This window comes from Sulfurovum sp. UBA12169 (genome assembly GCA_002742845.1).
GTDB lineage: Bacteria > Campylobacterota > Campylobacteria > Campylobacterales > Sulfurovaceae > Sulfurovum.
In genome coordinates, this window is sequence record DLUH01000005.1 from 288,358 (window position 1) to 403,700 (window position 115,343).

At 39.9% G+C, this 115,343-nt stretch carries 106 protein-coding genes, 5 tRNA genes and 3 rRNA genes (2 of these 114 only partly in view); 44 read left to right on the forward strand and 70 right to left on the reverse strand.

What is annotated here, in order from left to right:
- Positions 1 to 1,408 carry the 3' portion of a DNA topoisomerase I gene (locus tag CFH81_06405; GenBank protein DAB39851.1) on the forward strand. 791 nt of this gene lie to the left of the window's left edge, so 1,408 of the gene's 2,199 nt are visible here — the last part of the coding sequence; its start codon lies off the left edge, out of view; it ends in the stop codon at positions 1,406 to 1,408.
- Complete coding sequence (gene bioB, locus CFH81_06410; GenBank protein DAB39852.1) at positions 1,409 to 2,257, forward strand: biotin synthase BioB; 849 nt, start codon at positions 1,409 to 1,411, stop codon at positions 2,255 to 2,257.
- A gap of 139 nt (positions 2,258 to 2,396) precedes the next feature.
- Here bioB and CFH81_06415 read toward each other — a convergent pair whose 3' ends face one another.
- The 4 genes from CFH81_06415 to recA form a co-directional block, all read right to left on the reverse strand.
- Positions 2,397 to 3,083, reverse strand: a complete 687-nt coding sequence (locus CFH81_06415; protein ID DAB39853.1) for a hypothetical protein — start codon at positions 3,081 to 3,083, stop codon at positions 2,397 to 2,399.
- On the reverse strand, positions 3,080 to 3,337 hold the full coding sequence (locus tag CFH81_06420) for a hypothetical protein (GenBank protein ID DAB39854.1): 258 nt from the start codon (positions 3,335 to 3,337) through the stop codon (positions 3,080 to 3,082). Before CFH81_06420 ends, CFH81_06415 begins: the two co-directional genes overlap by 4 nt.
- A 13-nt stretch (positions 3,338 to 3,350) precedes the next feature.
- Positions 3,351 to 4,625, reverse strand: a complete 1,275-nt coding sequence (gene eno, locus CFH81_06425; protein DAB39855.1) for a phosphopyruvate hydratase — start codon at positions 4,623 to 4,625, stop codon at positions 3,351 to 3,353.
- 108 nt (positions 4,626 to 4,733) lie between these two features.
- The gene (gene recA, locus CFH81_06430; GenBank protein DAB39856.1) at positions 4,734 to 5,777 is read right to left on the reverse strand and encodes a recombinase RecA; all 1,044 of its coding nucleotides are present in this window, start codon (positions 5,775 to 5,777) and stop codon (positions 4,734 to 4,736) included.
- Positions 5,778 to 5,936: 159 nt separating this feature from the next.
- Between recA and CFH81_06435 the strand changes: the two genes are divergently transcribed.
- Both CFH81_06435 and CFH81_06440 read left to right on the forward strand, forming a co-directional pair.
- Complete coding sequence (locus CFH81_06435; GenBank protein ID DAB39857.1) at positions 5,937 to 6,803, forward strand: succinate--CoA ligase; 867 nt, start codon at positions 5,937 to 5,939, stop codon at positions 6,801 to 6,803.
- 33 nt (positions 6,804 to 6,836) lie between these two features.
- Complete coding sequence (locus CFH81_06440; GenBank protein DAB39858.1) at positions 6,837 to 7,649, forward strand: UDP-N-acetylenolpyruvoylglucosamine reductase; 813 nt, start codon at positions 6,837 to 6,839, stop codon at positions 7,647 to 7,649.
- A gap of 3 nt (positions 7,650 to 7,652) precedes the next feature.
- Here the strand turns inward: CFH81_06440 and CFH81_06445 are convergent, their stop codons facing one another.
- The 9 genes from CFH81_06445 to CFH81_06485 form a co-directional block, all read right to left on the reverse strand.
- Positions 7,653 to 8,177 carry a hypothetical protein gene (locus tag CFH81_06445; protein ID DAB39859.1) on the reverse strand — a complete coding sequence of 175 codons (525 nt, stop codon included), beginning with the start codon at positions 8,175 to 8,177 and terminating at the stop codon, positions 7,653 to 7,655.
- 89 nt (positions 8,178 to 8,266) lie between these two features.
- Positions 8,267 to 8,857, reverse strand: a complete 591-nt coding sequence (locus CFH81_06450; protein DAB39860.1) for a hypothetical protein — start codon at positions 8,855 to 8,857, stop codon at positions 8,267 to 8,269.
- A 93-nt stretch (positions 8,858 to 8,950) separates the two neighbouring features.
- A complete protein-coding gene (locus tag CFH81_06455) occupies positions 8,951 to 9,337 on the reverse strand; it encodes a hypothetical protein (GenBank protein DAB39861.1) in 387 nt (128 codons plus the stop codon).
- Between the two features lie 123 nt (positions 9,338 to 9,460).
- On the reverse strand, positions 9,461 to 9,982 hold the full coding sequence (locus tag CFH81_06460) for a lipid hydroperoxide peroxidase (GenBank protein DAB39862.1): 522 nt from the start codon (positions 9,980 to 9,982) through the stop codon (positions 9,461 to 9,463).
- Positions 9,983 to 10,052: 70 nt separating this feature from the next.
- Positions 10,053 to 10,478, reverse strand: coding sequence for a hypothetical protein (locus CFH81_06465; protein ID DAB39863.1), 426 nt, complete (start codon positions 10,476 to 10,478; stop codon positions 10,053 to 10,055).
- Between the two features lie 3 nt (positions 10,479 to 10,481).
- Positions 10,482 to 10,871, reverse strand: coding sequence for a hypothetical protein (locus CFH81_06470; protein ID DAB39864.1), 390 nt, complete (start codon positions 10,869 to 10,871; stop codon positions 10,482 to 10,484).
- A 123-nt stretch (positions 10,872 to 10,994) separates the two neighbouring features.
- Positions 10,995 to 12,164, reverse strand: a complete 1,170-nt coding sequence (locus CFH81_06475) for a sulfide:quinone reductase (protein DAB39865.1) — start codon at positions 12,162 to 12,164, stop codon at positions 10,995 to 10,997.
- Positions 12,165 to 12,175: 11 nt separating this feature from the next.
- Positions 12,176 to 13,624, reverse strand: a complete 1,449-nt coding sequence (ccoG, locus tag CFH81_06480; GenBank protein DAB39866.1) for a cytochrome c oxidase accessory protein CcoG — start codon at positions 13,622 to 13,624, stop codon at positions 12,176 to 12,178.
- 18 nt (positions 13,625 to 13,642) lie between these two features.
- Positions 13,643 to 14,302, reverse strand: a complete 660-nt coding sequence (locus tag CFH81_06485) for a hypothetical protein (GenBank protein DAB39867.1) — start codon at positions 14,300 to 14,302, stop codon at positions 13,643 to 13,645.
- Between the two features lie 153 nt (positions 14,303 to 14,455).
- On the opposite strand from CFH81_06485, the gene moaC reads away from it, so the two are divergent.
- The 3 genes from moaC (at position 14,456) to CFH81_06500 (ending at position 16,104) form a co-directional block, all read left to right on the forward strand.
- Positions 14,456 to 14,938 (forward strand): cyclic pyranopterin monophosphate synthase MoaC, encoded by a 483-nt coding sequence (moaC, locus tag CFH81_06490; GenBank protein ID DAB39868.1) that lies wholly within the window; start codon positions 14,456 to 14,458, stop codon positions 14,936 to 14,938.
- The gene (locus CFH81_06495; GenBank protein DAB39869.1) at positions 14,910 to 15,179 is read left to right on the forward strand and encodes a DUF493 domain-containing protein; all 270 of its coding nucleotides are present in this window, start codon (positions 14,910 to 14,912) and stop codon (positions 15,177 to 15,179) included. Before moaC ends, CFH81_06495 begins: the two co-directional genes overlap by 29 nt.
- Positions 15,180 to 15,324: 145 nt before the next feature.
- Positions 15,325 to 16,104 carry an inositol monophosphatase gene (locus tag CFH81_06500; GenBank protein ID DAB40445.1) on the forward strand — a complete coding sequence of 260 codons (780 nt, stop codon included), beginning with the start codon at positions 15,325 to 15,327 and terminating at the stop codon, positions 16,102 to 16,104.
- 98 nt (positions 16,105 to 16,202) lie between these two features.
- On the opposite strand, the gene CFH81_06505 is transcribed toward CFH81_06500, so the two are convergent.
- Both CFH81_06505 and CFH81_06510 read right to left on the reverse strand, forming a co-directional pair.
- Positions 16,203 to 16,652 (reverse strand): signal peptidase II, encoded by a 450-nt coding sequence (locus CFH81_06505; protein DAB39870.1) that lies wholly within the window; start codon positions 16,650 to 16,652, stop codon positions 16,203 to 16,205.
- A 2-nt stretch (positions 16,653 to 16,654) separates the two neighbouring features.
- On the reverse strand, positions 16,655 to 17,992 hold the full coding sequence (locus CFH81_06510; GenBank protein ID DAB39871.1) for a phosphoglucosamine mutase: 1,338 nt from the start codon (positions 17,990 to 17,992) through the stop codon (positions 16,655 to 16,657).
- Positions 17,993 to 18,181: 189 nt separating this feature from the next.
- On the opposite strand from CFH81_06510, the gene CFH81_06515 reads away from it, so the two are divergent.
- The 3 genes from CFH81_06515 to CFH81_06525 are packed head-to-tail and all read left to right on the forward strand — an operon-like array spanning position 18,182 to position 20,081.
- Positions 18,182 to 18,451, forward strand: coding sequence for a 30S ribosomal protein S20 (locus CFH81_06515; GenBank protein DAB39872.1), 270 nt, complete (start codon positions 18,182 to 18,184; stop codon positions 18,449 to 18,451).
- A 45-nt stretch (positions 18,452 to 18,496) separates the two neighbouring features.
- The gene (locus CFH81_06520) at positions 18,497 to 19,564 is read left to right on the forward strand and encodes a peptide chain release factor 1 (GenBank protein DAB39873.1); all 1,068 of its coding nucleotides are present in this window, start codon (positions 18,497 to 18,499) and stop codon (positions 19,562 to 19,564) included.
- Between the two features lie 52 nt (positions 19,565 to 19,616).
- Positions 19,617 to 20,081 (forward strand): hypothetical protein, encoded by a 465-nt coding sequence (locus CFH81_06525; GenBank protein DAB39874.1) that lies wholly within the window; start codon positions 19,617 to 19,619, stop codon positions 20,079 to 20,081.
- Here the strand turns inward: CFH81_06525 and CFH81_06530 are convergent.
- The 5 genes from CFH81_06530 to soxC form a co-directional block, all read right to left on the reverse strand.
- Positions 20,078 to 20,575, reverse strand: a complete 498-nt coding sequence (locus CFH81_06530; GenBank protein ID DAB39875.1) for a hypothetical protein — start codon at positions 20,573 to 20,575, stop codon at positions 20,078 to 20,080. The genes CFH81_06525 and CFH81_06530 overlap by 4 nt on opposite strands.
- Before the next feature lie 98 nt (positions 20,576 to 20,673).
- Positions 20,674 to 20,973 carry a thiosulfate oxidation carrier complex protein SoxZ gene (gene soxZ, locus CFH81_06535; GenBank protein ID DAB39876.1) on the reverse strand — a complete coding sequence of 100 codons (300 nt, stop codon included), beginning with the start codon at positions 20,971 to 20,973 and terminating at the stop codon, positions 20,674 to 20,676.
- Between the two features lie 48 nt (positions 20,974 to 21,021).
- Positions 21,022 to 21,468: a thiosulfate oxidation carrier protein SoxY gene (locus CFH81_06540; protein DAB39877.1), complete on the reverse strand. Its 447-nt coding sequence runs from the start codon at positions 21,466 to 21,468 to the stop codon at positions 21,022 to 21,024.
- A gap of 108 nt (positions 21,469 to 21,576) precedes the next feature.
- Entirely contained in the window at positions 21,577 to 22,713 is a 1,137-nt protein-coding gene (locus CFH81_06545; GenBank protein DAB39878.1) for an MFS transporter, read from the reverse strand.
- Entirely contained in the window at positions 22,694 to 24,028 is a 1,335-nt protein-coding gene (gene soxC, locus CFH81_06550) for a sulfite dehydrogenase (GenBank protein DAB39879.1), read from the reverse strand. Before soxC ends, CFH81_06545 begins: the two co-directional genes overlap by 20 nt.
- A gap of 309 nt (positions 24,029 to 24,337) precedes the next feature.
- Here soxC and CFH81_06555 point away from each other — a divergent pair, with 309 nt between their 5' ends.
- Complete coding sequence (locus CFH81_06555; protein DAB39880.1) at positions 24,338 to 24,781, forward strand: MOSC domain-containing protein; 444 nt, start codon at positions 24,338 to 24,340, stop codon at positions 24,779 to 24,781.
- A gap of 213 nt (positions 24,782 to 24,994) precedes the next feature.
- On the opposite strand, the gene CFH81_06560 is transcribed toward CFH81_06555, so the two are convergent.
- The 6 genes from CFH81_06560 to CFH81_06585 form a co-directional block, all read right to left on the reverse strand.
- Entirely contained in the window at positions 24,995 to 25,957 is a 963-nt protein-coding gene (locus CFH81_06560; protein ID DAB39881.1) for a DUF302 domain-containing protein, read from the reverse strand.
- Between the two features lie 234 nt (positions 25,958 to 26,191).
- A complete protein-coding gene (locus CFH81_06565) occupies positions 26,192 to 27,748 on the reverse strand; it encodes a hypothetical protein (protein DAB39882.1) in 1,557 nt (518 codons plus the stop codon).
- Between the two features lie 249 nt (positions 27,749 to 27,997).
- Complete coding sequence (locus CFH81_06570; GenBank protein DAB39883.1) at positions 27,998 to 29,431, reverse strand: hypothetical protein; 1,434 nt, start codon at positions 29,429 to 29,431, stop codon at positions 27,998 to 28,000.
- Positions 29,432 to 29,935: 504 nt separating this feature from the next.
- Positions 29,936 to 30,051: ribosomal RNA gene (gene rrf, locus CFH81_06575) — 5S ribosomal RNA — on the reverse strand.
- 198 nt (positions 30,052 to 30,249) lie between these two features.
- A 23S ribosomal RNA gene (locus CFH81_06580) occupies positions 30,250 to 33,117 on the reverse strand.
- A 232-nt stretch (positions 33,118 to 33,349) separates the two neighbouring features.
- Positions 33,350 to 34,712 (reverse strand): 16S ribosomal RNA (locus CFH81_06585).
- The 16S, 23S and 5S rRNA genes sit together here, the layout of an rRNA operon.
- A gap of 363 nt (positions 34,713 to 35,075) precedes the next feature.
- Here CFH81_06585 and CFH81_06590 point away from each other — a divergent pair.
- The 3 genes from CFH81_06590 (at position 35,076) to CFH81_06600 (ending at position 36,433) form a co-directional block, all read left to right on the forward strand.
- On the forward strand, positions 35,076 to 35,261 hold the full coding sequence (locus tag CFH81_06590; GenBank protein DAB39884.1) for a hypothetical protein: 186 nt from the start codon (positions 35,076 to 35,078) through the stop codon (positions 35,259 to 35,261).
- A gap of 70 nt (positions 35,262 to 35,331) precedes the next feature.
- Positions 35,332 to 36,024, forward strand: coding sequence for a hypothetical protein (locus CFH81_06595; GenBank protein DAB39885.1), 693 nt, complete (start codon positions 35,332 to 35,334; stop codon positions 36,022 to 36,024).
- Complete coding sequence (locus CFH81_06600) at positions 36,017 to 36,433, forward strand: thiamine-phosphate pyrophosphorylase (protein DAB40446.1); 417 nt, start codon at positions 36,017 to 36,019, stop codon at positions 36,431 to 36,433. Before CFH81_06595 ends, CFH81_06600 begins: the two co-directional genes overlap by 8 nt.
- Here the strand turns inward: CFH81_06600 and CFH81_06605 are convergent.
- On the reverse strand, positions 36,411 to 37,139 hold the full coding sequence (locus CFH81_06605) for a methyltransferase (GenBank protein ID DAB40447.1): 729 nt from the start codon (positions 37,137 to 37,139) through the stop codon (positions 36,411 to 36,413). The two genes, CFH81_06600 and CFH81_06605, sit on opposite strands and share 23 nt — an antisense overlap.
- A 132-nt stretch (positions 37,140 to 37,271) precedes the next feature.
- Here CFH81_06605 and CFH81_06610 point away from each other — a divergent pair, with 132 nt between their 5' ends.
- The 3 genes from CFH81_06610 to CFH81_06620 all read left to right on the forward strand — a co-directional run bounded on the left by CFH81_06610 (position 37,272) and on the right by CFH81_06620 (position 38,995).
- Positions 37,272 to 37,613, forward strand: coding sequence for a preprotein translocase subunit SecG (locus CFH81_06610; protein DAB39886.1), 342 nt, complete (start codon positions 37,272 to 37,274; stop codon positions 37,611 to 37,613).
- A gap of 205 nt (positions 37,614 to 37,818) precedes the next feature.
- The gene (locus tag CFH81_06615; protein ID DAB39887.1) at positions 37,819 to 38,379 is read left to right on the forward strand and encodes a ribosome recycling factor; all 561 of its coding nucleotides are present in this window, start codon (positions 37,819 to 37,821) and stop codon (positions 38,377 to 38,379) included.
- A 10-nt stretch (positions 38,380 to 38,389) separates the two neighbouring features.
- Positions 38,390 to 38,995 carry an orotate phosphoribosyltransferase gene (locus CFH81_06620; protein ID DAB39888.1) on the forward strand — a complete coding sequence of 202 codons (606 nt, stop codon included), beginning with the start codon at positions 38,390 to 38,392 and terminating at the stop codon, positions 38,993 to 38,995.
- A gap of 2 nt (positions 38,996 to 38,997) precedes the next feature.
- Here the strand turns inward: CFH81_06620 and CFH81_06625 are convergent, their stop codons facing one another.
- The 9 genes from CFH81_06625 to CFH81_06665 form a co-directional block, all read right to left on the reverse strand.
- Entirely contained in the window at positions 38,998 to 41,346 is a 2,349-nt protein-coding gene (locus tag CFH81_06625) for a hypothetical protein (protein DAB39889.1), read from the reverse strand.
- Between the two features lie 68 nt (positions 41,347 to 41,414).
- Positions 41,415 to 42,011 (reverse strand): prepilin-type cleavage/methylation domain-containing protein, encoded by a 597-nt coding sequence (locus CFH81_06630; GenBank protein ID DAB39890.1) that lies wholly within the window; start codon positions 42,009 to 42,011, stop codon positions 41,415 to 41,417.
- A gap of 1 nt (position 42,012) precedes the next feature.
- Positions 42,013 to 43,524: a general secretion pathway protein GspE gene (locus CFH81_06635; GenBank protein DAB39891.1), complete on the reverse strand. Its 1,512-nt coding sequence runs from the start codon at positions 43,522 to 43,524 to the stop codon at positions 42,013 to 42,015.
- 2 nt (positions 43,525 to 43,526) lie between these two features.
- Positions 43,527 to 45,521 carry a type II secretion system protein GspD gene (gspD, locus tag CFH81_06640; GenBank protein DAB39892.1) on the reverse strand — a complete coding sequence of 665 codons (1,995 nt, stop codon included), beginning with the start codon at positions 45,519 to 45,521 and terminating at the stop codon, positions 43,527 to 43,529.
- Complete coding sequence (locus tag CFH81_06645) at positions 45,508 to 46,356, reverse strand: hypothetical protein (GenBank protein ID DAB39893.1); 849 nt, start codon at positions 46,354 to 46,356, stop codon at positions 45,508 to 45,510. Before CFH81_06645 ends, gspD begins: the two co-directional genes overlap by 14 nt.
- Positions 46,340 to 46,855 carry a hypothetical protein gene (locus CFH81_06650; GenBank protein DAB39894.1) on the reverse strand — a complete coding sequence of 172 codons (516 nt, stop codon included), beginning with the start codon at positions 46,853 to 46,855 and terminating at the stop codon, positions 46,340 to 46,342. The genes CFH81_06645 and CFH81_06650 overlap by 17 nt, the downstream gene beginning before the upstream one ends.
- Complete coding sequence (locus tag CFH81_06655) at positions 46,843 to 47,244, reverse strand: hypothetical protein (GenBank protein ID DAB39895.1); 402 nt, start codon at positions 47,242 to 47,244, stop codon at positions 46,843 to 46,845. The genes CFH81_06650 and CFH81_06655 overlap by 13 nt, the downstream gene beginning before the upstream one ends.
- On the reverse strand, positions 47,241 to 48,173 hold the full coding sequence (locus tag CFH81_06660) for a hypothetical protein (protein ID DAB39896.1): 933 nt from the start codon (positions 48,171 to 48,173) through the stop codon (positions 47,241 to 47,243). Before CFH81_06660 ends, CFH81_06655 begins: the two co-directional genes overlap by 4 nt.
- Positions 48,154 to 49,059 (reverse strand): hypothetical protein, encoded by a 906-nt coding sequence (locus CFH81_06665; GenBank protein ID DAB39897.1) that lies wholly within the window; start codon positions 49,057 to 49,059, stop codon positions 48,154 to 48,156. The genes CFH81_06660 and CFH81_06665 overlap by 20 nt, the downstream gene beginning before the upstream one ends.
- 62 nt (positions 49,060 to 49,121) lie before the next feature.
- On the opposite strand from CFH81_06665, the gene gspG reads away from it, so the two are divergent.
- Genes gspG through CFH81_06680 form a run of 3 tightly spaced genes read left to right on the forward strand, consistent with a single transcriptional unit; the run spans position 49,122 to position 50,511 of the window.
- The gene (gene gspG, locus CFH81_06670; protein DAB39898.1) at positions 49,122 to 49,556 is read left to right on the forward strand and encodes a type II secretion system protein GspG; all 435 of its coding nucleotides are present in this window, start codon (positions 49,122 to 49,124) and stop codon (positions 49,554 to 49,556) included.
- Between the two features lie 8 nt (positions 49,557 to 49,564).
- Positions 49,565 to 50,107 carry a prepilin-type cleavage/methylation domain-containing protein gene (locus tag CFH81_06675; protein DAB39899.1) on the forward strand — a complete coding sequence of 181 codons (543 nt, stop codon included), beginning with the start codon at positions 49,565 to 49,567 and terminating at the stop codon, positions 50,105 to 50,107.
- Positions 50,104 to 50,511: a hypothetical protein gene (locus CFH81_06680; protein ID DAB39900.1), complete on the forward strand. Its 408-nt coding sequence runs from the start codon at positions 50,104 to 50,106 to the stop codon at positions 50,509 to 50,511. Before CFH81_06675 ends, CFH81_06680 begins: the two co-directional genes overlap by 4 nt.
- On the opposite strand, the gene CFH81_06685 is transcribed toward CFH81_06680, so the two are convergent.
- On the reverse strand, positions 50,508 to 50,981 hold the full coding sequence (locus CFH81_06685; protein ID DAB39901.1) for a hypothetical protein: 474 nt from the start codon (positions 50,979 to 50,981) through the stop codon (positions 50,508 to 50,510). The two genes, CFH81_06680 and CFH81_06685, sit on opposite strands and share 4 nt — an antisense overlap.
- Positions 50,982 to 51,029: 48 nt before the next feature.
- Positions 51,030 to 52,880: a hypothetical protein gene (locus tag CFH81_06690; GenBank protein DAB39902.1), complete on the reverse strand. Its 1,851-nt coding sequence runs from the start codon at positions 52,878 to 52,880 to the stop codon at positions 51,030 to 51,032.
- Between the two features lie 216 nt (positions 52,881 to 53,096).
- Between CFH81_06690 and CFH81_06695 the strand changes: the two genes are divergently transcribed.
- Genes CFH81_06695 through CFH81_06715 form a run of 5 tightly spaced genes read left to right on the forward strand, consistent with a single transcriptional unit; the run spans position 53,097 to position 57,258 of the window.
- Positions 53,097 to 54,314, forward strand: coding sequence for a secretion system protein F (locus CFH81_06695; protein ID DAB40448.1), 1,218 nt, complete (start codon positions 53,097 to 53,099; stop codon positions 54,312 to 54,314).
- A 37-nt stretch (positions 54,315 to 54,351) separates the two neighbouring features.
- Entirely contained in the window at positions 54,352 to 55,104 is a 753-nt protein-coding gene (locus tag CFH81_06700) for a hypothetical protein (protein DAB39903.1), read from the forward strand.
- Positions 55,104 to 55,580 (forward strand): RDD family protein, encoded by a 477-nt coding sequence (locus tag CFH81_06705; protein DAB39904.1) that lies wholly within the window; start codon positions 55,104 to 55,106, stop codon positions 55,578 to 55,580. Before CFH81_06700 ends, CFH81_06705 begins: the two co-directional genes overlap by 1 nt.
- Positions 55,577 to 56,692 (forward strand): MFS transporter, encoded by a 1,116-nt coding sequence (locus CFH81_06710; GenBank protein DAB39905.1) that lies wholly within the window; start codon positions 55,577 to 55,579, stop codon positions 56,690 to 56,692. Before CFH81_06705 ends, CFH81_06710 begins: the two co-directional genes overlap by 4 nt.
- Entirely contained in the window at positions 56,689 to 57,258 is a 570-nt protein-coding gene (locus CFH81_06715; protein ID DAB39906.1) for a molybdenum cofactor guanylyltransferase, read from the forward strand. The genes CFH81_06710 and CFH81_06715 overlap by 4 nt, the downstream gene beginning before the upstream one ends.
- On the opposite strand, the gene CFH81_06720 is transcribed toward CFH81_06715, so the two are convergent.
- Positions 57,251 to 58,171, reverse strand: a complete 921-nt coding sequence (locus tag CFH81_06720) for a LysR family transcriptional regulator (protein DAB39907.1) — start codon at positions 58,169 to 58,171, stop codon at positions 57,251 to 57,253. The two genes, CFH81_06715 and CFH81_06720, sit on opposite strands and share 8 nt — an antisense overlap.
- Positions 58,172 to 58,288: 117 nt before the next feature.
- Between CFH81_06720 and CFH81_06725 the strand changes: the two genes are divergently transcribed.
- Positions 58,289 to 59,356, forward strand: coding sequence for a YeiH family putative sulfate export transporter (locus CFH81_06725; protein DAB39908.1), 1,068 nt, complete (start codon positions 58,289 to 58,291; stop codon positions 59,354 to 59,356).
- A gap of 66 nt (positions 59,357 to 59,422) precedes the next feature.
- On the opposite strand, the gene CFH81_06730 is transcribed toward CFH81_06725, so the two are convergent.
- Positions 59,423 to 61,000 (reverse strand): Fis family transcriptional regulator, encoded by a 1,578-nt coding sequence (locus tag CFH81_06730; protein ID DAB39909.1) that lies wholly within the window; start codon positions 60,998 to 61,000, stop codon positions 59,423 to 59,425.
- A gap of 87 nt (positions 61,001 to 61,087) precedes the next feature.
- On the opposite strand from CFH81_06730, the gene CFH81_06735 reads away from it, so the two are divergent.
- The gene (locus CFH81_06735; GenBank protein ID DAB39910.1) at positions 61,088 to 62,443 is read left to right on the forward strand and encodes an NADP-specific glutamate dehydrogenase; all 1,356 of its coding nucleotides are present in this window, start codon (positions 61,088 to 61,090) and stop codon (positions 62,441 to 62,443) included.
- A 79-nt stretch (positions 62,444 to 62,522) separates the two neighbouring features.
- Here the strand turns inward: CFH81_06735 and CFH81_06740 are convergent, their stop codons facing one another.
- From CFH81_06740 to CFH81_06750, 3 genes are all read right to left on the reverse strand, one after another.
- Positions 62,523 to 63,047, reverse strand: coding sequence for a peptide deformylase (locus CFH81_06740; protein DAB39911.1), 525 nt, complete (start codon positions 63,045 to 63,047; stop codon positions 62,523 to 62,525).
- Between the two features lie 9 nt (positions 63,048 to 63,056).
- The gene (clpP, locus tag CFH81_06745) at positions 63,057 to 63,644 is read right to left on the reverse strand and encodes an ATP-dependent Clp endopeptidase, proteolytic subunit ClpP (GenBank protein ID DAB39912.1); all 588 of its coding nucleotides are present in this window, start codon (positions 63,642 to 63,644) and stop codon (positions 63,057 to 63,059) included.
- A gap of 104 nt (positions 63,645 to 63,748) precedes the next feature.
- Complete coding sequence (locus CFH81_06750) at positions 63,749 to 65,041, reverse strand: trigger factor (protein ID DAB39913.1); 1,293 nt, start codon at positions 65,039 to 65,041, stop codon at positions 63,749 to 63,751.
- A 90-nt stretch (positions 65,042 to 65,131) separates the two neighbouring features.
- Between CFH81_06750 and CFH81_06755 the strand changes: the two genes are divergently transcribed.
- From CFH81_06755 to CFH81_06770, 4 genes are all read left to right on the forward strand, one after another.
- Positions 65,132 to 66,097 carry an A/G-specific adenine glycosylase gene (locus tag CFH81_06755; protein DAB39914.1) on the forward strand — a complete coding sequence of 322 codons (966 nt, stop codon included), beginning with the start codon at positions 65,132 to 65,134 and terminating at the stop codon, positions 66,095 to 66,097.
- Between the two features lie 17 nt (positions 66,098 to 66,114).
- On the forward strand, positions 66,115 to 66,693 hold the full coding sequence (gene folE, locus CFH81_06760; GenBank protein DAB39915.1) for a GTP cyclohydrolase I FolE: 579 nt from the start codon (positions 66,115 to 66,117) through the stop codon (positions 66,691 to 66,693).
- 292 nt (positions 66,694 to 66,985) lie between these two features.
- A complete protein-coding gene (gene nifS, locus CFH81_06765) occupies positions 66,986 to 68,176 on the forward strand; it encodes a cysteine desulfurase, NifS family (protein DAB39916.1) in 1,191 nt (396 codons plus the stop codon).
- A gap of 127 nt (positions 68,177 to 68,303) precedes the next feature.
- A complete protein-coding gene (locus CFH81_06770; GenBank protein ID DAB39917.1) occupies positions 68,304 to 69,275 on the forward strand; it encodes an iron-sulfur cluster assembly scaffold protein NifU in 972 nt (323 codons plus the stop codon).
- A 35-nt stretch (positions 69,276 to 69,310) separates the two neighbouring features.
- On the opposite strand, the gene CFH81_06775 is transcribed toward CFH81_06770, so the two are convergent.
- The 6 genes from CFH81_06775 to CFH81_06800 form a co-directional block, all read right to left on the reverse strand.
- On the reverse strand, positions 69,311 to 69,526 hold the full coding sequence (locus tag CFH81_06775; protein ID DAB39918.1) for a hypothetical protein: 216 nt from the start codon (positions 69,524 to 69,526) through the stop codon (positions 69,311 to 69,313).
- Positions 69,527 to 69,689: 163 nt separating this feature from the next.
- Positions 69,690 to 70,508 (reverse strand): CoA activase, encoded by an 819-nt coding sequence (locus CFH81_06780; GenBank protein ID DAB39919.1) that lies wholly within the window; start codon positions 70,506 to 70,508, stop codon positions 69,690 to 69,692.
- Positions 70,505 to 71,782 carry a 2-hydroxyglutaryl-CoA dehydratase gene (locus CFH81_06785; protein ID DAB39920.1) on the reverse strand — a complete coding sequence of 426 codons (1,278 nt, stop codon included), beginning with the start codon at positions 71,780 to 71,782 and terminating at the stop codon, positions 70,505 to 70,507. The genes CFH81_06780 and CFH81_06785 overlap by 4 nt, the downstream gene beginning before the upstream one ends.
- Entirely contained in the window at positions 71,775 to 72,758 is a 984-nt protein-coding gene (locus CFH81_06790) for a 4Fe-4S ferredoxin (GenBank protein ID DAB39921.1), read from the reverse strand. Before CFH81_06790 ends, CFH81_06785 begins: the two co-directional genes overlap by 8 nt.
- Positions 72,748 to 75,135, reverse strand: a complete 2,388-nt coding sequence (locus CFH81_06795; GenBank protein ID DAB39922.1) for a hypothetical protein — start codon at positions 75,133 to 75,135, stop codon at positions 72,748 to 72,750. Before CFH81_06795 ends, CFH81_06790 begins: the two co-directional genes overlap by 11 nt.
- A gap of 10 nt (positions 75,136 to 75,145) precedes the next feature.
- On the reverse strand, positions 75,146 to 75,808 hold the full coding sequence (locus CFH81_06800) for a hypothetical protein (GenBank protein DAB39923.1): 663 nt from the start codon (positions 75,806 to 75,808) through the stop codon (positions 75,146 to 75,148).
- Between the two features lie 332 nt (positions 75,809 to 76,140).
- On the opposite strand from CFH81_06800, the gene CFH81_06805 reads away from it, so the two are divergent.
- The 3 genes from CFH81_06805 to CFH81_06815 all read left to right on the forward strand — a co-directional run bounded on the left by CFH81_06805 (position 76,141) and on the right by CFH81_06815 (position 81,903).
- Complete coding sequence (locus CFH81_06805) at positions 76,141 to 78,960, forward strand: hypothetical protein (GenBank protein DAB39924.1); 2,820 nt, start codon at positions 76,141 to 76,143, stop codon at positions 78,958 to 78,960.
- 78 nt (positions 78,961 to 79,038) lie between these two features.
- Positions 79,039 to 80,754, forward strand: a complete 1,716-nt coding sequence (locus CFH81_06810; protein DAB39925.1) for a TIGR01212 family radical SAM protein — start codon at positions 79,039 to 79,041, stop codon at positions 80,752 to 80,754.
- A 63-nt stretch (positions 80,755 to 80,817) separates the two neighbouring features.
- Entirely contained in the window at positions 80,818 to 81,903 is a 1,086-nt protein-coding gene (locus CFH81_06815) for a sodium:proton antiporter (protein ID DAB39926.1), read from the forward strand.
- 58 nt (positions 81,904 to 81,961) lie between these two features.
- On the opposite strand, the gene CFH81_06820 is transcribed toward CFH81_06815, so the two are convergent.
- The 10 genes from CFH81_06820 to CFH81_06865 all read right to left on the reverse strand — a co-directional run bounded on the left by CFH81_06820 (position 81,962) and on the right by CFH81_06865 (position 95,456).
- Positions 81,962 to 83,179, reverse strand: coding sequence for a molybdopterin oxidoreductase (locus tag CFH81_06820; GenBank protein ID DAB39927.1), 1,218 nt, complete (start codon positions 83,177 to 83,179; stop codon positions 81,962 to 81,964).
- 10 nt (positions 83,180 to 83,189) lie between these two features.
- The gene (locus CFH81_06825; protein ID DAB39928.1) at positions 83,190 to 83,753 is read right to left on the reverse strand and encodes a molybdopterin oxidoreductase; all 564 of its coding nucleotides are present in this window, start codon (positions 83,751 to 83,753) and stop codon (positions 83,190 to 83,192) included.
- Positions 83,754 to 83,755: 2 nt separating this feature from the next.
- Positions 83,756 to 86,245 carry a thiosulfate reductase gene (locus tag CFH81_06830; GenBank protein ID DAB39929.1) on the reverse strand — a complete coding sequence of 830 codons (2,490 nt, stop codon included), beginning with the start codon at positions 86,243 to 86,245 and terminating at the stop codon, positions 83,756 to 83,758.
- 151 nt (positions 86,246 to 86,396) lie between these two features.
- Positions 86,397 to 87,539: a cytochrome C gene (locus tag CFH81_06835; protein DAB39930.1), complete on the reverse strand. Its 1,143-nt coding sequence runs from the start codon at positions 87,537 to 87,539 to the stop codon at positions 86,397 to 86,399.
- Positions 87,540 to 87,695: 156 nt separating this feature from the next.
- Positions 87,696 to 88,073: a hypothetical protein gene (locus CFH81_06840; GenBank protein DAB39931.1), complete on the reverse strand. Its 378-nt coding sequence runs from the start codon at positions 88,071 to 88,073 to the stop codon at positions 87,696 to 87,698.
- Between the two features lie 20 nt (positions 88,074 to 88,093).
- Positions 88,094 to 89,560 carry a sulfide:quinone reductase gene (locus CFH81_06845; protein DAB39932.1) on the reverse strand — a complete coding sequence of 489 codons (1,467 nt, stop codon included), beginning with the start codon at positions 89,558 to 89,560 and terminating at the stop codon, positions 88,094 to 88,096.
- Between the two features lie 92 nt (positions 89,561 to 89,652).
- Positions 89,653 to 91,230 (reverse strand): single-stranded-DNA-specific exonuclease RecJ, encoded by a 1,578-nt coding sequence (recJ, locus tag CFH81_06850; GenBank protein ID DAB39933.1) that lies wholly within the window; start codon positions 91,228 to 91,230, stop codon positions 89,653 to 89,655.
- Complete coding sequence (locus CFH81_06855; GenBank protein ID DAB39934.1) at positions 91,231 to 92,862, reverse strand: CTP synthetase; 1,632 nt, start codon at positions 92,860 to 92,862, stop codon at positions 91,231 to 91,233. It lies immediately after the preceding gene.
- A gap of 18 nt (positions 92,863 to 92,880) precedes the next feature.
- A complete protein-coding gene (locus CFH81_06860; protein DAB39935.1) occupies positions 92,881 to 93,948 on the reverse strand; it encodes a DNA polymerase III subunit beta in 1,068 nt (355 codons plus the stop codon).
- A 173-nt stretch (positions 93,949 to 94,121) separates the two neighbouring features.
- On the reverse strand, positions 94,122 to 95,456 hold the full coding sequence (locus CFH81_06865; GenBank protein DAB39936.1) for a chromosomal replication initiator protein DnaA: 1,335 nt from the start codon (positions 95,454 to 95,456) through the stop codon (positions 94,122 to 94,124).
- Positions 95,457 to 95,600: 144 nt separating this feature from the next.
- Here CFH81_06865 and CFH81_06870 point away from each other — a divergent pair, with 144 nt between their 5' ends.
- Complete coding sequence (locus CFH81_06870; GenBank protein DAB39937.1) at positions 95,601 to 96,089, forward strand: crossover junction endodeoxyribonuclease RuvC; 489 nt, start codon at positions 95,601 to 95,603, stop codon at positions 96,087 to 96,089.
- On the opposite strand, the gene CFH81_06875 is transcribed toward CFH81_06870, so the two are convergent.
- Both CFH81_06875 and CFH81_06880 read right to left on the reverse strand, forming a co-directional pair.
- Positions 96,081 to 97,880, reverse strand: a complete 1,800-nt coding sequence (locus CFH81_06875) for a murein L,D-transpeptidase (GenBank protein DAB39938.1) — start codon at positions 97,878 to 97,880, stop codon at positions 96,081 to 96,083. The genes CFH81_06870 and CFH81_06875 overlap by 9 nt on opposite strands.
- Positions 97,834 to 98,454 (reverse strand): thymidylate synthase (FAD), encoded by a 621-nt coding sequence (locus CFH81_06880; protein ID DAB39939.1) that lies wholly within the window; start codon positions 98,452 to 98,454, stop codon positions 97,834 to 97,836. The genes CFH81_06875 and CFH81_06880 overlap by 47 nt, the downstream gene beginning before the upstream one ends.
- Before the next feature lie 62 nt (positions 98,455 to 98,516).
- On the opposite strand from CFH81_06880, the gene CFH81_06885 reads away from it, so the two are divergent.
- Positions 98,517 to 99,620, forward strand: coding sequence for a deoxyguanosinetriphosphate triphosphohydrolase (locus CFH81_06885; protein DAB39940.1), 1,104 nt, complete (start codon positions 98,517 to 98,519; stop codon positions 99,618 to 99,620).
- Between the two features lie 213 nt (positions 99,621 to 99,833).
- Positions 99,834 to 101,651: a translational GTPase TypA gene (gene typA / locus CFH81_06890; protein DAB39941.1), complete on the forward strand. Its 1,818-nt coding sequence runs from the start codon at positions 99,834 to 99,836 to the stop codon at positions 101,649 to 101,651.
- 74 nt (positions 101,652 to 101,725) lie between these two features.
- Here the strand turns inward: typA and CFH81_06895 are convergent, their stop codons facing one another.
- Positions 101,726 to 102,955: an aminoacetone oxidase family FAD-binding enzyme gene (locus tag CFH81_06895; GenBank protein DAB40449.1), complete on the reverse strand. Its 1,230-nt coding sequence runs from the start codon at positions 102,953 to 102,955 to the stop codon at positions 101,726 to 101,728.
- A 319-nt stretch (positions 102,956 to 103,274) separates the two neighbouring features.
- Here CFH81_06895 and CFH81_06900 point away from each other — a divergent pair, with 319 nt between their 5' ends.
- Positions 103,275 to 103,484: a hypothetical protein gene (locus tag CFH81_06900; GenBank protein DAB39942.1), complete on the forward strand. Its 210-nt coding sequence runs from the start codon at positions 103,275 to 103,277 to the stop codon at positions 103,482 to 103,484.
- Positions 103,485 to 103,595: 111 nt separating this feature from the next.
- A complete protein-coding gene (locus CFH81_06905) occupies positions 103,596 to 104,591 on the forward strand; it encodes a phosphoribosylformylglycinamidine cyclo-ligase (GenBank protein ID DAB39943.1) in 996 nt (331 codons plus the stop codon).
- A gap of 77 nt (positions 104,592 to 104,668) precedes the next feature.
- Here the strand turns inward: CFH81_06905 and CFH81_06910 are convergent, their stop codons facing one another.
- Positions 104,669 to 106,114 (reverse strand): alanine glycine permease, encoded by a 1,446-nt coding sequence (locus CFH81_06910; GenBank protein ID DAB39944.1) that lies wholly within the window; start codon positions 106,112 to 106,114, stop codon positions 104,669 to 104,671.
- A 150-nt stretch (positions 106,115 to 106,264) separates the two neighbouring features.
- On the opposite strand from CFH81_06910, the gene CFH81_06915 reads away from it, so the two are divergent.
- From CFH81_06915 to CFH81_06935, 5 genes are all read left to right on the forward strand, one after another.
- A tRNA-Pro gene (locus CFH81_06915) sits at positions 106,265 to 106,341 on the forward strand.
- A 44-nt stretch (positions 106,342 to 106,385) separates the two neighbouring features.
- Positions 106,386 to 106,461: transfer RNA gene (locus CFH81_06920), tRNA-His, on the forward strand.
- A gap of 28 nt (positions 106,462 to 106,489) precedes the next feature.
- Positions 106,490 to 106,566: transfer RNA gene (locus tag CFH81_06925), tRNA-Arg, on the forward strand.
- 26 nt (positions 106,567 to 106,592) lie between these two features.
- Positions 106,593 to 106,669 (forward strand) — tRNA-Arg (locus tag CFH81_06930).
- Between the two features lie 26 nt (positions 106,670 to 106,695).
- Positions 106,696 to 106,780: transfer RNA gene (locus tag CFH81_06935), tRNA-Leu, on the forward strand.
- A 760-nt stretch (positions 106,781 to 107,540) separates the two neighbouring features.
- On the opposite strand, the gene CFH81_06940 is transcribed toward CFH81_06935, so the two are convergent.
- The 7 genes from CFH81_06940 to CFH81_06970 all read right to left on the reverse strand — a co-directional run.
- On the reverse strand, positions 107,541 to 107,909 hold the full coding sequence (locus CFH81_06940) for a hypothetical protein (protein ID DAB39945.1): 369 nt from the start codon (positions 107,907 to 107,909) through the stop codon (positions 107,541 to 107,543).
- Positions 107,910 to 108,145: 236 nt separating this feature from the next.
- Entirely contained in the window at positions 108,146 to 108,604 is a 459-nt protein-coding gene (locus tag CFH81_06945; protein ID DAB39946.1) for a hypothetical protein, read from the reverse strand.
- Positions 108,605 to 108,803: 199 nt separating this feature from the next.
- Positions 108,804 to 109,292 (reverse strand): hypothetical protein, encoded by a 489-nt coding sequence (locus CFH81_06950; protein ID DAB39947.1) that lies wholly within the window; start codon positions 109,290 to 109,292, stop codon positions 108,804 to 108,806.
- 17 nt (positions 109,293 to 109,309) lie between these two features.
- A complete protein-coding gene (locus CFH81_06955) occupies positions 109,310 to 112,147 on the reverse strand; it encodes a deoxyribonuclease HsdR (protein DAB39948.1) in 2,838 nt (945 codons plus the stop codon).
- A 9-nt stretch (positions 112,148 to 112,156) separates the two neighbouring features.
- Entirely contained in the window at positions 112,157 to 113,305 is a 1,149-nt protein-coding gene (locus CFH81_06960; protein ID DAB39949.1) for a cell filamentation protein Fic, read from the reverse strand.
- A gap of 135 nt (positions 113,306 to 113,440) precedes the next feature.
- Positions 113,441 to 114,628 carry a restriction endonuclease subunit S gene (locus CFH81_06965; GenBank protein ID DAB39950.1) on the reverse strand — a complete coding sequence of 396 codons (1,188 nt, stop codon included), beginning with the start codon at positions 114,626 to 114,628 and terminating at the stop codon, positions 113,441 to 113,443.
- Between the two features lie 8 nt (positions 114,629 to 114,636).
- Positions 114,637 to 115,343 carry the 3' end of a type I restriction-modification system subunit M gene (locus CFH81_06970; GenBank protein DAB39951.1) on the reverse strand. It continues 856 nt past the right edge of the window, so only the last 707 of its 1,563 coding nucleotides appear in the window; its start codon lies beyond the right edge, outside the window; its stop codon occupies positions 114,637 to 114,639.

Consider the following 115,343-nt stretch of genomic DNA (forward strand, 5'->3'; position numbering starts at 1 on the left):
CGCTTCAACCCAGCTTGGATTTTCTCCCAAAAAAACAATGATGGTGGCACAAAAACTCTACGAAGGGGTCAAGACAGACAAAGGAGTTATGGGGGTCATTACCTATATGAGGACAGACAGCCTTAATCTGGCCAAAGAGGCGGTAGACGACGCCAGAAAGCATATCCAAGCAGTCTACGGAGATGCCTATTTGCCCGGCAAAGATAAAAATTATGTCACCAAGTCAAAAGGAGCGCAGGAGGCGCACGAAGCAATCCGCCCTACCATGGTTGAATTTGACCCTCAAACCGCAGCAAACTTTTTGGCGCCCGATGAATTGAAGCTCTATCGTCTCATCTATAATCGTTTTCTCGCTTGCCAGATGACAGAAGCACAACTTGAATCACAAAGTATTCTTTTTAAAGGAGACACATGCATCTTCAAGGCAAGCGGAAAAAAACTGCTCTTTGATGGTTTTTACAGGGTTGCGGGGTATACAGAAAAAGACAAACTGCTTCCGGAGCTGAAACAAGGAGAAAATGTTACCCTTGATGAGATCAAAACAGAACAACATTTCACAGAACCTCCTGCACGCTACAATGAAGCAAGCCTTATCAAAAAACTCGAATCCTTAGGAATTGGCCGTCCAAGCACCTATGCTCCTACGGTAACGATCCTGCAAACCAGAAAATACATAGAAATAGAACAAAAACGCATTCACCCTACCGAAATAGCCTTTACGGTTACGGAGATGTTGGAAAACCATTTTCCGGAAATCGTAGATAGCCATTTTACTGCCGATATGGAAGAGGTGCTTGATGAGATTGCCGAAGGCAAAAAAGACTGGCAAAGCACTCTCAAAGCGTTTTATACACCCTTTTTGCATAAAATTGAAGAGGGGAAAAAGCAGATCAAAAGCCTCAAAGTTGCTGTTCCTACCGGAGAAATGTGTCCGATGTGCCATTCGGAACTTCTTTTGCGTAAAGGGCGTTATGGCGAATTTATTGCCTGCAGTAATTTCCCAAAATGCAAATATACCAAAAATATCGACGGCACCGAACCGGAGCAACCTAAAACAACAGATGTAGCCTGTGATAAATGCGGTGCGCCTATGATCATAAAAGATTCAAAAAAGGGAAAATTTCTTGCTTGTTCGGCCTATCCAAAATGTAAAAACGCCAAACCCCTTACGCCGCCCAAAGAACTCACCATACCCTGTCCCGAATGCGGAGCCAAACTGCAAGAAAGAGAAGGAAGAAGAGGAAAATTCTTTGGCTGCACCAATTATCCTCAATGCAAATTTATTGCCAATTTTGAACCGGTTGACAAGCACTGTTCTGAGTGCGGCTATTTGATGGGAATCAAAATGCTAAGAGGCAAAGAAGTTTACGAATGCTTTAAATGCAAGCATAAAGAAGAGGTAAAATAAGTGAAAAAAATATTTTTATGCGCCATCAACAATATACTAAGCGGTACTTGCCAGGAGGATTGTAAATTTTGTACGCAAAGTGTAAGATACCATGCTGATATATCTCGTTATAACTATAAGCCGATCGAGCAAATTGTACAAGAAGCAAGCCAAGCCAAAAAAAGGGGGGCGCTAGGATACTGTTTGGTTACGGCAGGAAAAGGATTGGATGATAAAAAAGTAGATTTTGTTGCGCGCGCCGCAAAAGCAATAAAATCAGAAATAAAAGGCTTAAATCTTATCGCATGCAACGGCACCGCAACAACAGCCCAGCTTCAGTACCTTAAAGACCATGGCATTGACAGTTATAACCATAATCTTGAGACTTCAAAACGCTACTATCCGTATGTTTGCCAAACCCATGACTGGGAAGAGCGCTATCAAACATGTGCAAATGTCAAATCTGTGGGTTTGGCGCTGTGCAGCGGAGGTATTTTTGGGATGGGCGAACATGAAGAAGACAGGGAAAATCTATTGAAAGCTATTGTTTCGCTTGACCCGGAATCTACGCCCCTCAACTTCTTCCATCCCAATCCCGCACTTCCTATCAAAACCCGCAATATTGAGCTGGAAGAAGCACTTCACATCATCTCAAAGGCACGCACTATGCTAGGGGAAGAAAAACTGCTCATGGCAGCGGGGGGAAGAGAACTTCTTTTTACCGGAAAAGAGGATCAGATGTTTGAAGCAGGCGTCAATGCTATTGTCATTGGAAATTATCTTACCACAAGCGGTGTGGCTCCCGCTAAAGATATAAAGATGCTAGAAAGCTTCGGGTATGAGGTTGCTACTAACTGTGATGCATCCTAGTCGGCTAAACAGAGTAATTCATTTTCTCAAAATACACAAAATTCATAGTGCTCAGCATTTGATTGCACGAAAAGAAACTATTAAATATAATCTCGGTCTTTCCGGTTCTTGCTGAGCTCATTTGCTACAAAAAACCATTTTACCTTTCTTCATCCATCTCTTGTATGGCGTCTTGATAATCTTTGTCAGCATTTTGTTTTGCTTCAAGCTGTTCTTTGGAAACATTGATATCTTGTATCTGTACTGCGGCGCTCTTCTCTTTTTTCACGCCCTCCTGTACTTTGCCGTCCATCTCCTGTACGGCCTCTTGATAATCCTTGTCGGTGTTTTGTTTAACACCAAGTTGCGCTTTGGAAAGATTGATATCTTGTAGCTGTGCTGCTACAGTTTTCTCTTTTTCCGCCTCGCCCTGCTCCTTTTTTAACCCTAAAAGCTCATCCTCTTCCTTCTTCAGATTTGAGATTTCTTGCTCTCTTGCTGCCTGTTCTTCTTTAAGCCGAAGAACTCTTTTTGCTTCTGTACGTAACTTCTCTGCGTCTTGGGTTTCTTTTTCTGAAGGACTTATTCGTTCAGCAGGGGCTTGTGTGTTTTGTGCCGTCCCGATAGCGGATCTGTTTTCTTCTGTACCGGGTTCAACAAAAATGTCATCCTCTTGCTTGCTCTCTTCTAAAGCTTCTTTTTTTTGCGCTAAAAGCTTTAGCTCATCAAGAAAAACAGACTGGGCATGATCAATCTTTTGAAGATTCTCTTTCAAATCAAAGGGGTTGTTCTGTGCATTTGCTACGGTTACTGCAAGCATTATAAGTACGGATAGATATCGTTTCATTCATATTCCTTTGGCTCTAGCTGTTTTAATTCAAAGTACTCTTTTTGAAGCTTTTGGTTTTCAGACTTCAGATTTTTCTCTTCAATAATCAATCCTTGCTTCTTTTCCTTGAGACTGTTTAAAACAGTAAGAGAATTTTCACCATAAATTAATATACCCAAATACACACCAAAAAGCAAAATGCCAACCATAGTTATCAAAAGTGTCTTGACTGACAATCCGGCTAACTCTTCAACCTTTTGTGTATCTGTCATTTTCTTTCTTTACTTATCGCACAAACAAAGATGCGCCCAAATATTCAAACTGCCCCAGCTCTGTTTCTATTTCTAAGAGTCTATTGTATTTTGCAATTCTGTCGCTTCTTGCGGTTGAACCCGTCTTGATCTCTCCCGTATTAAGTGCAACAGCAAAATCAGCAATAAACGCATCCTCGCTTTCGCCTGAACGATGAGACATGATACATCTGTATCCGCTTCTTTGCGCAAGACGAACTGTCTGCATTGTTTCAGAAACCGTACCGATTTGATTTGGTTTAATTAAAATGGCATTGCCGATCCCTTTTTCTATCCCTTCTGCCAAAATAGATACATTGGTTACAAAAAGATCATCGCCCACCAGCTGCACTTTGTCTCCAAGTTTTTCTGTAAGCTCTTTCCATCCATCCCAATCATCTTCGCTAAGGCCGTCTTCTATGGATACAATAGGATATTTTTCACACATATCTGCATAGTAGGAGATAAGCTCCGAGCTGGTTAATTCCCTATTTTCCGACTTAAGCACATACTTGCCTTGTTCATTGATCAACTCGCTTGCAGCTACATCCAGCGCAATTGCAATCTGCTCCCCTGCTTTATAGCCTGCTTTTTCAATTGCCTGCATTATCACCTGTATCGGTTCTTCGTTACTTTTGAGGTTCGGTGCAAATCCGCCTTCATCGCCCACCGCAGTGCTCTCGCCCATTTCATCAATGATTTTTTTAAGATGATGATAAACCTCGGCTGCTGCTCTAAGACCTTCTGAAAATCTATCAAATCCTATAGGCATAATCATATATTCTTGAAAATCTACAGAGTTGTTTGCGTGCTCTCCCCCGTTAATAATGTTGAGCATAGGTACAGGCATAGTCACTGCATTGGCGCCCCCAAGATATCTATAAAGCGGAACATCCAAAGAGAGCGCAGCCGCTCTGGCAACAGCCATTGAGACGCCTAAAACCGCATTGGCGCCTAAATTTGCATAATTTTCCGTGCCGTCAATTTCTTTCATTACAAGATCAATTTCTGCTTGATTAAATGGGCTAAGCCCGACAAGCGCGTCAGAAATAGCGCCATTGACATTTTCGCACGCCTTAAGAACACCCTTTCCCATATATCTGTTTCCGCTATCACGAAGCTCAAGCGCTTCACGTTTTCCTGTGCTTGCGCCGCTTGGAACAATCGCACTGGCAACAGAACCATCGCTCAGACTTACTTTGGCACGGACAGTAGGATTGCCTCTGCTGTCCATCACTTCATCAGCTACGATTTCATCAATATAGATCATTTTTTTCCTTTAGGTTTGTTATGGGTATAATTTTATCCTATTTTTCCTAAGGAAAGCGCCAGAAAAACTATATGTCCGTCCCTGCCATTAAACCATTTGATGGCTCTTTTAATCCTCTTCTGTGATCTCATCTTGCTCCATGCTAAATGTGCTGCCGCTTACCCCCAAAGCCTCTTTAACTTTTGCTTCAATCTGGGTGCGCAATTGTGGATTTTCCTTGATGGTCAGTTTTGCGTTTTCTTTTCCCTGGCCCAATTTTTCTGCACCAAAGCTAAACCAAGCGCCCGATTTATCAATAATATCAAGCTTTACGCCATAATCGATCAACTCTCCTGTTTGAGAAATTCCCTCTCCAAACATAATATCAAACTCTGCTTGTCTAAACGGAGGAGCTACCTTATTTTTAACGACTTTAGCTTTAACGCGGTTGCCTATCTGTGACTCCCCTTGTTTAAGCGTTGCTATACGACGCACATCTATTCTTACCGAACAGTAGAACTTTAATGCATTTCCGCCTGTCGTTGTTTCAGGAGATCCGTACCCCATTGTACCGATTTTCATACGAATTTGATTAATGAAAATGACCGTGGTATTTGTTTTGTGCAAGATTGCTGTAAGTTTACGAAGCGCCTGAGACATGAGTCGTGCCTGAAGCCCTACATGTGTATCTCCCATATCCCCTTCTATCTCGCTTTTTGGTGTCAATGCAGCCACAGAATCCACCACGATAAGTCCTACCGCGCCGCTTCTTGCCAATGTTTCAAGTACGTCAAGCGCCTGCTCTCCGAAGTCGGGCTGAGACACCAGCAGGTTGTCCGTATCTACCCCTAAATTTTTAGCATACACAACATCCAATGCATGTTCTGCATCAATAAACGCACAAATCATTCCTTGTGCTTGCGCAGATGCGATTGTCTGCAAAGAAAGCGTTGTTTTGCCCGATGATTCAGGACCGTATATTTCTATAATTCTTCCCTGAGGAATGCCTCCGATCCCCAATGCCATATCAAGCCCAATAGATCCGGTCGAGATGGTTTCAATGGGCTCAAACTCTTTGTCTCCCAATCTCATCAGCGTCCCTTTTCCAAAGGTCTTGTCTATCTGCTTGATTGCCATATCCAGTGCTTTTTGTTTGTTTGCATCCATTGCCATTGTCATATCCTTATCCGTAATTATGAAATTCTAACACCATTTTAATAGGTTACACATAGAAGATATTAAAATATGTCAAATTGACATATTTTAAAAAAAGTTGATCCAAATCCAAACCATGATAAAATACAATTACGCCATAACAAAGTGAGTACACCGATGATACATACCATACAACTAGCACACTCTCCTGATGCAGACGATATCTTTATGTATTATGCTATTAAATTTGGCTGGGTAAATACCAAAGATTACATGTTTGAAAATATCGCACTAGACATAGAAACACTCAATACAGAAGCACTCAAAGGGACTTATGATGTTTCTGCCATTAGTTTTGGAATGTATCCGCTCATCAAAGACGAATACGCCTTGTTGCGTACGGCAGTCAGTTTTGGTGAAGGATACGGTCCCAAACTTATCCGCCTTAAAAACAAAAGACTTAAACACAACTTCAAAGTAGCGCTTTCGGGCAAATATACTACCAATGCCATGCTTTTTAGAATCTATTATCCTCAAGCGCGTCCCGTCTATATGGACTTTTTGGAAATAGAAGAAGCCGTAGTAAGCGGAAAAGTTGATGCAGGAGTTTTAATCCATGAGTCAATCTTGAATTTTGATGAGAGTTTGGAGGTTGAAAAAGAGATGTGGGATATCTGGGAAGAGCTCGCGGGCAAAGGCTTGCCTCTTCCTTTGGGCGGCATGGCTCTAAGGAGAAGTCTTCCTCTCAATCGCGCCATTGATATCGAAGACATTCTTATATCGGGTGTCAAAGTAGCCAATGAAAGAAAAAAAGAGCTTTGCGCCAAACTGGTTTCAGATAACCTTGTTCGCATCGGCAACACTATGCTCGAAAAATATCTTGACATGTATGCTTCGGAGGAGTCAATAGAGCTTTCCAAGCTGCAGATAAAAGCCTTGGACAAACTCTATCAAATCGGTTTTGAGCACAGACTGTGGGAGCTTCCTCTTCAGACAGAAGATTATCTAATCCCCAAAACGTATAAAGCTTTACGAAATAGCTAAAAGAGAGTTGCATGATGACCGGAAACTCTCAATATGTACCGTTTACTGCTCAAAAAGGAAGGAAATTTCTTGTTTTTTAAAACCATAGATTTTTCTAAGTATTCCAGCATCAAAATAGGACAGCCTGCCAAAGTTCTCATGATAGAAGAAGATGATCAAATCCCTCAAGACAGATATCTCATAGGAGGGGCAAACAACCTTCTTCTTTCCCCCAATCCCCCACGGCTGATGATGCTAAGTAAAGATTTTTCCGCTATTAGCCAAAAAGATGATATGCTCACCATCGGCGCAGCTATACCCACCGGGCGTATGGTTTCTTATGCGAAAAAACACAATATTTCCGGATTTGAATTCTGCTCAAAGCTTCCAGGAACTCTTGGAGGAATGCTGGCGATGAATGCAGGAGTTAAAGAATATGAAATCTTTAATATTTTGCATTCTGTTGAAATAAACGGCAAATGGATTCTAGCAGAAGAAATTGAATATGGGTATCGATTTGCAAAACTTGGAGGGATAGCTACGCGCGCGCGCTTTAAGATTCAAAAGGGCTTTGATCAAGAACTATTGAAAAATCTTCTAAATTTGCGTTCAAATCAGCCTTCTCTTCCAAGTGCAGGCTCAATCTTTAAAAATCCAAAAGACGACTATGCCGGCAGGCTTATAGAAGCAACCGGCCTTAAAGGAGCAAAAAAGGGAGATATGCAATGGAGCGAAATGCATGCAAACTTTTTAGTTAACCTAGGAAAAGGCAGCTTCCGCGATGCCTTATATTTGATAAATCTAGCCAAAGAAAAAGTACACAATACGTTTGGCGTCGACCTGCAAGAAGAGATTAAAATTCTCTAGTTTTTACCTTGCAGATTCAAAATCGCCCGTTTCTTCATTTTCGTCTGCACATCGCACACATCGAATATAGTTTGACTGGGTCGCTGATCTTGCATATTGGTATGCATCCGCAGGAAAAACCACATAATATCTATACCCTTCTGTTGGGGTTGACGTCCAGAAGTCATTATCTCTAGAATTACTAAAAACCTGTCCTTCTTTTGCATGAACATGTATCAATTCATCAGCGGTAGGCAATCTCCAATCCGAGTATCCGCCATACTCTAAGGCGCGGCAGTAGTTGACTGCATGACCCCATTTTCCGGCCTTTCCGATAGAACCCTCATTTTTAAATGCGCCATCCTCTGCATCCGTATAGTGTTGATCCTGCCACATCAGCCGTGTATCTTCCTCCATATAGACCCTGTCGGTCTTGCAAGATGCTTCCCCTATTTGAGCCGTTTGTGGCAAGGCAGGCGAAATATCTCCCCCTCCCATCAATAATGACACCATCACTCCCATCCATCCGCCCACAACACTTTTTTTCATTTTTATCCCCTAAAGTACATTATTATAGTTTATGATAATACAGGTTTTATCAAATTAAGCTAAAACCGCTTCTTTCTGTTTGTGCTTGACTATCCATGAATTTCGACAAGAACCCCTCTTTCTACAGCATGCCACAGAATATCTATCGCTCTGTTGCTTAGAGCCATACACCCCTCAGTCCAGTCATGTACCAGAGTATAACTATCTCCACGTCCGTCCGCATTCCATTTTGGCTGGCCATGAATTGTTATATAGCCCCCGGGATTTACGCCTTGTGCTTTGGCTGTTGCACTGTCTTGTTTGTTTGGATAGGAGATCATGAACGATCTGTAAAGTCTTGGATCACACTTTTTTCTTGTAACCGTATAATTTCCTTCGGGTGTTCGAAAATCCCCCAGTTTTACTTTGTGCCCTTTGTCTCCATTCTTGCCTAAAGAAATACGAAATTCATATACTGCTTTGCCATTTTTATACGCATATAATTTTCTCTTTGATTTATACACAACAATTTTATCTATCTTTTTTTCTTTTATGATTTCCGAACCTAACGCCAATGACTTAAGACACTCTTTAGTTTCATAAGGCGTCTTGTCTGCTTTTCCGTAAACCACTGGTTTTTTAACGCACCCGCTCATCAGCAATACAAACAGCACACCCGCAACTCCCAAAAAAAATTTCATTTTTTAAACTCTTTAATCTGATATTTTCGCATAGTCAAAAATTTTAGTGTCCAAATATTTCTCTCTTTAACGGCAACAAAAACATTATTTTTATCAGCCCCAGTCTTGATTATGGCGTTCTGCTTTGTGTTTCTCTTTTTTGTAAGAGATTCCATTTTTTAATTTTTGCAGCCGATTAAGCTGGGTCATATGCGCCTCTCTCATCTCGTTAAGCTGTACATCATTAAATTCTTTTGATATACAGATTTGCTCATAAACTTTTTGTATATATATTTTAAGCTGGCGATGATATTCAGAATCGAGCTGCACCTCTGTTTTTTCATCCAGTTTTTTTTTCAGCTGATCCAATTTGGCAATCATACTCTGCGCATCCATATGAACGTCTCGAAACATCCGAAAAAGATTTTTAGCAATTTTTTCAAGTTCGGCAATATACTTTTGTCGATGATATTTATCAATTTGTTTTTGCGTATATCTCATACCCAATCCTCTAAAAGAGTGCTTTTATGGTGTATTCTAGCATGTTTTTTGCAATAAAGTATTTTTTAAAAGAGTAAAGAAAAGATAAACGCTCTTGGCAAGAGCGTTTATCTGGAAGAGGAGTTATTTTGAAGCAGCTTCTTTTGCAGCAGTAAGTGCTTCTTCATAGTTAGGTTCGGAAGTAATTTCCGGTACAAGTTGCTTATAAGCCACATTGCCGTCTTTTCCGACAACAAAGATCGCTCTGGCTGTTATGCCCGCCAAAGGACCATCGGCCAACAGCACACCGTAAGCATTTGCAAAATCTTTATTTCTAAAATCTGAACATACCTTAATATTATCGATTCCGGCTGCGCCGCACCATCTCGCTGCTGCAAATGGCAGATCCATAGACACAGTAACAACTTCTACACCTTCTAGGCTCGCCGCTTCCTGGTTAAATCTTCTTGTTTCAGCGTCACACACACCTGTATCAAGTGACGGTACTGCTATAACCATTTGTACTTTTCCTTCGCCGCCGACTGTCTCGTTTTGGAGCATTGGATTACAGTTTACCACTGTTACCGTTGGCGCTTTATCGCCCACATTGATTTGCGTTCCTGCCAAGTTGCATACGATATCGTTTTTGAATGTTACTGTTGCCATCTCTTTTCCTTTTTTAATTGTTTTGTGAAAGCATTATGACCTAAATAGGATAAAATAACTCTTAATTAAATTATTTCTTTATATCCTTTTTCAATTTTATCTCTTTTTTGCTTTGTTTCAGCACCCGAACAAATGCCGCATCAGCGTCATTTTTATAATCGCTTTGTACCTTATAGTAACACGTAAAACCTTTTTTTATTTCTAGACGCACATATCCGTCAAAATCACTCCCCGTACTTTTAACCACGGGATTATTGCAGTCGCCCACATGATATTTTGTCAACTCTACCCGATATTCGCATTCAGGAGTATCTTTCATGCCCAGCGCTTCTTCAATTGCTGTTTTATCGTTTTGGCTATAAACTGCATAATGAAGACACGGAAGAACCAAAGAGTCATTGTTTTCACAAAAAGAAGAATAAACAGGATACTTTTCTTTGCACCCAAGAAGAATCATCACCAAGGCCGCATAAAAAAAATATCGTTTGCGCTGCATCGTCTAGCCCACAATTCCTTTTACCCAGGCTTCCATTGTAGTGTTAGCTTCCGGATTTGGCGCTTCCAAAAAGCTTATGACGAAAGCATTATCCACTTCAGCCACCCCGATACTTCTTGGTCTGACAGCCAAAACTTCAGCTTTTGACAACACTTTGCCAAAACAACAAATAATATTTTTTGCCGCTTTTATCTCATCGGCAATTTGCCCCGCTTCTAAACTTTTGGTATGCGCGTAGTGATCAAATTCGCCTATATACGTTGCTACCGGATGGGCTTCTATCTGTTCTTTTAGATAAGCTAAAATCTCGTCTATAGTCTTATGGCGCGTTTCGTTTTTGTTCACCTCCAAGGTGAACACCGGATATTTTTCCATAACAGTTATTTGTTTCATTGACTCTTCTCTTTAGTTTTTATAAAATTTTACTATTATTATGCTTATAATAATTATAATCTATGAAAATAGTATGAACTCGAAAAATCAATTTCGAATCTATGCTTTTAACAGACTTTATTTTTACATACCTGGGAGTCTTGGGATATTTCCAAGCTTTGAATTTTTACAATACCATCCCCATCCTTTTTTCATCCAATGCCCAATCCACGGCAACGGTATCATTTTGCCGCCTCTGTCATCCCTGTAAACAAAAGCCGCGCCGCTGCCTGTATCCATAACACACAAAATATTAAGATGCTCCATGTAGCTTAGTTTTGAATCGATATTTTGGATACGCTGAAAAATATTATAGGCTGTATTTCTTGCCATTACCTCGGCCACATGTCCCTGCTTTGCTCTCCATTCGGGCCCCATCAGTGAAGCCGAATCCCCAATGGCATAAATACCTTCCAAGCCTTCGACTTCATTATATTCATTTGTAACGACAAATCCGGTATCGCTAAGAGGCAGTCCGGAAGAAGTCAGTACATTGTGGCCTGTGCCTGCGGAAATAAACATGGTCAAATCAGAATCCAGTTTCGTTTCATCTTCGAAATAAATACCGTCATTCTCAAAGCGTGCAATCTTTGAGCCTATTTTTGTTTGGATATTGTACATTTTAAACATCTTGTCCATCATATACAGCGCTTTTTCGCCCATCTTCGCACCAGGTTTTTCCATAGGAGCAAAAAAGGTAAGAGCAAAACGCTCTCTCAATCCTTTTTTCTTAAGCAAGGTATCTATGTTAAAAAGTACCTCAAATGCAGGGCCTCCGCGTACGGCAGAAGTATCTTTCGGGTTGCCGCCAAAGCCTATGGCAATCTTTCCTTCCCCTTTGGCTATTAAGGCGTTTAGGCGCTCATGAAGCATGGTGGCTTCTTCAGGCTTTCCGCAAATAGAAAGCGTATGCTCCATACCCGGATGCTGTATTTTATCTTGACCCAATGCAACGACGATATAGTCATATCCTTCCAAAATACGCCCGCTTTGAAGCGTTACTTTTTTTTCTTCCGCCTCAAACTGTGTGACAGGATCTACGATCAGCATAAACCCGTGCTTCATTGCTAATTTATCTAAAGGAATACTCACGTCCTCTTTTGTTGCGCCTCCGGTAGGAATCCAAATTGATGTAGGGTAAATATAAAAATAGTCCCGGTCACTCACCAATGTTACGTCCAGTTCGTTTTTGCGCAAATAGATTGCTGCTTCAATACCTGCAAATCCGCCGCCCAATACCAATACTTTTGCCATATTTTCTCCTTTTATTTTTTAATTAAATCCGCACGAGGGTAAACAAAAACCGTATCCCTTTCGACGATAATATTTTCTTTATCATCCACGGCATATGCTTTTATCTTGACGGGAATCGGAACATCTTTTCTCATATCATTTGCAAGCATATGAGATGTCTTCAGGACCACGACTTTTTTCCTTTTTTGGCCGGCAGCCAATTCAAAAGGTTCTTTTGGTCTTTCGATCTCTATTTTGTCATTCCCTACGATTTCAAATGTATAGGTATGCTTTTTGCTGTCAGTGTTGGCAAACAAGAAAAGATAATCATTCTCTACCACGCCATGATCAAGTATTTTATAAAGCCTTGTTGTTTTATTGACATTTAAAAGCATATGCTCTTTTTTGCTTCCCATTGCAAAAAGCGCCACAAGAACCAGAGCAAGCACTACAAAATAAGCGATGACTTTTGGTCTCAAATAGTTGGTTTTGCCTTCATGCCTAAGCGTCTCTTTTTCGCTGGACCACTGCACCAAACTCGGTTTGCCCAGCGCCCCCATTACCTGAGTACAGGCATCCACGCACTCAAGACAGTTGATACATTCAAGCTGCAGCCCTTTGCGGATATCAATGTGCGTAGGGCATACCGTTACACAGCTTTCACAGGTCGTACACTCTGCACTCGGCATGACAGCCTGGAGCTCTTTTTGTTTTGTAAACAGTTTTTGACGGCCTTGCCCGTGCCCTTGGTAGATTTCTCCCCCGCGGACAGGATCATATACAGCCATCACCGTATCATCATCATAAAGTACCGACTGCACTCGGCTATAGGGACAAACATAGACACAAAAGTCTTCTTTGATAAACACAACATCCACGATCAAGAAACCGGCAATACTAAGCAAAAAGCCTATAAGCATCATATGCTCATCCGGATTTTGTATATACTGAAAAAAGTCTTCAGGCGGCACAAAATACCATAGAAAATTAGCCGCCGCAATAAACGCCAACACAGACCAAAGCAAAATTGCGATCACTTTTTTTACTTTATTCTCCGCCTTGCTCATATCAGGCTCTTGCTGCTTATTTTTGATACGTTTTCTAAGCCCTAAAAGCTTTGTTTCGATGCCGTCTCTATAAATAACCCTAAAAATTGTTTGGGGGCATGCCCAGCCGCACCATGCTCTTCCGCCTACTGCCGTGACAGCAAATATCCCCAAAAATAAAAGCATAAGCAAAAATGGCATCAAATAAAGCTCTTGCATATCAAATGCCACTCCTGCCAAATGCAATTTTTTCTGATCAAAACTCAGCAAAAAAAGATGATTGCCTCCGATTGTGATCCAAGGAATCAAGATCGCAACAATCGTCGCTGCCGCATACACCCAATACCGCTTAATTCTATACGGCACCCATCCCTTAAGATATTCTTTTACTTTATTTTTCTTTGCTTCTTGCGTCTTCTCTATTGATGTTTCCATTTCCTGCACCCTCTTTCTTTAATTTTTTTCTCGTACTTTTTCAAATGGACACAGCAGCAAACTATCAACCTCCGCCAAACCTTCTTTGGATCGATCAATTTCAATCCAGGAGTTTCTAATAAGTTCCCTGATGCCCCGTGATTCGATATAATCCTTTAAGGAACTTCTGCTCACATCCAATTCTCTTGCAATAGCACTCACACTCAATCCTTCTTTTAGGAAGGTGATTATCTGCACTTGCGATTTGTCAAACTTAGATGATGACTTGCTCCCTTTTGGGCGTCCAATTTGTCCTGTTTTTGCCTTTCGTGCTTCTCTTAGATCATTAAGCAAAGGAAACATTTCTGCAAGCGGCGTTTCTTTGGTTATAACTGTTTTTGTGTCAGCCACATATACGGTAATCTTTCGACTTAGGGTACAATTTATCAGCTTGACCAGCTCCACCACACAATCAGACAAAACAGAAAGCGTCTCTACAACCATCCCGTCACCCTGTTCAAGAGAATGGATAAAAGCCTCCAATTGCCGGCGATCTTCTATCGAACGATTTTTGCTTGAATGCTCAACTACTTCCTTGTCAATATGTAAACCGTGAATCAATGAAAAAGAAAAAATACTCTGTAACTGTTTAGACAAATGATTACCCTGAGGCGTTTGTCTTAAATAGGCATATACCATATTGCTCCTTTCTCATTTGTATAATATTAACTTATTTGATGATTAAAGTCAATAATTTTAATATATTTTCGTCAAATATTTACTTTTTTCGTCATACGTTTTTTGGCGTGTTTTCAAAATTATGCTAAAATACAAAAAAAATAAGGATTTTCTGTGAATCTTACACATTTAGACGAACAAAACAAACCAAAAATGGTGGATGTATCCGGAAAAGAGAATACCTTACGTATTGCCACCGCAAGCGGCATTATCGAGGTAGGACAAGAAGCATACGATAGTGTAGTTGCCAATACGGCAAAAAAGGGACCCGTATTGCAGACTGCCGTAGTTGCTGCCATACAAGGCACCAAACAAACCAGCACACTCATTCCAATGTGCCACCCCCTAATGCTCACCTCTGTAAAAACCGATATTGAAGAGCTGCCGGAACTGCCCGGTTTTAGACTGACAGTTACAGCCAAGCTCAACGGTCAAACCGGCGTAGAAATGGAAGCGCTCACCGGCGTAAGCGTGGGGCTGCTCACCATTTATGATATGCTTAAAGCTATTGACAAGGGTATGATTATCAGAAACGTACAGCTAGAACAAAAATCCGGAGGAAAAAGCGGTGAGTTTAGAAGAAAAACAACCCGATAAACCGCAAATACACTATCCTACGCGGTGGGGATTTAAATTAATTGGGCGCGACAAAAAGAAACTTCTTGCCTGCATCAAAGAAGCGATGGGGGAAAAAGAGCACCTTTGCTCAATGGGCAACGCATCCAAAACAGGTAAATTTCATAGCTACAATGCCAGTTGTGAAGTTGAAAGCAAAGAAGAACGGGATCGAATATTTAAATATTTTCAAGACCATAAAAATGTGGATATGGTCATCTAAAGTCTCTTGGCTCTTAATTTGAAAATGTCTTTTTGCGCTTAAGCCTATAAACATAAGGAAATTTCATGATAAAGAAAAAATCATGAAACCCAAAAGAAAATCAAAATGCAAAATAATATATCTGCTTTCAAAAGAAGGATTCAAGATGAATAAAATAGACAGACTAAAACAGATAGCCAAAGAAGCCGGAGAGATAGTAAAAGAAGGTTATTATGCTAAAAAAGAAGTATTCCATAAAGGAGTGGTTGATCTTGTTACGTCCTATGACGTTAAAACCGAAAATTTTTTACTAAAAGCGCTTAAGGATTGTTTTCCTGATTACCATTTGATAGGAGAAGAGAGCCATCACGGAAGCTACCTGCACGACAAAGCTGTCTATATAGATCCTATTGACGGCACAACCAATTTTATTCATGGTATTCCTCATCTTGCAATCTCTTTAGGGGTCTGGGAAGGCGGAGAACCCTGTCTTGCTGTGGTTTACAATCCGATTTTAGATGAAATGTTTTGGGCAGAAAAAGGGAAAGGTTCCTACTGCAACAAAATTCCCTTGCAAGTCAGCGCACAACCAATACTTCAGCAATCTCTTATTGCCACAGGGTTTCCTTACGCCAAAGTCAATCAAGGCATTGAGTACCGCTGGGCAATCAACAGCCTGGCAAAACTTCTTCCTCGCATAAGAGATATTCGCCGATTGGGAGCCGCTTCCCTCGATCTTTGCTATTTGGCGCAAGGCAAAGTGGATGCATTTTATGAGATAGACCTAAAGCCCTGGGATGTTGCAGGGGGCATTTTAATACTCTTAGAGGCGGGCGGAAAAGTAACCGATGCCTGCAATGAGCCTTTTGCTTTTGACGGTAAAAGTATCGTTGCAAGCAATGGAAAAGTACATGCTGCCCTGCTGGAACATCTAGAGAAAATTTAAGTGGCTCCAAAACAAGCATTAAACCTTTCAGCCGATGAAACATCTTTAAGATCAGTAGTTTGACGGGTCTTAATTTTTTATTCTCAAAAAAAATTTTCCTATTTTGTTTTGATACTGTCGGAAAAAAAGTAATGCTGTATAACTATCCATATTACAGCCGCATCGATCGCTACATCTGCATAGTTAAACACCGCAAATTTAAACCCGCAGTGCCATGCAACATAGTCCACCACGCCTCCATGCACAAAACGATCATACACGTTTCCCAACGCTCCCCCCATCAGCAAACCAAGCGGGAAAGCATACCGCTTCACGTATCCCTCTTTGACGACAACATAAGCTATGCCTGCAATCAAAAGAGTTTGTATCCACTTTAGATAATCCCCTAAAAATTCAAACATAGAAAAGGCCACACCCCGATTGAAATGCAATTGCAAATCTATGCATTTGCCTGTATAGTTATAGCCCTCTAAAAAAATCAATTTTATGCCCTGATCGACAATAAAAGTACCTATGGCCACAAGAAAAAATATGAAAAATGGTCTCATCGTTAAGCCAAAGCCCCCTTAAAAAACACAACACATTCCTGCATCATCTCTTCTAGTTTTGTTTCATCTCTGCCTTCAAGCAAAAGCCGAATTTTATTCTCTGTGCCGGAATACCTAAAAAGATGCCTCATGCCTGCATCTTCTACTTTTTGTTTTAATTTATCCAACCCTTTAATGCCGTCAAACGGTCTTTTTTCATCCACTAAAAGATTGACAAGCTGCTGGGGATACGAAACATAAGGGTTGAAAGCTTCGCTTGCCTGTTTTCCTGTTTTTACAAGATAGGCCAGCGCCTGCAGCGCACTGGAAATTCCATCTCCTGTTTTCGCGTAGTCCAAGAAAATAATATGCCCGCTTTGTTCGCCGCCAAAATTAATACCCTTATTCTGCATCAATTCAACCACATGCTTATCGCCCACATTGCTTCGGTAAAGTGTTAAATTCTTAGAAGAAAGATACTCGTCCAATCCTTGGTTGCTCATCACGGTTGCTACCACTCCTCCGCCCCTGAGTTTTCCTTCAGATTCCAAGTGAATCGCAAGTACCGCTATCAGTTTATCTCCGTCTACGATCTCCCCTTTTTCATCCACCATCACAAGTCTGTCCGCATCCCCATCAAGAGCTATACCGACATCTGCTCGATATTCCACAACGGCCTTAGCCAAAAGCTCGGGGTGCATGGCACCGCACCCCTCGTTAATGTTGAATCCGTTTGGCTTATCGCCAATTACAATGACATCTGCTCCCAGCTCTTGAAGAATAGTCGGCCCCACAATATACCCTGCGCCATTAGCACAATCGATAACTACGCGCTTACCTGCCAGCGTCATAGAAGTTGGAAATGAATTTTTAATATGAACAATGTAGCGGCCGATAACGTCATCGATCCTTTTGGATTTTCCAATCTCTTTACCGGTTGCCTGCGCCCTCAAAATTGCATCATCATCTTCATAAATCGCTTCTATTTGCTCCTCTTTGTCTCTATTGAGCTTATTGCCGTGGGCATCAAAAAATTTAATTCCGTTGTCATAGTAAGGATTGTGACTCGCAGAAATCATAATACCCGCATCGCAACGCATATTTTCAGTCAAAAAAGCAATAGCCGGCGTGGGCATGGGCCCTATTTGTATCACATCAAATCCCACAGCTGTCAAACCCGAGACAATCGCATTTTCTATCATATAGCCGCTTCGCCTCGTATCCTTGCCCACTAAGATTTTATTTGTTTTCGCCGATGCTTTAAAATAAATCCCTGTCGCCATCGCCAAACGCATCGCACTCACAGCACTTATTTTTTTACCCGCTTTACCGCGTACGCCATCTGTTCCAAAAAGTGTCACTATAGTATCCTTAAATAAATTAACTTAATTTTATCGCAAAATTGATTAATTTATCTCTCCGGGAAATCCCTCTTCATTTTAATTAATAAATCTTTAATATTTATTTAGCTATCATTCGCGCACTAATTTCACTCGTAAGGCTAGACAGAATGTTTGGTTCTTGTTCGAGATATTTCAAAGGAACATACTATGGCACATCATAAGTCGGCAAAAAAACGTATTTTGCAAACTGCTGTAAAAACTGAAAGAAACAGATATTACAGAACCAGACTCAAAAACATCACAAAAGCGGTACATGAAGCAGTAGCGGCGGCAGACAAAGCAGCAGCAACTGAAGCGTTTAAAATAGCAAACAGACAAATTCATTCATTTGTAAGCAAAGGGTTTCTCAAAAAACAAACTGCTTCAAGAAAAGTAAGTCGCCTTCACCAAATGGTAAATGCTATCGAAGCTGCATAAGCAGTTTCGATACCTCCCTAAAATAAACTAACACAAAGAACGCCTATGTTCAAAGAAAAACTTCTGCCTTTTATCAATAGACACAATGAAATCAGCAAACTTTTAAGTTCTCCGGATATTGCAAGTGATATTTCAAGAATGACCGAACTAAGCAAAGAACAATCCGGGCTCAGCGAACTTGTCGAAAAAGCCAAGCTTTATATTCAAACGGCTGACGCCATCGAAGAAAATAAAGAACTTTTAGGGGATGCGGAGTTGGGAGAATTGGCGAAAGAAGAATTAAACCAACTTGAACCGATGCTGCCTGTTTTGGAAAATGAGATTAAAATTCTCATGATTCCAAAAGACAAAAATGATGATAAAAATATTTTTTTAGAATTAAGGGCCGGAGCCGGAGGGGACGAAAGTGCTCTTTTTGTTGCCGATGTATTCAAAATGTACACAAGATATGCTGAACAAGTAGGCTGGAAAGTCGAGATTGTAAGTACCAGCGAAGGTACGGCAGGAGGCTACAAGGAGCTCATTGCACAAATCAAAGGCAAAGGGGTCTACTCTCAACTTAAATATGAAGCCGGAACACACCGTGTTCAAAGGGTACCGGATACCGAAACACAAGGACGCGTCCACACCTCAGCCATCACTCTTGCCGTGATACCGGAAGTGGATGATGTTGAAGTGGACATTAAACCCAATGAAATCAAAATGGATGTCTATCGCTCAAGCGGATGCGGAGGACAGTCAGTCAACACTACCGATTCTGCTGTCCGCCTAACCCATATCCCCACAGGAATTGTGGTTGCAATTCAAGATGAAAAATCACAGCACAAAAACCGAGACAAGGCGATGAAGGTTCTCAAGGCCAGAGTATATGAAGCGCAAATGCAAAAACAGCTTGCTGAAACTTCAAGTCAAAGGAAATTGCAAGTTGGCTCAGGCGACAGATCTGAAAAAATACGTACCTATAATTATCCGCAAAACAGATTGACAGATCACCGCATAGGACTTACTCTTTACGCACTTGATGATATCATGGAAAACGGCAATCTTAAACTTGTTATCGATCCGCTGATTGCGCACGCACAAGCTGAATTAATCCAAGAAGCAGGACTTTAACTCTCTTTTGTCTGCTCTTTGTCCTTTGAAAAAATAAAATCCTGGAGTATTAATGCTGCATTTTAGATCTATCCAGAGTGACAATAACCTAAAAGAGGTTATTAAATCTGCTTTCGATATGGATCTGTCCGTCTCTGGTTGCTGGGGCTATACACTTGAAGAGCCGACTATTATAGAAGATCCCGAGCATACTCCCGCGGAAGAGCTGGAGTATACTATCGCATCCATGCGAACCTATATAGAAATGAATATGACCCTGCCCAAAAAAGAGCGCTACGGAAGCATTAATCTAACCGAAATACAACGAAAAGAGATTAAAAAAAACAATCTGACCTATCATGAAGTCACCTATTCAATCAGTGCCATGAAAGAAGAGCTGTATGCATCCTTCATCAATGAATACAAAGAGGGTTTTGGCAAAGAAGATTTTGACCTTGCTTTTCACTTCAAAAAAAGAAAAGAAGCCGCAATCACAAGAGAGATAAAATATTATTTTGAACTAAGCAAAATACTTTAATCATCCTCCTCAAACTCCAATATACTCTCAAATGATTCAAAATCTATTGTTTTATAGTTCCCGCTACTCACATAGTCGAGTATTTTTGAAAACTCTTCTACCTTTCTATACCCGACTACACCGTAAACAATAGTATTGTTTTGATCCATAAAAATTAAAGACGGATAGAGTCCTATTTTTAGGGATTTGGCAAAGGCATGTTTTGTTCCGTTAAAATCACGATATTCTACGACACCCTGTTCATCGATATCGACTTTGATAAAAATGAAATCCTTGGTTAATTTTGATTTTATATCACGGTTTTTCAGACTTTCATCCAGCATTCGTTCACAATAACCGCATCCTTCTTTGTGAAAAAAAAGAAAAAGATATTTATTCGCCTTCCAGGCCTCTAAAGAAAGTTGATGTATATTGATATTTTCAGATAAATTAGCAGCCAATACAATCAAAGGCAACAAATAGAACGCAAAAAGTATTCGCATACCGCCCACCATTCCCTTGCCCTTAATTGTTAAAATATTACATAGGCTCACACTGTAAAGTCCATACAATATTTTTCATTTTGCCTTCAAGAGAAGGCAAAAAACAAAAATTATTTAATCTCTTTGCTGTCTGTTTCGGTTTTGCCCTTAAGATCAACCCAAGTTACTTCAAGTTTATCTCCAGCCTTTGCTGCAGATGCTTTAAATTTAAATTGAAAAAGCGGATCTTTTGACAAAAACTGACTTGTCGAAGCATCATAGACTACTTTATCGTTTACTTTAGCACTGATATGCGTGATAAAGTTAGCCTCTGTTCCTTTCTTTTTGGCCTGATCATATGTCAGCATATCATGTTTTGCCATGACTTTCACATCAACTACATCGCCTTTTATTTTTGCTTTTATTCTCATTTGTATTCCTTTATTTTCTAATCTATTTATCTATAGAGAAGGAAGGATTTAACCCTCGCATCCGCCAAGTGCAACTTCTAATGTTTGTTTTCCTACATACAGCTTTCCATCTGTGCCTTCAACTACGGCCGTAATGGTGCCTGATTGTTTCATTTTAATTTTAAGACCAAAATCAATAATACTGTATTCATTCAATTCAAACGTAGCCACTGCACTTTCAGGGTTAGCGTCCTGGAAGATAGTGACTGTTTTTGCCGGAATATCTGATTGTACCGTCACAGGAACCGCTCCACCGTTACTTGCGACCTTTGGCGCCTTCACTTTAACATCCTTCTCAATAATCTCAGCTGACCCATAGAGCGCTTTTATCGCATCCTCCACAGTTTTTGCGGTCCAAGCGTCCGGCTTTGTTGCTCTAAAGTCTGTAGCACTAAGCAATACCGGCAGTGCGGCAAAAGCAGCTACGCTCAATCCTAAAAATTTTCTTCTTTCCATTGTTATTCCTTTTTAGTTTTATAATCCGTTTATAACAAAAAGCTGATCCGGCATTGCAGATCAATGCCCTCAACCAACCATTCTGAAATGATAGCGAGAAAATACCCGTTATTTGCTTTGATCCACCATATAATCAACTGTTGCCTTGAGCTGGTCATCCGTCAAATTTGCATTCCCGCCCTTGGGAGGCATTGCATTGATCCCGCCGATTGCATTTTTATATACAGTATCTATGCCTTTTTTGAGTGCCGCCTCCCATGCTTTCTTGTCTCCCAATGCAGGAGCACCCATTGCATCGGTTGCATGACAGACCGCGCACGAAGCTTCATAAATCTTTGCGCCTTCAGATACCGGTGCCGCCGAAGCATCTGCTTTAGGCAGTTCTCTTGCAGTAGACAACGGCGGAGAAAACTCTTTTATTTCTGTTTGAATTTTAGCAAGTATCGGCTCGCCTTCAAAGCAATTCTTCATGCATCTTGTACCATTGCCGTAATTCTCAGGATTACTCATATACTCGCGCATATTGTCTGTTCCTTTTGGGCCATCGATATTTGGCACAAAACCATCCTTATTTGGCATTTTGATTTTTAGGAATTTTTCTCTGTCAAGCTCATACTCATCATCCAATTCTTCCCCATCAATCGTCATTTCATTGATCGACAACATATAAGCGCTCAACGCGTACACCTCATCATCGGTTAAGCTCAATGGTGCTGCGTGAGGCATGCCTGTTTTGATATACCACCATAATGTGCTTGCTTGAGGCCAGTAGGTTCCAAAAACACGAATTGGTCCATCCGTATCGGGTTTTGTTCTTTGATTCTTGAGTGACGCTACACCCTCTTCGGCATTCCCCTTAGCAAGAGACGGATATGATCCCGACCCTGAACCAAAATCGCCATGACATGAAACACATTTTGCCTCGTAGAGTTCATCCCCCTCTTCGACGGTACCTTTGCCCTCCGGTAAACCTGTGCCATCAGGCATGACATCGATATCCCATGCCTTAATCTCATTTTCTGTTGCTTTTTTACCATAGGTATACCCGCCTTGAAGCGTATCTTCATTGATATGGTAGGCTGCTGTTTTACCATCGACGATAGGATACATTACTCCACCGTCAATGACTCTTTTACCATTTTCATAGGTATCTGATACACTGTTTTGTGCCGCAAACACAGTCAAAGAAGTACCGGCAACGACCAACACTGATGATATAAATAGCTTACGATAAGACTTGAACATTGTTCACCTCCCCTTTTTCTGTAACTTCCCATGTTGCAATGGCATTTCTATGATACACTGACTCTACACCCATTACTTCTCTCTCAACTTTCACACTTGGCTGAATAAATCCGGCATCGTCTCTTGCGCGGCTGGATAAAAGCAGAGGTTTTCCTTCGTACTTATACATATAGCTAAATCTTGTCCATGATTTTGGCAATACCAGCCCCTCAAGACTCGCTTCAATCCAGTTTTTGCCCCCGTCAAAAGAGATGTCAACTCCCTCGATCGTTCCCTGGCCGCTCCATGCCAATCCGCCAATCTGCACAAGATCACCTTTTTTAAGATCCGTCCATGGTTTTTCAGGGCATGGATTGGTGATGATAGAGTTAACCTCAAGCGGATAAAAGTGCTGTATGGCTTTCCCGTCAGGTTTAAGTACCGTATATTTTGCCGTCTCTTCTTTGGCATAGAAAGGCTCGGATGCGAACTCTAGTCTGCAAAGCCATTTTACGCATAGATTCCCTTCCCATCCAGGCAAAAGAAGTCGGATCGGGTATCCCTGCTCGGGCCTCAATGCTTCTCCGTTTTGACCCCAAACGATCATCGCATCGTCAAGCACCTTATCGATAGGCACCGTTCTACCCATATGCGAACTATCGCCGCCTTCTGCCAGCATCCATAATGCTTCTGGCTTAAGTCCCAAATCTTTCAAAATGGTTTTGATATATACGCCTGTCCATTGCGCAGAACTCATCATTCCCTTTGAAAATTGAAGAGAGTTAAATTGCGGCCCTCTCCATTCAGGCCCGCCATTCGCCGGACATTCGATAAAATGAATTCTGGTTACGCTTGGATATCTTTTCAATTGATCCATAGTAAGAACGATTGGCTTTTCGACCAAACCGTGGATCATCAGCCGATGCTTATTGGGATCGATATGCGCCACACCGCCATGCACACGGTTAAAAAAAAGACCGTTTGGCGTAATAATGCCCTCTGATTCATGAATAGGACACATAGAGATAGAGGCTTGCCAGTTTCCTGAAGACAAGAGATCCGACGTTCTTCTTATGTTGTTGTGCTCGTAGGCCGAGGGAATACCGTACTGATTTTTTGTTACGGGATCCCCCAGAGATGTTGCCCATGGCTGCTCCTCGATGATGGCAAGATCATCTTCCGCATTCACTTTTACGGGTGACAATATGCTCGCCGCAGCCAAAGCACTCACTGAATAAGCTGCTGTTTTTCTAAAAAAATCTCTTCTGCCTGACTGTTCTACTGTCTCTTGTGCATTCGCAAGATCATGTTTAGATAGTTTGGTTATCTTATTCATTTTTCCTCCTTGATTTATTTTGGGAATGACAGAAGTCATTTATACAATTATAGTTAAAAATTGGCCGGAAGACCAAAAAAAACGATCAATACTATGCTGCATATACACTTTATCTTATACTTGTAACTAAATTACTCTTATTTAATCAATATTCATTATTGTATATATCAAATTAATATATGAACATGCTAATTATCCCGTTTTTAACCTATACCGGGCTTAAACTTCATGTTTGATTGCAATAAAAGACAAAGACATTAACAAGATTATGCTAGAATTTTTCAATAGACTAGACATTAAAGGACGTGTATGCTACCTTATAGCGTAGGCAAAGTATTGAAACTTTATGTTTCTGTGCAAGGAAGCTCCGAGAGAATCCCTAAAAACAAGCTCTCTCTTGACTTCGATGGTGTAGTGGGCGATAAATTTTATGCCAAAGATATTCAAAGATCTGTTTTGATCACTTCAGAAAAGAGCTATGATCTGGCTCTGTCTCAAGATATCTCTATGCCTCTGGGAGCATTGGGGGAAAATATACTGCTTGACTATAATCCCTATCACCTGATTCCGGGTCAAAGACTGCAAATAGGAAAAGCTCTTGTAGAAGTCAGTCAAAACTGTACTTTGTGCAACCACCTCTCTGCCATAGACATAAAGTTGCCCAAACTCTTAAAAAAAGATAGAGGGATTTTTGTAAAAGTGATTCAGAAAGGGGAGATTCAAGAAGGCGATACGGTTTTTCTTTTGAGCTAAATGGCCTCATTGTTCTCTCCTCAAAACCCTTCCATTTTCAATGGCTCGCTTGGCTTAAATATCTAAGTTTTATATATTTTAACCGTTCGGACTGCATAAAAACATTTTGCCCGATTAGATTATAGGCAAGAGGGAAGTTTATTAAAACCTTTACCGTTTCATCAAAAAACGATGAAACCATAAAGGTAAAGAGGTATTTCGGTTTACGTTAGCTTATTGCTTTTCCGCAAATGTACTGAAGATATTTTCAAGTTTCTTTTGCGCATCCATAAGCACATCCAACGACTCTTTATCCTCTATATTGAGTGAACTGATCCATTTGTGCACCGAAGGAAACGCCATATTGATCTTCTGTTCTCCGGCTTTTTGATACAGATAGATCGAACAAGGCGCAAAGGCTCCTGCTTCAGGATGCTTGATAGCCACTGCATAAATCACAGGGATACTGCAAACAGAATAAACATCATAAAAATGGTACCACTCTTTATCGCTCTCTTCAAGATCATAGCCAAGATCCGTAAAGCCGGCCATCACGAAACCGTTGGGCGCCAATACACCTTCAAATTCCATCTCCAGATCCTCTTTTACAGTCTCCCAGTCATCATCTTCTACATCAAAAGTGACATTGGTAACCAAAGGACCTGCGGGCTCTTTCATCTGATAAGGCAATATATCAAACTGGCCGTTTGGCATTGCTGCCTTGAGCGCCTCTTCTACTTTTTTGCCCAAAGCATTGATAGCTTCGTTATCCCCGGGAATATCCATCATTTTTGCCATACCTGCAGCACTCAGCGAAGAAACAGAGATCGTCTTTGTGCCTTTTTTAGTATAGATAGACATGCTCATCGGTGAGAAAAGCCCAATTTTTGGATACTTCTCAGCTAATGCAAGCACTGTATCTTTTCTGTAGACGACAAAAAGATTATATACATCAAATGATGTCGTATTAAAATCTCGCATAAACGGCACGTTCATATCATTGTTTGCCGCTATGACAAATCCTGCTTTCGTAAAAGCCTCTTCGATGGTAGCAGGGGTGATTTTGCCATCACTATTATCTGCAGTAAATACCCTCACATCATGTGCCACAGCTGCCACCGGAGCCTTGCTCTCTTCTGCCGCAAGCCCTGTCGCCACTAAAAGTGACAAAATCAATCCTTTTGTTATACGTTTCATTTTCTTTCCTTTCTATAGCAACGGACCGCAAAGGTACGCCGCTTTTGTCGTTAGTCTAAACAAAACCATTATATCTGAAGTTAATTTAATTTAATACAAAATTATTGTTAATTTGAAGTTTATAGCAAAAAAGAGAAAATATTTGGCAATACATAAAAATTAATGAAAGAAAATTGATAAAGAAAACAAGAAAAATTGATAAACAACAAAGGGAAGCCCTTTGTTGATAGAAGATTAGAATCTGTATCTGAGGTAGAATCTAAAATCTTGTGCTGACTCTACTGTATTTTTTTCCATTCCAATGGCACCGGCAGCCTGCTTTTGAAGATCCGTCATAGTAGCTGGATCAGTAATTGGGTTAAGAGCAAGATAACTTTCTCCCCATGCGGCATTTGCTTTAATATCGCCAATGCTCATAGGTGTGCCATCAACACCAAAGAAGCTGTTGCTTCCTGTGTAGTCATAATCAATTGATGTAAATCTTAACTGAGCGCTGAGCGCTTCTGTAAGCTGATAGGTATAATACGCTTCATATGCATCGCCGCGCGCCGCCAATTTTGAACCGATCATGGTATCTTCGCCGTACGTAAACGGTCTCCAGTATTTGCTTCCGTGATTATACTCCAGCCCCAATTGACCCTCAAGCACAGGAAATTGTGCGCCTAGCCAGTAAGAGCTACCCGATTTCTGTTCATTAGATCCAAGCATAAGTTCATCCCCAAACGGATCCGTTTGGCTCCATGCCAATGAACCAAACACTTTAGTCTCGGACAAGAAACCGTCATCCGTTAAACCGTCCACCAAAACAGAAAGCGCGGCACCCTGAAGATCTCCAACCTTGGTCATCATTCCTGGATTTGTGGTATCATCGCCATCCATCATGAGAGCCATATCCTCATTCGTATAACCAGGCAAGTCCATTCCTTTATACCATATTGTTTTTACGATGTACTGGCTGTCATTGTACGGCTCAAAAATAAATCCGTATAAAGTAATATCTTTTAATGCATCATCATCATTGGCATAGCTTGTAGTAGTAGAGAATAGCGGCTCGGCATTAGTGGAACCTTGCCCTGTACACAGTTTAATACTCATGCCCGGTACTCCCGTAATGTTGGAAAGATCAAGCTTGGAGCTTAATCCGTCAAACTCCACGTTGATCACATGTCCCAACGGAGACTGCTCTGCATCATCCTCTCTTAGGTTAGCCAAAAATCCGTTAGTAGAAGGTCTTCTCCCTATAGAGAAGGTCCAAGGGATGTCTGCACCAAAGGCACTGTCACCAAGGTAAAGCCAAGCCGCTTCTCTTACTTTTAGTGTATCTCCCGCCAAAGCCTCATTGGTTATCCAGTCAAAACTGTCCATACCGTAGCCTCTTGGCATAGAAGAAGTTGTTGTGCCAAAATCAGCGCCAAAAGCTTTATTCATAGAGAGCTGACCTTTAAAAATATTTTTTTCATCTGCTGCATATTCCATATTAAGCCAGAGTCTTGTAGCCATCAAATCATCTTTCCCTCTTGATGAACCGTCAGCCATATCATAATTGATATTATCTATTGACGTTCTCAGGTCAACGCCCCACTTGATATTATCGTTCGCATCATGCGCTTTTACTTCGCTCAGTGTCTTTTTGATCTTTTTTATCTCGGCAGCGTCACCGCTTTTTTTCAACGAAGCTACTTCAGCTTTAAGCGCAGCAATCTCTGCTTTCATCATCTCGAGATCACTGGCAGTTGATCCAAACGCCATGGTCGTTGCTGCCACGAGTGACAATGCAATTATCTTTTTCATGTTTACTCCTTAGATTTTATGTTTGTCCAAACATGTATAAGTAGAATATACTATAAATCATTATATAAAACTTAACTCATAAGAAATTATTATTTTTAATAATTTTATTCTTTGAAGATGTCCGCAAACCGTAGAGACAAATCAAAAATCTAAATAATAATTGAAGTGATTCATCAATTTTAGTCATGCAGGGGAAAGGAGGGCCATGAAGCCTATCAGTAAAAACTGTTAGACTTCAGAAATAAACAATCAATACTGATAATTTACAAAAAATCTTAAATCACTGGCTTCGATATCCACATTTTGCGGAGTAACCCACCCTGCACATCGGATGCTTGGCGTATAGTCATGCTGCGCATACGTGTATCTGATCTGAGAAGCCAGATTTTCTGAGCCAAACAGGTTGAAGTTCCAGTACGCCTCCAGTGCATCACCTCTTACGGCCACTTTCGAGCCGATAGCCGTATCTTCTGCCCATGTCATAGGCGTCCAGTATTTAGAGCCGTGGTTGAACTCAAACCCGAATCTTCCATCCTCAGTGATCATATCCGGTATAGTAAAGCCTAACCAGTACGAATAGCCTGTTTCGTCATCTGTACTTCCAAGCAACTGATGACCGTTATCGGGCATATATTGGGTAGCTGCCAATGAAATAAACGCCGTTGTCTCATCCAAGAAGTCGTTGATACCATTACCCACACCGTCTGCCTGCAATGACAAGGCGGAAAGGTTTGCCGTACCGGCCCCCACGGCTTTAGCTAATGTATCTAAATTTTGACCTTTAGTGTCGAAAATGGTTGCATTCTCAAACATTAAATTGTACTGCCCGTCATTATAAAGCGAACCGAGCACCACAAAAAAGTCAACGTTTTCATTGACATCACCGCCTTCTTGTGCATAAGGCTCATAGATACCCGTACTGTCAAATAGAGTCTCTATGCCGCCCGAATGTGCTCTTCCATAGACAAATTTCACAAATGATCCCGGCAATACATACTCATCCAAATCCAGCTTTAGCATCGCACCATCCACTTCCATGTTGGTAATATGTGCTAGCGGAGATCCAGGCTCTGTCATGTTTTCTCTATGATTGGCCAAAAAGCCGTCTGTCGACTGTCTGCGGCCAATGCTGAATGCGTAAGGCAATCCATCTTCTCCAAAGGTATCCGACCAAACAAAATAGGCTTGTCTAATTCTAAACAGCGTATCGTCCGCTCTGGATGAGCCAACCCACGTTTTAAGCGCAGCATCATCAGCATGCAATTCCCCGCCCCAGATGCCATACATAGCAAGCTGGCCGCTAAACATCAACTTATCTGTAGGTGCAGCTTTCATATTCAAATACAATCTGCTGGTCAGCAAACCATCATTAGATGCGCTCGTGCCGGACAAATCCTCTCCATTGGCTTCATAACTATTGTAATCATAGTTGATAAAGTCTACGCTGTTTCTAAAGTCCATACTCCATTTGATGTTGTCAAACGCATCGTGTGCTTTGACTTCATTGAGTGTACTTTTGGTTTTGGTGAGTGTAGTGTTGGTTTTGGTCAGCTCTTTTTTGATTTCAGCCATTTGCTCTTCTAGTATTTTTAGCTTGGCCTCAAGCTCCGCATTTGTTGAGGCAACAGCTCCGCTTGTTGCCAAAAATGATGTCGTTACCAACGACAAAATAATTCTTTTCATTTGTATCCCTTATAATAAAAATAAGTAGGATTATATTAAAAATAAATTAAAATGAAGAAAATACATTAAATGCAGAAGCAATAAAGATTAGAAAAATAAAAAGATGTCCCGAAAATATACACTCTCTAAAAGGCAACCTCCTCGCAGCAGAAAAAAACAAGGAAGGATTACAATTTGGACAAGGAGTAAAACTCCGAAGAAATCGCCTTTTCTAATGACAGTATAACAAGTGAGAGTAAATCAATGATTAACTGACGGATAATTAAAAGTAAAAGCGTGAGGCGTGAGGCAATCCATAAGCTGTAAACCGCATTTGCTGACTTTAAATTCGTTTTATACTTTGTGCAAGCAAAGAAGAAAAGGAACGGATGAAATTAGAAATTAGAAGCGAGGAATTAAAAATTAAAAGTTGTTGATTTTTGGCTGTAAATTGCCAATAACAAATCTCTAATAATTAAACAATGATAAAAATGGATGGATTTAAAAAGAAAGAATATAAACTCAATGTGGCAGCGACCTACATTCCCACAGACGTAGCCTGCAGTATTATCGGCGATGGGAGGCTTAACTTCCAGGTTCGGAATGGAGCTGGGTGTGACCCTCCCTCTAGCCCCACCACAAAGAGAAGTAAGAACACCGTGATGTGCTTACTTCTCTTTGATTGAGTTTAGAGAAACTTCGTATTGTTAAGAGTCCAATTTCAACTAACAGTTAGCAACTAGCAGTGAGCAGTTAATAAATGTAGTCTCGTAATGTTTGTTACAATTTAATGTGCTTATTAAGCTTTGCACTTAATAAGGTAGTACCTTATTGTGAATAAAATAAAAACAGACGATCTATTAGTACTGGTCAGCTAAATGACTTTCATCACTTACACACCCAGCCTATCAACGCAGTAGTCTTCTGCGGATCTTCAGGGATGATTCATCTTGGAGTTGGCTTCCCGCTTAGATGCTTTCAGCGGTTATCACATCCGAACATAGCTACCCAGCGATGCCCTTGGCAGGACAACTGGTACACCAGTGGTTCGTTCAACCCGGTCCTCTCGTACTAGGGTCAACTCTCCTCAATCATCCAACGCCCACGGCAGATAGGGACCGAACTGTCTCACGACGTTCTGAACCCAGCTCGCGTACCGCTTTAAATGGCGAACAGCCATACCCTTGGGACCTGCTTCAGCCCCAGGATGCGATGAGCCGACATCGAGGTGCCAAACCTCCCCGTCGATGTGAGCTCTTGGGGGAGATCAGCCTGTTATCCCCGGCGTACCTTTTATCCTTTGAGCGATGGCCCTTCCACACAGAACCACCGGATCACTATGACCGACTTTCGTCTCTGCTCGACATGTACGTCTCGCAGTTAAGCTGGCTTGTACCATTATACTCTACGAACGATTTCCAACCGTTCTGAGCCAACCTTTGTAAGCCTCCGTTACTTTTTAGGAGGCGACCGCCCCAGTCAAACTACCCACCAGACATTGTCCTCCGCCAGGATAACTGGCGCAAGTTAGCAATCAGAATAGATAAGGGTGGTATCTCAAGGATGGCTCCGCTACAGCTGGCGCCGTAGCATCAAAGCCTCCCACCTATCCTGCACAAATATATCCCAATTGCAGTGTCAAGCTATAGTAAAGGTGCACGGGGTCTTTCCGTCTTGCCGCGGGTAGGAGGAATTTTCACCTCCACTACAATTTCACTGGATCCATTGTTGAGACAGCTCCCATCTCGTTACGCCATTCATGCAGGTCGGTATTTAACCGACAAGGAATTTCGCTACCTTAGGACCGTTATAGTTACGGCCGCCGTTTACTTGGGCTTCGATCAAGAGCTTCGCTTGCGCTAACCCCATCAATTAACCTTCAAGCACCGGGCAGGCGTCACACCATATACATCCTCTTACGAGTTAGCATAGTGCTGTGTTTTTGATAAACAGTCGGGAGGGACTCTTTGTTGCAACCTTTTCAGCTTTTGAGAGTAAATCTCTATACCGAATTAGGCACACCTTATTCCGAAGTTACGGTGCTAGTTTGCAGAGTTCCTTAACAATGGTTCTTCCACGCGCCTTAGAATACTCATCTCACCCACCTGTGTCGGTTTACGGTACGGGCAACTATTAATATACTTAGAGGCTTTTCTTGGCACGACGGTATCAACGATTCTGCATCTACTCCGAAGAGCGTCAACAGCCTGTCAGGTCTCGAAAAAGGCCGGCGGATTTTCCTATCCGGCTTATCTACACCCTTCGAGCCACACTTCCATCAGTGACCTCGTTTAACCCTATGCGTCCCCCCATCGCGCTTAATAGTTGGTATTGGAATATTAACCAATTTTCCATCGCCTACCCCTTTCGGACTCAGCTTAGGACCCGACTAACCCTACAGTGACGAGCATCGTGTAGGAAACCTTGGGTTTACGGCGAACGGGATTCTCACCCGTTTTCTCGTTACTCATGCCTGCATGCTCACTTCTAGCCGCTCCACCACTCCTTACCGGTATGGCTTCAATGCTGACTAGAACGCTCTCCTACCACTCACACACCAGTGTGAATCTACGACTTCGGTGTCTATTTTAGCCCCGTTATATTTTCGGCGCAGAATCGCTAGACCAGTGAGCTGTTACGCTTTCTTTAAAGGATGGCTGCTTCTAAGCCAACCTCCTGGTTGTCTAAGCAACTCCACATCCTTTTCCACTTAAATAGAACTTTGGGACCTTAGTCGGTAGTCTGGGCTGTTTCCCTTTCGACCTAGGATTTTATCACCCTATGCCTGACTGCCATGAATTCATATGAGGTATTCGGAGTTTGACTGGGTTTGGTACCTTGGTATAGGCCCTAGCCCAATCAGTGCTCTACCCCCCCATACTTCGAACATGACGCTATACCTAAATATATTTCGGAGAGAACCAGCTATCACTAAGTTTGATTGGCCTTTCACCCCTATCCACAGGTCATCAGAGCACGTTTAAAGGTGCACCTGTTCGGTCCTCCACTAGCTCTTACACCAGCTTCAACCTGCCCATGGATAGATCACTTAGTTTCGGGTCTGCAGCAACTAACTATTCGCCCTATTAAGACTCGCTTTCGCTACGGCTTCGAGTTTTCTTAACCTCGCTAGTCACCACAACTCGCAGGCTCATTATGCAAAAGGCAGTCCATCACCCTGATAAATCATAGGGCTCTGAATGATTGTAGGCAGATGGTTTCAGGTTCTATTTCACTCCGCTTGCCGCGGTTCTTTTCACCTTTCCCTCACGGTACTGGTTCACTATCGATCCTGGAGTAGTATTTAGCCTTGGAAGGTGGTCCTCCCATATTCAGTCAGGGTTTCTCGTGTCCCGACCTACTCGAATAGTCCATGGTTAGTTTTCGTATACGGGACTATCACCCTCTACGGTCAAGCTTTCCAGCTTATTCTACTAACACCCCACAGAGTTTAGGGCTAATCCCATTTCGCTCGCCGCTACTTTGGGAATCTCGGTTGATTTCTTTTCCTGTAGGTACTGAGATGTTTCACTTCCCTACGTTCGCTCCCCTAAGGGTGACATGCATCACTACATGCCGGGTTGCCCCATTCGGAAACCCGGGGATCAAAGCTTCTTGGCAGCTCCCCCCGGCTTATCGCAGCCTAGTACGTCCTTCATCGCCTCTCCTGGTCTAGGCATCCACCATCTGCCCTTAGATTAATTTATTTAATTCTAAGGTACTACCTTATTAAATGCAAATAAGCGTTTAATAATGTGTTCTTTTGAGTATCTTATTTCTAAGATTTCTTTGAGTTTGCACATGAAAGATATTATCCGCATTGCTGCAGTTAATATGTTTTTCTGTTAAATTGTAATTTGTTTAAAATAATGAATTGCTTCATTGTTTTGCAACATTACGTTAGACTCTTAACAATAATAAGTTAAATAACTTTTAGNNGGGAACGTATTCACCGTAGCATAGCTGATCTACGATTACTAGTGATTCCAGCTTCATATAGTCGAGTTGCAGACTACAATCCGAACTGAGAGTAGGTTTATAGATTTGCTCCACCTCGCGGTATTGCGTCTCATTGTCCTACCCATTGTAGCACGTGTGTTGCCCTGGCCGTAAGGGCCATGATGACTTGACGTCGTCCTCACCTTCCTCCTCCTTGCGAAGGCAGTCTTCTTAGAGTCCTCGGCCGAACCGTTAGTAACTAAGAACGAGGGTTGCGCTCGTTGCGGGACTTAACCCAACATCTCACGACACGAGCTGACGACAGCCGTGCAGCACCTGTTTTCAAGTTCCCCGAAAGGCACTCCACTATCTCTAGCGGATTCTATCAATGTCAAGGCCAGGTAAGGTTCTTCGCGTATCTTCGAATTAAACCACATGCTCCACCACTTGTGCGGGTCCCCGTCTATTCCTTTGAGTTTTAATCTTGCGACCGTACTCCCCAGGCGGAATGTTTAATGTGTTAACTGCATCACCGAATAGACTAGCTATCCGACGACTAACATTCATCGTTTAGGGCGTGGACTACCAGGGTATCTAATCCTGTTTGCTCCCCACGCTTTCGCGCCTCAGCGTCAGTACTGTTCCAGAAGATCGCCTTCGCTTTTGGTATTCCTAGTGATCTCTACGGATTTTACCCCTACACCACTAATTCCATCTTCCCCTCCCAGACTCTAGCTAAGTAGTTTTGGATGCAGTTCTATGGTTGAGCCATAGGATTTCACATCCAACTTACAAAGCCGCCTGCGCGCGCTTTACGCCCAGTGATTCCGAGTAACGCTTGCACCCTCCGTATTACCGCGGCTGCTGGCACGGAGTTAGCCGGTGCTTATTCATATGGTACCGTCATTATCTTCCCATATAAAAGGAGTTTACGCACCGAAATGTGTCATCCTCCACGCGGCGTTGCTACATCAGAGTTTCCTCCATTGTGTAATATTCCCCACTGCTGCCTCCCGTAGGAGTCTGGACCGTGTCTCAGTTCCAGTGTGACTGATCATCCTCTCAGACCAGTTAGGCGTCATTGCCTTGGTGAGCCATTACCTCACCAACTAGCTGATACCATATAGCCTGATCCCTTGGCGAAAAAACATTTCCCTTATACCATTAAGGTATAAGGAGTATGAGGTATTAGCAGTCATTTCTAACTGTTATCCCTCTCCAAGGGGCACATTAGCTATACATTACTCACCCGTCCGCCACTTAGACTGCATCTAGCAAGCTAGACCGTTTCTCGTTCGACTTGCATGTGTTAAGCACGCCGCCAGCGTTCACTCTGAGCCAGGATCAAACTCTCCATTAAAAATGAAATGGTTTGAACCATTGTCAAAGAATCACTTAATTGTTTCTAATTAAGTTTAATCTTTATCCGGTTTTTATCTAAACCGGTAAAATCAAAACTCAAAATAGACGTTGATTTGTTTACTTATATTTGGTTGTCAAAGATCATTCACTCTCACTCTCTTAACCCACTCGGTCAAGGTCTCTGTGTTTGTGGACGCGTATTATAGCACCGGATAAGATTCTTGTCAAGGGTTTTTTGGAAATTGTTTGGAAATTTTTTTGTTTTTTTTGTTTACTTACATTATATAATATATAATTTATATATACTTTTCTTATTTTAAGTTATTTTCATATAGTATTGTCATAATGTCTATAAAGGATTTTAATGAAAGCAATCATTCTCTTGTCTTGTATTTTCTTTTTTGGATGCTCCCATTATGGCCCCAAAATCGATAATGTTGCTAGCAATAATGAAGCAACAATGGAAGAAAAGATTCAAGCAAATATATCTGAAGCACAAAAAGCAAAAGAAGAGTATAAAATTCTTAGAAAAAAGCGCGATCAGGGATGATCGCTTTGCATATTAACCTTAGATTAATCTAGCTTCACTATACTAGCAAAAATTATAATAAAGGATTACAATGGCTTTATATAACAGGAATTATACTCATGTAACGACAGAGTCTGGCTACGTTCGAGAAAGCGCTTCTGTTGATTTCATAAAAAAAACATATCAACTTTTGGCCGCCAGCATGATCGCAGCCGCCGCCGGCGCTTATGCGACAATGCCTTACGCTGAAACTATTATGCAATACAAATGGTTCATTTTTGGATTTGAACTTTTGATGCTTTTTTTTGGATTAGGAATGACTAGAAACAAGCCGGGTCTGAATTTAGCTGCACTTTTTATCTTTACTTTTGCTACCGGTGTTTCATTGGTGCCTCTACTGGCTTTCTTAATAGGAGCAGGCAATGGCGCGGTAATAGGTAACGCTTTTTTGATGACTTCTGTTCTTTTTGGCGCGCTCAGTCTTTTTGCCATCAACAGCAAAACGGACTTTTCTAGCTGGGGAAAACCTCTTTTTATCACTTTAATTGTTGTTATTATTGCATCGCTTATCAATATGTTTATTCTAAACAGTCCGGTTATGCATCTTGTCATTAGTGCAGGCGTTCTTCTTTTGTTTGGCATTTTTACCATTTATGATACGCAAAATATTGCCAACGGAGCGTATGATTCGCCTGTAGATGCTGCGGTATCGCTTTATTTGGATTTTTTGAATATGTTTACTGCTCTACTCCAAATTTTTGGTATTTTTGGTAATGATGAGTAATGAAGAATGCACAAACAAGCTTGAGCGTCTCATAGATGCCAATCTTAATCGTCTCAAGGAAGGCATACGTGTTATCGAGGATATCAATAGATATATCTATGATAACGCCTCCCTTGCTTCTTCGCTAAAATCACTTCGGCATAAATTTCAATCTGCTTATGATCAAGATCGTTTACGACACAGAGATATAGAAAATGACATACAAAAAGAGAGTGTTTCGAGCGAACTTGTACGCCACAACATCAATGATTTAACAATAGCAAACTTCTCAAGAGCAGAAGAATCAGCAAGAGTACTTGAGGAGAGCTTTAAGCTTGTAGACCCTTTGCATTCTAAACTTTTTAAAGAAATCCGTTATGCGCTTTACGCACTTGAAAAAGAGTTCTTTATGCAAAATAACGCGAAGTAGCATCAACAAAAAGCACTTCAAACTCTAAATAGTCTAGAGGATAGTTTTTTATTAAGTTTTTTACTTGCTTGTATGTTAATTTTTTTTCTCCGCCGCTTACTCCGCTTTTTTTAATATAATTTAACATTTCGTAAACAGATTCAAAGTGCAATCTATAGGCATGTGTTTCATATATTGCATAATAGTATTTGTCAACACTTTGCTTTAGTTGATCTTCTGTGTAAATGGGAGAATGAATTTTTGCGGTCCGATGTAAAGTTTTAAATGTGGAGGAGGTAAAGATTGCAAAATATGCTTTTTTTGCTTTTTTAGAAACCCAAGAAAAGGTAAAATCCAAATCTTGACTCCACTGCAATGCCGAAGAAGATATGAGCAGTGCTTCTTCTTGCCCGTCAAAGGACGCATAGGCTTCAGCGGAATTAAAATCTGTAGAAATTTTTTCCACTGCAATGCCGGAAGGATGTATCGCAAGCATCTCCTTTGATAAATCCAAAGCAATAAAATGATCAAAAAATATATGATTTTTTTGTATATTTTTATAGATTTCACCGCTTCCACAACCAATATCAATAATAGCAGGATATTTTTTTGCGCGAAGATGCTTCACCAACTGTTTGGCGACCTCGGATTGAATAATATTATGCCTATCATACTCTTTGGCAAATCGAGAAAATTCTTTAATGACTTTTGATTTATTTTTTTGCATTGTATGCACTCTTCTCACCACTTTCATCAAACTTCATTGCTGCTTCAAGCTTTTTTGGGTATAATCGCCGATATTATACCCAAATTATTTTGGGCTATTGAATAATGCAAAAACAGTCAAAAAGAGGAATAAATGACATCAACACTTTTAGTTGCACAGATTATATTGGCAATTGGTATTACTATTATCGTATTGTTACAGAAAAGTTCAAGCATAGGACTAGGTGCATATAGCGGCAGCAATGAATCCGTATTTGGAGCGAAAGGACCTACAGGATTTCTTGCTAAACTCACCTTCGTTCTCGCTTTTCTTTTTATCATAAATACACTTGCTCTTGGGTATCTCTATACAAGTGCTAACACCAGTTCTGTTGCAGACACCATTGTGCCCGAGAACAACGCGGCTATTCCTTCTTCTCCGGCGAATTCAACTCCGACAGCACCTGCTGTCCCTGCTGCTCCAGAAAACAACTAAAACTTTAGCTCTGGCGCAAGAAAAAATCTTGCCAACAGAGCCAAAGCTATCCCTGCACAAATCTCATCTTGTATGAAGTACATAAAGGGTAAAATTTCTTTTAAAGTTATACGAAAACTTTCTTGGGCACATTCGCAATAAAACTTTTAAGAATGCAAAGATGTGGATTTATCCGTAGCGTATAAGAATTTATTTATAGGAGACAATTATGCTAAACGAAATTTTCAATCATACAAAAGAGAATATGGAAAAAAGTATCGACGCGCTCAGAAGAGACTTCACCACTCTTAGAACAGGAAAAGTAACCACCTCAATTGTAGATCACATCAAAGTGGATTATTATGGCACGCCAACTGCTTTAACTCAAGTTGGAAACGTAATCGCAACAGATGCTACCACCATCACTATCACCCCGTGGGAAAAAAATCTTGTAAATAAGATTGAAAAAGCCATTCAAGAGGCCAATATCGGTGTAAATCCGAATAATGACGGAAGTGTCATTAAACTCTTTTTTCCTCCAATGACAATAGAACAAAGACAAAATATTGTAAAACAAGCCAAAGCAATGAGCGAAAAAGCCAAGGTAGCAATAAGAAATATCAGAAAAGAGAGCAATGACCAGGTAAAAAAACTTGAAAAAGAAAAGGTTGCAGGCGAAGATGAGATAAAAAAAGGTCTTGATGAAATACAAAAAATTACTGATGGATATATCATAAAAGTAGATGAAGCTCTTAGAATAAAAGAAGCTGATATCTTAAAAATATAAGAGAGCCTGCATGAATATTGAACAGATATATAAAGATGCGGGTGCTCTTTTAGAAGGACATTTTGTCCTCTCAAGCGGCAACCATTCCAACCGATACCTACAAAGTGCGAAAGTTCTAGAAGATACCAAAAGGGCTGCTTTACTTGCTAAAGCTTTAGCCGAACAAATCAGAAAGTCAGGCATTCAAATAGAAACGGTTTGTGCACCCGCACTTGGCGGTGTGCTCGCCGGATATGAGTTGGCGCGCGCTTTAGAAGTCAGAAGTATTTTTGTTGAACGGAAAGACGGGCAAATGGAGCTTCGCCGAGGTTTTGAAGTGCGAAAAGGAGAAAAAGTACTCATTTGCGAAGATATCATTACAACCGGTGGCTCCGCCATGGAGGCTGCAAAAATCATAGAAACACTTGGCGCAGAAGTGGTTGGCTTTGCCGCATTAGCCAATAGGGGCTTTTGTCAAAGAGAGGGCACGAAAAATTTATCCAAACCAGAATGCAAACTCTCTCAAGAATTACCATTTTTTGCCTTGGCTGATTTTGAGTTTGAAATGTATACACCAGAAGAGTGTCCTCTTTGCAAACAAGGAAGCAAAGCAATCAAGCCTGGCAGCAGAAGCTAGTTTTAGCTTCTTCCCTCTTGGCTTATATTTCTCCATACTATCGCACATAATTCTATATCTATATCTGTCTTGCGCGGTTTTAGCGGCACGACTTCAATCCTGCACTGATCAATATGGTACTTTTCGTTAAGCACATCCGCTTTATCTTCAAATTCGCTTTCTAGCGCATCTATCTCTTCTTTTATCAATTCTGCGCGTTCATGGGCCGAATTCATCTCTCCTCTCTCTTTGAGTATTTTACTTCCCTTGCTTACCGCACGGCCAATTTTTGTTGAACTTGAACGGCCAAAGAGTGCGCCCAGCACAGCAATACCGGCTTCTATCATCGAGCCGGTAGAGTCAGAGGATTCCTTTTCAATACGTTCATTTGCCCTAAAAAGTTTCTCTTGTAGCACTTTTTCTTTGCCTGCATAGTGTATTTTGAGTTTTTCTATCTCTGCTTCTTTTTGTGCCTGCAAACTATCTTGTACCCGAACGAGAAAATCTGATTTTGATTCATCAGCTTTGGATTCCAACTTCAGCGCGGCGCACCGATAGAGCTCTAAATTTTGCTCCCTGTAGAGCACCTCTTTGAGTTCGCGCATGGCCTGTTTTAGGCCTTTATCTTTTAAGATAATATCGGGCAGTGATGCAAATTTTGCTCCGCTTGGCGGTATATGCGGAAATTTTTCAAAATGGCTTTCATCATTGGCATCACTCCAAACAAGTCGCTGCTGAGCAACATTTAGAGGCAACGACAAATGCAATACTCTTTCCTGATCTATGCCTCGTGCTTGTTGAACAAAATGTACTTTTGCTATGGCACCAAGCGTTGGATGGTAATAATGGGTTTGCAAAATATCCGGCTCGTAAAACTGAGGTATCGATGGATCGATATTTTGATAGTTTGCAAATACTGTATCTTTTGCAGTAGCGAATGGTAAATGATCTACGCTCAAGGGGATTTGTTGTTTTTGCACCTCCATGACTCTGGAAATTTCTTCTCTACTAAGAGGTCCCTTAAGGTAACTCATCACCCAGCGCGTCTCAAAGAGCCTAATATCGTCCAAATGGGCACTTTTAAGAAAAAATGTTCTTTTTGGCAAATTGGCCAAAAGCTGCCTAATTGCATCTTTATTGAAACTGGAGCCTACCTTGCCGCCAAGTCCGTCAATGACTCTGTCTATATCTTGAGTCGTTTGCAATCTCCCCACAAACCATGTGCCTATATTTGAGAGCCCCTTATAGTCCAAGTCTACAGGGTTTTGTGTACTCAGTACTACACCTATACCAAATGCCCTTGCTTGTTTAAGCAAAAGAAGCATCGGTTCTTTACTCGGCGGATTTTTTGTGGGCGGGAAAAAGCCAAATATTTCATCCATATAGAGCAATGTTTTAAGTGTCGATGTGCCGCTTTGTCTACGCATCCATGCAATATACTTATTTAGCAATAAAGTTACAAAAAACATACGCTCGTTGTCGTTCAGGTGGGAAATTGAAAAAATAGCTATTTTTGCTTTACCGTTTTCATCATAAAGCAGTTTTTGAATATCCATACTGTCGCCCTGAAGCCATACAGAGAAACCCGGAGAAGCAAGCAGTGCATTAAATTTTGTTGCCAGTTTAAAGCGCTCTGGTTGCGGATAAAAATCATCCAGGGGAAGGATGCCTATCTTCCTGAAAGATGGGTTGATGATTTTTGTTATCATTCCCTCAATAGACAAACTTTCTTCTGCCATCCACTCCTGTGAAATGATTTGTGCCAAAAGAATGTACTCTTTAGACTCCATAGGGTCAGCCTCTATTCCAATCAAAGAGAGTAAACTGGTTGTTGTACTTTTCAGATATGATGCGAACGTATCGGCCTCCTCCATAATCTGAGAAGGCGGCGCGTCCATGGTTCCCATGACATTGATACACACACCGGCTGTACTTCCAGGGGTGTAAATTGTTTTTTTAATATTTTGAAATTTTTGAACGCGCTCTACAGGCTGTCCCCAGCTTTCTATGCCTTCTTTCCATTCATTGGCTGTCTTTTGCGCATATTCCAAAGGGTCTGCTTCTTTGGATTTTGCTTCATCTGCTGTCCACATTTTAAAATTTTGTACAGAAAATTCAGAATCGGTCAAACACAGGTTGCCCATATCTCCTTTAGGATCGATAATGATCGAAGGTATATTGTCCATCGCGGCTTCTTCAATAAGACCGACCCCCAAGCCTGTTTTTCCTGAACCCGTCATTCCTATAATTGCTGCGTGTGTAGTAAAATCTTTGTTCTTAAGAAGCGTTAAGACATCCGTTGCCTTCATCAACGTTTTGTCAACATCTTTACCCAGATAAAATAAACCTAATTTTTCATATATTGCCTGCACGCATTACTCCTTCTGGTGATAACAAATTATTGTAACTAATTTTAAAAAGGAGTGTGCTTATCTTTTGATTATTTTACCTCAGAATTTGATAAATCCGACGGGGATGATTCAGGAGCCTGTTCTTGTTCCTGCACTTGCGCAGTCTGTTTTTTTTGCTCTGACTCAGATACGCCTTGCACCATAAAAGTTATAGGATCCTTGTCTTTCTCCTCTATCAAAACCAATACTTTACTTTTGTCTTTACTGCGGTATACATCAAACAATTCGACATGCGGTATCACCACATCAATCTCCACATTGTCTTCAGAGTCCAAGGGCAGATCATAGCCGTTGCCTTCCACCCGCAACAGAGCATGTTGTTCTTTTGAGACAACCCAGCATACTTTTGCTACAGGAAGCGCATAAATGGAATTTTTAGTATTTTCAATGCAAAGCCTGAAAAATTCATCTTTTTTTATATCCAATTTTCCGTCTGAATTTAAAATATCCAAATAAAGCACCTCGGTCACCTTCGCTGCTTTTTTTGCTTTTTCCAAAGACTCGAAAAGGTGATGATTGGATTGGCGCAGCATCTCCACCCCGCTGTATAGCGCAGGAAGCATAATGCCCAGCAACGCTATGGCAATAAGCACCTCCAACAAGGTAAAGGCTTTTTTTAGAGGCATCCTAGCCGTCCATCAATCCGACACGCACAGCTTCTTCATAGCTTGTTTTACCCGCCACAAGCATCTCTTTGAGTTTATCTGAAATGGTTTGCATGCCGCGTTTTTTCATTGCTTCTCGTATTTGGTGGTCATTGAATCCGTCTTTCATCATCTCTCGCACCTGCTCATCAATAATGAAAAGTTCTCCTATGGCTTGTCTTCCTTTGTAACCTGTAAAATCGCACGCCTTGCATCCTGAAGCATAAAAATACATACCCTCCGGGGGCACATCAATCTCTTTTGCAACATCAAGAGGCAGCGGTCCTTCTTGCTTACAGTGCGCGCACAGTTTTCTGGTCAATCGCTGAGCCAGTACTCCCAAAAGTGTCGAAGAAATAAGAAAATTTTCTATACCCATGTCCATAAGACGGCTCAACGAAGAAGTGGAGTCATTGGTGTGCAATGTAGAAAGCAGCAAGTGGCCCGTCAATGCCGAACGCAATGCAATATCCGCGGTTTCGCTATCTCTGATCTCTCCAACCATGATAATATCAGGATCTTGCCGCAAAATAGATCTGAGTCCCGCCGCAAACGTCAATCCCACTTTAGAATTTACCTGAATTTGACTGATGTTGTTCGCATTGTATTCCACGGGATCTTCTACGGTAATAATATTTTTATCGGGCGTAGCAATGTGCTGCAAGCAGGCGTGCAGTGTCGTTGATTTTCCGCTTCCGGTTGGTCCCGTGACAAGAATCATCCCATGTGCATGATTGAGCAGCTTATAGAGTTCCTTGGTAATATTCTCTGCAAAACCCAAATCTTTTAATGTGGGGATATGTTCACTTTGGCTCAATATCCTCATTACCACTCTCTCACCGTAATAGGTTGGCAATATGGATACCCTTACATCTATGCTTTTTCCGGAGATACTTAACTGTGTTCGCCCGTCTTGCGGCACACGTTTCTCTGAAATATCAAGGTTTGAAATAACCTTAATTCTGTTGATAACCAGATTAACGATCTGCTTTTCAAGATCAAGATGTTTTTTAAGTGCGCCGTCAATACGAAAACGTACTTCGCCTTTGCGTTCTGCACTTTCAATGTGAATATCACTCGATCCTTTTTGGATAGCCTGAAAAAAAAGCGAGTTAACCAGTTTGATAATAGGCGCAGACTCTTCACTTGAGAGCAAATCCTGTGAATTACGTATAAATTCCAAAAGATCTGATTCGATCTCTATCAGTTCTTCTGACGTTGTACTCATCGCCTCAAAATCAGAGCCAGTTTGAATTTCTAAAAATTTATTTTTTAATCTCTCAAAGCTCTCTTCATCAACCTGCACAACAGGATACTCCAAAGAGAGCTTTGAGAGATAATTAAGAGCTTGGGGCAACGTCGGCTCCTCTACGATACACATTTTTTTGCCGTCGACTATACTGAAAAGCAATGAGTGCTTCACTGCAAGCTTATGATTGATCTCTTCTTCCCAGAGAGGATCAAGATTGACATCCTGCAGACGAGAAAACTGCATTTTTACTTTCCTTCTTCCAATATACTGAGATTGCTTTTGGGAGCAGTGTTGACTCTTTGGCTTGCAGATGCTTCGTTAGACACACTGGTTGCATATCCGCTTTTTTTCTCCAAACCTTGTCTTACGATCGTATTATATCTTTCCTGCACACCCTCAAGCTCTGTCAGCGCCTCTCTGAGATACTGCAGATCTCCGCTTTTTCTTACGATATAAGGGGTAAGGTAGATCACCACATTGGTTTGTGTTTGACCTTCTCCCCTGGAGACAAACAGTTTTCCCAAAAGGGGAATGTCTCCAAGCAGCGGTACCTTGGTGAGCGTATCTCCTCCACCGTTCTTCATCATTCCGCCCAAGATGATTGTTTCCCCGTTGTCAACAATGGCATTGGTGGTTACTTTTCGTTTGGTCGTTGTCGGCCTGTCTGCGGCTGCACTTGATCCGGGCAATATGTCCTCTACTTCTGCTTCCACTTCGAGCGTTACCTGGTTATTGCTGGAGAGCCTCGGTTTCACTTTGAGCGTAATGCCGATATCTTCTCTTGAATAGCTGTTGATGATGTTGCCCTGTGTCTGTGTTGACTGCTGAGCCTGCGTCAGGATAGACTGAGTCTGCCCCACCTCAATAGTAGCCTCTTTATTATTGGTGCACAACACAGAGGGTTCGCTGAGGATATGCGCTGCGCCGTTTTGTTTCAACAGATCCAGCTGCGCTCCCAATGCAAACACCTGCTTAATCCCTTCGTCGAATTGAAATGGTCTCTCATTTGTTGTCACCACATTATCGCCGACAATAGTTGATGTTTGATTATTCAAAAATCCTAAAAGCGTTTGCGACACCTGCAACGAAGAAGCTCCTGTATTGGCAGCGGCTGAGAAGAGTCCCTGAGAGGTGATCTTGCCGCCTTCAAATCCGTATTTGAGTCCTATCTGTTCAGCAAGCTCAGTATTGATCTCCACTATGCGGGCTTTAACATAAACTTGCACCTTGGGAATGTCGATCGCTTGCACGGTGGCTCTGATATTTTTGAACTGCTCGGCTGTGGCAAGGACGATCAAGGTGTTTCTTTCAATGTCTGAAACTACCATCGCTTTTTGAGGGGGTTGTGCCCCTTTTACCGGCTCTTTGATGGTTTCATCATTCATTTGCGCAATCAATTTGCTTAAAATGCTCTCCATCTCTTCTACGTTTGAGTTCTTTAAGGGGATGACGTACATCTGCTGGGTGGTGCTTTCCCCTTTAGTATCAAGCTGCTTGATATATTTGATCATCCTGTTGTTGTTGTCTGTTTTTCCCACAAGGATGATCGAGTTGGTCGCATCATCTTTAAATATATCAACCTGTTCGCTTTCTATCGTTTGAGGGAAAAGCTTCTTTGACATATTTTGAACGTTAGGAAAAACATCTTTGACGCCGGAGTTGTTCAGTTTGACCACCACCGATCTTTTTTCTCCTTTTTGTTCGATAGCATTGATAACTTTGCTTGCCGAACGTAACACCCTGGGTGTTTCGGTGATCGCCAATACATTATTTTCTTTGAAGGCGATCACTTTGGCACTTTTACTCAAAAGGGGCTGGATTTTGGCGCGAACAACGGCAGAATCGGAATTTTTAAGCGGAAACATTACCGTCCTCATTGTATCGCCTTCGACACTGCTGCTCACAGGCACCCCCTGACCTGCAGCATCATTGCTTTTGACAACTTTATAGTACTCGCCCTGATCAATCAAGGTTGCGCCTTTGCCTTCAAGAATGGAATTGGCCAAAGATAATAAAGAACTTTTTTTGATAGGTGTGGTTGAAACAAAATTGATCATTCCCTTAGGTTCCTCTTCTATCAAAATATTTTTTTGGGTAATTTTTGACACCATCTCTATAAAATCTTTAACACTGAGATTGCGAAAATTAACATCAATGGTCTCTTCTTCTGCCCAAAGACCCGCTGACAACAAAAACAACAGAATAAATATGCCTGATTTTCCCGATTTAATTAATTTCATATTCCAGCTCCATTTCTTTCTCATCTCTTTCTATTACCAAGGTAAGGTTGTTGATATCTTCAATGTTCTTATACAGATCAAACGCAGCATTATAGCTGTTTAACTCTTGTCCGTTAACGGCTTTAATCACATCCCCTTTTTGGACACCCAATTTTTCAAAATGGCTTCCTTTGCGTACAAAAGTTATCTTGAATCCTTGGAGCATATTTCCTTTTTTCATCTCAACAATACCTATATTTTTATAAATATCGTCTATATTTTTTACATAATGGCCCACAAGAGATTTGTCTACGATTTTATAATCTCCCCCATCCACCACGTCTCCTTTTGGTTCGGCCGATGCTTGCCTTCCCGCAGAAGCAGCATCCAAAGAGGAGCTGATTTCGCCAATGCTGTTTTGTGCGCTTTTGCTTTTTAGCAAAGGTACCTGATAAGTTTTGCCGGCTTTGCTAAATATTGCAAAATCATTGCCCGCTCCCTCCAAGATAAAACCGTTGATTGCATCTCCCCTGGTGAGCACTTTGCTTTTATTTTGATATACGACCGTCACCACGGTGGCATCCGACGCGTTGTAGATCCCCAAAAGCTGTATATCGCTGATTGTATCCTGCGGTTTGGCGGAGGAGGGTTTATTTTGAGTTTCCGCAAGCGTTTCACCGGGTGCTAGCTTTACCCTGTAGTACAGCGGCTTAGGATTCTCTTTTTGACTCTGCTCAAGCCCGCCTGAAGGAAGCCATGCCAGCGTAACGGCAAACCATGCCAGCTTAATACCAAGCAAAAGCGCCATCATCACAACAGCCTGTCTAAAAATTTTAGGCTTAAAAAGATGTTTCATAGTACCATCCTTTTTCATTTTGGCGAAGCCGCGATTGTATCGCTTGGATATTTTTAGCCCCGATCAGATCAATGTGCAGCTTGCGTTCCTTAAGATTTACCTCTCCTTCTACGGCACCAAAATCACAATTTGCATCCAAAGAGACCCCAAAGAGAGAAAGCAAAGCATGCTTGAGCGTCAAAACCTCTATATGCCCGGGAGCTGTCTCCCTCAAAGACTTATCGAGTACAACATTTTGGATTTTTATCTCCGAAGAAAAAAGCAAAGTGAACAGTTTTATTTTCTCAATGGTTGCAATGTTGATACCCTTGACGGAAACGGTCGGATGATGAACATCCAGCGAAAACAATCCCTCTTTTATGGTTTCGCCGTTAATACGAATATCTTTTTTTGCAAGCATCTCCTCTAGTTTGTAGTATAGTTCTTTTTTGGGCATAAACACCGTTGCGCCAAACCAAATCAGTGCCACTCCCAGAAATATTTTCTTTACCATTTGCATCTAAGCTCCACACGATACACCGAGTCGGATTTATTGATCGATAACATTTCTATCTCTACGGCAAGGTTTGAAATCTTAGTAACAAGTTTATTGAGTTCTACTGCGGTTAAATTATCATAGCCGGCAGTAAGTTTCTTTCCTGTTTTGCTCCATTTTACTTTGGATTGAGGAATCACTGTTTGCAGCTGATCTATTTTTGAGGCGATAGTTTTATCGTCCCATATTTTTTGAAAGGCCACGATCTCTCTAAATTCATCAACGGAACGTTTTAAGCTGCTTATCTCCTCTGTCTGCCTAGAAAATTGCTGATGTTTGTAAAAATATGCTCCGCACATCATGCAAAACGCTATCACGACAATGAGTTCATTTTGGTATTTCTTCATACTTATAGAGCCCCCTCTATGTCCACATCGGTACTTTTCGCGGCCACAGATGCATTGAACTGCTCTTTTTTTGCCAATTCCTGCAATTGTTTTACGGCTTTGTCATCCTTGCAAACAAACCGTGCTTTAAAGCTTTTCTCGTTTATTTGCAAAGAAGAAAGTGCCGCCCCCCGAAAGATCATCGCCGAAAGTGTTTTGATGGTTTCTCTTTTTTTTCTCTCTTTACTATCAATGGCTTTATATTTTGCGGCAATACTTTCTCTGGCGTACTTGCTTTGTAATGACGGATGCGCCGCGAGCAATCCTTCTATCTCTTGACGCTGTTGTTGTGAGGCTTGAGCGTACCGTATCCCCTCAACAAGATACATCGCTGCGAAAGTCATGAAAATACCGGCCATGACAATCGCCTGGGACAAACTCAAAATCGATCCATACGCATTGTGCAGCGCCACGCCTCTGGAGAAGGCAAAATCTAAATCCGGCATGCCTGCCAAAGGCGCATCCCTTAATGCCGCTGCAGGAACGACGACGGCAGTATGGTCGATTACCCCAAGAATTTCTTTCTCTCCAAGTGATACCGGAGTATGAAGCATATCAAGCGCTTGCTGGGCAAAGTAAAGCTTGGAAACTTTCTCAGGCCTTATGTCTTTTGTGCTCAAAAAATCCATAATTTTATTGATATCGTAGGCGATAAATACCCATGCGTCTTTTTCTTTAAAAACAAAATATTCATACGCGAAATTCCGGTCAAGCAAGCCTTCAAAAAGTGAAGGAGCTATTTTTTTTGCCTGGTATAAATATTTGATCGGCAATATCTCTTTTTTGAGCGTGTAAAACTGCGGCGTCAACAGAAGATTGACACTTTTTGTCGGCGAGACAGACTTCATGGCCGTATGCACAAGAATCAACTCTTTTTTATTTGCTATCAAATTCAAAATATTTTATCTCTCCATGATTTTGCACAAAGGTAAATCCAAATTTTTTATTTTCATAGGGAAACTGAACTTCGCATCTTGCTTCATCCATATATCCTTTATAGAAAAGTTTTTCATATTTTGCATACTCTCCGCCGTTATTTTGTACAAATGTCTGCAAATTTGTTTCGGCGGCGATCCAATCTTTTTGAACCTGCGTTAAGTCAAAACCGAAAAGCAAAGCAATAAGCTCCGCAGACAAATGGTTGCCGTCAACCTGCTTTAGCTGCGCATCAAAAACAAAAAACTTTTCCCACGCAATATCATTCGCCTCGGCATCATCTGCGTCAAACTGATATCTTGTCAAAATACGCTCAAATTGTTCGCGTGATATAATACCATTTTTTTGAAGAAGCCTGCTTTGCTCTTTTTGAACCCATTTTTTTTGCCCCCCTATCTCCTCAAGAAGCAGTTCCTGCAATCTTGCGGCATCCTTGATGCTATAAGTCTGAACAATCGTATCAAACACGTGCTGTGCGGTCTCATAATGCATTTGCATGGTCTGATTGTTTTCAAGTCCAAGCCAATTAATATTGATACCGTTTGCCAAAGGATCGCACTTGATTGTTACTGAAAATTTACCGTCCGGCGAGTTTAGGGGAACAGGGTAGGCATAAAGCAGTTCCATGACTTCTTTTTTGTTTTTTCCAAGCTTCTTAAATGCATCACGAATGTCTACATAATAGAGATTGGCCTGAATCATTGCTCTTGTCTGTGCGGCATCTGTTCTTGCTTTTTCAAGATAGCCCAAAAGAATACCCACCAGCGCAATCATAACAGACAGTACAGAAAGGGTGATAATAAGCGCAAATCCTTTTCTGGTTCTGCATCGGATCGTTTTATCCATCTAAAAGCTCTATTGAAGTAGAATTTGTTGATTATTATATCCAATCAAACTAAGGATTATTCATGAAAAAAACGAAATATCATTTCAGAAAAGCTTTTACGCTCATTGAGTTACTTATTGTTATCGTTATTTTGGGCGGGCTTGCCGCGGTGGTTGCACCCGGGCTGATGGATGCTGCAGATGAAGCTAAAAGAGATACCGTTTGCCTGAAAATGAATGACTTGAAAAAACGTTTTGACATGTTCAGGCTTGATAACGGTGTTTATCCCGACACCGAAGAGGGCTTTGAAGCACTCCTGAGCAATCCGGACACAGAAAAATATCCCAATTATCGCACACAACCCTACCTTAAAGAACTTCCAAAAGATGCATGGAAAACTCCTTTTATCTATATCAACAAAAGAGATGATATCGAAATCATCAGCTACGGTTCTGACCGAAAAGAGGGAGGAGACGGCGGCAATAAAGATATACTTCTTAGCGAGTGCAACCAATAGATATCTTTATGGCAAAAGATATACAATACCGTCAGGGCTTTACACTTATAGAACTTTTGGTGGTAATTTTGTTGGTTTCTTTGGTCTATTTTTTTGGATTAAGCGGTATAGAAAAAATAAGCGGTAAGCCCCAACCGCTTACTCCATTAAACCTCAAGTCAACACTCTTAAAAAACGATACTGCCTCAAAACGGATGACGTTCATGTGTCTTAACAAATGTCAAACATGCTATCTGAAGCGCCAAACGGACGGCTCTTTTGAGGTGTACGACAATGGTATAGACTTAGCAAACACCAAAGCATATACTCTCAACAGCGGCAATGATCTTGCTGCTGTTGAATATGGGCGCTACCAAGATGACAAAATATGTCTACTGATCGATTTTTATCCCAACGGAAGCAGCACGCAACTGATTTTGCAACAACAAGACAAGGCTTATTTTCTTCCTGCTTTTTTCAAAGAACCCACAGAAACCAAAACGATTGAAGAGGCCAAAGAGATTTGGCTTGAAAACAGCAGGCTTTTATCTGACAATGGGGATTTTTATTGAAACGGCTTCGCTCTGCTTTTACCCTTATAGAAGTTCTTGTGTCGGTTTTGATTATTTCTGTTTCCATTATTTTCGTACTGAAACTTCACAGCGACAATCATCAAGAGGCGGTTTATATCTCAGAAAGAAACAAACTCTCTTTGCAAGACTCGCTCTATTTGACTCCTTTTGTTTTACGGTACCACAAAGATACTAAAGATGCCTATTCGCTTTTACAAAATGATTTTTATATAGAATCATCCAAAAGCAAGGAGATATTGAAAAAAAATAAAAGAGCTATTTTTATTCCTGAATCCAGAGAAACCCTTCCTTCCGAAGAAGAAGAATACGGCTATGCTGCAACTTTTAATCAAATTTTGCTCAAAGATGCCTACTCATCAAGCTATTTTCGATTTAGTTTTTAAACTTTACGCATTTTGATGAAGGCAAAAAAAAGCAACAATCCCAAAATCATCAGCAAAAAATTTCCCAAAAGATCGTGCGCCCAATAAAAATTATCTCTTCCGCCTTCACGCTGAACAAAATATACCACCATTAAAAGTCTCAAAACATTTATGACAGTAAAGGACAAATATCCAATCAGCATCCAAATGATTTTATGCAATATGGTTGAAGGGTAAGCAAGGATTGAAGCAAACAAAAAAAGAATTGGGATCATACCGTTACAGGCCTGTGTAATGACAATCTTATACTGCGGGTTGATCCAAATATCGATGCCTTGAAGCTGTTGCGGCTGCAAAAACCATTTCAAAAGAAAGAGTGTCAACTGTGTTTGTGTCTCATTGAGCATAACAGATATTTCCGTGGTGGGGGCATATAAAAACACAAACAACAATGCTAAAAAAAAGAAATAAAGAGCAACAAATCGATTCATTATCTGCACCCCGATACAAAAAAACCCATTGTGAATTTAAGCAAACTTTTAGCGCAATGCGTTCAATACACGACGGTCTTTTATATGCAGATCCAATTGAGGATGAGGCATCGCAATACCGTTGGCAGTAAGCGTTTCATAGATCAAAATAAGAAGTTCCGATTTTGTAGAAGGCTTTATTCCCTCGATCCAAACAAGAAGATCCAACTCGATAAAACTTTCGCCGACTGCACGCATCCACACCGCCGGCCTTCTTCTTGGTACATCTCTGAGTAATTTAATATTGCTTGCAAGCACTGCTTCTAAGATCAAAGATCTTACTTTTTTAATATTGGTGCCGTAAGGAACCTTAAAGGATATATAGATCCTGCGTATGCGATCTTCAAACGTAAGGTTGATCACCTGCTTATCAATCAGATCACTATTGGGAACGATCATGTCAATATTGTCAATTGTCCTCACTACGGTTGCCCTGAATCCTATATCAATCACTTTTCCCGTTAATGTTTCATTGATACGAACATAATCCCCGATCTTAATATACTTTTCGCTCAGCAAAATCATTCCCGAAATCATACTTGAAACAATACTTCTTAGGGCAAACCCGACCCCGATAGAGAGCGCACCGGCAATTACAGCCAAATTGGCCACGCTTAATCCGATACTGCTCATCGCAACAACAAATGCGATAAAAATAATGAAGGTTGAGCCCATGTTTGCCACAACTTTGATAGAAACAGCCCTCATATCTTTGCGTTTTTTATGCAACTTTGTAAAGAGACTAAAATAAATCTTTGCGACAAAAAATCCTAAAAGCAAAATGGCAAGCATCTTCAATATGCTCAAAAAACTTATGGGTGTTTCATCAAGCACGACAAAGGGGGTGCGAATATAGGAAGAAAAGTTTTCATATGCTGTAAAAAGATTCTCTTTTAGTGTCAAAACATTATAATTGATAGAATCTCCACTGCCTTTCGTTAACTTCTCGAGCTCTATAAGTTTGGCGTCGTAAAGTGCATTTACTCCGGAAAACTGCTTAAGTATCAACCGAAATTCTTTTTCCTGCAAAAGTACGGCTTTAATATTTTTTTGCTGAAAATAATAGAGTCCCGCCAATAATCTTTTGTCCGCAAGTGTCCTGAGGACACCATCACGCTCATTCTCTGTTTTTTTAAATGTGTCTGCAAGTTTTGGAGAAATAGTCTCCTGGGAAAGAAGCTCCCGCTCTTTTGAAAGATTTGCAGCGATAAGTTTTTTGTTAAGGCGCTCTACCTCTTTTTGATTTTTCGCGATAGACACTTCATATGCCTGCAAATCAAACTTTATACGCGGTATGAGCATAGACAAAACTTTATCGCCTTCGGAGACAAACTGCTCATAATTTTTGATAGATATTCCGTCATAACGCTGTTTGAGTTTATAGTAGGCAAACTGAAGCTGATAGAGCCTCAAACTTTGATGCTGTAAATCAGAGATGCCTTCGATACGTTTTTTAAGGTAGGAAAGCTTCTCTTGAATAAACATCTGGTTTGCTTCAAGTTTATTTTTCTCTTCAAGCGCAGAAGCGACAGTATCGAACAATTTTATATATTCGTCATCTTTGATCTGCTCTTTTTCGATCAATGATGTGCTGAACGTTTGAATCGGCGGCTCTTTTACGATTAGTATTCGAAGTTTTTCAAGCAGTGTCTTTTCGCTTCGCAGACGCTCCTTGGATTCATCATCCATTGCCGTATCATAAGAAAGTTTCTCAGCCAACTGGTCATAATACGCAAGTGTATTTTCACCTTCATATAAATTTGTATCTATCTGTACGCCCAGCAATGATAGTGTCAAAAAGACTGCGCCTACGAAAATCTTCACCCTTTTTCTCTCCAAAATAAAATCTTTGCATGCCATGCATTCTATAAACTATATTATGCATTTACATTGTTATCATACCATTTTTTTCAAGCACATAGGAAACCATTTTTTCAAGAAAAGAAAATGATGCTTATTTGGCATTACGAAATTTTTCTTTCCTGCTTGCTATGGAGCACACAAAACCAAGACAATCTAAAAACCAAAGCAAAAAAAGTTATAATAGCAACAATCAACAACAAGGATATTGGCTCAATGCTCTTTAAATATAGAGGTTTTGATAAAACAGGCAAAAAAGCCAAAGGTACAATAACTGCAAGCAGTGTGGAAGAAGCTGCTCAAAAACTCCGCAATCAAAATATTTACTATGAATCATTGACGCCCGCAAAAGAATTTTCTCTAGAAATGTTTTCAAAGCGCCAAATGTCAGGAGAGCAGCTTAGCACTTTCTCCAAAGAGCTTTCCTCTTATCTCGGCTCAGGAATGACTATACTTACAGCCATTAAATTGATGGAAAATCAACACGAAGAGGAAAAAAGATATCTCTCGTTTCTAAACTCCATTAAAACAATGATAGATGAAGGTAAATCTCTCTATCATGCGCTCAATACACAAAAAGTCTATACGTTGCCTGAATTTTATCTGCAGAGTCTTAACGTTGCCGGACAAAGCGGAAAAATGGTCGAGGTGCTGATCAATATGGGAAATTTTTTCTCTGCCCAAAATAAAGTAAAGAAGCAGGTTAAAGGAGCAATGGTCTACCCCTCCATTATCTTTACTGTAGCAATTGCGATGACTGCCTTTTTGATCACATTTGTCGTACCTAAAATTACCAGTATTTTTGAAGATACCGATCAACAGCTGCCGCCTATTACGCAGTTTGTGCTTCATATCAGTGATTTTTTAACCGCACATTACCTTGCTTTAGCGATAGGAATTGTTTTCATTGTTGCGATCTATAAACTAGCTTATGCAAAAAGTGAAAGTTTTCATAAGCTTATCGATACCCTATGGCTTAAGTCGCCCGTCATAAGTACATTGATCCAAAATCATGAACTAGGAAGATTCTCCTACATCCTCTCGCTCATGCTGGATTCTGGAGTAGCCTATGCACAGGCGGTAAAGCTCGCGGCTGCTACTTTTGGGAATTATGCTCTAAAGGATCTTTTTGAAAAAGCTGTCATCAAGGTTATGGAAGGAAACAAACTTTCAAACTCTCTGCAGGCGATCAAGGGGACCAAACCAAAAAGAAACTTTATGCAATCCCTTGCTTTAGGCGAAGAGTCCAGTGAGGTAGCCAATATTTTAAGCAACATCTCCAAACTCTACACCGAAGAGAACGAAGACCGGCTTAAAATCTTGCTGGCGCTGCTTGAACCCGCAATGATGCTTTTCATCGGTGTCGTGGTAGGTATTATTGTCTCTGCAATGCTGCTTCCTATCTTTACCATGACTCAAGGGCTTTCACACTAAAAAGCATCATTGACATATATCAAAAAAGGAAATAACCATGTACTGGAAAAAGTCTATCATTATCACGCTTCTTGGCCTGTCAAGCCTCTATGGCAAAACACTTCAAGGAGAAATCTCCTTGGGAATCTTTAACCATACTCCTTCTGGAAATGCCTCCTATACGCTTCCGGGAGAGATTATGAATGCTGCGGTTGATTTAGAAAATACATTTGGCTGGAAGCAGGAGAACAATGTGATGTTTAAAGCTTATCTTGAGCACCCTCTCCCTTTTCTTCCCCATATGAAAATAAGTTATACAAATCTTTCGCATGCGGGACAAAATAATACTACAGATTTTTTTTGGGGAAATATTATCTCTTTTGACGGATCTGTAGCAAGCAGTCTGGATCTAAAGCTCTATGATATCACCCCCTATTATGAAATTTTGGACAATGACATAGAAGTCGACCTGGGAGTCACTCTAAGATATATCAATGGCGATATTGCCGTAAACACATTGTTTCAAAACGAGACGACAGATTTTGAGAGCTTAGTTCCCATGCTGTACGGCAAGGCGAAAATTACCGTTCCGGGGACCGCTATCGGCGTGCAGTGTGAAGTTAACGCCATCAGCACAGATGAGACTACTTTTTATGACTATGAAATAGGTGCCCGCTATTCCTTCGGATCAGGTTTAAGTCTTGAGGGGGGATATAAAGCCTTTCACCTTGACAGCGACGAACTTGCCGATGGACTCAAAACAAACATTGACTTTAAAGGCCCCTACACTATGCTTGCATGGAGTTTTTAATGGCAAAAAATAGATTTAGAAAGATCAAGCAAGGAAACAAATCAACCCAAAAGATAGACACTTCTCCTTCACGCGCTTACGCCAAAAGCGCCACAAAGATAAAAGCATTTTTAACTGACAGTTTTATGCTTTTGATGCCCATTATGTACGTGGTCTTTTATTTGATCATGGACGGAAGAGAAGATTTTGAAGCGCACAGGCTTGCCGGATGGATTTACATTCTTGCCCCTCTGGTGATCATCCAGACTCTGTTTATGTTGAAATCGGCACAAACACCCGGATACCGTGCATACGGATTGAAAATTATTGATGAATCTACAGGAGAAAAGCCTATCGCAGGAATTATACTTTTTAGAAATTTGTGTGCTGTTTTATCTTTTTTATCTTTTTTCGGCTGGATCATGATGTTCTTCAGAAAAGACCACAAAACATTACATGATCTTTTAAGTCACACTGCTGTTATTGATGCCGAATGAAACTGCAAACCACACTCTTTTCTCCGCTTTTGGGCGGCTATTATTTTTTTTATTTTGCCCTAGTCGGTGTCTATGTCGTCTTTATGCCAAAGGTATTGCTCTCTTTGGGGTACAATGCTTTTGAGGTAGGCGTAATTTACGCTGCTGCGCCTTTTATGCGTTTTTTACTCCCCTTTGTTTTTCGCCACTATCTCACTCTTACTTCCAGAGTCTATTTTTTCTCCCTTTTAGTTACTTTTACCGGAACATTACTCTTTTTGATCACCATACAGAATTTCTGGATCTATCTTTGTGCCAATCTGCTTTTTGGCGCAGCAATGGGGATTTCCCTTCCCTATGTAGAAACCATCGCTCTTGCCACCTTGCCAAAAAATCATTACGGAAAAATACGTCTCTGGGGCTCTTTGGGTTTTATGGGTATAACTTTATGGCTGGGACGCAAATTAAGCATACCGTTTGACGCGCTCTACTATCTGGGCGCCACGGCATTGCTTACCTTTTTATTTGGTGCTCTCTTGGTGCAATACGATACAATCCCCCACGGGGGATCCAAAGAGGATGCCAGTTTTTCTCTTTTGAAGTATTGGGCTTTCTGGACTTCTGTCTTTTTAATGCAGGTAGGGTTTGGAGGGTTTTATAACTTTTTTACCATCTATGAAACCGCTCACGGTATTTCGCTTGAAATGACAAGCTGGATGTGGAGCTTTGGTGTAATCTGTGAAATTATTATGCTCTACTTTCAGGGCCCGCTTCTTCAAAGAAATTTACTTCATATTTTACAATTTGCAACCCTCGTAACTGCTCTAAGATGGCTGATGCTTTATTTTTTTGCAGATTCAGTGATTCTTACATTTGCTTCACAATCCCTGCATGCAGTAAGCTTCGCACTCTATCATACCGCAGCCATTACCTATGTCTTTTCACTTTATACACAAAAAAAGCTTGCGCAACAGTTTTTTTTAGGTATCGCTTTTGGCCTCGGCGGTTCTGTGGGCGCCATTCTTTCTGGGAAAATGTACGGGGAGTACCTTTTCCTCATAGAGTCCTTAATTACTTTTATTGCATTTTTGGTATTATTGGTACATCAAAAGCGTAGAGTATATATCAGATGAATAAAAAACAAAGTGTTGCTGTTGTATTTGCCGGAGGCAAAAGTTCACGGATGGGGACAGACAAGGCCCTGCTTCCCTTTGGCAAGTATCCCACACTCAGCGAGTTTCAATATTTTAAACTTTCTGCATTGTTTCACAAAGTATATCTCTCAACCAAAGAAAAAAAATTTGATTTCACGGATGCACTTATTTTTGATTGCCAGAGAGAGTCCTCCCCTCTTGTGGGGATTGTTTCTGTTTTTGAAGCCCTGAATGCAGATGAAGTGTTTATATTGAGCGTAGATATGCCGTTTGTCGATAAAGAGATTATCCGAATACTGCAAGAAAATAATTCACAAAAATGGGACGCGATTGTAGCAAAAAGTCCCAAGGGCATACAGCCCCTGTGCGGTTTTTATAAAAAAAGTATCCTTTCTTTGGCCCGTAACCGTCTGGCTACAGGCGACCACCGCTTACAAAGTCTGCTCGAGGAGGCCCAAACACATTATGTGGCTTTTGATTCGGACATACCCTTTGCCAATCTCAACACTCCCGATGACTACCAGAATGCGCTGGAGATTATTTAATATGCTTAAATCTCGTATTCTGATCAGATTCTAGCATCTGAATCATCAATTTCTTGGAAAAATAGACAAATTTTTCGAAAAGCGTGCTGTGGTATTTATCTTTATGGTATATCATCAAAAAATCTCTTTTACAATAAAAATTTTTCACATCAACACGATAAAGCTTACCTTCTTTGAGCTCATTTTCTACAGAAATTTTAGAGATACATGTCAAACATTCGCGATTGGTCAAAATGCTTTTGATAGATTCTGTATGTCCAAGTTCCAAAAAGATATTTAACTTGTCTACTTTATCCTTGATATAGTTTAAAAAGACCTCTCTTGTTCCCGAACCCTCTTCTCTAAGAATCCATTTCTCTTTCGCCAACTCATCTATATAGCAACTCTTATTGAATTTTGGGCTTGAACTGATTACCAGAAGTTCATCTACGCCTATCTTCTCCTTGATGATATCGGGCCCCAAAACCAATCCTTCCACAAAACCGATATCGATAGCTCCTTCCTGGATCATCTGTGCAATTTCTTTTGTATTTCCCTCTTTAAGGGTGATTTTTACATCGGGATATGAACTCATATAGCTGCAAATTATGGTAGGCATCAAATAATCGACAATGGTCGTACTCGCGCCCACGCGAATCATCCCTTTATTTTCTGAATTTTTAAATTCATATTCGATATCAGCAAGCTTTTTAAAAATTGGGTCGATCTCCTTATAAAAAGCACGTCCCACCTCATTGAGTACGAGCTTTTTGTTGATGCGGTCAAATACAGGTTTCCCCAAAATATTTTCAAGCTCTTTGATGGACATTGATACAGCCGATTGACTCAACTTCATCTCTTTGGCAACATTGGTTAAATGTCCAGAAGTTACCACATTGAGAAAAATTTCCATTTGTCTTAAAGTTAATTTCATTTTTGAACTCTTTTATTCAGATATTTTGATGATAATCTTATATTGGATTTATTTTTTATTATATCAAATTTACAGTACAATCTCAAGATTCTTATCAAAAATACTGAAGGAATTTGCATGCCTTTTTCTCCCCAAAAACGTTCAGGTACCCTTAATGGCATCTTATTTGTAGCCATATTTTCTGCTGCCGCAACTTACATCGCCGATATGGGGGTTATCAAAGCCCTAGGCCTTTCTCCTTTGGTTATCGGTATTGTCATGGGTATATTTTATGCCAACACCCTGCACAACAAATTTCCTGCTGCGTGGGAAAGCGGCATCACCTTTTCAGCAAAGAAAATTTTGCGTTTTGCTATCGTATTTTATGGGTTTAGGATTACATTTCAAGAGATTGGTGCAGTGGGAATGGAAGGTTTTCTGGTTTCACTTATTATGCTTTCTACTACCTTTATACTCGGCACATGGCTGGGCCAAAAGATTTTTGGCATGGACAGGGATACCTCCATACTAAATGCCTCCGGTGCTTCTGTTTGCGGGGCAGCAGCCGTACTTGCCACGGAGCCGGTACTCAAATCAGAAGAACACAAGGCAGCGATCGCAGTTTCCATGGTTGTTCTTTTTGGGACCATATCTATGTTTCTTTATCCTGTACTTTACACAATGTTCATAGAAAATGCTTCGGGTTTTTTGCATATGAATCCAAAAGAATTTGGTATCTATACAGGCGGAACGATTCATGAGGTTGCACAGGTAGTTGCTGTGCCATTTTCTATCCCCGGAGCACCCCAGGAGATGGCGGACGATGCCATAATAGTCAAAATGACACGAGTCATCATGATCGCGCCCATGTTGATCATTTTGGGTATCTACCTAAGCTTCTCAGCCAGAAAGAAAGGTGCCAAGACAGGAGGCGCTGTTAAGCTTGTTATTCCTTGGTTTGCAGTTTACTTTATCGGTGTTGCCGGGTTTAACTCGCTTCACCTTATTTCCGAAAACATTGTAGAGATTATCAACGAGATCGACACCTTCTTGCTAACTATGGCAATGACTGCGCTGGGGATGGGAACACGCTTTTCAAAGTTCAAAGGATTGGGACTGGCTCCCGTTTATACTTCAGCCATCATGTTTCTATGGCTTGTGGCGGGGGGATTTGTTGTGACTAAAGTCGTTTGTGCTACGCTATAGTTCAAAATCTCTTTTTTAGTGCAATGATAAAGTCCAAGAGTTCACTTATTACATCTAGGTGCATCTTTACTTCCTCCTGCGATAGCTTAAGGCTTCCAAAATATCTGATTTTTCGATTATCTCGTGCTTTCCGAGATCAGCAATCGTTCGTGCTATCTTCCTTATGCTTGCGATGCTTCTGTGTGACAGATCAAACTTACCGATAGCACCCTCAAGTACTGCCGCAGCATCATTGGCAAGCAGACAATACTGCTCTATCTCTTCTTCGCTCAACTTGCCGTTAAGACGCTCCTGCCCTCTTTGCTTTTGCATTTTAAACGCGTCGAACACCTGCTCATGCATCTGCTGCGAATTTATATCGCTTTTGTCTTCTCCTCCTACTTCCTGCATCACAACGAAAAGATCAATACGGTCCAAAAATGGATCAGAGAGTCTGTTTTGATACCGTTTAATCTCTACTTCACTGCAACGGCATACTTTGCTCTTTGAAAGCAAGTTCCCGCACGGACACGGATTCATTGCCGCAACGAACATAATGTCTGCTTCATATTCTATCTTTGCATTGACTCTGGCAATATGCACTTTTTTGTCTTGCAACGGCTCCCTTAGCGCCTCAAGTACATTCTTGGAAAAATGCGGAAGTTCATCAAAAAAAAGTATCCCCTTGTGGGCAAGCGCCACCTCTCCTATCTTCGCCTGCAAAGATCCTCCTCCGAAGATAGAAGCAGGAGTGGCTGTGTGATGCGGGGCGCGCATAGGCCGCAAGGCAGAAAAGCTTGGTACAATCCCGTCTAAAAACTGATGTTTGGCTATGGAGAGCATCTCCTCTTCAAACAAAGGGGGCAAAATATTTTTGATACGCTTGGCGATCATGCTTTTTCCGCACCCCGGGCTTCCTTCCATTAAAAAATTATGCATTCCGGCTGCCGCAATAAGGGAAGCTCTCTTTGCGATATTCTGACCTTTTACATCTGCAAAATCGGCCTCATATTTCTGCTCAAAATAATAAATCCTCTCTCCAAACTCAACCTGATTTGCATCATAAGAAAACGCCTTTATATTTGCCTCAAAAGTTTTATTTTTTAAAATCTCTATGGCTTCATTAAGTGTTTCAATAGCAATAAAATCAACCCCGGAAATATGGCTGAGATAACAAATTGCTTCTTTTGGTACGACTGCCCGCTTGATAATCCCCTGTTCCTTGAGCGACAAGACCAAAGGAAACAGCATAGAACTTGACTTCACTTTACCGTCAAGCCCCAGTTCGCCAAAAACAAAAAGACCCTCTTCGTCAATTGTATGCTTATGCAGGGCGATCAAAAGAGCCAAGGAAAGATCAAAATGGGTTCCTGATTTTTTCAAATCCGAAGGACTTAAATTGACGGTGATCTTAAGCGGTGGAAAAACAAATCCATTGGTCAGCAATGCCGATTTCACACGCTCCTTTGCCTCTTGAATATCATTGCTCGCCAGCCCAACAACCGTAAACCCGGGCAAACCCTTAGTAAACGTTGCCTCCACTTCTATAGTTTTTGCATTAACACCCTCAAGGGTAGCACAAGTAAGGCGATTGACAATTACGGATTGTTTTTCTTTATTTTTGTTTTCCTGTGGAAAATTACCACTATCTGTTTTTGCATTCATAGGTGAAGTTTACACAAATGACTAAAAAAATATAAAAATATGTCAAATTGTAATATAATATGGCCATTTATTTTTCCAAGGAGTTCCATGAATTATATTGATAAAGCAATGAAACGCGCGACAGAAACCAACTGCAAAGAAGGTGCAAATTTTTTTCAGGCGCTTAAAGAAGTCCTGGTCTCCATAGAGCCCCTGATCCAAAATCATCCCGAATATGAATATTACAATATCATAGAGCGCATCATATCACCCAACAGAGAGATTCATTTTAAAGTTGAATGGCTGGATGATAAAAACAATATTCGTGTCAATAATGGCTACAGAATACAATTTAATAATGCTCTGGGGCCCTATAAAGGAGGCGTACGTTTTCATCCCAGTGTCAATACAGATATTTTAAAATTTCTAGCCTTTGAACAAATCTTTAAAAACGCGCTTACAGGATTGCATATAGGCGGGGCAAAGGGCGGAGCTGATTTTGACCCCAAAGGAAAAAGCGATAATGAAATCATGAAATTTTGCCAGTCATTTATGTCTGCATTTTACAACAGCATAGGCTCGGATATCGATATATTGGGCGGAGATATCGGAGTGGGGGAGCGAGAGGTAGGCTATCTGTTTGGGCAGTACAAACTGTTGACCAATTCTTACGACAGCATCATTACCAGCAAGCCTCTCTCGCTGGGAGGAAGCCTTGGCCGCACGGAAGCAACCGGATATGGGCTCATCTATTTTACCGAAACGCTTTTGCAAGATCAAAACGATACACTCAAAGGCAAGATTTGTGCTGTGAGCGGAAGCGGAAATGTTGCCGTTCATGCGATTGAAAAGCTTTATGATTTGGGAGCTATCCCTGTTACCTGCTCAGATTCAAGAGGTGCGATACACGACAGCAACGGTATCGATCTGGCCCTTCTTAAAAAAATCAAATTTGAACGCAGAGCTTCTTTGGAGTATTATGCTTTGGAGAGAAAAAGTGCCGTCTATGTAAAAAATGATGCCTTCAATAACGGATCAAACTACGTATGGCAAATTCCCTGCTTCGCCGCTTTTCCGTGCGCTACACAAAATGAACTTGACAGTATCGCCGCACAAGCGCTCATCAGCAATAACGTCAAGATCATAGCAGAAGGCGCCAACATGCCTACCGTGCCGGAAGCCATAGATCTGTTTGTAGCAAACGGGGTGCTCTTTGCCCCTGCCAAGGCAGCCAATGCGGGAGGAGTTGCGGTTAGCGTGCTTGAAATGGGTCAAAATAACTCTCTTAATTATTTCTCTTTCGAAGAGGTTGACCAAAAGCTGCAAAATATCATGTCCAATATCTATCTTCACATGAAAAAAACGTGCGAAGAGTACGATTTGGGTACAGATTTTATCGCAGCGGCAAATATCTTAGGCTTCAAACGTGTAGCCAATGCCATGATCGCCCAAGGGGTTTTATAATCTCCTGCGGCGTTTCTTGCGAAGGGTGGTCATTTTCTTTGCTGTTTCTTCCGCGGCACAATACATAAAAGTAAAAAATTTATAAAGTTTTTTGTCGTTTTTTCCACTCTTTTTCAAATTTTTTACGTTTAATATAAGAAAGTTTTTCTATGAAAACTCTTCCTTCAAGATGGTCTATTTCGTGTTGCATTGCAATAGCAAGAAAATCATCGTCTTCTATAATATGGGTATTGCCTGCTCTGTCTTGATATTCTACTTTAACATGTTTTGCGCGATCAACATCTTCATAGACACCCGGCACACTAAGGCATCCCTCTTGAAAATGAGTAGCGCCGTCCATTTGAATAATGACGGGATTGATCATTTCTAATGTATTTTCTTTGGGTTGGCTGTGCTCGTTGTCTATTTCCTCTAGCGGTATATTGATGATTACTGCGCGCAAGTCAATTCCGATTTGGATGGCGGCAAGCCCGACACCGTTTTTGGCGATCATTGTGTCATACATGTCATCCAAGAGGGTGTGGATCTTTTGATCAAAAACCTCCACTTTTCTAGAAATTAACTTGAGTCTCTTATCAGGATAGACAACTATTTCTCTTACCATGCTTCAAACCTAACCAAAACTTTTTGTAAGCACTTTATCTATCAATCCGTATTCCATCGCCTCCTTGGCTGACATAAAATAGTCTCTTTCTGTATCCTTTTCTACCCTTTTGGCTGTTTTTCCTGTTTGGGCTGCCAATATCTCATTGAGCGTATCTTTAAGTCTTTGTATCTCTTGAGCCTGAATCTGGATATCGGTCGATTGCCCCTGTGCTCCGCCTGAAGGCTGATGTATCATAATGCGCGCATGAGGCAATGCATAACGCTTCCCTTTTGTTCCGCTTGAAAGCAGAAATGCCCCCATAGATGCTGCCTGACCGATACAAATCGTGACAATATCCGGTTTGATATAGTTCATCGTATCGTACATAGAAAGCCCGGAAGTGATCACGCCGCCCGGAGAATTGATATAAAAATAGATATCTTTATCGGGATCCTGCGCCTCAAGAAAAAGAAACTGTGCTACAATCGAAGATGCCACCTGGTCATTAACCTCTCCGCTCAACATAATGATCCTGTCTTTTAAAAGACGCGAATAAATATCATAACTTCTTTCACCTCTGCCTGTTTGTTCTATTACGTATGGAATATAACTCATAATGCACCTTTAATAATATATAGTTAAATAGATCACCCTATCGACTCAAATATACACTCTAATAGTTAACAGACAGCAGTTTTCTACTGCTGTCTGTTTATTTTTTATTGATGCAAACCTAAAAGTTTTGAAAAGAGTTTATCTTCAATCATGCCCATTTTTATAGCTGGAAGCAAATTGTTCTTCTGGTAATATTTGATCATTTCTTGTGGATTTTGCCCATGCATCATCGCCTCATAATAAATCACCTGCGTTACCTCTTGATCATTAACACTGATCTCTTCTTTTTTTGCCAATGCATCTACGATAAAGGTCGCCTTTACACTATCTGCAGCATCTTTTCTTACCTCATCACGAAGTGCTTCAACTTTTTCAGGATGCTCTTTGAAATCATTCAGTTCTTCTTGGCTCATCGCTCTGGCTTTTTCGTTTATTTTTGCATCAATCTCTTGCTCTACAATATTGCTAGGCAATGCAAAATCAAACTTCTCTACCAATGCTTCAATCAATTTTGGCTTAAGTTCGTCATTATAAATTTTGGAAACTTTTTCTGCTACGATTTGGTCTTTCACTTTCTCTTTAAGCATTTCCAATGTAGCATTTTCATCACCCTGCAACATTTTCTTCGCAAACTCATCATCTACGGCAGCAGGTACTTGTTCTTGAATTTCATGAAGTTTTACCTTGAACTCCGCCTCTTTGCCTGCCAAATCTTTTGCTTGGTATGTTTCCGGGAAAGTAACTTTGATCGTTTTTTCTTCTTCATACTGCATACCGATGATCTGCTCTTCAAATCCAGGGATAAATTGTCCTGATCCGATTTTAAGACTAAACTTTTCCGCTTTGCCTCCTGCAAAAGCAACACCATCGACAAATCCTTCGAAATCAATCACGGTCATATCTCCGTCTTTAACCATTCTTTTTCTTTTGATTTTTTGGAATGGCGCTTGCGCAGAAGCCAAACTCTGAAGTCTTTCCTCTATCTCTTCGGAAGAAGCTGCAGGCTGCTCAAAAGTCGGGATAATCTCTTCGTATCCCTTGGTATCAAAATTTGGTCTTGTAGAAATTTCTACTTCTACGTTTATGGCTGCATCTGTCTTTTCGTATTTTTTGAAAATAGGCTGGCCGAGAATTTCAGAAGCATTGATTCCGGCCTCTTTTACTCCCTGATCCATAAGGTCTCTCAATGCCTCTCCTTCAGCATCTTGCACCAATTTTTCACCGTGCATTTTTTTAACCACGTGTGCTGGAACTTTTCCTTTTCTAAAGCCGTCCACCTTCATCTCTTTGCCTGCTTTTGCTGCAAGTTTATCGACGTTTTGCGCTATTACACTGTTTTCTATCGTGCCGCTCACCAACACATTGGCGTTATCTATTTTATTTACCGTAACTTTCACTGCAATCCTTTGTTTTGTTTGTAAATGTCGTGATTTTATCAAAATATTGATAAAAAACGAACTATAGTTAAAATATGGCTATAATCCGGTATGCCAAAATCCCTTGCACAAATCCATAAAAATATCCAAAACTGGTATCAAAAACACGGTCGGCTAGACCTGCCTTGGCGCAATACCGACAACCTTTACTATATTTATATTAGCGAGGTCATGCTCCAGCAGACACAAGTTAAAACCGTTTTGGAACGCTACTATTTGCCTTTTATTGAACGCTTTCCCACGCTCAAAGCATTGGGCGAAGCGCCGCTGGATGACGTACTTAAGATGTGGGAAGGATTAGGGTACTACAACCGCGCCAAAAACCTTCATCAAACTGCTACACTTGTAGAGATCCTTCCCCATGAGATAGACAAACTTATCAGGCTGCCGGGCATAGGAAAAAATACCGCGCATGCCATCGCTGCTTTTGCCTTTAAGCAGCCCGTACCTGTGATGGAAGCCAATGTCAAACGTATTTTATGCCGGCTGCACCGGTTGAAAGATCCGGAAGAAAAACAACTGTGGGAGATAGCCGACAAGATGCTGGACCGGCTTCATTCCTTTAATTACAATCAGGCGATGATGGATATCGGTGCGATGATCTGTCTGTCCGGGAATCCCAAATGTGAGAGTTGTCCCCTCATAGATTTCTGCAAAGGAAAAGAGAACCCTGATCTCTATCCCGCCAAAAAGAAAAAAGTCGCGCCGCTTAAAAAACAAAATATCCTTGTGCGAATCTACAAAAATAAACTTGCCCTTACCCAAAGAAAAACAAAACTGCTGCACGGACTTTGGGGATTTGAAAGCATCGATACTCTGCCTTGCGCCGCAAAGTGCATAGGAGAAGTTTCGCACGCCTACTCGCACTTCAAGCTTCAATGCAAGGTTTTTGTTTATGAGGAGCGCAGCATCGGACAGGGAATTTATTTTAATTCCGACGAGATCAAAAAACTCGCCATCTCCAAAATAGACGAGAAGATACTTAAACTCTTTTTGCTACAATGTGAAAAAGATTAATAAATACAGGCATACCGATGGATAAAGAAAAAGAATTTGAAGAGGCAGTTACTAAAATCCTTGAGCTTTTAGGCGAAGATCCCCAAAGAGAAGGATTGCTCAAAACACCAAACCGTGTAGTTAAGGCATTGCAATTTTTAACAGAAGGGTACCATCAGGATCCCAAAGAGATCTTAAATCAAGCGCTCTTTTCCACAAGCAATGACGAGATGGTACTGGTTCGCGACATTGAATTTTACTCAATGTGTGAACACCATATGCTTCCGATCATAGGCCGCGTGCATGTAGCCTATATTCCCGATGGCCAAGTTGTTGGGCTTTCGAAAATCCCCCGCATCGTCAATGTCTATGCCAGACGCTTGCAGATACAAGAGCAGATGACTGAGCAGATCGCTGACGCTATTTTGGAGACCATCAAGCCAAAAGGTGTTGCCGTAGTAGTTCATGCGCGTCATATGTGCATGGAGATGAGAGGCGTACAGAAAATTAACTCCACAACTGTAAGTTCGGCCCTTCGAGGTCTTTTCAAAAAAGACGAGCGCACCAGAAGCGAGTTTTATAATCTTATCAACACGCCCACTCCTTCCAATTTTTAATCATACGTTTTCTTCTTGGGATTGACTTTGTTGATCCCGAATTTCATTTTACTCCAAGCAAACACTTTTTGATTGAGGCAAATCAAGCTTATTTAATTTAATTGGGAGTATAATCGTCCTCTTTTATTTTTCATTTTTATGTTATTTTAAGAAAAATAGCGTAAGATGCAAGAAATTAATTCGGACAAAATTTGTCTTAATTAAAAATAGACAAAACTTTTACTATAGTCCAAATCATAGTAAGAGGAATGAGGGGTGGGTTTCTACTCACCCCTAACTAGAAAGGATTATTATGCGAGTCTATCTAGACAATAATGCAACCACCATCGTCGATCCCCATGTATTTGAAGCCATGGAGCCCTATTTTGTACAAAAATACGGCAACCCAAACTCTTTGCATGCCTTTGCAAGCGAAACGCATCCGGCGATCAAACAGGCTATGGAGAAAATCTATGCGGGTATCCATGCGCCCAAAGAAGATAGCGTGGTTATTACCTCCTGCGCAACAGAGAGCAACAACTGGGTGCTTAAAAGTATTTACTTTCAGTATATTCTCACAGGAAGAAAGAACCATATTATTCTTAGCGAAGTGGAACACCCCTCTATCATTGCTACCGCAAAGTTCATTGAGAGTATGGGGTGCAGAGTTACCTATCTTCCAATTAACCACGAAGGACTGATAGATCCCCAAAGCGTAAGGGACAATATTACCGATAAAACTGCTTTAGTTTCAGTCATGTGGGTCAACAATGAAACAGGAGCTATCTTTCCCGTGCAAGAAATAGGCGATATATGCGCTGAGCATAAAGTACTCTTCCACACCGATGCGGTGCAAGCCATAGGGAAATTACCCGTGGATGTACAAAGTTTTAAGGTTGACTACCTCACAATGTCTGCGCACAAATTTCACGGACCAAAAGGCGTCGGTGCACTCTATATGAAAAAAGGCAAAGAGTTGTTGCCGCTTCTGCATGGAGGATCCCAAATGGGAGGCTACCGGTCGGGAACTCTTAATGTTCCTGGCATTGTAGGCATGGGCAAAGCTATGGAACAAGCAGTAGATGCGCTTGACTTTGAGATGAGCGACATCCGTGAAATGAGAGATGCGTTTGAAAATGAACTTCTTGAAATTCCGGATACATTTGTGGTCACACCCAGAGAGAAGAGAGCGCCCAACACCATCCTTATCTCTTTCAGGGGGATTGAAGGCGAATCTATGCTATGGGATCTCAACCGTGAAGGAGTTGCAGCAAGTACCGGTTCAGCCTGTGCAAGCGAAGATTTGGAATCCAACCCCGTCATGGAAGCCATAGGGGCGGAGGCGGATTTAGCTCATACCGCTGTGAGATTTTCACTAAGCCGTTATACAACGCAAGAAGAACTCGACTACACGCTTGAGGTAGTCAAAAGAGCCGTGGTAAGACTTCGAGGCATTTCAAGCTCTTATGCTTATGCGCCCGAGGGTTACAAGGGCGGAAATTAATCTAGATCATGGCAGACGGGTCACACTTAAAGATAAATCTTTTGGCAAAGAGTGAAAATATCAAGACAGGGTCGACTAAAAAAAGAGGCCTGGGCCTTTTTAAAGAAGAAAAAATAAAGGAAAAATCATGGGAATGGACAGTTTAATCGGCGGAACCATCTGGTCTGAATACAGTCAAAAAGTGACAGACTCAATGAATAACCCAACACACAAGGGAGAAATCACCCAGGAGCAGGCAGATGCGATGGGAGCAAAGCTTATCGTAGCAGATTTTGGTGCTGAGAGTTGCGGGGATGCGGTAAGACTTTACTGGGCGGTTGATCCCAAAACCGACATCATTCTTGATGCCAAATTTAAAAGTTTTGGATGCGGCACAGCAATTGCCAGCTCTAATACAATGGTAGAGCTATGCATAGGTAAAACCGTTGATGAGGCGGTAAAAATCACAAACATTGATGTAGAAAGCGCGATGAGAGATACGCCGGATGTTCCTGCCGTACCGCCTCAGAAAATGCACTGTTCGGTTATGGCCTATGATGTAATCAAAAAAGCGGCTGCGCTCTATAAGGGTGTAGATATGGCGAGCTTTGAAAACGAAATTATCGTCTGCGAATGCGCCCGCGTCAGTCTCTCTACTCTCAGAGAAGTCATTCGCCTTAACGATCTTACGACTGTTGAGCAGATCACAGATTATACCAAAGCGGGGGCTTTTTGCAAATCATGTATCAGACCCGGGGGGCATGAAGCAAAAGATATCTATCTCGTTGACTTGCTCGAAGAGTATGAAAAAGAAAAAATGGCTAAGGCAGCGGATGCTTCTGCGAGCGGGGTAGCTATTGATTTTGCTCAAATGACAGTCGTTCAAAAATTAAAAGCTGTGGATAAAGTAATTGATACAAATATCCGCCAAATGCTCATTATGGACGGCGGGGATATGGAGATTTTGGACATCAAAGAAAACGGTGCGCACTTTGATATTTATATCAGATATCTCGGTGCATGCAGCGGCTGTGCGAGTTCATCCACGGGTACGCTTTTTGCGATAGAAAATATTCTTAGAGAGAAACTTGACGAAAATATACGGGTTCTTCCTATTTAATTTTTACTTTACTCCTCAACGTTTGCTTGGGGAGCCTACCTTCTAAAAAGTCTTAGTATGCTTCTTGCAATGACAAACGGAATATAAATAATCAGGGTAAAAACCAGCGGATGCATCGCGCCTATACCGTATGCTCCCGCTGTCGGCAATGCCATAATATGCTCAATAGGATGATCTATCCACTCTTTAAAATGCATCCCGACCGCCAAAAATAAAAATATCCCGATAAATATGCTTAATTCTTTTTTCATCACAACTCCTTGAAAACAATCCCGTAATCATATCGAAAAATATACTTATAAAAGCTACAATTAAAAGCGGCGATAGACTTCTGCTGCCGATGCTGTGTTTAATTGTAACTATTTTCTTGGAAGCCGGATGAAACCATTTTTTCGAAACATATCCCTATGCAGACTAAAACTCACGCTCAATTTCCGGCATACTTCTAAAAGCATCGCATGCCAAAACGGCAGCACCGAAAGAGGTCGTAATTTGCGGATATTTGGGTACAAATATCTTTTTTCCGAGTTCATTTTCGATGGCATGAACCAGTCCGGCATTCAAAGCCGGTCCGCCGTCAAAATAGACAGTTTCTTTGATGCCGACCCTTTTAACCAGCTTCACGATTCTTTTGGCAATAGAATAATGAACTCCGGCCACGATATCCTGGACACTGTGGTTGCTTCCCAGCAGTCCGATGATCTCCGATTCGGCAAAAACTGCACAGGTGCTGCTGATCGAGAGGGGAGTTCCTGTTGATTTAAAATGATAGTCGCTAAGCTCATCAACACCTATCTCCAAATTCATTGCCACCACATCCAAAAATTTTCCGGTTCCTGCGGCACAACGGTCATTCATCGCGAAATTTACCACATTGCCTTCATTGTCCAGCGAAATTGCTTTGCTGTCTTGTCCTCCGATATTGATGATTGTTTTTATCTCTCCGTATTCTCTTGCCGCCTCTTGTGCCCCTATCGCGTTGGCAGTAATTTCGCTGATGTTTTCATCTGCCTCTTTAAACAGTTTTCTGCCGTATCCGGTTGCGACAGTATATGCGATTTTATCCCGGCTGATGTTCAATTCATCCAGCAAACTTTGCAAAGTTTCTTTGGCATATTTATAAAACATGCTCCCGCTCGCATTGATTTTAAATCCGACCAAACGTTTATTTTCATCCGTCACGGAAACCTTGATCGCCGTTGAGCCGATATCTATCCCTACAAAATAGTTCACTTTTTCATTCTCCGTCTATTTTTTAACGATTCCACAAATGCTTCCACCCTTGTTGTAAGCTGCCCCTGCTGCGAGGGACTGTAATCACTTTCGATATATAAAATCGGAATCCCATTTTTTTCCATTGCTGCAAGAACACTTCTTTGCTCCATTTCATACACTTGGCATCCGGCAAATGCCTGATAAATCACTCCATCGGCGTTGTAACTCTTAAAAAGATCAACTATTCTTCTGATTCTGTCATCATTTTTTGAAAAAATAGGACAAGTACACCCCTTTAGATATTTGTCTGCTATCGAATCAATCATATCATTTAAAAACCACTCATCAACACTTACCCTGTCATTAAACATCCTGTTTGAACTGCACGTTTCATCCGCAACGATAATGGCATCTGACTGTTCAACAATCAAAGGAATTTTATAGTTTGGAAAGATAGGAGGTGAGCCCGTATAAACAATTCTCGGACTCATTTTGCCGCCGGCATGCATTTGATTTGCGGCTCTTTGTTCTGTTTCTTCTATAAGCTTTTCAACAGCCTCTATCCAGTTGTCTATTTTGTCAAAGAAAAAAGCATTGGTAACCATAAACATATCTTTGCCTAAAATAGGAACGGTATTGTTTTTTCTAAAATCATTGAGTCTATGATAGAGCGTTTGGGCATATCCTATTTTTCGGATGGAGGCTTTAAGATTTTTCTTTGTTAGTTTCTTGCCAAGATTTTTGGACAGATCGCTGCTAAATCTTCGTATACTTCTTCTCCAGTATTCCCTGCTTTCTTCACTCTCTTTTGTTCTTGGAAAATCTACATCGACTACCTCATAACCAAAATTTTCTATGATGGCTCCCGCTTTGGTTTTTTGATCACAGGTCGTTGGAGAGAAAATGATATCGGGTTTATCGCTGAAATTTTCCGAAGCCAAATGGCCCACTGTTGCTTTTACGAGCGGGCAGGATTTCGAAGGCATCAAATCACTTCCTATCTCATCATCCGTATAAAACCCATTGCAAAGTCTTAAAGGAACAGCATCGAGCGCATAGATGATCTCAGAAGGTATCTGAATGCACATGGTGCCGATTTTCACTTTATCGGCATGCAGTGCTTCTTGCTTGCAATACACTTTTTCAAATAAGTCATAAAAATAATTCATCGCTTTTGGCGGTTCTTTAAACTCTTCCCTAATGATATTGAGTACTTTTACCGCTTCCATGGCCTTATGTCTGTTTTGTTTTTGCTTGGGTGTTTCTATTGTATGTTTTACATTATCAATCATTATTCTTCTCCGGCTTTTCCATGCCCATTCTTTTCGCAAAGCCTTCTTTTGTGGAACTAAATACCCTCATATTCAAAATATCCACATGCAAAGCATCATCTTCGGGACACGCAGCCACACATTTCATACAAAACATGCAATCATCCCTTAGGATATTTGTACTTATGACATCATCGGCGATATCTTTGATCTGCATGTCGCACACCCTATAGCAATCTCCGCATTTAGTACATTTGTCTCCGTCCTTTCTAAGCTTCAAAAGCGACAGATCAGACAACGTATAATGCAGTGCGCTCATAGGACAAAAAAAGCAAAAAAATCTTTTTTTTATAAAACTTCCCACAAAAAATATTGCGGCGAACAAAACCCCGATTGTCGTTAGGATCATGGAAGTAACCGTCGAAAAATCGATTTTCCATTGGGAAAAATCTCCTGAAAACATCGGGGAGATGACGCGCGCAGGGCATATCTGGCAAAAAGCGCCCGACCATTCCCTTCCCAAGACCCCGATCCCCATCAGCAAAGGGATCACAATGACGATGGCCAAAAAAATGTATTTGATTTTAGAGAGCTTTTCAAACTGCGTCTGAGAGTAGGTGCCGTATCTGATCCCGAGTTTTTTTCTCAATGCCGTTATCCAGTCTTGCAAGGTGCCAAACGGGCACACATAGCCGCACCAGGCTTTATTTAAAAAGACAAACCAGGCGATAAAAGTCAGCAATCCCACAAGCACCGAAATAGCCGCAGCCCCAAAAAGCACATTTGCAGGCATGGCAAGCTGATGCTGCAAAGGCATAAAGTAGCAGGTCGCTCCCGTTTCGCTATTGTACGGACAGGCAAATATCGGGATGCTTGAGCCGAAATCTATCAAAACATATCCGCCGTACACAAAGAGTACAAACATGGACAGCTGTATCCAAAATCTTACTTTGTTTAGGGGCATAGTGTTGATCATACGTCTGATTTTATTTTTCATCATATCGAACCTCAGAAAAGGGTTTTGTTCTGTTTCTTCTAAACCTGTATGCAATAAAAGATGCCAGCAAGAGTGTCAACATAGCGATTATCAAGCCATCTTTGTACGATTTGTATTCATTTTCGTTTGGATAAAAAGAAAGAGGGTATGTTAGTGTATATTTTGTTTTGCTATAATTGACACCGTTTAAAATACCGCTGCTGTTATCATCATATGACAAAGAAATTAGCAGCATCCCTTTGTGTCTTTTGTCAAATTCTGACCATTTTGGAAAATAATCTTTTATGATATTAAATGCTGCGATTCCCTCTTTGTCTGTCTTCAAATCTTTTGTCCACCCTGTATCTACAGATACTTTTATTTCGGCATTGGCCAACGGCTTGTTATTCAAAAGGGCTTTAAACCTTAAAAGATCTCCGCTTGAATGGGTATAGAAAAAACTGTCCTCTTTTTTATCTCTTACTCTGATCAGATCTATTTTATTTTTATCTCCAATAAACGGTTGGCTTTTGCGCGGCTCATATACATCCGCAAGCCCATGGTTTCCGTTTAAAAACTCCAACTTTGCGCTTTTGTAATGCAATGTATCTTCTTCAACTTTTGAACTATTGAAAAATAGATTATAATATCCGTTATGCGGCATTTTAAAACTATAAGAAGCACAATTATTCTGTATGGCGGTGCTGAGTGTTGCCTCTTTATTAAAAGTATCATAGAGCGATAATTCTCCGTCCGGTTTTCCGATACACGTATTTTGTCCAAAATTTTCACCGTAAACCAGCCATACTTTTTGGGTCGGCACTGCCATAGGATTGCCGCCGTGCATTCCTCCCCCATGAGAACCCTGGGAGTTGGCTCCGGGATCACTGCAGGTAAAATAGATCAAATCGGTTGTTTTAATCATACGTTTAAAATCCAAAACCTCACTGTTGTCATCTGCGGGTTGTGATGCGGATTTTACAAAAGAAGGTCTTTGCGCTATGCTTTGCCCGCCCATATGATGGGAATGACCTGCTGCTTTGACACCATACACGTTAAATACATATCCTCGGTAAATATTGATGCCTATAAAAAATATCACCAGCAATGAAGCAAAAAAATAGCCGAATATTTTTCTCATTCTTGTACTATCGATCAGCTTTAATCTTTTATACAGAAGTATCAAAGTCCAAACCACACCGATCCATCGCAGAAATCCAAAATAGTGAAGCCAGGCATCACCTCTTTTGGCCAGCGGCGCGACATCGGCAGCAAACCCGAAAGCCTGCGCAAATCCTTGGATAAGTGTCGCATAGTCTTTTATAAAAAACATCTCCAGAGTATGTCCCAAAGACCCCAAAATGAAAAGCGGCGCAAAAGCATATCCTAAAGTCGAAAAAGTGGTATTAAAATCTTTTTTAAGCACTAGGGATGCAAGCCACAAACCGAATACCGCAAAAAATACGCTCAAGACTATCGCATAAATAAAAGCAAATCCGACACCGTATTCACTCATTCCTAAAAGAACAGCTGTTTTATTCCATATCATATCTTGCGCTATAGCGCTTCGCTCCAATCCATGTGCAAACGTCATAGAAACAGGTATAGCCGCCAAAATCAAAATAAATGCCCAAACCTCAGCATTGAGAGCTTTGAATTTTTTTTCCAGTATGTGTGCGGGCTTTGTCAATGTAAACTTTACCGCCTCGCAAGCGTTTGCACACTCCATACACAAAGTACAGTCATCGGTATGGTTTTTTGCGGCAAACGAAAAAGGCTTGAGATGATACGGGCACGAAGAAGCGCATTCAAAAGTTGTACACTCCTTGCAACTCTCCGTATAGGTCTCCAGTTTGGTAAAAGAGAGTTTATCATACGCTCTGCACATTGTCCCGATAGGACAGATATATTTACAATAGCTCATATCTTTGTACATATAATAAACAACAAATGCAACCGCGGTCATACCGGCAAACAAACCGGCTGTCCCAAGCGGGCTTGTTAAAAAGTCAGGGAACAAATAATAGGTTCCCCACCATCCGAAAATCAATAAAAAAATTCCTATATACCTGTTTTGCATCCATTTTGGCATCGTTTTTTTTAAACCCAAAGAGGTAATATATTTGCCCAAAAACCCATGCGGACAGATCCCGCAAAATATTCTTCCGAATGTCGGAAGCGTCAACAGCATAAAGAGCGGCCAAAACAAAACCCAAAAAACGGCGCCGGTAAAAATATTCTCTTTGGCGGGGTTCATAAACCCATAAAAAACGGCATAAAAAAACAAGAGCGCAACAGCGATCCTAAGCCCCAATAAAAATTTCTTATTTTTAAACACAAATCCCAAAATGGGCCTGTTGAAAATATCATTTTTGTCTCTTTTTACAAAATTAACCATTCTTTGCCTTTCAAAGTATGAGGTGGCCGTTGAGTATTAAAACTCCGGTGATAAATAAAAGCAGCGCAGCTGCGACCTCAATCATTTTTACATAGGTTCTAAACTCCCTCAGCAGTCCCCTGATGATATTGGATAGAAAAAATCCGTAGAATAAAAAAGGGATCAGCGCCGCTCCGACTCCAAAAGATATCCCCATACCCGCAGCATTTGCTAGTGTTTCGCTGCTTGCGGCCAGTGCGACAAGAGTTAGGACGGGTGTGCACGGGTTTAACGCGACCATTGCACCGATTCCAAACAGTCCAAACCTACTTGCGGAGCGTTTAACCCCAATTGGGGGAGCCAAAGAGCAGCTTTTTTTATTTTTACGAAAAATCCCATAGAGCATAAAAAGCCCCATCATCATCGTAAATATCCCCAGTATCAACTGAAATATAGTATTGTCATCCAATATCGCTTTGATCAAGCCTGCACTGCTTAGGGCAACAACAGAGATCATTGTGTATGAAAAAATTCTTCCCAAGCTAAACGGCAACACTACGCCTATGGATTGTTTTACGGTAGCGGAATCATTGACCAAAAACGGGCTCAAAAAAGGCATACACGTAAACATGCATGCCGTACTGCCGTAAGACAATCCTATAATAAACAGCGAAAAGTATGAAAACGTCTCCACTTTTATCTCTTACTGTTTCTATTCATATGTTAAATCCAATACACTATCCTCTATTCGGACCTGCCGCAATTTCCGCAACTTTCAACATCTAAAATTTGTAAAGCCTGATTGTTTTACATTTACCGTTGCCCCAGATTAGACATGCATTATTTCCAAAAAATGTTAATTATCTGTTAAGCGAAAGGGGGATTTAAAATATAAAAAATTATAGAATTTAATTATAAAAATGATGCTATAATCATTTGAAATAAAAGTAGGGCTAATTTACTAGACGTGTTTTTGATCTCAAGATCGCCTGAATAAAGAGCGTGCGGGAGAGTGTTTTTCATAAAGTGGAGTTGGCAAAAAAGGGCATAATGCATTCATCAAAGTTGTTTGATCCGGCTGTCCGCTTAATAGGCAATATAAAATATACGCGAAAGATCGCGCTGGCAAGTTTTATCTTTTTTCTTCCTGTTCTTCTGCTTCTCTTTCTTGGCTATAACTATCTGGGAAACCAGTATCTGGCGATTCAAAAATTCCAATCCCGGCTTCACTACAACCAAAAGGTTCAGGGATTTTTTGAATATATTTTGCTCGAACGGGGAATGATGGCAGCCCTTGGGCACGGCGACAATACCTACAAGCGGCACATCCAAGCCAATTTTTCCAAGATAGAATCGGCCATGGCCGCCGTAGATGCGCTTTCTGCCCCAACGCCGCACATCAAACAAGAATGGGAGAAGATAAAAACCGAATGGGCGCTACTTCGGCAAGAGCTATGGAACCTTTCGCCGCAACAAAATTTCGACCGCCACACCGATTTAGCCGATCAGGTTCTGCATTTGACACAAGATACCGATGTCGATCCGGAACTTATCAACAATACTGATTTGAGTATAACACATCTTGCCGAGATTCTCAACGAACATCTCCCTGCACTGGCGCAGGAGGCAGGAAAAGCCCGTGCGATAGGCACGGCTGTGATCATGAAGCAGTCGATGTCTCTTGAAGAAAAAAGAGCGGCTACCCTACTCTACGGCACAGCCCAGTCTCATAAAGCCGGAATCGAACACGCTTTTGAAATTACCTGCAAATCTCAGCACGATATCTGCCGCGCCATTTCCCCTTTTATTGAAAAGATAAAACACAAGACTGACCGCTTTGGCGACAGGTTTGTTTTCGAAATTATCAATACCGATCATTGGTCTCTTGATGCTAAAAACTATTTTGATGAAGCAACGCAAATTATCAGTCACTATTTTGATACATATGATGCCGTTTTTGATGCACTTCAAAAACATTTAAGCAGCCAACTTTCCCTTTTGGCCAAACAGATCATTGCCATAAGCATTATTGCTGCTGTCATGCTGATTTGTTTGATCTATTTTATGATGGGGTTTTATTTTTCTTTTATAAAATCGCTTAAAAGCTTGACAAAGGCATCCCAAATGATCGCTTTGGGCAATTTTGGCATCTCCGTCCCGATCCAAACGCGGGATGAAATGGCCGATGTCTCGTACGCTTTTAATGAGATGGGCCAAAAAATAAAGCAAACTTTTGCCTTTTTGGAAAGCTACAAAAAAGCGATAGATGAGAGCAACATCGTCTCCATTACAGATATTGACGGCAATATCACCTATGCCAACGACCAATTTTGCAAAATAACAGGATACACTCGCGAGGAGCTCATCGGCCAAAACCACCGCATCCTCAAAGATCCCGCTACCCCGGACAAAATCTACGAAGAGTTATGGAAAACGATTCTTGATAAACGGGTCTGGTCGGGCATCTTGAAAAATATCGACAAAAACAAAAAACCTTTCTATGTCGATGCAACCATTACTCCCATCATAAATGCTGAAGGAGAGATCGTCGAATTTGCAGCGACACGGCACAATATCACCCAACTGATTGAGCAAAAAGAAAAACTTGCCCATCAATTATATACAGACTTTTTGACAGAACTCCCCAACCGTTTAAAGCTATTAGAAGACCTTAAATATACCCATAGATCATCTATCTTGGCGCTGATTAACATTGATCGCTTTAGCGAAATCAATGAATTTTATGGCACTGATACAGGAGATGAAGTTCTTATACAGATGCGTGATCGTATCACTTCTTTTCTCGAGGGAGCTTCTTTTAAACTTTACCATATTTATGCGGACGAATTTGCTCTTCTAATTGAAAAGCACGATTTGCAAAACTATGACAAAAATCTTCTTGAAATGCTTCATAAACATATCGAATTGCATCCTTTTCTCATCCAAGGCAATGCCATCATTGTTGGTATAACACTAGGAGCGATCGACCATACCGATACCAAACACTATCTCCTAACCGATACTGATATGGTACTGCGCCATGCCAAAAAATCCCAAAAAAATATTTTGATCCTTTCAGAGGTCGATACCATCAAAGAAGAGATTGCACACAATATTGAGTACATTGGAAAAATCAAAGAAGCGATGACGGCCAATCGGATTATTCCTTATTTTCAGCCCATCGTCAACACTGCTTCGGGCACAATAACCAAACATGAATGCCTCATGCGCCTTATAACCTCCGAAGGAGTTGTTGTTTCTCCCTCTTCCTTCTTAGTCGTAGCAAAAAAGGCCCATCTTTATACCAATTTAACAAGGATTATCATCGAGAAAGTATTCGCCGTTTTTGAGAACAGAGAAGATGAATTTTCAATCAACCTTTCAGTCGATGATATTATGGATTCTGCTACCGTTGAATTTATTATGGACAAAATAGAAAATCCAAAATTTAACCGTCGCGTTATCTTTGAAATTACCGAATCCGAAGAGTTTGAAAATTTTGAAGAGGTTCGCCGCTTTATCAGCGAAGCCAAACGCAGAGGTGCCAAGATCGCCATCGATGATTTTGGCAGCGGCTACTCCAACTTTGCCTACTTGATACATTTGCAAGTTGACTTCATTAAAATTGATGCTTCGCTGATCAAAAACATCGACAAAGACTCAAGCAGCCGCATTATCGTCGAAACGATCGTTACCTTTGCCAAACTGTTGGGGATCAAAACCATTGCCGAATTCGTTCACTCTCGCGAAGTTTTTGAGGTTGTTCAAAAGATTGGTGTTGATTTTTCACAGGGGTTTTATTTTTATGAACCACAATCCAAACCATCGCAAACAGATCCTCTTTAATGCCAAAATTTTTTAATACCATTTTTACAATGGGTTTGTTATAATCTTTTATCTAAACACCCAAAGGCTTGCCATCCTATGCTCAAAGAGAGCCTGCCATACTATTCCTACCGTGATTATTTGACGCAAAGATACGGCGAACCTCTTTTTCGTGTCCCCATCGATCTGGAGCTTGGCTGCCCCAACAGACGGCCCGATGGATCGGGGGGATGTACATTTTGCCCCGAAAACGGTGCCAGAGCCGTTCAAACGCTCGATGTCAGCGGCACTGAAGCGCAGTTAGCGGCGGGGATTTCCTTTGCAAAAAGGCGCTACAAGGCACGCCGCTTTATGCTCTATATCCAAGCCTATACCGGCACCTTCGCCTCTGTTATCGAACAGAAAAAAAAATATTCCGAACTCCTGGAAGCTTATCCTTTTGATGCCATCAGTATCGGCACCAGGCCTGATTGCCTCTCAAAAGCAACACTCGAGTACCTTGAGGAACTCAACAAAACACTCGATGTTTTTGTCGAGCTTGGCGTACAAACGATCCACAACAAAACTCTTGAGCGCATTAACCGCCAGCACGACTGGCAAGCAAGTCTTGATGCCATTGCTGCGCTCAAAGCCCACAATATCAAAGTCTGTGCGCATATCATTGTAGGACTGCCCGGCGAAGATCGCGAACATTACATCCAAACAGTCAAAACACTTGCTTCGCTCAACCTTGACGGCATCAAAATCCACAATTTGCATATCATTAAAAATACCCAGCTTGCCAAAGAATATCTTGCCCAACCGTTTCCTGTGATGGATGAGCATGAATACGCCCAAATCCTTATCGAGCTTATCCGCCGCTTACCCCCCGACTTGCCATTGATGCGTTTTGCAACCGATACTCCCGAAAAAGAGATTGTTGCGCCAAAATGGCATATGAGTAAAGGGCAGTTTTCGGAATATGTCACAGAACAGATGAGATTGCGCGGCTACCGCCAGGGAGACCTTTTTGAAGCAGGAAATGAAGAGCCCCAATCGCTTATGCCAACTGTTTTTGAATGCAAAGACGGAAGCTATACTTTTTGGAACGAAATGTTCCGTGATTATTATCACCCAAGATCGGGAGCCAGAAAGCAGGCCGCCGAACTTTTTTTGCAAGAATCTTCATTAAGAGAAAGGCTAAAAAACGGACCTGTGCGACTGCTTGATATCGGATTTGGAATGGGGTACAACAGCTTGCTTGCATGCGAAATGGCTCATAGCTTGGCACTTCACCCCCTCGAAATTCACGCCGTCGATCAAGATCGCAGGGTTATTCTTCAAAGTGCGGATATCATAAAAAATGTTCTTGATGAAAAGCTGGCATGGGCGCTGATCCTAAAAGAACTCTACAAAAACGGTATATACACTTCAGAATACTTTAATATAAGTCTCCATAACAGCGATGTCCGATATGCTCTTGAACAGCAAAAGGGGGAGTTTGATGTGATCTTTTTGGATCCGTTTATCGAACGGTCCAACTGTAGAATGGTAACACTTGAACTTTTTAAACATTTAAAGAAAATTCTTAAAAGCGACGGGGTGCTTGTCTACTCAGGAACCCATACGGCGTCTCTTTCGGCTATGGCTGATGCAGGTTTTTGTCTCACCGCTGCCGGCAAACCAAAAAGTGATATACACGGCATTGTTGCCAAACACAAGGGGCCTTCTTTGGAATGCAAAAACGTCCTGCCTTACCGCGACCCCTATGGTGTCTGGACGGACCGCAAGATCCGCCAGTACCGGGAAGAAGAAATCAAAAAACAACAGCACTAACTGTATCATTAGCAACCTATAAACATATAACGCATACCCATATTTTAAAAAGGTCCGATAAACATGATAAACAAAAAACTAATTGAAGAAAAACTCTCCAAAGTAATTTATCCCGGTTTTGCTAAAAGCATTATAGATTTTGGTTTTGTTAAAAATATCACCGTTACAAATAACAAAATTGATATACACTTGGATATCCCCTCTTCGGCACCGGAAATTGAAACGCAATTGCGAGAAGAAATATATAAAAGAATCTCTTTATTGGGAGATTTGGAGATAGATATTCTTATCACAAAACCAAAAATACCCAAAGAAACAAGTTCACATGGTAAAAATGTACTTCCCGCTATTCAAAATTTTATTATGGTCAGCAGCGGAAAGGGAGGTGTGGGAAAATCTACAACCTCGGTCAATCTTGCTATTGCACTCGCACAACAAGGCAAAAGAGTCGGCCTGCTCGATCTGGATATCTACGGGCCCAATATCCCGAGAATGATGGGGATAGAAGGAAAAGAACCTGTTTTTCTGGGCAATAAAATAAAGCCTATTGTGGCACACAATGTTCAAGTGATGTCTATTGGTTCGCTTGTCGAGAGGGGTGCTTCTCTCATCTGGAAAGGTGCCATGGTTACACAAGCGATTGAGCAAATGCTAAAAGATATTTTATGGAACAAGCTTGATATATTACTCTTTGATATGCCTCCGGGCACAGGTGATGCACAATTGGCCCTGGCGCAAAATCTGCCTGTTACGGCCGGGGTGTGCGTTACAACGCCTCAAAAAGTGGCACTTGATGACACTATCAGGAGTATGGATATGTTCGCCCAACTTCATATTCCTATCGCCGGAATTGTTGAAAATATGAGCGGTTTTATCTGTCCTGATAGCGGCAAAGAGTATGATATTTTTGGCAAAGGCACTACAAAACCGCTTGCTGAGAGTTATCATACGGAAATTTTGGGAGAAATTCCTCTTGAACCTGCCATTAGAGAAGGGGGCGACAGCGGTCTGCCGATCACTGTTTTAGCACCCCTTTGTGAAACATCCAAACGGTATCAAACAATCGCTGCTAAAATTTGGGAAATAGTGCTCAAAATAAACGAAGAAGGCGGCGTGAATAACGAAAAGATACAGCCTACTGTCTTTTAGGCTAATTAATTTTATCTCTCTTTGCACCCTCTTGAAGGACGGTGCAAAGATTTTTTATTTAATGGTGTTCATCTGCATCAAGATTGAAGAGTTTTGTACCTACATAATAAAGCAAAATACATAAACCAAGCCCTCCAAGCGAAATCATAATTTCTGTAACACTTGGAAAATAATGAACCCATGACGGAGCAAGTTGATATTCAGTTATTTTCATCATCTGAAGCGGTTTAAGCTGCGTATCATGCACCAGATTGTATCGCATAAAAAATACCCCTACCATGCCGCTAAGTGATGCCCAAAACATACCTGTAAGATTTTTTCCCATATCTTTTAAAATGATAAAAAGAGGGATCAGCATAGCCAAAACCACCTCTGCCCAGAATGTCCAAGAACCCAAAATATGTATAGCAACATCTGCGCGGTTTGGCATATCTCCGTAAATATCGGTTAAAAATTTCCAAGTAACAAAGAAAATCAAAATGGAAATTAAAAGCGCTTGAATTTTTGCCAAATTGGTGAGCATCACTTTTGCATTTTCCGGAAACTGCAACTTGTATCTAAATCCCATCATAATAAAGGCAATAAAAATTCCTGTAATAAATGCGGTTAAGATAAAATAAGTCGGATAAAATACCCCGTTTGAAATAGTTCTAGCATTTAAAAATCCAAATACCCCGCCAAGATTTGAGTGTGCCGCAAGACCCACCAAAAGTCCGGTTAAACCGAAAAATTTTGCCATTTTCATATTGTGCTTAAGTAAAAAGACAAACTCAATAATCATAAAGGTCAAATAAAGCCCATAAAGAGTTCCCATCCACCAAATAGCACTGGTAAGTCCCGGAGAAAGAACATTGTAAATGAGCATGGTAACAGGATGGCCGATCTCAAAAGCAATAACTGCAAATCCTGCCATAATGGTAACAATAGACCCAAAAATAGCCCTTTTTGAAATCATCTCATAATCTTTAAATCCAAAAACATCCCCCAAAGACCCTACAATACAAAGTCCGGTTGAGCTCACAACAAAGAAGATGTATACTGCAATCAGTAGTCCCCACGGATGTTCTCTTGTTACGTTATAGGCATGATGTCCATGCATAAGATATGTTGCCACACCCAAAACAAAAAATGCCAAAAAAGCCAGTGTGATAACTGCCACAAGCATATTTCGCGGTGTCTTTTCAAAATTCAATAAATCTTTTATTCCTATCTTATTGAAAGGAATCGTAGCGATAAACTCTTTTATACTCTGTTTTTGTTGAATAGTTTCTGCCATAAATAACCCCTTATGTTAGATAGAATAATTTTGGTTTGGTACCAAGATGTGATTTAAGACTAAAATGTTCTCTAGTTCTAAGCAGTTCACTGATTTCACTATCGGGATCATCAAGATCGCCAAATGTTCGTACTTTCGTAGGACAGGTATTTTGGCATGCTGTAGTGGTTTCACCTCTTGCCAATCTTGTATCGCTACAGAAGTTACATTTATCGACTGTCATGGTTCTATCATCCACATATCGCGCATCATAAGGACATGCGTTCATGCAGTAACTGCACAAGATACACTTCTCTGCATTAACCCGCACTACCCCATTTTCATCATAATACGTGGCATTCGTAGGGCATACCTCTTGGCAGGGAGCATCATCACAGTGCTGACACTGACTGGGCTCAAAACTACTTGAAACGATACTAAGAAACGGGTATTCGCCCTCTATCTCTTTCACTCCTACCCAAATTCTATGTTTATCTGCGCCCATAAGAATCCCATTTTCTTCTTTGCAGGCAACTTCACATGCTTTACAATTAATACAATTTTTATAATCTAAAGCCATTCCATATCTTGCCATGATTACACCTTTCTTATTTCTACATTTGTTTCATGCATCGATGCTGCACCATAAACAGATTCAATAATGTCTTCAATGACAGTATTGTCGTTTCCGCCATTTTTATAAGCCCATGTCAAAGCCTCACTCTCTGCACCAAAACCATGAATAAAGAAGACTTGGTTGGGTGCAATTTTCTCTGTCGGGTATGCTTTAATGGTTACAGAACCTGTTTTGCTTGAAATTTCAACTCTATCGCCAAAAGCGATACCTCTCTCTTTTGCTATACGCTTATTGATCCAAATATAATTCTCAGGCATTAAATCTCTCAGTACAATATTGTTGGCTGTACCGCTCTGTGTAAATTGAGCATGACGGCCCGTTAAAAGTTTAAACTTTCCTTCCGGTACACTAAAGAGATACTCATCTTTCCAGATCGGCATAGGATCAACGCCTTTTTTTGCCAAATTGGCCAAATTACACTCTACTTTTTGTGATGGCGTCTTAGGTTTCCCGCCATTGACACTGTAGGCTTTTTCTTTTTCCGGATAATACTGAAATTCATTGACAGAAAGTGCTTTATAAAACTTATCCATATTTGGATAGAAAACACCATCTTTATTGAGTACCTCAACTGCTTCTTTGCCATAAACACTCTCGACCATATGAGCATTGATCTCCTCTTGAGAATGCTTGAAAGGTTTAGTTAAATCAAACTCTGCATAGACTTCTGCTTCCCTTTCTTCTTTTGTCATGGTTGCAGCAGTTTTGGTAACATTGCCATCTTCTCCGACAATCTCTTCCTCGCCGAGATTGGCAAGTTCATCCTGCAAATCTTCATCATGCTTTTTAGAAATTTCAAAGAGCGGTTTGGAGATTTTCTCGGTAAGTCCTCTCATGATATCTATAACGGGCTTTGTTTCAAACATAGGATCAACTACTTTATTGCGTTGAGCAATAGCAGGCTCAACCCCGCCAAACGTATTTACCGGATCAGTACGCTCCAGATAAGTACACTCCGGCAATACTACATCTGCATACATCACGGTATCACTTGGCATCGTATCAATTGCCACTACAAGCTCCATTTTTTTAAGCATCTGAGCTGTTTTTTTTGTATTTGGCATATTCATCATCGGATTGTGTTTATAGCAGAACATGCCTCTCACTTTATATGGCATTCTGTCTTCCAAAAATCTATTTCTCCAGCCGATCCACGACCCCCCATCGGTTACAACAGCACAATCGGCATAACCGCTGTGTCCCTTCTGGGACTCACTGCTATCCACTGCACGCGCTTCAGCTCTTCCATAAATAGGTTCCAATCCCTCATGTGTTCCCAACTCAAGTCGTTTGCCAAACACAAGTCCGCCTTTTGTATCAATTCCTCCGCCTAGTCCTTGGAAGATTGCCATAGCTCGTCTAAGTTGGAAATCGTTGTTGGAAAAAGTGCTTCTTCTGCCGGGATAGTAGACTGCCTTAGGAGCATGTGCCATAAACTCTCTGGCTATCTGATAGATATCTTCGGCTTTAATATTTGTAATCTTTTCAGCCCATTCTGGGGTATATTGATTATCTATAACACTTTTTTTATACTCATTAAACCCATTAAAATTTTCAGCCACATAAGTTTTATCATAAAGCTCTTCGCTCAGAACAACATATGTTAGAGCCAAAACAAAAGCCAAATCGGTTCCCGGATTGATTGCCAGCCATTTATCCGCTTTTGCTGCTGTATTGGTAAATCTAGGATCAATACAAATCAGTTTAGCGCCTCTGCCTTTTGTGCGTTTGAAAGCATCCATGGTATCAGGAGTCACTATTGCTTCAGCTCTGTTAGCTCCTGCCATAATAATATACTCTGCATTATCCAAATCTGCCTGCGGATATGCGCCCAGTGTAACACCGTATGCTGAAGCTACTGTTTGCAAACAGATTGAAGAGTGATTTAGCCAGTTGGCTGAACCGAATGCAGAAAAAAAGGTTTTAAACGTATGTTCTGCCATCCCTTCTCCCGCACAAAACAGAAATGAAGAACGGTTATCTTCCTCTTCATCCAATATCTTTACCACGCCTGGGAACTTATCGGTTCCATTTAAGATGGCTTCGTAAGCTTCATCCCAAGAAACACGTTTGAATTTACCCTCCCCTTTTTCGCCAATACGAATCAGCGGATATTTTAAACGATCCGGATCATATAATGCCTGAATTCCAGCATTTCCTCTGGGACACAGCATATTTTTTGATTTTGGAAACATGGGGTTTGGATCTAACTTAGTTACCACTCCATCTTCTACTCTAGCGATGGCTGCACATTTATTGACACACATTTCACAGAGTGTAGCAATATTTTTTACCTCTTTTGCTGCACCTGTTTTTGTGGTGATAGTCAATTTTTTATCATGTGCATCATTGCTTGCAAAAAGGTTTGTTGCACTCATTGTTGTTCCGCCGACAACACTCATTGCAACTGTCCCTTGAAGAAACTTCCGTCTCGACATTTCAATTTGCATAAACGCTTCTCCTATAGATAGTATTGACGAATAAATAGGAGTAAATCCCTCCTATTTATAAGCTTATGTTATATATTATAACAGTTTTACTTATAGAAATATAATTTAAATCAAGAAGCGGTCTTTTTTTATAAATTATGAGAATTTTTTATTAAATACGATTTTGAGGGCGGTAGATTATATTCATATCATCTAAATTGCCATATTCAAAATCTTTATGACAGGCAGCGCAATTGGATTTGTCTTTGATTTTCTTTTGTTTATAAACACTCATTGGAATATCTTGGTGCGTTTTTCTCCAATAAGGAGTTTTGGTTATTGCCTTAGGACGTAATTCCCCTAGAGAATCTAGCATCTTTACTGCTGCTTCGCGAGTACTGCTTTCTGCAGCATTTTCAACTAAAAATGTTTCAATAGCGAATTGTTGTGATTTGGTAATATTGGCTTCAGTGATCTCTTTGCCAAAATGATTTTTTAAACCTTTCATCACCCTCTCCCATGATTCTTCGGGAAGTAAAAATGGGGGATAAGCCGCATGACAATCTCCACACTTATTCACATAAAGAGAATCTGTTTGATTGTAGTCTATATTGGTAAACTTTTGGATCGTTAAAAAATTATAGTTACTGCTAATAATAAAAAAATACGTTGCTGCTGCAAAAAATATCATAAAAAAAGCGAAAAAATTTAAAGGACGGCTTACTTCCGTATCTTCGCCTTCTGTCTTTTTGTAACCGGTGATCATCGCAAACACCATATGTGTTTTATGCCAAAATTGTTCTATCATTACTCCGGATATATGTAAAAATACCCAAAAAAGAAAAAGATAAGAAGCATATTTATGAATAAAATCCAAATGCCAAATATAAGCAGAATACTGATCATTTAAAAAAGAAAAAACACCCAATGCCTCCTGAATTCCATAAAGCAATAAACCAGAAACAACAATAAAACTTCCGACTCCCAGTGCCCAAACGGTAAACCAGCTTGAAGCAGGATTATGTCCCGCAGGTATCTTTCTCCATCTATTTTGTATTTTTTCAACAAAATAGTATTTTAATTCTGAAGGCTTAAGTTTAAAAGTATTAAATGTAGCGTATCTGGGACCTATCACGCCCCAGATAATTCTGTAGATAATCATGATTAGAAAAATAAAACCAAAAGCAACATGGCTATGCAGTTGATTTTCGTAAAAAGAGGTGATAAAAGCGGCAGTAAATGAAAAAGCGATCATCCAATGGATAATTCTGGTGCCAATAGGCCAAACAAATACATACCCCGGCTTTTTATTCATTCTATTTTCCCATAATATATCATTATCAATTTCATAAGGTTATCATAATTTTATGTAAAAAGGGATGTAAAAACGTAGAAATTTAAATGGGGTATAAGGCATAGCAGAAAGAAAAGCAGAGAAGGAATATTTTCTCTGCTTTTATGTTAATATTTTTTATTGATGAAATTTATCAACTATATATTGGGCCATTGCTTCAGTATCGTAATCCATACCTTTTTCACGAATCTTCTTCATGTTATGTTCCATTACTTCATGTTCCGTACCGGCTGAATGTCCGCTGGTACCACCCATTTTAATATCCATAATACCCATTCTTAGTTCTTGATAGCTTTGATCATTAAGTGCAGGTCCTTTTTTCTCAGGTACACCTTCTCCATTTTTCCCATGACATTTTACGCACATTTGATCATATACTTCTGCGGTACTATATTTATATGTCACTACTTCTTCTTTTTGTTCCTCTGTTTTTTCACATCCTGTCGTTAACAGTAGAAGTGATGCCCCAAAAATTAGCGCTGTTATTTTTCTCATTCTTCTCTCCTTTAAATTTCTTATGCTCTGCCTGAAAGCATACCGTATTGAGTCATTGGCTTAAGTGCATAGACTTTAAGTAGCCACCAAATCCATCTCTCTTGCGCAGGATCAAGCGGGAATGACGGTGTTGGCTTACCTGTCCAGTTAAATTCAGCCAACATTACTGTACCAATAGAAGTAATCAATGGACAAACAGTATAGCCGTCATATTTTGACGGAAGCTCTTGTTTGCCTTCCATGACAGCAATTAAATTTTCTACTACCACTTTGTATTGCTTTCTCGCACTTCCGCCTGTTTTACCCATCGGTACTGCTGCAATATCTCCTAATGCAAAAATATTAGGAAATTTCACATGCTGCAGTGTCTCTTGATTTACCGGAACCCATCCCTGTCCTGAACCGATAGGAGATTTAGCTATCTCTTCTGCGGCTATCATAGGTGGTGTGATATGCATGAAATCATAAGGCACTTGTACTTTTTCACTTGCGGGGATCATTTCATACTCTTCAAGGTCTTCGTCCCATTCCCCTTTTTCAAGCCAATGCTTTTTAAAGGTTGCTATCTTTGCAACAGGATCCACACCAATCAAGTTATGTTTGAAGTTGTATTTCATATCTCTTTGAGCAAACTGTTCAATCATCGCCGCATTATATTCCGGTACACCAAAAAGTTTATCCCCGTTAGGATAAAGTGTCAACTCAGCATTTTCTCTTGCTCCTGCCTCTCTAAGTCGTGCATCTGTAAGATACATGATCTTTTTAGGTGCACCGCCGCATTTAATAGGGGTATCAGGATCGGTAAAAATCCCTTGAACTTTCTTACCGCTTTTGGCTTCGCTTATAAATTTTTGCATCTGTGTCCAAGTATCAGTAGCACCATCAGCAAAATAGATAGAAGCTATACCGTTTTGGCCAACTACTTTTCTTGCGGCACTGCTGTCCCCTCTTGATGTGATAGTTTCAGTCACACCTAAACCTTCCAATCGCGCAAAATCAAGTTTAAGTCCGGCTGCTACAACCATATAATCATATTTGATCTCCTTGCCTCCGCTGGTTTTTACACTGTTTTGGTCAGGATTGAATTCTACTGCTTTTTCTTTGATCCAATTTACACCCTCTGGCATAAAATCAGCTGTTGTATATTCAGTATCAGCATCATTCCAAACACCGGCACCTACAAGTGTTTGCCCAGGTTGATAAGAGGCTGATTTCTCATTTGGCTCAAGTATAGTAATATCCGGCTCATCAAGTGAACGCATAAGTAAAGCAGCTGTTGCTATACCCGCTAAACCGCCCCCTACGATCAAAATCTTTCCCTTAGCGCTTGAGCTTGCAGCTTTTGCTTCAGTAACTACGCCGCTTCCCATCATCATGGCGGCTCCGCCCATCCCGAAAAGCTTCATTGCATCACGGCGAGAGATCCCCTTCTCTTTCAGATGGGCATCAATAAGCTCCATACTCTCTTCTATCATTTTTTTATCCATTAGTAACTCCTTCTAAAAAATATAAATAGATTTTACATCAAAATAGTTAAACTTATATTTAAATTAATAAAAAATAAATTAATTTGTTTTTGTTATATAATTTTATCAATCATAAGCTGCAATGTAATTTTACCTCTAAAGTGATTCTCATTAACTGTATAGACGAACTGTATTTTTTGGCCTACTTTAAAAATTGCTTTGCTTTTAAACCAAACGGCTTGCAACACTATATTGTCTTGTTTCAATAAAAAACGTAAATGTTCACCTTCCTTGCCCATATTCTGTATTTGAAGAATTTCTACATCATTTGTTATAAATTTAGGTACAGGATTACCAAAACCATAAGGTTCATATCTTTTTATTAATGCTGTAAGCTCAAAATTTATTTGAGAAAATGAAAGTTCTCCCATAATTTGAGAATCAGATATTTCTTGATTATAATCCCTTGATCTATATTTTTTTTGTATTTGGGATTTAAACCATTCTAGTTTTTCTTTTTGCAAAGTGAGCCCTATAGCGGCCTGATGTCCTCCAAATTTATCAAGATGTTCCCTGCAACTGTTTACAATGCCAAATAAATCACATTCACCAAAACTCCTTCCGCTTCCTTTAAGTACTCCTTTGGAATTTTCACTTAATATAATGGAAGGTTTTTGGCATATTTGTGCTATTCTGGCGGCAACTATACCCACAACCCCCTCATGCCATTCTTGACCCACTGCAATAATTACATCATCCTCACTATTTACTTGCAGTAAAGCTTGATGTGTCAATGTTTGTTCCGTTGTTTTCCGATGAGAATTAAATGCAATAAGCCTTTCAAGTTTTACGTTTGCATCATGAATGTCAGTAGAACTCAAAAAATCTACAGCATAAGAAGCATCCTCCATCCTTCCGGCACTATTGAGCAAAGGCGCTAAAAAAAAGGCAATATCTTCACTGGTTAATACCTTTTTTTGATAATGTTCTAAAAAAGCCCTGATGGCCGGTTTAGTACTTACACAAAGTGATTTAATACCTACTTGAACCATTACTCTATTGATATGTTGCAAAGGCATCATATCTGCAATAATTGCAATAGATACCAATTCCATGTAAGAAATCATATTAATTTTTATGTTTAATGTATTTTTTAAAGAGGCAATAAGATACCAAGCAATCTGTGCTCCACACACATCAGCATAAGGAAAACTGCATTCTTCCTGTTTTTGATTGATAATAGCATACGCTTCAGGAATTTCAGGTGCAAGCAGATGATGGTCAGTAATAATAAGCTCTATCCCTTCTTCTTTGCAAAGTTTTGCTGCATAAACCGCTGAAATACCGTTATCAACCGTTATTGCTAAATCTGTTCCCTTGATTTGGGATACAATATTAACCGAAAGTCCATACCCGTCTTTAAAGCGGTTAGGAATGACCCACTCTACAGGATATTTAATTTCTTCAAAAAAAAGTCTCATTAATGTTGTAGAGATTACACCATCAACATCATAATCACCAATAATTGTAATTTTTTCTTTGTTTTGTATGGCATGAATGATACGCTGGGTTGCCTTTTGCATATCTTTAAATGTATCAGGCAAAGGAAGATCGCGCAAAGAGAGAAATCCCTCTTTAAATCGCAATTTTAAGAGTTTTTCTAACGCTTCATGCGTTAAAACAGGATACATCTATTTTGATTGCTTTATCGCCGCATTGACAAATGCCAAAATAGACGGGTTTGGATTTTGCAATCTTGAAGTAAATTCAGGATGAAACTGAACTCCCAAGAACCATGGATGATCTTTAACTTCAACTGCCTCAATCAATCCATCTGATTCACCTGTAATTTCCATTCCGTGAGTTTCCAAAGCTTCTCTATATTTAGGATTTGCTTCGTAACGATGTCTATGTCTTTCATAAATCACATTGGAACTGTAAGCTTCTCTCAATTTAGATCCCTCTTTGGTTTGACATTCATACTCTCCAAGCCTTAATGTACCGCCCATTGGAGATTTTGTTGTTCTTACCTGTTTTGCACCGTTTGCATCGATAAATTCATCAATAAGATAAACCATCGGATTTTTTGTATTTGGATTAAATTCTACAGAGTTTGCATCTTTTAATCCTAGTACATTTCGCCCAAACTCAATTAAAGAAAGCTGCATGCCAAGACAAATACCTAAAAAAGGTATCTTTTTCTCCCTGGCATACTGAATGGCTTTAATTTTACCTTCAACACCTCGCTCGCCAAATCCACCCGCGACCAATATACCCTCACAATCTTGCAAGAATTTTTGTGCGCCCTCTTCTTCTATTTTTTCGCTGTCCACCCATTTGATATTGACTCTATGATCAAGATGCGCCCCTGCATGAATCAATGCTTCTGTTAAGGATTTATAAGACTCTTTAAGATCCAGATATTTGCCAACAAATGCTATCTTAACTTCATCGCTCGGCATAATGATCTTATTGACCAGAGAACTCCATTCTTCCATTTTAGGTTGACAATTTTCCAACTCTAACTGTTTGCAAATCGGTGTCAAAATATCCTGTGCTAAAAAACTTAAAGGTACTTGATAAATAGTAGCTTCATCAATCGCATCAATGACAGAGTCTTCATCTACATCACAACTAAAAGCAATTTTTCTTTTAAGTTCGTTAGGTACAGGTTGTTCTGCTCTAAGTACTAGCATATGCGGTGCGATACCTATACGTCTGAGTTCCTGAACAGAATGCTGTGTAGGTTTAGTTTTTAGTTCACCTGCAACTTTAATATAGGGCAAAAGTGTCACATGCACGTTCATGACTTGCGATTTACCTAATTCATGTTTCATTTGCCGAATGGTTTCTAGAAACGGTAACCCTTCTATATCACCGGTTGTTCCGCCAAGTTCAACAATAAGAATATCTTTGCCGTTTCCTGCTTTTTCAATACGCTCTTTAATCTCATTCACAATATGAGGTACCACTTGGATCGTTTTTCCGAGATATTTGCCTTTTCTTTCATTCTGAATAACTGTTTTATAGATTTGGCCTGTTGTAAAATTGTTATTTCGTGTTAAAGAAGTATCTAAAAATCGTTCGTAGTGCCCAAGATCCAAATCTGTTTCTGCACCGTCTTTGGTTACAAAGACTTCTCCGTGTTCAAGCGGTGACATGGTTCCAGGATCGACATTGATATAAGGATCAAGCTTCAAAACACCCACTCTTAATCCCGTATGTTTTAGTAAAGTACCAATACTTGCCGCTGTAATTCCTTTACCTAAAGAACTCAATACGCCGCCTGTAACAAAAATATATTTTGTTCTTTTTTCACTCATTTCATATTTCCTTTAAGTTTATGCAACAATCGGCATAATGATTGTTATAAAATGATCATTTTTCACCACAAACGGCAAATTAGGTTCATTAAGTTCCATCAAAAACTCGTTTTTATCAATTTGAGAAATAAAATCTAAGATATATTTACTATTGAAACTGATTTCAAATTTTTCAGACAAGCCTGTTTGGATCTCTATTTCAGTTTTTGCTTCAACGTTATCTGCACTTAAAGAATTAAAAATAATAACATCCGAAAGAAGTGTCATTTTAATCTCTTGCGAAATTGTTGTGATCATTTTGATGGCATCAGTCATCTCTTTTTTAGGTAAACAGATTGAATGTTTTATACTCGAGGGAATAATCCTTTGATAATCCGGAAATTTACCATTAATCAGTCTTGTGAAGAAAAAATAATTTTCATTGGTGATGATTAAATTGGTTTCATCAAAAAAGATATCAATTTGGTCAAGAAAAAGCTTTTGTATTTCTAAAATAGCTTTCTTAGGAACAATCAATGAAAGTTCTTGTGTATTAGAACTTGGTATGGTTGCAATAGCCAATCTTCTAGTATCCGTTCCTACTAAGTCTGTTGCATTATTTTTTATATTAATAAGTGCACCGTTTAATTCAAATTTTGGATTATTTGTGTCAATGGCAGGAGATATTTTTTTGAGATTTTGAATAAGACTTAGAGAATCTAAAGAAATTTGAGGTTTATTTTCAATACTTGGAAAAGAAGGGTAAGCAGTCGGGTCAAAAGTCGGCAATTTAAATTTAGAATGTTTTTGTTTAATAATAAGAACATTATCCAATAATTCTAAAATAATTTCATCTTCTTTGAGGATACGTATGATGTCAAGCAATTTTTTACCATGGGCAGTACAGGATCCTTCATTTTCTACAGTAATATGATCGGTGGTTATTTTTAAACCAATTTCAGAATCTGTCGCTTTTATAATGCACTTACCATTTTCGGATGTAAATAATATATGAGATGTAATTTGGCTTGCATCCTTCTTTTCTAAAAAAGGTTGTAGATTGATAAGTATTGATTCTATAATTTGCTTTTGCACTCTTATCTTCATTGACTCTCCTTATTTTAATAATTTAGTAGGTAGTAGTAGCACCCTTTGAAAATGTGAAAAACTACTTTACAGCCCAAATTAGCGTCATTTGCTTATGTGATCAACTTTTGTTGAATATTCACATTCATTCACTTTTAAAATTATATCTTTTTTTTTATTCAAGTTTTCATTTATTAAATTTCTGATTTTTGTGTATCTGTATGTATTTTATTTGAGAGCTCTTCTAAAAGTACTTTAAAATTTTCGTCATTGTCTATAATTTCATTTATTTTTTTCATGGCGTGTGAGATGGCAGTATGGTCTTTCATACCAAAATATAAAGCAATTTGAGGCATAGAGTTTGGGGTAAGATTTCTTGCTAGATAAATAGCAGTACGTCTGGCATCAACAACATTCTTTGTTCTTTTTTTGGATTTTATATCCGATGGTTTAATATTGAGCTCTCTTGATACAATTTTAATAATATCATCAATGGTAACATTTTCTTTTTTTTCTTTTAGTTGATCTTTGATTGCATTTTGTGCAAAATCTAAAGTAATTTCTTGGTTTAGCATAGAGCTTAATGCATTAAGTTTTATGATGGTACCTTCTATTTCGCGGATATTATCACCCATGTTGGTTGCGATAAAGTTAATAATTTCATTGTTAAGTCTGATACCGTCCAGCTCACATTTTTTCTGTATGATCGCAATTTTTGTTTCAAGTCCAGGGGGCTGAATATCCGCCATTAACCCCCACTCAAAACGACTTTTTAGTCTATCTACTAAACCTGCGATTTTATTGGGTTGTCTATCAGAAGTGATGACGATTTGCTTATTGGCATTATAGAGTTCATTGAAAGTATGAAAAAACTCTTCTTGTGTTTGTTCTTTGCGGCTTAAAAATTGAATATCATCGATAAGTAAAAGGTCACATTCTCTATATTTATCTCTAAATCTATCCATAGTTTGGGAGCGCAAATGAGAAGTAAAAGAATTCATGAATTGTTCAAGCGTCGTATAAATAACTTTTTTACCTAGATTAATTTGATAGTTGCCGATAGCTTGAAGCAAATGTGTTTTTCCTAATCCGACTCCTCCATAGATAAAAAGCGGATTATATTGTTTTCCCGGTTTTTCTGCAACTGATTTTGCCGTAGTATAGGCAAATTGGTTAGAATCACCAACAATGAAACTTTCAAAAGTAAGTGATGGATTAAGATAGGTACTTTTAGAGGTATGTTTTTCACCACTTTGTTTAGTTATTGGCGCTGCTATGGTGTTTATTTGTTTGCCGACGGTGATCTTGATTTGTGGTTTTATCTCATTTTGAAGTTCAAAAAGGTGTGCCAGTTTTTCTGCATATTTTGTTTTAACCCATTTTGCTACAAGCATATTTGGGGCAGAAAAACAAACAATATTGCTTCGAGAGTGTTTGGTATCATAAACAAGATTTTTAATATACCGCTCGTATTCTATTTCACTAATCTCTTTTTTTAGTTCATAGACAACTTTTTGACCTATATTCATATAGCGACATTCCTTTTTGAGTGAATAAAATAAAGCAGTGAATACTTAATGTGAATAACTTTATGTATTTTAGCCAATTTAAGCTAAAATAGCGTTATTAAAGCAGTGTGAAATGAATAATTCACATTGTGAACAAAGGTGTGAATGAATATTTTAGGAATAGACCCCGGAAGCCGTAATTTAGGCTATTGTATACTTTATTGGGACGGAAAAACTTATTCACTGATTGAGGCAGGTTTACTTAAAATAAAAACTAAACTACTTCAAGAGCAAATTATAGAGCTTATGGAAGGTTTAGATGTAATTTTAAGGGCACATAAGATAGATGAAGTTGCTATCGAAGATATCTTTTTTGCCTTTAATCCTAAGACGGTTTTAAAATTAGCACAGTTTAGAGGAGCGCTTTCTTTAAGGATACTTCAGGAAGTGGGATATTTTTATGAATATACCCCATTGCAAGTAAAAAAAGCGGTTACAGGAAATGGTAAAGCCACTAAAGAGCAGGTTGCATTTATGGTTAAAAGACTCTTGAGAATAAATAAAGAAATAAAACCATTGGATATTACTGATGCGATGGCCATCGCATTAACTCATCTTCAACGGGTGAAGATGAGAAAAAAAGAGTTAGTTTGAAACCGTTTTGGCGTTTTTCTTGACAGAAATAAGTCTTTGTTTAGGCGCTTTAAAAGTAGCTTTTCTGTTTCCTTCAGCAGACTCTTCGATGATTTTATCATACATGTAGACATCATTTTTAAAATAAGCCAATCCATCTTCTTCATATACTGTAAAATATATCATGTGTACAGGTATAGGCTTGGACAGGATAATCGTTGTGGGTTGATTTGTTGCAAATATTGTGTTAATTTGACTTTCTGTATAGTGTCTTTGGGCATGTTGAAGTAATTTTTTTGTTAAATCAAAAGGTTTTTCAGCTCTCATACACCCTGAACTGTATACTTTATAGCGTCTTTGGAATAGTGATTTATTGTCTGTATCATGTAAATAGACATCATATTTATTAGGAAACATAAATTTTACGCGGCCAAGCGCATTAGTATCTCCTGGATATTGTACAAAACGATAGGGTACAGGTCGACTGCTTTTTTCATAAGGAGCCAGCTGCTGGGGTGTAATATCTATCTCTTTGTTGCCTGCAAATACATGAATATTATTTTCTTTAAGATAAGCAGGATTTTCTCTTAATACATGAATAAGATCTTTTTTGATAAGATTATCCGGAACAGTCCATGTGGGATTGAGAACCATAAATTTAATTTGATCTTCAAAGAGCGGAGTAGGTCTGTCTATTCTTCCCACTACAAGCCCCATTCTCATCAGCATTCTATTATTTTGATAGTATCTTAATTTAAAATCGGGGATATTTGCCTCTATATATTCCTCTTCAAAATGTCTAGGATAGAGTTTTGTTTTATCAAGATTAGTAATAATGCTTTGAATTTTTTCTGTTACAGGCAAGTTGAGATAATAGGTCATTACTTTATCAACTTTTCTATTTACTGCCAAATTATATCTTTTTTGAAAGGTAATTACAGCACGCTCAAGTGTTCTGTCAAATATTTTATCTATGGACGCCGATTTGGGATAATCGCCAGAAATTTGAAGACGTTTTTTTACCTGTTCGACGCGTGGAGATTTGTCGCCCAATTTTAAATCGGTGTTGCTGTATTCAACCTTCGGAAATGTATCCATCGCTTGGTATTTTTTCAGTAGCTTTATAAGTGTTTTATACCGTTTTTCCATAGGAATAAGTGAATTAAGGTATTGATAGATTTGATCGCCTACTATAGCTGAAAAGAGTTGATTTTGGCTAGGAAATCCTTTAGGGGCCATTTCCCAATGGGCTACAGTATCTTCACTTTTTTTCAAGCTGTATAGTTTTTTTTGTACCAGGTTCCAGTCTATGTCTCCCTGCACAATAAAACGAACCAAACGTACAAAAGAGTTAGTTAGCATAAGATCCAACCTGGCGTATACTGCTGCTTTTTTACCTGTACTTATTTGATTGTTATCCAGCTTGTAGAGAAGTTGTCCTATGGCATATTGATCAAAGGATTTATTTTTATAATTAAACATCGGATCTTTTAGCGCTCGAATAAGTTGACTCATCTTATATTGATCTTCAGGATTTATCCAAAAAGGTTTATAATTTGCACTTTCATAAAGGTTTTGCACAATGGTTTTATTTTGGCCTTTTAAGCGTGTCTGTAAACTTTTTTGGATATTGGTTGAAATAGTTTCAATTGAAAGCGTTTGGGCATTCAAGCAAACTTGTAAAAAAAACCATACCGCTATGATTTGTACTATACGCACATTTCTCTCCTCATAAATAATACGCGAATTATAATATGTATTTTGGTTATTTTTCTTTATACATACATTCTTCAAATAAATACTGATGCTCATTTGGCAATTTTTCATAAATCGCAAGCGCAAGCTCTCTTATTTCCCATAAAGCAGATTTATTGCTTCTAAGTGTTAAAAAGTTTTGTAGGCTTCTGGCATTGGCCGTCCAAGTGAGTTCGGTTTTATAACTTTCAGGCAAACAGTATTTGGCAATATCATTGCTTGTACCGCTTTTGAGAATAACTTGCAAGTTTTTTAGTGCTTTAATACTTGCAGCATCTACCTCCTTATTGCCTGTAAGCACGATAAATTTAGAAGCCTTCCCATATTCCTGTTCCCCAAACGGTTCGCACTCTTTAAGCTCTTTTAGGGTGTATCTCGTCGATTTGACACTCAAGCTTGCCATTCTGTGACGTGCTAACTCCTGCAATAATGCCCTGCTTATTCCCTCAATATAGAACGTATAAACAAGATGCTCCAAGGTAGAAGCGTGTTTGAATTTATTTCCTACTCTGTCTATCAAAGCCTTGTCTTTTTCCCCGCCCTCATCACTGTTATCAAAACTTTGCCAACAAGTCCTTATGGCATGAGCACATATATTAAGCGGCGTGTGGTGCAATAGAGTGATTTGCATGGAGATACCCTCATTCTTTTTGCTACAATTATAACAAAAGTTTTAGATACATAAGGATAAGCATGGAAGCCAGTGAGCGATTTTTTACTTTCGAAGAAGATTTTAGAGATCCTTATGCCAGAGATAGAGATAGGGTATTGCATTGCAGTTCATTTAGGCGGCTAGAGTATAAAACACAGGTTTTTTTAAATCATGAAGGGGATTACTTTCGTACACGTTTGACACATTCTCTTGAAGTGAGTCAAATCGCACGGACACTTTCGCGTAAACTTAATTTAAATGAAACCTTAGCCGAAGTGATTGCTCTTTCGCATGATTTGGGCCACACTCCTTTTGGTCATGTAGGGGGTGATGAATTAGACAAACTTCTCAAGGCAGACGGTAGACCTTTGGGATTTGAACATAATTTTCAATCATTTAGAGTATTAACCAAACTTGAGAAGCGCTATAAAAAATTTGATGGTCTCAATCTGACGTTTGCTACGCTAGAGGGAGTATTGAAACATTCCTATCCTTATAAAAAACCATTTTTAAAAACATTAGATGAACGATTTGCGTTAGATAAGCATCCTTCTCTTGAGGCAATGGTAGTAGACCATGCGGATGAAATAGCTTATACGAGCCACGATATAGATGATGGTATCAAATACGGACTTATCTCATTTGATGACCTTTTGAAGAATGGACTGTTTCAAAAGGTTGATGAGAAAATACAAAAGGAAGACGTAAAAAGAGATGAAAAACTTTATCGTCACCGTTTTGTTGCAGGATTGATCAAATTGTTGGTTGAAGATTTTATTCTCAATTCAAAAGAACAAGTAAAATATTTTCGTCAAGACATTCCTATTTGTGGAATTTTGGATGCAAAAGAACCGATCCCTGTCGGTTTTTCTTCTTATACAGCCAAAGAGCTTAAAAAACTCAAAAAATTACTTTTTACTTCGCTTTATAGGCATGAAAAAATTGTTCGAAAAATGCATGCCGGAAAACAATGCATTAAGGGGCTTTATAAGGCATTTAGCGAAGATGTTGATTTGATGGGGGGGCATCAAAAGGAATTACTTGGGGTGCGCGCCAAAGAGCGGGTTATTGCTGATTATATTGCTGCAATGACAGATCGTTATGCCGTAAAAACCTATCATGAACTTTATGGTTTATCGTTTTAAGGGACCTCTTAATAAAATTTATACATCTGATATTCTGATATATTGCATTTTGTAAAAATTTCTAAGTTTGTTTTAGTATTTTGCGGGTGCAATTTAAAACCGGCTCTCTTTTTTTAAATAGACCAATAAATTTTTAAAATCTTCTATATAGTAACTTTTAGATATAATTCGCGAAAAATCATGAGAAATTATATTCTCATTCTAGGATATTTTATGCAAAAAATAAAAAACATTGCTGTTATTGCACACGTTGACCACGGCAAAACAACTTTAGTAGATGAACTGCTTCAACAAAGCGGAACATTCGCTGCTCACCAAGAAATTCAAGAGAGAGCAATGGATAGTAATGCTATTGAAAAAGAAAGAGGAATTACCATTCTTTCTAAAAATACAGCAATTACTTACGGCGATCACAAAATCAACATTATAGATACTCCGGGCCATGCTGACTTTGGCGGAGAGGTTGAACGTGTATTGAAGATGGTAGATGGCGTTTTGTTGCTTGTTGATGCACAAGAAGGTGTTATGCCTCAGACAAAATTCGTTCTTAAAAAAGCGATTGAATTGGGGCTGATTCCTGTTGTGGTTATCAATAAAATCGACAAAGATGCCGCAGAACCTGACAGAGTAATGGATGAAGTATTTGACCTTCTTGTTGCTCTTGATGCAAACGAAGAGCAACTTGAATTCCCTGTACTTTATGCAGCCGCAAGAGATGGCTATGCCAAATGGAACATGGAAGATGAAAACAAAGACATGACGCCGCTCTTTGAGGCAATTTTAACACATGTGCCGTATCCGTCAGGCTCGGCAGACAATGATACGCAAGCACAAGTTTTTACACTTGATAATGATAACTTTGTGGGCCGTATCGGTATTACACGTATCTTCAACGGTAAAGTAAAAAAAGGTGATGAATATTTACTTGTCAAGGCTTCCGGAGAAAAAACAAAAAGCCGCGTAAGTAAATTGATCGGGTTCAAAGGACTTGAAAGGATTGATATTCAAGAAGCAGAAGCAGGAGATATTGTTGCAATTGCAGGATTTTCGGATATTGATGTAGGGGATAGTATTTGTGATCCTGTCAATCCTGTTCCCTTGGATCCAATGCATGTTGAAGAACCTACGCTTTCAGTTATCTTCTCGGTCAATGACGGTCCTTTGGCAGGAACGGAAGGAAAACACGTTACTTCTAATAAGATAAGAGAAAGACTTGCAAAAGAGATGGAGACCAATATTGCAATGCGTATGGAGCCATTAGGTGATGCATCTTTCAAGGTTTCCGGCCGTGGCGAGCTTCAGATCGGTATTTTGGCTGAAAATATGAGAAGAGAGGGCTTTGAGTTTCTTCTTGCAAGACCTGAGGTTGTTATCAAAGAAGAAAATGGTGTTAAGATGGAGCCGTTTGAACATCTTATTGTTGATGTGCCTTCAGAATTTCAAGGGGTTGCTATCGAAAAACTGGGTAAAAGAAAAGCAGAAATGACGTCGCTCATACCGATGCCTGACGGTACTGTAAGAATCGAATTTGAGATTCCTGCACGAGGACTCATAGGTTTTAGAAATGAATTTTTGACAGATACCAAAGGGGAAGGGATTATGAACCACTCCTATTTGGAATACAGACCGTATTCTGGCGTAGTAGAGAGCCGAACTCCTGGCGCACTTATCTCGATGGACAATGGTGAAGCTGTAGCTTTTTCCATTTTTAACCTTCAGGCAAGAGGGACGATGTTTATTAAGCCGCAAGATAAAGTATATGACGGTATGGTCATCGGCGAATCAGCAAGACCGGGAGACCTTGAAGTGAATCCACTCAAAGGAAAACAGCTTACAAACATGAGAACAAGCGGAGCTGATGATGCAATTAAATTGATTCCGCCAAGACCCATTACGCTTGAATCAGCAATGGAGTGGATTGAAGATGATGAACTTGTCGAGGTTACTCCTTTGAGTATTCGTATCCGCAAAAAACACCTTGATCCATCCATAAGAAGACGTATGGCAAGAGACAAAAAGAACGCACAGTAAATTTTACTCTGCTATTTTATTTCAACTGTAGGAATTCTCTCCTGCATTTGAAATCATAAATAAAGCGTTTATAGTTAAAATATATTAGTAGATTTTAATGCTTTTCCTGCCCGCATTGCGCTTACCCATGCAAAATGAAAATTAAATCCCCCTCTGTCTGCATCTACGTCGAGTATTTCACCCGCAAAATAGAGATTTTTGACCCGTTTTGACTCCATTGTCTGAGGATTGACCTCGGTTGTATCTATGCCCCCAACAGCAACCTCTGCACCCTTGAAACCTTTGGTATCGCTAATGGAGAGTCTGAGGTTTTTAAGTGCAAAGACCAATTTGCCTATCTCTTTACGGTCTAGTTCGTATTCGTATATGGCTTTGCATTTGGATTGCTCTAAAATAATAGGGATTAGTTTTTTATTCATGATTCCCTGCAGCCAAAGATTCAGTGGTTTTTGGCTTCCCTTGTGAATGCGCCCTAGAAGCAGGGCAGTCAATTTTTCTTTGTTGAGCTTTGGTATAAGATCTAAGATAAGTTCACAATGGGCGTGTTGGGCCAAATAAAGACTTGCTTCACGGCTAAGATCGAGTATCGCAAGCCCGCTGATACCATAAGCAGTAAAAAGCAGATCACCTTTTTTTTCTGTAATGTATTCTCTGTTGGCATAAAGTTTGGCTATTCCTTCACACTTAACTCCGCTGGCATGTTTTATCCAGCTTTCTTTGGAGCAGAGCTGTACAAGCGAGGGGAGATTGGGGATGATTGTGTGTCCCATTTGTTTAGCAAAATGCAGTCCGCTGTCATTTCCTCCCAATTGAGGTGCGGCCGGAGAACCGGAGGCAAGTAGCAATTTTTCACACTTATGTATTCCCTGTGTTGTTTCCAGTATGAAGATATTATTTTTTTTACAGACAGCATCCACTCTGCAGTTGTATATAAGATTTACGCCTGATTTTTTAGCTTCGTATTCAAGCAATTCTGCCACCGAACTAGCCTGAAGAGACATGGGAAACATTTTTCCTTCTTTCCCCTCTACCAATTCTAGTCCGATAGAGGTGAAAAATGTTTTAACGGTATCAAATCTATAATCCTGTAAAACCGCCTCAATAAAGCCTCGATGGCATGAATGAAAACGCTCAGACACGATATTTTTATTGGTGATATTGCATTTGCCGTTACCGCTGATCCGTATTTTTTTACCGATTTGACTATTTTGTTCGAGCAGGGTGATGCACATTCCGATCTTAGCTGCCATGATAGATGCGACAAGACCGCTTGCACCTCCCCCTACAATGATAAGATGAGGAATGGATTTATTATTCATGAGGTATTATAACTTTTTGATGTATAAAATAACAAAGGATCGATAGGTTCGCATTGGTAAAATTTGCAACATTTTCGGTTGATTAAACCTAAAGCAAAAGAGGTTATCGGTTTAGATTATAGGGATGTCTATAGAGAATTGCAGACAGATTGTGAACGTATCTATAGCGCGATTAAAATAGATTATTGAAGTGTTCCGATAGGATGTTTGGGCAAAAAGTAAATTCAGCAGAAGGAAAGCCGGGGCGGAAGTTAAACAGCTAAAACTTGCTATAATAATAAAAAATAGTGTAAGGGCTGAGGCGATGTGTGCTGAAAAGATACAACGTATAATACAAGCGGTTATTCTTGGTTTGGTGATGGGGTTGGCAGGAATGGGAATGCTAAAGACAGCATTTCTTTTGCAGTTTGCAATGATGGTTATGTTGCTTATAGCAGGCTTTACCGGATTTTGTCCAGGGCTGGCGATCCTTAAAAAGATTTTTCCTGCTTGCAAATGTGAAGAGAATAAATAATTTTTTAAAACAAAAGTTTTTTCACAGAGAGTTTGGGTAAAAAATAAAATAGGAGAATGAATTTTATTTTTCTCCAAAGAAGAAAAATATATAAAAAGGATGAGAAGCAATATGTCAAATATTTCATATAAAGATGCGGGAGTGGATATCGATGCGGGCAATGCATTTGTGGAAGCGATTAAGAGTGATGTAAAATCGACTTTTGATAGCAATGTGATCGGAGGGATTGGCTCTTTTGCGGGAGCATATGCGCTTCCTTCCGGTTATAAAGAGCCGGTGATTCTTTCTGCAACTGATGGAGTGGGGACAAAACTTAAGATTGCGATAGAAAGCGGAAGACTTCAAAGCGTAGGGATTGATCTTGTAGCAATGTGTGTCAATGACTTAATCTGCAATATGGGAACCCCAATGTTTTTTTTAGATTACTACGCTACAGGCAAACTTATTCCGCAAAATGCAAAAGATGTGGTTGCGGGTATCGCGGAAGGATGTCGCAGAGCTGAATGTGCTCTTGTGGGCGGAGAAACAGCTGAAATGCCCGGAATGTACAACGAAAATGATTTTGATCTTGCAGGATTTGCGGTTGGTATCGCAGAAAGAAGCGAGATGGATACGGTAAACAACGTAAGAGAAGGTCAAATTTTGATCGCGCTTCCAAGTTCAGGTGTACATTCCAATGGGTATTCGCTTGTCAGAAAACTTTTTTTTGATAAATTGGGTATGGATTTAGATACGGAATTTGAAGGCAGACCGCTTGTGGAAACACTCCTGGAGCCTACACGTATCTACGTCAAAGAGTTTAAAGCCAATAAAAAATATATTAAGGCGTTAGCGCATATTACGGGGGGAGGTATTGTAGAAAACCTTCCCAGAGTACTTCCCGAAGGCATAAAAGCAATTGTTAACAAAAATGCTATCCGCACACTTCCTATTTTTGATTTCATGGGCAAATATGTAGATGAAGAAGAGATGTATAGAGCATTTAATATGGGTGTAGGCATGATATGGGTTGTCGAAAAAGAAGATGTCAACAGTGTATTGGCAAATACTGACGGCTATGTGATCGGCCTATTGGCAGAGGGCCAAAAGTGTGTAGAGCTGGTCTGAAGGCAGCCCAACTATTCATCCCGTTCATTTGGCAGAGAATTTTCGAAATAACAGAACTTTTTATCTCAAAAATTCTGTTATTCCAATACTTCTTTGTCGAGTTCTCCCTGTTTCCATTTTGTCAGATAACTATCTAAGTTTGCTTTGACATCCCCTTGCAAAACATATAGACCAATCAAATTAGGCAATGCCATACCCAACATAAGCAAATCTGAAAATTCTAGCAGTGTAGAAGCACTGGCAACAGAGGCAATTATGATAAAAGAGATAAAGATAAGTTTGTAGCCCAAGGTGTATTTTTCTCCAAATAAATAAGTCCACGAACGCTCTCCGTAGTATGACCAAGAGATCATGGTACTAAATGCAAAAAGTACGATAATAAATGATAAGACGGCAGGAAACCAAGAGATTACTGTTCCGTATGCAGCCGCAGTAAGTGCAGCCCCTTGCTTGGTGGCTACCAGGTCGGCAAATGCGCCGCCTGGATCATATACTCCTGTTGTAACGATAACAAGTGCTGTCATTGTGCAGATAACAATCGTGTCTATGAAAGGCTCATAAAGTGCAACCATGCCTTGTCTTACGGGATATTTTACTGAAGCAGTTGAATGCACGATAGCCGCTGAGCCTATTCCCGCTTCGCTGGAAAATGCAGCCCGTTTAAATCCCTGTACAATCACCCCGATCAGTCCCCCGGCCGCAGCATCGGGAGCAAATGCTTCATAAAAAATAACAGAAACAGCATGGGGAACCGCAGAAGCATGATGAATCAATATCCATAGAGAGGTGATTAAATAAATTAACACCATCAGGGGGACAATAGCCTCAGCCGTGTGGGCTATGCGCCTAATACCACCAATGATTACAAAACCAACAACGGTTGCCATTATCAGTCCAAAGACAATAGGGTAGTGCTGGAAGAAAGGAATACGTTCACTTAGGGCACCCATTGCCTGGGAGGTTTGAAAGGCATTACCCGCACCCAATGAGGCACCGATGGCCAAAAATGCAAAGACGGCTGCAAGAATATTGCCTGTTTTGGCATAACCTTTGGACGCCAAACCCAAAGAGAGATATTGCATTGCGCCACCCATAATACGCCCATCAGGTCGTTTCTGCCGATAGATTTGTGCAAGCGTAACTTCGGTAAATTTGAGTGTCATGCCAAAAAATCCTGCAAGTATCATCCAGAAGGTAGCACCGGGTCCGCCTACGGAAATAGCAATAGCAACCCCGGCGATATTTCCCAACCCCACGGTCGCAGAAAGTGCGGTAGTGAGTGACTGAAAAGGAGTGATCTCTCCGATATCATCAGCTGTTTTGTATTTTCCTATGATGATTTTAAAAGCATGAATGAACATGCGAATATTGATAAATCCGAAACGAAAGGTAAGAAATACACCGCCCGCTATGAGCCATGCTACGATAAAAGGCATAGAAGCTCCTTCTGCTTTTCCAATAAAAATATCAAAAAAGAAAAATGAAGCCAAAAAACTATTGATTTGTTCAAATATACTATTCATTCACATGCACTCTCCCACTTTATAAATTATTATACACGGTAACGCTTAAAGCGGTTCTAAAGCGAATGAAATTAAATTTTTTATTTAATTTCATGTTACTATTGACAAATAATGCGCTTTTGATTATAATTGCATTCCTTTTTAAGGTAACGGAGTGTAGCGCAGTCTGGTAGCGCACCTGGTTTGGGACCAGGGGGTCGAAGGTTCGAGTCCTTTCACTCCGACCATGTACAGATCTTTAATAAACAATATAATTAAAAAACCAATGATGGTGGACGTAGTTCAGTCGGTAGAGCACCAGTTTGTGGCACTGGGTGTCGCGGGTTCGAGCCCCGTCGTCCACCCCATTAACATTGAGAACCACCTAAAGAAGAAGCGCTAGTAGCTCAATTGGATAGAGCATCAGACTTCGGATCTGAGGGTTAGGGGTTCGAATCCTCTCTGGCGTACCATAAATAGAGAGTTCAATTATATTGATGCGTTCGTAGCTCAGCTGGATAGAGCACTCGCCTTCTAAGCGAGCGGTCTCAGGTTCGAATCCTGACGGACGTACCACTTTTCTTAATTGTTAAGAATCACATGCGGATGTGGTGAAATTGGCATACACGCTAGACTTAGGATCTAGTGCTTAACGGCGTGGAGGTTCGAGTCCTCTCATCCGCACCATGCACAAAGCCCTAAAATACGGGGTTTATAAAGTATTTTGCAAAGCGAGGGGATACCTTAGGGGATACCGACTTTAAAAAAACACTTCTTTTTATTAAAATTCAATCTTTTTTTATCATTCAATAGTTACTGTTCAAAGTTATCATTAATTTAAAAAACTCCAAAATTATTAATCAAAATGCACACCCTTTTTTATTGCGCCAAATACCACAAAAGTCAAAATTTTCTTTGTCTCCAAAAAAAGGTATAACAAATCAGCCGATTTCAGTCAAAAAACGTACCCCATGCCATCATTAAAAACATTCGGCCACACCGAACGATATGACATATTGTCCCCTCAAAAATCAATAAAAAAACTATCTGCAAAAAAACGGTTCAAAATTAGCATTATTTTGAAAAATCCCAAAAAAATCAGTCACTAATCGGCCATAATCGGTCACATTTCAGTCAAAACGCACACTTATTTTTTATTTTTGCCAAAAGCACCAAAACGTTACTTTTCCCCCATTGCTTCTTGCTGCTACCTGCTCGGAAATAAATCCGAATAAGATTTTTAAAATCGGTTTGCATAAAATCAGGGGTAGGGTGTCGGTGTTTACGTTATAGATTTGTAAGGATTTGCCTGTCCCTTTAGTCAATATTTGTAAAGATAAAGAATAAAACCAAATTTAATAAAAAATTAGTATTAAATATTTTTAAATTTAACTTGTAAATATTTATTTTTTGGTCTGATTTTTTCATTCTCAGCTCATTGCATTGATTATTTCATGTCAGGTGCAAATCCGCATTTTTTCTTTTCTGCCGCTATTTTAATAGCGTTATATTCACCTTTCATTCTTGCTATCTGCTCTTTTTCATCATCCCCTAAAGCCAATAAGAATAATGCCGGCCAAAAGATAACTACACCTGCTGTCATTGCAACAGCGTCCTTTGTATTTGTTGAATTTTGCTGTCCCGCCAACGCTGCTGTTTTTTCGTTAATCCTAAATATTTCCTCTTTTAACTGTTCGCATGTATAGCTTTCATATTTCAATGGCGAAACATAAGAAGCCTTAATACTGTCCGCTCTTTGTGCGCACCCTGCAAATAATATTGCAAGCACCCCAAAAATATAAATAGATTTTTTCATGCACTCCCCCCCCTGATATACAAAAAATAATTAATTCTTAATCATATCATCATCTTTGTACAATCGTCTTGATTTAAAACAAGTTCAAGTAAAAGCTTTACTATCCTAATGACAAGATTATTTTTTCTTTGTAATGTCGATATACCAGCTTGAAAGTGGCTACATTCAAAATTAACATTATTTAAAAACATAGTTATATGGAAAAAAAATATTTTCCAGTTTATTAACATAATTTATTATTCACAAAACGCTTCACCCAACTTAACAAAGCCTTGATTCTGTAATACTTTAGTATAATCAACTACTTTGACATAAATTTTTTCGCCTCTTAATCCTTTTTCATAGGCAACTTGGCATACATATTCTGCATAACCGTTTCGGTTACTGCCATCATCATATACCGCAACATAAAAATACCTATCCCCGTTCCAAATAGCATCTTGTACTATTTTCTCTTTTTCTTTCATGTGTGCTAAAAAATCTTTCTTGAGCGGTGCAATTATTTTTTCTTTTTCTTGCTTTTCTGTCTCTGCTTTTCTTTTCGATTCTCTTTCTCGGACCATCTTTAGTCTTTCTTCTTTAACGCTTTCTTTGTAGCCTTCTTTTATAGTATTAAAAACATTAAGCAATACTAAGACAAACCCTAAAAATATAATTGTTTTAATTGTCCATCTTATTTTAGTCTTTGTTGTCATTGTATTCCTTTTCTCCCTCTGCTATTTTCCATTTCTATTCCCTTCTTTTGCTAACTTTGAATTTATGACAATACAATGTGTCTTAAAAATAAACAAACCTACCGCTCTTTTTTTAATAATTGAATTTTGGCAGGGTGTCTTTCCTTCCTGCATCCTGAAGAGATGCTGTTTTCTCCATTTATATCCTTTTGCATGTTACTCATATTACTAATTTCTTACTGATACTTCGAAGTCGTTTTAGCTCTTTTATAAATGGATGTTTGTTGTGCATTATATTTAGAGGCAGTGTAGAACTATGAATAATTTCTTTCTCAATAGATTCTGCTTCATCTTTAGAGGTGCAAAGACTAAACTCAATTGACATTTGGTCTATGATGGTGTTTACAGTATCTTCATCATCCATAGGCACCTTTGCAAGTCCACAAAGAGTTTGTCTAAATGTACTTAAAAATCCTGATTTCACAGACGATTTAGAATGCTTTTGACTTATATGCCAATCAAGCCTTTGTCTCATGTTTTTAGCAATACCAACATATACAAAATATCCAAAACCATCTTTATATTCGCAGCCATCCATTGGTACATTAAGTAGATCAACCAAAGTCTGTGGCATATACCATTTATAGACACCTGGGTCAGTGGAGATTAAATTTAAGACCTCTTTATTTCTAAGTGTTTCAGCTAGCATAGTATTCCTTTTTTCTCCTACAAATCATAAAACTTATCAACAAACTTCACTATCTTGTCCAGTACCCTAGGAACGATGGTTCTACGTTCCATGTACTTTGGTGTAAAGTTCAACGTTTTGGCTACATCATCTTTTAGAGGCACTCTCTCTTCGTAGATGTAGGTATCGACTACTTTTCTGACCTCTACACAATTCAAGTTCTCTTCTTTGCATAGTGCATCATAAGCAATATCTTTTTCTTGCTCCCAGAACTTCTCAAACTCATTTTCAATGTTGTCTGAGTCATTTATGTGTAACATGTTTTCATTGATGAACTTTTCAATGAGCTCTTTTTTGCTTCTAAGATGCACTTGTCCTTCCATGATCCCAAGAATATTCTTTTTATGTGTCTCTTTATCTTGCTCATCCGCATCTTTGTATCTGGCAAGGAGTACCAGTATGTAAGTTACATTTATCTCATCTTTGTGTATCAGTTCCAGCTCAAAGTCTACATCTTCAAGGATGGATACTTTTTCGCTGCCTTCACCTCTTTCACCTTTTATCTTCTCGTACAAGTCAAGATACTTGGATTTATAGTCCTCAAACATCTGCTCACTCATGGACAGATCAGACCATTTAAAATCACTGAATCCTTCGAGAATGTTTTTTAGCCTCATTATCTCTCTAAAGGCTTTGATAAACTCCAACTGCTTCTCTTCACCTTGCTCTTTTAAAGTATCAACACTGTTTACACTAGGAGCTATTTTCATTAACTCCAAGAATGCTTCGTTAAATTTTGTTACGTACTCATCATACGGTTGCATCAAAATGATGTCTTTGGCATCTTTGTTTGAGAATAGGGCTATGGCATCATCAGTATTTTTCTTCAGGTTTCTAAAACAAACGATGTTGCCTTGCGATTTTTTCTCGTTGAGTATCCTGTTTGTTCTTGAAAATGCCTGTATAAGTCCATGATACTTTAGATTTTTATCTACATACAATGTGTTTAGTGAAGGACTGTCAAAGCCTGTTAAAAACATATTGACAACGAGAAGTATATCTATCTCTCTGTTTCTTACTTTCTTAGAGATGTCGTTGTAGTAGTTATAGAAGCTTTGAGAATCTCTTGTGCTGAATCTGGTGCCAAACATAGCGTTGTAGTCACCTATGTAGCCTTCAAGCTTGTCTCTGCTGTGTTGGTTGATATGTGACTCATCAATAGCAGCACCATCAGCTTCATCAATCTCATAAACACCATTGGCATCCTTGTCATCTTCATTTGCACTGTAAGAGAAGATGGTGGCTATTTTTAAATTATGCTTTTTGCTTTTGAAGAGTTCATAGTATCTTGTGAGCATATCGACACTGCTCACGCACATCATTGCCGTAAACTCCTTAGAATGCGTTTTTCTTGGGTGGTTAGCTATGATGTAGTCCGTTATCTTTTCTAGCCTCTGTGGGCTCTCTAGAAGCTCTTTAGTGTCTATGTCTTCTACATCTATGTCGATGTTAGTAGCACTGTCCTCTTTTTCTTTGTATCTACCCACATACTCCACCGAGAATTTTAAAACATTGTCATCACTGATGGCATCTGTGATCACATACTTATGCAGGCAATCATCAAAGAGTTCTCTGGTGGTTCTTTTTCCCAGTTTATTGCCTACTGCATTTTCAGCAAATATCGGAGTACCTGTAAAGCCTATCATCTGGTTTTTGGTGAAGAATTTGGTGATGTTCAGATGTGTCTCGCCAAACTGGCTTCTATGGCACTCATCAAAGATAAAGACGATGTGCTTGTCTTGAAGCTTCTTCATTCTTTCTAGGTACTGTTTCTTGCTTATGGCGGTGTTTAGTTTTTGGATAGTGGTGACGATGAGCTTTGTATCATCACCAAACTGCCTGACAAGGGCTTGGGTATTATCTGTTCCGTCAACCGAGCCGTCACTGAAGCTGTTGAACTCTTTGGTGGTTTGGTAGTCCAAGTCTTTTCTGTCGACCACAAACACCACTTTGTCAACATGAGGAAGTTTCATAAGTATCTGAGCTGTTTTAAAAGAGGTGAGGGTTTTACCACTACCTGTCGTGTGCCAGATGTAGCCATTTTTATTTGAATTCTGAACTCGGTCTATAATGGCTTCTGTGGCATGGAACTGATAGGGGCGCAGTACCATCAGTATCTTTGGTACTTGGGCGAGAACGATGTATTTACAGATCATCTTGGAGACATGGCATCTCTCTAAAAAGACATTGGTGAACTCTTCAATATTTGTGATGTTTTTGTTGTTTTTGTCTGCCCAGAAAAAGGTTTGCTTGAAGGATTGTTTACGGTTGTTGGAGTAGTATTTGGTATTTACCCCGTTACTTACGACAAATATCTGCACATAGTTAAACAGAGCATTATTAGAGCCATAAGAGTGTCTTTGATAACGGTTGATCTGGTTAAAGGCTTCTTTGATCTCCAAACCTCTTCGCTTTAGTTCTATCTGCACAAGCGGCAACCCGTTTATGAGTAGAGTCACATCATATCTATTTTTATACGAGCCATCTACTGTGACTTGATGTGTGACTTGAAAAAGGTTTTGGCACCAGTGCTCAGAGTCTAAGAACTCGATGTATTTGCTCGTGCCATCATCAAGAGGTAATACAAATTTATCTCTGAGTATCTTCGCCTTTTCAAACACGGAGCCTTTGTTTAAGTGGTTGAGCACTCTTTTAAACTCATTGTCGCTCATCGTGAAGGTATTGTGCTTTTCGAGTTGGGTTTTTAGGTTTGCTTCAAGGGCGGCATCATCTTTGATGCTGACACTCTCGTACTCTAAGCTTATGAGTTGTTTGACAAGGTTCTCTTCTAGTACAGCTTCGCTTTGCTTGCTCAACATAAATCCTTAGTTGTTATTTAAAAAATCCGATACAAAACCATTGTCTTTTAGAACTTTCATAATGCCCCTCAAAAGATAGTTATTCACAAATCTAATAGTATAAATCCTACCACCCTCAGTCACAGGTACAACAATGTTTTTGTCTTTGAGCTTACCCATAACCACCGCTTTTTTCTTTGAGTCTGTTATTCCTAAAAATTTCAGTTCCTCTGACTTCATCGCCATATCATCTTTGTTTATTAGATACTCTAATATTTTAAACTCTTGGTCTGTAATCTGTTTACTCTCTCGTGCCAGAATCAAAGTAGGTAAAAGGATTTGTTTTTTAACATACTCTTTATTGAGTAAGGAATCTATCTTTTCTATCTCATTTTTGAGTCCGAGAAGAAAGTATTCACACCAAGCTAAAATATCATCACTTTTGAGGGAATCTGCCAAAGAAAGCATGTCGTAGTATTTATCTCTATCTGTATAAAAGACAGATGAAGGATTGATGAGTCTTCCATTTTTGACTTGAAACCCTAGTTTGATTAAAAAAGCATAGTTGAGTAACCTGCCCATTCTACCGTTACCATTATCGAACGGGTGGATAAACTCAAATCTATGATGAGCAATGGCGACCATTAGAAGCTGATATTGCTCTTTGTGAGGAAAATTAATAAATTCAATGAATTTTTCAAAATACTCTCTTAAAACAAAATGATCTGGCGGAGTATGTCCAGAACTTTTTATCTTGACATTATGTGTTCGAAGTTCACCTGGATTTTTTGAACCTTCTCCACTTGGCGGTGGAGTTAGGTTTTTTGTCAAAATTTGATGAATTTCTGAAATAAATGCACGATTGAAAAGTGTGTCTTCATCTGTATGCTCTTCAATGAAATCGATGGCATTTTCCAAATTTTTAATTTCATCATCGCTTTCATCAGATACATTTTTTTCAATGATTTTTTCTACATATTCTGAAAGTGTTGTATTGTTCCCTTCTATTCTAGCTGAACCTAATGTTTCTAAAATGTGAAAAATATCTTTTAACTGAAAAAAAATGTGTGGGGGGACATCACCGCCAAGTCGCTTGGTTCTAAGTTTCTCTAAATCTAAAATAATATTGGCTAAATCACTACCCCAAGAAGGGTCTGGTATGATGATCTCTTTCATATTACTTCCTTTTTTATTTTTAGCTACTTCCAGTTTATGGATCAGAAGAGCCCATTATAACGCATATTTTATTATTTATTATTATTTTATTACTTGCCTTTTTTTAAGTGCACTACTTCCTCATGAGCGCTTTTTTCACACAAACATCTGCTGTAACAGAGCTTTTTTAAACTGTTTTGTAGATTCTAGCTGTTGCTCTATCTGTGAGATTTTTGTGTCTAGCGATGAGAGAAAATTTGCTATTTTTGTTTGTTCTTCAATGGATGATGGAATTGTTATTTTTATACCGCCCATAGTGTTATTCATCAACTTTGGGTTTCCGACATAGGAAACATGTTTTTTAGTAACAGAGTTTAAAATTTCGGCTATAAACTGATTGGCGTATCCTTTATCGCTTTTCAATACGCCACATACATTTGTACAATAGAACTTCCCTCGTCTTAAGTTTGCATCTCCCGCATTCGCTCCGTCTGTTGTCCAAGTTATGCAATCTTCAAATAAATATTCATTGTAATAGCCAGTTAACCCATTATTTTTAGTTTGAGATGAATACACTGGATATTGAAAATCATCATTTTTTTCTTGTGACATCATAGGAACAGCAAGGACATTCCCTCGAGTTATTTCAAAAATTTGACTTATTTTCCTCTCAACCCACTCCGAAAACTCACCCCCATCATCATCTCTAAACCGAATCTCTTGAGAGAATATCTTCTGCATCACACCTTTTTTGTACTGCTCAAGGAGTGCTTTCTTTTTGGTGAGCTGTTCTATCTTGGTATCTACTGAGGTTAGGAATGATGCTATCTTTTCTTGCTCTTGTTTTGAGGGTAAAGGTATAGGCATCTTTATAAAGTCATTATTAGTAATATTCATTCTATCGCTTCGTGCGCCATAATTTGCAATATTATTCATATACCTATGCCATTTTGTAGTATGAAAATACCTTTCTATAAAATCAAGATTTACAATTGTATCTTTTATTTTAAATACAGTATACAAGGGCGACATAACACCTGTGGCTAAATGATTTCTGTTTAATGGGCCTACCGGAGCAAAATTTGAAATTCTTGGATTGTAAATAAAATCATCTTTGTTGACAATATAATATCCTTCTAAATTATTTTGATTTGCTATGTCTTTATCAAAGTAATCTCTTTGAGACACTATTCCATTAATTGCTGAATTTGTAAAAACTTCATTAGACTGATTATCTTTATTCTTTTTGGCACTTCGAAAAGAAATACTTCCCAACCTCTTCTCTTCCCACTCTCCACTAAACTCTTTAAATCGTAACTTTGGCACATTCATCTTTTCGCTCATCTCAAACCTCAAAACGGCGTAGCGATACCAAGCTCACCGCAAAACTTTGCAATGTTCTCATCTGTTAGCTTTATCTCGCTCTCTAGGGCTCTAAGGTCGTTGGATACAGCTTCAAGGTCAATGGGCTCTTCCTCTTCAAAAGTATCTACATATCTAGGGATGTTTAAGTTGTAGTCATTCTCTTTTATCTCATCCATGGAAGCTAGGTACGAGTACTTCTCTATTTCACTTCGATTTTTGTACGTATCTACAATCTTTTCTATGTTCTCTTCAGTCATGTAGTTTTGGTTCTTCGCTTTCTCGAACTCATTGGAAGCATCGATGAAAAGCACATTTTCAGAGTCCTCTCTACACTTTTTAAATACCAAGATACAAGTAGGAATAGTAGTACCATAAAAGATATTTGCAGGCAGCCCTATAACGGCATCAAGGTAGTTTCTGTCTTCTATCAGGTACTTTCTTATATGCCCTTCAGCAGCTCCCCTAAAGAGTACCCCATGAGGAAGCACAACCGCCATAGTACCGTTATCATCTAGGTGATGTATCATATGTTGTACAAACGCGAAGTCTGCTTTGCTTGAGGGAGCCAATTTTCCATATTGTGAAAATCTATCATCACTCATGTGCAGAGGGTTTGCTGACCAGTTCGCTGAAAAAGGAGGATTGGCAACAATGGCTTCAAACTTATCATCCATGTGCTGAGGGTTCTCAAGTG

Bases quoted from the DNA above. Each gene is read 5' to 3' on its own strand.
- CFH81_06415 (DAB39853.1), bottom strand. From the start codon at position 3,083: ATGAAACGATATCTATCCGTACTTATAATGCTTGCAGTAACCGTAGCA.
- CFH81_06420 (DAB39854.1), bottom strand. From the start codon at position 3,337: ATGACAGATACACAAAAGGTTGAAGAGTTAGCCGGATTGTCAGTCAAG.
- eno (DAB39855.1), bottom strand. From the start codon at position 4,625: ATGATCTATATTGATGAAATCGTAGCTGATGAAGTGATGGACAGCAGA.
- recA (DAB39856.1), bottom strand. From the start codon at position 5,777: ATGGCAATGGATGCAAACAAACAAAAAGCACTGGATATGGCAATCAAG.
- CFH81_06435 (DAB39857.1), top strand. From the start codon at position 5,937: ATGATACATACCATACAACTAGCACACTCTCCTGATGCAGACGATATC.
- CFH81_06440 (DAB39858.1), top strand. From the start codon at position 6,837: ATGTACCGTTTACTGCTCAAAAAGGAAGGAAATTTCTTGTTTTTTAAA.
- CFH81_06445 (DAB39859.1), bottom strand. From the start codon at position 8,177: ATGAAAAAAAGTGTTGTGGGCGGATGGATGGGAGTGATGGTGTCATTA.
- CFH81_06450 (DAB39860.1), bottom strand. From the start codon at position 8,857: ATGAAATTTTTTTTGGGAGTTGCGGGTGTGCTGTTTGTATTGCTGATG.
- CFH81_06455 (DAB39861.1), bottom strand. From the start codon at position 9,337: ATGAGATATACGCAAAAACAAATTGATAAATATCATCGACAAAAGTAT.
- CFH81_06460 (DAB39862.1), bottom strand. From the start codon at position 9,982: ATGGCAACAGTAACATTCAAAAACGATATCGTATGCAACTTGGCAGGA.
- CFH81_06465 (DAB39863.1), bottom strand. From the start codon at position 10,478: ATGCAGCGCAAACGATATTTTTTTTATGCGGCCTTGGTGATGATTCTT.
- CFH81_06470 (DAB39864.1), bottom strand. From the start codon at position 10,871: ATGAAACAAATAACTGTTATGGAAAAATATCCGGTGTTCACCTTGGAG.
- CFH81_06475 (DAB39865.1), bottom strand. From the start codon at position 12,164: ATGGCAAAAGTATTGGTATTGGGCGGCGGATTTGCAGGTATTGAAGCA.
- ccoG (DAB39866.1), bottom strand. From the start codon at position 13,624: ATGGAAACATCAATAGAGAAGACGCAAGAAGCAAAGAAAAATAAAGTA.
- CFH81_06485 (DAB39867.1), bottom strand. From the start codon at position 14,302: ATGGTATATGCCTATTTAAGACAAACGCCTCAGGGTAATCATTTGTCT.
- CFH81_06500 (DAB40445.1), top strand. From the start codon at position 15,325: ATGAATAAAATAGACAGACTAAAACAGATAGCCAAAGAAGCCGGAGAG.
- CFH81_06505 (DAB39870.1), bottom strand. From the start codon at position 16,652: ATGAGACCATTTTTCATATTTTTTCTTGTGGCCATAGGTACTTTTATT.
- CFH81_06515 (DAB39872.1), top strand. From the start codon at position 18,182: ATGGCACATCATAAGTCGGCAAAAAAACGTATTTTGCAAACTGCTGTA.
- CFH81_06520 (DAB39873.1), top strand. From the start codon at position 18,497: ATGTTCAAAGAAAAACTTCTGCCTTTTATCAATAGACACAATGAAATC.
- CFH81_06525 (DAB39874.1), top strand. From the start codon at position 19,617: ATGCTGCATTTTAGATCTATCCAGAGTGACAATAACCTAAAAGAGGTT.
- CFH81_06530 (DAB39875.1), bottom strand. From the start codon at position 20,575: ATGGTGGGCGGTATGCGAATACTTTTTGCGTTCTATTTGTTGCCTTTG.
- soxZ (DAB39876.1), bottom strand. From the start codon at position 20,973: ATGAGAATAAAAGCAAAAATAAAAGGCGATGTAGTTGATGTGAAAGTC.
- CFH81_06540 (DAB39877.1), bottom strand. From the start codon at position 21,468: ATGGAAAGAAGAAAATTTTTAGGATTGAGCGTAGCTGCTTTTGCCGCA.
- CFH81_06545 (DAB39878.1), bottom strand. From the start codon at position 22,713: ATGTTCAAGTCTTATCGTAAGCTATTTATATCATCAGTGTTGGTCGTT.
- soxC (DAB39879.1), bottom strand. From the start codon at position 24,028: ATGAATAAGATAACCAAACTATCTAAACATGATCTTGCGAATGCACAA.
- CFH81_06555 (DAB39880.1), top strand. From the start codon at position 24,338: ATGCTACCTTATAGCGTAGGCAAAGTATTGAAACTTTATGTTTCTGTG.
- CFH81_06560 (DAB39881.1), bottom strand. From the start codon at position 25,957: ATGAAACGTATAACAAAAGGATTGATTTTGTCACTTTTAGTGGCGACA.
- CFH81_06565 (DAB39882.1), bottom strand. From the start codon at position 27,748: ATGAAAAAGATAATTGCATTGTCACTCGTGGCAGCAACGACCATGGCG.
- CFH81_06570 (DAB39883.1), bottom strand. From the start codon at position 29,431: ATGAAAAGAATTATTTTGTCGTTGGTAACGACATCATTTTTGGCAACA.
- CFH81_06590 (DAB39884.1), top strand. From the start codon at position 35,076: ATGAAAGCAATCATTCTCTTGTCTTGTATTTTCTTTTTTGGATGCTCC.
- CFH81_06595 (DAB39885.1), top strand. From the start codon at position 35,332: ATGGCTTTATATAACAGGAATTATACTCATGTAACGACAGAGTCTGGC.
- CFH81_06600 (DAB40446.1), top strand. From the start codon at position 36,017: ATGAGTAATGAAGAATGCACAAACAAGCTTGAGCGTCTCATAGATGCC.
- CFH81_06605 (DAB40447.1), bottom strand. From the start codon at position 37,139: ATGCAAAAAAATAAATCAAAAGTCATTAAAGAATTTTCTCGATTTGCC.
- CFH81_06610 (DAB39886.1), top strand. From the start codon at position 37,272: ATGACATCAACACTTTTAGTTGCACAGATTATATTGGCAATTGGTATT.
- CFH81_06620 (DAB39888.1), top strand. From the start codon at position 38,390: ATGAATATTGAACAGATATATAAAGATGCGGGTGCTCTTTTAGAAGGA.
- CFH81_06630 (DAB39890.1), bottom strand. From the start codon at position 42,011: ATGCCTCTAAAAAAAGCCTTTACCTTGTTGGAGGTGCTTATTGCCATA.
- CFH81_06635 (DAB39891.1), bottom strand. From the start codon at position 43,524: ATGCAGTTTTCTCGTCTGCAGGATGTCAATCTTGATCCTCTCTGGGAA.
- gspD (DAB39892.1), bottom strand. From the start codon at position 45,521: ATGAAATTAATTAAATCGGGAAAATCAGGCATATTTATTCTGTTGTTT.
- CFH81_06645 (DAB39893.1), bottom strand. From the start codon at position 46,356: ATGAAACATCTTTTTAAGCCTAAAATTTTTAGACAGGCTGTTGTGATG.
- CFH81_06650 (DAB39894.1), bottom strand. From the start codon at position 46,855: ATGCAAATGGTAAAGAAAATATTTCTGGGAGTGGCACTGATTTGGTTT.
- CFH81_06665 (DAB39897.1), bottom strand. From the start codon at position 49,059: ATGGATAAAACGATCCGATGCAGAACCAGAAAAGGATTTGCGCTTATT.
- gspG (DAB39898.1), top strand. From the start codon at position 49,122: ATGAAAAAAACGAAATATCATTTCAGAAAAGCTTTTACGCTCATTGAG.
- CFH81_06675 (DAB39899.1), top strand. From the start codon at position 49,565: ATGGCAAAAGATATACAATACCGTCAGGGCTTTACACTTATAGAACTT.
- CFH81_06685 (DAB39901.1), bottom strand. From the start codon at position 50,981: ATGAATCGATTTGTTGCTCTTTATTTCTTTTTTTTAGCATTGTTGTTT.
- CFH81_06690 (DAB39902.1), bottom strand. From the start codon at position 52,880: ATGGCATGCAAAGATTTTATTTTGGAGAGAAAAAGGGTGAAGATTTTC.
- CFH81_06695 (DAB40448.1), top strand. From the start codon at position 53,097: ATGCTCTTTAAATATAGAGGTTTTGATAAAACAGGCAAAAAAGCCAAA.
- CFH81_06700 (DAB39903.1), top strand. From the start codon at position 54,352: ATGTACTGGAAAAAGTCTATCATTATCACGCTTCTTGGCCTGTCAAGC.
- CFH81_06705 (DAB39904.1), top strand. From the start codon at position 55,104: ATGGCAAAAAATAGATTTAGAAAGATCAAGCAAGGAAACAAATCAACC.
- CFH81_06710 (DAB39905.1), top strand. From the start codon at position 55,577: ATGAAACTGCAAACCACACTCTTTTCTCCGCTTTTGGGCGGCTATTAT.
- CFH81_06715 (DAB39906.1), top strand. From the start codon at position 56,689: ATGAATAAAAAACAAAGTGTTGCTGTTGTATTTGCCGGAGGCAAAAGT.
- CFH81_06720 (DAB39907.1), bottom strand. From the start codon at position 58,171: ATGAAATTAACTTTAAGACAAATGGAAATTTTTCTCAATGTGGTAACT.
- CFH81_06725 (DAB39908.1), top strand. From the start codon at position 58,289: ATGCCTTTTTCTCCCCAAAAACGTTCAGGTACCCTTAATGGCATCTTA.
- CFH81_06730 (DAB39909.1), bottom strand. From the start codon at position 61,000: ATGAATGCAAAAACAGATAGTGGTAATTTTCCACAGGAAAACAAAAAT.
- CFH81_06735 (DAB39910.1), top strand. From the start codon at position 61,088: ATGAATTATATTGATAAAGCAATGAAACGCGCGACAGAAACCAACTGC.
- CFH81_06740 (DAB39911.1), bottom strand. From the start codon at position 63,047: ATGGTAAGAGAAATAGTTGTCTATCCTGATAAGAGACTCAAGTTAATT.
- clpP (DAB39912.1), bottom strand. From the start codon at position 63,644: ATGAGTTATATTCCATACGTAATAGAACAAACAGGCAGAGGTGAAAGA.
- CFH81_06755 (DAB39914.1), top strand. From the start codon at position 65,132: ATGCCAAAATCCCTTGCACAAATCCATAAAAATATCCAAAACTGGTAT.
- folE (DAB39915.1), top strand. From the start codon at position 66,115: ATGGATAAAGAAAAAGAATTTGAAGAGGCAGTTACTAAAATCCTTGAG.
- nifS (DAB39916.1), top strand. From the start codon at position 66,986: ATGCGAGTCTATCTAGACAATAATGCAACCACCATCGTCGATCCCCAT.
- CFH81_06770 (DAB39917.1), top strand. From the start codon at position 68,304: ATGGGAATGGACAGTTTAATCGGCGGAACCATCTGGTCTGAATACAGT.
- CFH81_06775 (DAB39918.1), bottom strand. From the start codon at position 69,526: ATGAAAAAAGAATTAAGCATATTTATCGGGATATTTTTATTTTTGGCG.
- CFH81_06785 (DAB39920.1), bottom strand. From the start codon at position 71,782: ATGATTGATAATGTAAAACATACAATAGAAACACCCAAGCAAAAACAA.
- CFH81_06790 (DAB39921.1), bottom strand. From the start codon at position 72,758: ATGAAAAATAAAATCAGACGTATGATCAACACTATGCCCCTAAACAAA.
- CFH81_06795 (DAB39922.1), bottom strand. From the start codon at position 75,135: ATGGTTAATTTTGTAAAAAGAGACAAAAATGATATTTTCAACAGGCCC.
- CFH81_06810 (DAB39925.1), top strand. From the start codon at position 79,039: ATGCTCAAAGAGAGCCTGCCATACTATTCCTACCGTGATTATTTGACG.
- CFH81_06815 (DAB39926.1), top strand. From the start codon at position 80,818: ATGATAAACAAAAAACTAATTGAAGAAAAACTCTCCAAAGTAATTTAT.
- CFH81_06820 (DAB39927.1), bottom strand. From the start codon at position 83,179: ATGGCAGAAACTATTCAACAAAAACAGAGTATAAAAGAGTTTATCGCT.
- CFH81_06825 (DAB39928.1), bottom strand. From the start codon at position 83,753: ATGGCAAGATATGGAATGGCTTTAGATTATAAAAATTGTATTAATTGT.
- CFH81_06830 (DAB39929.1), bottom strand. From the start codon at position 86,245: ATGCAAATTGAAATGTCGAGACGGAAGTTTCTTCAAGGGACAGTTGCA.
- CFH81_06835 (DAB39930.1), bottom strand. From the start codon at position 87,539: ATGAATAAAAAGCCGGGGTATGTATTTGTTTGGCCTATTGGCACCAGA.
- CFH81_06840 (DAB39931.1), bottom strand. From the start codon at position 88,073: ATGAGAAAAATAACAGCGCTAATTTTTGGGGCATCACTTCTACTGTTA.
- CFH81_06845 (DAB39932.1), bottom strand. From the start codon at position 89,560: ATGGATAAAAAAATGATAGAAGAGAGTATGGAGCTTATTGATGCCCAT.
- recJ (DAB39933.1), bottom strand. From the start codon at position 91,230: ATGTATCCTGTTTTAACGCATGAAGCGTTAGAAAAACTCTTAAAATTG.
- CFH81_06855 (DAB39934.1), bottom strand. From the start codon at position 92,862: ATGAGTGAAAAAAGAACAAAATATATTTTTGTTACAGGCGGCGTATTG.
- CFH81_06860 (DAB39935.1), bottom strand. From the start codon at position 93,948: ATGAAGATAAGAGTGCAAAAGCAAATTATAGAATCAATACTTATCAAT.
- CFH81_06865 (DAB39936.1), bottom strand. From the start codon at position 95,456: ATGAATATAGGTCAAAAAGTTGTCTATGAACTAAAAAAAGAGATTAGT.
- CFH81_06870 (DAB39937.1), top strand. From the start codon at position 95,601: ATGAATATTTTAGGAATAGACCCCGGAAGCCGTAATTTAGGCTATTGT.
- CFH81_06875 (DAB39938.1), bottom strand. From the start codon at position 97,880: ATGAGCATCAGTATTTATTTGAAGAATGTATGTATAAAGAAAAATAAC.
- CFH81_06880 (DAB39939.1), bottom strand. From the start codon at position 98,454: ATGCAAATCACTCTATTGCACCACACGCCGCTTAATATATGTGCTCAT.
- CFH81_06885 (DAB39940.1), top strand. From the start codon at position 98,517: ATGGAAGCCAGTGAGCGATTTTTTACTTTCGAAGAAGATTTTAGAGAT.
- typA (DAB39941.1), top strand. From the start codon at position 99,834: ATGCAAAAAATAAAAAACATTGCTGTTATTGCACACGTTGACCACGGC.
- CFH81_06900 (DAB39942.1), top strand. From the start codon at position 103,275: ATGTGTGCTGAAAAGATACAACGTATAATACAAGCGGTTATTCTTGGT.
- CFH81_06905 (DAB39943.1), top strand. From the start codon at position 103,596: ATGTCAAATATTTCATATAAAGATGCGGGAGTGGATATCGATGCGGGC.
- CFH81_06910 (DAB39944.1), bottom strand. From the start codon at position 106,114: ATGAATAGTATATTTGAACAAATCAATAGTTTTTTGGCTTCATTTTTC.
- CFH81_06940 (DAB39945.1), bottom strand. From the start codon at position 107,909: ATGAAAAAATCTATTTATATTTTTGGGGTGCTTGCAATATTATTTGCA.
- CFH81_06945 (DAB39946.1), bottom strand. From the start codon at position 108,604: ATGACAACAAAGACTAAAATAAGATGGACAATTAAAACAATTATATTT.
- CFH81_06950 (DAB39947.1), bottom strand. From the start codon at position 109,292: ATGCTAGCTGAAACACTTAGAAATAAAGAGGTCTTAAATTTAATCTCC.
- CFH81_06960 (DAB39949.1), bottom strand. From the start codon at position 113,305: ATGAAAGAGATCATCATACCAGACCCTTCTTGGGGTAGTGATTTAGCC.
- CFH81_06965 (DAB39950.1), bottom strand. From the start codon at position 114,628: ATGAGCGAAAAGATGAATGTGCCAAAGTTACGATTTAAAGAGTTTAGT.